Consider the following 111273-nt stretch of genomic DNA (forward strand, 5'->3'; position numbering starts at 1 on the left):
GATCTATAACAGCCCGGCCAATCTCTTCGTCGCCGACTTCATGGGATCGCCGGCGATGAACCTGCTCAATGCCACCGTCGAGGCCGGTGCCTCCGGGCTTGCCGTCTCGCTCGAGCGGCCGAACGGCGCGCCGCTGAGGCTGCGGGTTGTCTCCGGCAATCACGGCCTGTCGGCCTATGCCGGCAAGCAGGTGATCTTCGGCATCCGCCCGGAGGCCTTGACCGATCCTGACGGCGCCGACCGCAAGGCGCGCTCGCTGACCGAGGATGATTGCCTGATCGAAGTCGTCGAACCGGCCGGCTCCGACACCTTCGCCGTCACCAAGCTCGGCGGCAAATCCGTCGTCGCCCGCCTGCGCGCCGATGCCGGCATTGCTCCAGGCCAGAACACCCGCCTTGCCTTCAATCTCGACAAGGCCGTGTTCTTCGATCCAGACAGCCAGATGCGGATCGCGTGATGGCCAGAGGCTAAGATGAGCAGTTCACCAGACATCGTCATCATCGGCTCAGGCGTCGGCGGCTCAACTGTCGCCGCCGGCCTGGCCGCGACCGGCGCTGACATATTGATCCTCGAAGCCGGCGATCACATCGCCGATCTTCCCGTCAATCGCGACCAGCGCGCCATCTTCCAGCGAGGTCATTTCCGCCCGAGGGAAATCTGGTACGAGGCGAGCGGCAAGGGTTTCAACCCCGGCAACTACTACAATGTCGGCGGCAATTCGAAATTCTACGGCGCCGTCTTGTCGCGCTACCGCAAAGAAGACTTCGGTGTGATCGAACACCGGGAAGGCGTGTCGCCGGCCTGGCCCTTTCCTTATGAGGAGTTGGAGCCCTGGTACTCGAAGGCGGAGCGGATGTATCAGGTCCGCGGCAGTCTCGGCGACGATCCGACCGAACCGTATCACTCGACTGCCTACGAGTTCCCGCCCGTGCCCGACGAGGCGCCGGTCGCCGATGTCAGGGCCCGCCTCAAGGCGAAAGGCCTGCATCCGTCTTCGCTGCCGCTCGGCCTCGATCTTGACGCGTGGCTGTCCAAGGCGCGTACGCCCTGGGATGCCCATCCGAATGCAAGGGACGGCAAGATGGATGCCGAGACCGCGGCGCTCGCGGTGGCGTTGAGACACAAGAACGTTCGGCTCGAAACCAACGCGCGCGTGACGCGGCTCGACACCGGAGCCGGGAGCCGGATCGACCGGGTCACCTATATCAAGGACGGCGAGACGCTGACCGTCTCGCCTGACATCGTGATCCTTTCGGCCGGGGCGGTCCAATCGTCGGTGCTGTTGCTGCACTCGAAAACCGACCGCTTCCCCAGGGGCCTTGCCAACTCTTCCGATCAGGTGGGCCGCAACTTCATGAACCACAACGCTTCCGCCGTGATCGGCGTTTCGCCACGGTTCAGGAACACCGCCGTCTACCAGAAGACTTTTGCCTTCAACGATTTCTATCTTTCCGACGGCGAGGGCGGTCCGCCGCTCGGCAATGTGCAGCTCCTGGGCCGCATCTCCGAAAAGGTTCTGAAGGGCTCCCTGCCGCAGGCTCCGGAATGGCTTCTGCGTTTCATGACGGACCATGCCATCGACTTCTATGCCATGAGCGAAGACGTGCCCAATCCCGAAAGCCGCGTCATGGTCGATGGAGACCGGATCGTCCTGCAATGGCAAAGGACCAACTGGGACGCCCATCTGGCGCTTGTCGCCAAGCTGAAGGCGATCCTGCGGTCGATCGGATTTCCGATCGTGTTGTCGCGACCTTTCGATAAGCGCACGCCGTCCCATCAGTGCGGAACGATCCGCATCGGCAACGACCCTGCGACGGCGCCGCTCGATCCCTATTGCCGGTCCTACGATCACGAAAACCTCTTCGTCGTCGACGCCGGCTTCCTGCCCACGTCGGCTGCGGTCAATCCGGCGCTGACCGTCGCCAGTCAGGCGCTGAGAGTTGCAGATCACATCGCATCGAAGGACTTGCAGACGCGGGCAGATCCGTTGGCGCGTGCAGGCCTCACATAGGACAGTAAAATGGGCTTCGACTATATCATCACCGGTGCCGGTCCTGCAGGCTGCGTCCTGGCAAGCCGCCTCAGCGAAGATCCAGATGTGAGAGTGCTGCTTCTCGAAGCGGGCGGCGGCGACTGGAATCCGCTTTTTCATATGCCTGCCGGCTTCGCCAAGATGACCAAGGGTGTGGCCAGCTGGGGATGGCAGACCGTTCCCCAGAAGCACATGAAGGGCAGGGTGCTTCGCTACACCCAGGCGAAGGTCATCGGCGGCGGCTCGTCGATCAACGCCCAGCTCTATACGCGCGGAAACGCGACCGACTATGATCTCTGGGCCAGCGAAGACGGCTGCGAGGGCTGGGATTATCGCTCGATCCTTCCCTATTTCAAACGGGCGGAGGACAATCAACGTTTCGCCGACGACTACCACGCCTATGGCGGTCCGCTGGGCGTCTCGATGCCGGCTGCTCCGCTGCCGATCTGCGACGCCTATATCCGCGCGGGGCAGGAACTCGGCATTCCCTATAATCACGACTTCAACGGACGACAGCAGGCGGGTGTCGGATTCTACCAGCTCACCCAGCGCAACCGCCGCCGGTCCTCGGCCTCGCTTGCCTATCTCTCGCCGATCAAGGACCGGAAGAACCTGACCGTCCGGACGGGTGCGCGCGTCGCGCGGATCATCGTCGAAAGAGGCCGAGCGACAGGCGTCGAGATCGCGACCGCGCGCGGCTTGGAAATTGCCCGCGCCGAACGTGAGGTCCTGGTGTCGTCAGGCGCGATCGGATCGCCGAAGCTGCTTCTGCAGTCCGGCATCGGGCCGGCCGATCACCTCAAATCGGTGGGCGTCAAGGTGAACCACGATCTGCCCGGTGTCGGCGGCAACCTGCAGGATCACCTGGATCTTTTTGTCATCGCCGAGTGCACCGGCGATCACACCTATGACGGCGTCGCGAAGCTGCACCGCACACTCTGGGCCGGGATTCAATATGTCCTGTTCCGCACTGGTCCGGTGGCCTCGTCGCTCTTCGAGACCGGCGGCTTCTGGTATGCCGATCCCGAAGCGCGGTCTCCCGATATCCAGTTCCACCTCGGCCTGGGATCAGGCATCGAAGCCGGCGTCGAGCGGCTGAAGAATGCCGGTGTGACCCTCAACTCCGCCTATCTGCATCCGCGCTCGCGCGGCACGGTGCGTCTGTCATCCGCCGACCCGGGTGCGGCACCCTTGATCGATCCCAACTACTGGTCCGATCCGCACGACCGGAAGATGTCGCTGGAAGGGCTCAAGATCGCCCGCGAGATCATGCAGCAGGCGGCGCTGAAGCCCTATGTCATGGCCGAAAGGCTTCCCGGTCCGAAGGTCATGACCGAGGAGCAGCTTTTCGACTATGGCTGCGCCAATGCCAAGACCGACCACCATCCCGTCGGCACCTGCAAGATGGGAACGGGACCTGACGCGGTTGTCGGGCTGGATCTCAAGGTCCATGGCCTTGAAGGCCTCCGGGTCTGCGATTCCTCCGTCATGCCGCGCGTGCCGTCCTGCAACACCAATGCGCCGACGATCATGGTCGGCGAAAAAGGATCGGATCTAATCAGGGGTTTGCCTGCGCTGCCCTCGGCAATCTTCGCTGATGAACGCAACGATTCCAGGCCGCGAGCCCGCGCGGAAATCCGGTAAGGAGAACGACGATGTCTGAAGTCAGAGTTGCAGTGCTTGGCGCCTCGGGCTGGATGGGGAAGGTCCATACGATGGCCTATCAGACCTTTCCGCATTTCTTCGGCGTGTCGGACGGAACGGCGCGGATCGTGGCGCTGGTCGACAGCAACCCTGACGTAGCGCAGGATATTGGCAACAGGGCGCCGGGGGCTAGAATCTACCAGGATTGGAATCTGGCGGTTGCCGATCCCGAGGTCGATCTGATCGATATCTGTCTGCCCGACCATCTTCACTACCCGGTGGCCAAGGCGGCGCTGCTGGCCGGCAAACACGTCTATTGCGAGAAACCATTGGCCAACAGCGCCGATGAAGCGCGGGAACTGGCCGAGATCGCCAGAGAGAAAGGTGTGATCACCCGTGTCGGACACGCCTTTCCCCGCAATCCCGTCCATGATCTGGCGAAAGACATCATCGATTCAGGTGAAATTGGCGAGATCAAGCTGTTTCGCGGCTGTCAGCATGTCGATATGTATGGTGATCCCACGGCGCCCTTCATGTGGCGCGCCGATGGTAAGCTGGCGCCGACCGGGATCGTTGGCGACACCGGCTCGCACATTTTCAGCTTCATGGATTTCCTGGTCGGCCGCGTCACTTCCCTGATTGCCGACAATCTCATCGTCACCCCGCGCCGGCCCGTCGTCGAGGGCCTGGCCTATGGTGAGCAGGTGAGACTGACAGGCAACGAGTCCTGGGCTGACATCACCAACCCGGACGCGACAAACCTGCTTTGCCGGTTTGCCAATGGCGCCGGCGGGATTGTCGATTTCAGCCGCGTCGCCACAGGCCGCAAGTTCATGCAGACCTATGAGGTCTACGGGACGAAAGGCAGCATCGCCTATACCTATGATGAGATAAACCGGCTGCGCTTCTATTCCAATGACGACCGGACGGGACGGCGCGGTTTTCGCGAGATCGACGTCGGCCCGGAGAACCCGACCTTCAGGGCTTTCCTTCCGCTGCCAAATTTCGGCATCGGCTACAACGAAAGCAAGATCATCGAGGTCGCCGAGGTAATCCGCTCGATCGTCTCAAACAGGCCGATGTGGCCGACCTTCGATACCGGCCACCACATCTGCCAGATCGTCGACGCATGCATGGAGTCTTCCCGGCAGAAGCGCTGGGTCGACATCCCGCTCGGATAAACGCCGATGACCATAGACGTCCCGCAGGAAATTCTCGACGCGCTGACCGATGTCGATATGCCCAAGCTTCCCCCCGAAGCTGGCCCTTCCGGCACAGCTCGGCTCGCCGGCATCGAGGTGCCGGTCTATCGAGCCGGCTGTGTCGTCGTCGGATCGGGTGCTGCAGGTCTGCGTGCGGCTGTGGAAATGAAGCGGCGCGGTGATGATGTCGTCATCGTCAGCCAAAGCGCCTGGGGCGGAACCTCAGCCTGCTCCGGTTCCGACAAGCAGACCCTGCACACGGCTAACACGGCGGATCAGGGTGACAATTACAAGGCGATGGCCCGGGCCATCCGCAGCGGCGGCGCCATGGACGAGGACACCGCCTATGTCGAGGCCGTCGGCTCGTCGCGAATGATGGCGTCGCTGCAGTTTCTCGGCCTGCCGCTGCCGCAGGATCCGCTCGGGGGAACGCTGCGATATCAGACCGACCATGACGAGGTCGGCCGCGCCACCAGCTGCGGCCCGCGCACCTCGCGCCTGATGGTCAAAGTGCTGGCCGAGGAGGCGCTCCGTCTCGATGTGCCATTCTACAACCAGACCACCGCGGTCAAGATCCTCACCGAAGGCGAGGGAGCAGATCGCCGCGTCGTCGGCATATTGGCCATGCGCGCCGGCGATCGTACGCGGGAGAACCCGCTGGGCATCGCGCTGTTCGTCAGCGGCGTGATCGTGCTTGCGGCCGGCGGGCCGGGCGAGCTCTATCGCGACAGTGTTTACCCCAACGGCTGCTTCGGCTCCCTCGGCCTGGCGCTCGAGGCAGGCGTCGAACTCGTCAACCTGACCGAAAGCCAGTTCGGCATCGGAACGCGCAGGGAAGGCTTCCCGTGGAATCTATCGGGCACTTACGTCCAGGCGATTCCGCATATCTACTCGGTCGATGCCGAGGGGGGCGAACATCATTTCCTGGCGCAATATTACCGCAGCACCCAGGAGCTGGCGTCGAACGTCTTCCGCAAGGGCTATCAATGGCCATTTCATGCGACGCGCATGCTGGATTTCGGCTCGAGCCTGGTGGATCTCGCCATCCATTGCGAAACCGCCGCGGGGCGGCGTGTCTTCATGGACTTCAATCGCAATCCACTGCCGGTGCCGGGCGACCTGCCGTTCAGCCTGGAGAGGCTGGACGAAGATGTTCGCCTCTATCTCGGCAAGGCGGGCGCCGATCAGGACATGCCGATCGATCGGTTGAAGCACATGAACCCGCTCGCCATCGAGCTTTACCGCCGCTACAAGATCGACATCGCCGCCGACCCGCTGGAATTCGCCGTCAACAACCAGCACATGAATGGCGGCATCATGGTCGACACCTGGGGCCGCAGCAATCTTGCCGGCTGTTACGCGGTCGGCGAAGCGGCGGGCACACATGGCGTAACGCGGCCCGGTGGCGCCGCGCTCAATGCAGGGCAGGTCTTCGGCACCCGGGCGGCCGAGCATATCAGCGCTAGCGGAAGGGCGAAGGTCGCCGCCACGGGCGATATGTCAGGTGTCGCAGAGGCAGGTATCACCGCGCTGCTCGCCGCTCTTCGCAGCGAGAGCCCGCTCACCCTCAAATCGATCCGCTCGGAGGTGCAGGCGCGAATGAGCGAGAAGGCCGGCATTGTCTGCGATCACGAGAGCGTCGCCCGGGCCTTGATCGAAGCGCGCAAACTGAACGCCGACATTCGTGCCGGGGGCGTCGCCTACGGCCGCGCAGCCGAAGCGGTCCGCGGCGTGCAATGGCGCCACATGGCGCTCGCCTCGGAAGCCGTGCTCAGCGCCCTCGACTTTTTCATTCGCAATGGCGGCGGCAGTCGCGGAGCGCGAGCAATATGTGATGCCGAGGGCGAATCCCTTCCATATGCAAATGCGGGCCCTTTGGAGGAATATCGCTTCCGCAAAGAACGCGAAGCGCATCGGGACGAGCAGATCGTCGTTCGGCTCGACGGCGATAAGCTCAGGCTTTCAACCCGTTCGAACCGCAATTTCGATGAAAGCGCCAGATCCTTCTTCGAGCGAGACTGGCCCGCCTGGTTGACGGGCCGCACCTACGATCTCGGCGCCGGCAAATAAAGCGTGCCGCAATCGCAATCAATCGGGATTGGCAACCGGTGGCGGAACCCGGATGCGTTCCGTGTCGTCGGAGCCTTCGGCGACGGCCTCTTCGCTTTTGCGCACGCGCCTTGGCGGATCTTTTCCTTCGATCGGCTTCGGCGATAATTGGTCGTCGGCCTGGATCTCGTCGGTGTTGAGATAATTCTTGCTTTCACCCATGACGATCACTCCGGGAATGGAATTGGCAGCCATTACTGCATGTCGCCCGGAAGTGTGCAGCGGTTCCGGGACAACGACATGCATAAAAACAAAGGGCTAAAGCGCGTCGCATGAATCAAATTTGATGCGACGCGCTTTAGACAATTTCCTTTGCAAGCTAACGCCAGCTGGCATCGTGAGGTTCCCTCGCTCCTCCGCGAGATATCGCAGCTCAAGCGCCGCCGGCTTCGGGGATGTCAAGCTCGATCATGACAGGCGCATGGTCGCTCGTATGCTCCCAGCCCCTTGGCTTTCGCCGGACGCTTGCCGATCGAAGCCACGGCGCCACTGCCGGGCTGAGCAGAAGGTGGTCGATCCGCAGCCCGGCGTCGCGTTCGAAACTGTTCCGCCAGTATTTCCAGAAGGTGTAGATGCGCTCGTTCGGATGCAGATGCCTGACGGCGTCCGTCCAGCCCTGGGCCACCAGCCGGGCATAGGCCTTGCGCACTTCCGGCCTGAAAAGCGCATCGTCCAGCCAGCGCTCCGGCTTATAGACGTCGATCTCAGTCGGCATGACGTTGAAATCGCCGGCCAGGATCGACGGCACCTCGATTTCGAGAAGTTCGGCGGCATAGGCGTGCAGGCGACTGAACCAGCGGAGCTTGTATTCGAACTTCGCGCTGGGAAAGGGATTGCCGTTCGGCAGATACAGGCACCCGATCACAAGGCCGTCGACGACGGCTTCGATATAGCGGCTATGGGTATCGTCGGGATCGCCGGGCAGGCCACGCCTTGTCAGGATCGGTGTCTTGCCTTTCGCCAGAATGGCAACGCCGTTCCAGGACCTCTGTCCATGCCAGACGGCGCCGTAGCCGGCCCGTTCGGCCTCCTTCCGGGGAAATCTGGCGTCGTCGGTTTTCAGTTCCTGGAGGCAGGCGACATCCGGGGAATCCTCCTTCAGCCAGCGCAGCAGGATATCCAGCCGTCCGTTGATCCCGTTGACATTGTAGGTTGCGATTTTCATGAGACCCATGTCGAGGCGGTGCGGCCATAATCTAAAACCGCTCCTGAGTTTCCTCCTCCGGAAGTCCGCGCCCACCATCGGCCCAGTCAAGACGGCTCTCCACGCCGTAATGTCCCGCCGGCCGAATACGGTCGGGGTGATCGAGCGAGCCGGCCGTCACGCGGATCAGTTCATCGCCGTCATACTGAAGAAAAAGCGGTGTTCCGCAATTGCTGCAAAAGCCCCGCATCGCAATGGGCGAGGATCGGTAGGTGGCGGGGGATCCATGTGTCCAGACAAGATCCTCGACCCTGGCCTGGACGAGAACTGCGAAAGGACCTCCGGTCGCCTTCTTGCACATATCGCAATGGCAATATCCCGAATGCGGCGGATCGCCGGCGAATTCGTATCGGCAAGATCCGCACAGGCAGCCGCCGGTCCATAGCGTGGCCATGGCAGAGCGGCTCAACGCGTCGCGCCGAAGACGAAGGCGATGCCGGCGACGATCGCTGCGGCGGTCAGCGGCTGCCGGCGTATCCGATCCTCGATGTCCTGAACGAAACTTTTGGCTTCCGCCTTTGCCAGACGGGCCGTTCCGGACGCCAGTTCCGAGGCGGACTCCGCCATCCGGCCGGCTTCTTTCTGCAGTGCGCGCAACTCCTCGCGGTCGTAGCCGGTCGGGCGCAAGGCTTGATCGACCAGCGGATAATCTTGATCCAGCGCGGTCGGATCAGGCTCGCGCTTCACGCGCTCAGCCGCCTCGACATCGCTGCGGCCGACGGGAATGGAGGTATGGGTGGCCGACACCGGATCGGATGCGGGAAACGTGTCTTCGATCGCCTTGTCGAGTTCGCCCCTTCGGGCCTGCTTTCGCTGCTCTGCCTGCTCTTTTTTCATGGATTGGACGGCAGGGGATTCGTTCGGGTTTGGCATCGGGGCTTCCTCTGTTGCAGTTTGATAAACAAAGCGATGACAAAGAAAGAAGTTCCAGAAAAATGCGTCCACCCCTCAGGCAGCAATACCTTGGTAAGAAAGGCGAGAATATTACAGCCAAAGGCCGCTCGCGTTTTCTGCGCCCATCCATTTGGTAGTCTGGCGCCGGACCAAAGTCCCGCCTTTTGTAGTACCTAGGTCCGGTTGCATTTAATGGTCGGAAAGGCGAAAATTCTCATGCGTCCAATAACGGTAGGAATGGCGAAGAACAGATGAACGAGGCTACGGCATGACTGTCTCGAAACGCGATTTTCTGAGATGGGGCGGCAGCGCGGCCGTCGCCCTCGTTGTTGCCGCATCGCCTTTGTCGATCAATCTCGGCGGCTCCCTTCCCCATCTGGCGGTGAAGCACGCGCAGGCAAAAGATGGCAATAACGGCAATGGCGGCGGCAACAGCGGTGGCGGCGGCAATAGCGGAGGGGGTGGGAACGGCAACGGGGGAGGGAATAGCGGTGGGGGCGGAAACAGCAGTGGTGGATCCGGCAACAGTGGTGGCGGAAACTCCAACAGCAACGCGTCATCCTCTTCCTCCTCCGCCGCGTCGTCGAAAGAATTGGGGGCGAAAGCGACCGCCGGTTCCGACGGATCGATCAACGTTCGCCACGCGAACGGCATCACCGAGAGCCTGCGCAGCGGCCGCTATGTCATGAAGGACGGGAAAGGCAGGACGATCATAAGTCGTCAAGCGACGGCCAACGACACCCGCCGGCTGAGTCGCTTCCTTCGCTAGAGCATGATGCCGAAAAGTGTAAGCGGTTCGGACGACATCATACTCTAACTCTTTAATTGAGAACGGGGTTCAGATTTTCCGCCGCCCTCGGCGTTACCGCCGTTCGCGCCATTGCAGGGCCGCTTCGGTCCTGTTCGAGACGCCGAGTTTGCTCAGAATCTGGGTCATATGGTGCTTCACGGTCTTTTCCTGCAGGTTGAGGCGCAAGCCGATATGCTTGTTGGAAAGGCCTTGAGCGACAAGATCCATCACCTCGCGTTCCCGTGGCGTCAGACCGTTCTTGTCTGAGGCCGCGCCATTCAGCGAATTCTCCATGACCTTTGCCGACATCGTCGGCGAGATATATCGTGATCCGCTGAGGACGGTCTGGATTGCCTCCGCGAGACCACGGGAGCCGACACCTTTGAGAACATAGCCCATCGCCCCGCGTTGCAGGGCGCCAAGCAGCGTGTCCACTTCTTCGGATACGGTCAACATCAGCACTTTCGTCGCCGGACTGTGCTCCAGGACGTCGCTGATCGCAGCCAATCCGCCGCCGGGCATCGAGACATCGAGAAGCATGACGTCGGGGCGGTTGTTCGAAGCGATCATGGCGGCGTCTTCACTGCTGGCGCCTTCGCCGATAACGACGAAGTTGCTCATCTCCGACAAGCTGCGCGTTACGCCCTCGCGAAAAAGCGGGTGGTCGTCCACGACGCCGACGGTGATTGCTGTCATCTCTCTAGTCTCCAACTTCCATAGGCTCGAAGGTCATGGTCACGGTCGTTCCTCCTTCGCCTGTCTTGATATCGAAGGATCCCCCCAGGCTCTCGATGCGCTCGCGAAGCCCCACCAGGCCGAGGCTTGTCGGCCTCACTTCCGCCGGGTCGAAACCATCGCCACGATCGCTGACCTCGACACTGACATGACCGTTGTGCGACACGGCTTTCACGGTCTGCTCAACGCCGCCGCCGTGGCGATAGGCGTTGTTCAGGGCTTCCTGGATGAAGCGATAGATACAGATCTTTACGGCAGTCGCGAGTTCGGGTCCATCCTCGTCGATGATTGTTTCGACAAGGGTTTCGGTCTTGTGCTGATGCGCTTCGACGACCCGCATCACGATCTCGCTGATCGTGGATTTTTCGATCTGCGGCAGCACCAATCCGCTGCAGATATTGCGGATCTCCGTCATCGCCTCGGCCAGGCTCGAGCGGATCCAGGCAAGTTCCTTTTCCCGGGCTTCGGGTTTGGTAGACGCGTTGATCAAAAGGTCGCTGTCGAGTCGCAGTGAAGCATAGGCGATGTGCTGTGCCGGACCGTCGTGCAGATCGGCGCCGATGCTGCGCAGATATGTTTCGTTCAGTGCCGCCACCCGTTGCGAGGCGCGCTGCAGCCGCCGCTGAAGCCCGCGATTTTCGGAGAGCAGCGCCGACAATTCCGTCACCCGTTCTTTGAGATCCTTGCGCTGCGCTTCTATCGTGCGGCTGCCCCGAAACACCAGAGCGGAGAGAACGAGGAAAAACAACGCTGTGAGGGCTGCGACCGCTCCCCAGCTCCGCAGCCTCGCACGTGCCAGGCTGTCGGCGAGACCCTCCGCCGTCTCGTAGAATTCGAGCACGGCGACCGCCTGGCCCGACCACGGCTGCAAAACCGGGTTGTAGATTTCCATCAACGGTTTGCCGAGCGCGCGCTCGACGCCGCTTTCCGGGTCTTCGGCGATCTCGTAGCGGGCAACGAGCGACCCGGCGAATGCCTTCCGCAGCTTGTCGCTTACGGGAAACTTCTGACCCACCAGTTCTTTCACGTTCGAATAGAGAATGGTGCCGTCGCTTCGCCACAGCTTGAACGAGATAAGGCGCCTGCCGAGCGCGCCCTGGCCGAGCGTCTCGTCCAGCGCCTGGGCGGTGCCTTCATCCAATAGCGATTCCGTTTGCATGTCGGGAAGCAGCGGCGCCACGACGCTGTCAACGTAAAGCGCCGTTGCCGCGCCGGAATTATGAATGACGGCTTCCTCGATCAGATGGGTCACGAGAACACCGACCAGAAACATGACGGCGATCGAGACCAGGCCGCCCGCGATGAAAAATTGGGAGGCGAGTGAGCGGGCATTCCAGCGGCGAAGCCAATTCATTTTGATACCGGCAAGTGATTTTGCCGACTAACCTACAGCGTCTTTAGAGTTTTTCCAGACAGGATCAGGGCAGATTCCTGGTATCGAAGACCTCGGCGCCTCTGATGCTCTCGGTCAGTGGGAGGCCGTCGCCTGACATGGCTGCGCCGAAGACATAGAGGAGGCCGGCCAAAATGACGACAAGAGCGATGACGGAGATGCTCCAGGCGTCATTCACATGGGATCTGTTATTGCGGTTCATGTGCGGATCTCCTTCCGTGTCTTTCAAACGACGCCGTCAGGCCCCCCGTTCCACGCCGGGGACTTCGGTCGAAGAGGCTTGGGACCATGGTCCGATCACTGTGGACAATGGCCGATTCAGCCATATTTTCCGTTCGACGGAGTTGGTTTCGGAGACGTATGCGTGACAATTTCTGCGGACATCGAAGGCGGCGCAGACGCCAAATTTTTCCCCTCTTCGACACCGTTCGGTGAGGGCGTCGCCGACCTTTACCAAGCCCTTCTCGTGCCGATCCTCTTCGAACCCTATGCGTCGGAAATGGCGAATGTCGCCGAACGGCTAAAACCCGTCAGCGTGCTGGAAGTTGCGGCGGGGACCGGCGCCTTGACACGTGCTCTGCGCGCCAGGCTCGATCCGGCGGCCGAGATCGTCGCCACCGATCTCAGCCAGGCAATGATCGACGTCGGCGCCCCGTCCTTGACGCTGTCGCGGACCCATTGGATGCATGCGGACGCGCAAAACTTGCCCTTCGCCCACGCAATGTTCGATCTCGTCATCTGTCAGTTCGGTGTCATGTTCTTTCCCGACAAGCCGAAGGCCTATGGCGAAGCGAAAAGAGTTTTGCGAAGCGGCGGCCATTTCCTGTTTTCGACATGGGATTCGCTTGCGGCCAACGACTTCGCAAGATGTGTGGACGAATGTCTGAGAAGGCTCTTTCCGTCCGATCCCCCTGATTTCCTCGAACGTTTGCCATACTCCTATTTTGACGCTGGAGCGATCAAGCCACAGGTTTCGTCGGCGGGATTCGAGGCGGTTTCCTGTGATCGGGTGACGTTGACCTCGGTCGCGGCCACCGCCCACGACGTTGCGGCGGCATTCTGCAAGGGTTCGCCGCTCAGAGGAGAGATCGAAGGGCGGGCGCCGGAGCGCATGTCCGAGATCGTTGATGAGGTGGCGGAGCAGGTAGCGTCGCGCTACGGCGCGAGCCCTTGCGGAGACATGGGCGCGTTCATCGTCGCCGGCCGCCTTCCGTAACTGTTCCAGCCGCAGATCAAAATGCGGAGCGCACGCCTGATCGGCGCGGAGGCTTTGGTTAAGGGACCATAGAGTAGTTTGTACGGGAGGGTTCGTGCATCGCGTCGATGACGTGCTGCTCGATCTCGATACAGGTCTCGTCATATTCCCGCACCAGCTTCAGATTGAACCGTCGCCGCCGAAGACGATCGCGTGCTTCGACCGCCATCTGATAGGCCTCGAAAAGCTCGAGTTGCCAGGGCTCGCGCGCCTCCATGATCAGCGTCCGTATCTGCGGCAGGCGCATCGCCAGGCGCCTGCGTCCAGCTTCCCGGCGGTTGGATCGTGTCATCTCCCTCAGTCTCCTGCCATGCCCACAACGCGGAGCCCCTGCAATCCTTAAATAGCGCCGGCAACGATTATTGAAATGGGTTTCGGACCTAGGGCCGGGCCCCCTCAGACTGAGGTCCGAGAGCTGGAACGACCCGGTGCGCAGCTAGTTGGTCTGCCAGCGGTCGCGAAGGCCGTGTTGAAACAGAAGGAGGAAAATATGCTCTTGAAGCTTATTGCCGGCGCGGCAACTGCCGTGTCCCTGATGTCGGGCGTCGCATTCGCCCAGTCCTCGACCGTCAACGGCGCGGCCGGCGGCGCGGTCACAGGAGCGATCGTCGGTGGTCCCGCCGGCGCTGCCATCGGCGGCGTTGCCGGCGCAGTTGTCGGCACGGCGATCGATCCGCCGCCGCAAAAGGTCGTCACCTATGTCCGCGAAGCTCCGGCACCGTCGACGCGCGTGGTCGTGAAGGAAAAAGTTGTCGTCGGCCAGCCGTTGCCGGAAACGGTCGTCGTGACGCCCATCCCGGACGACCCGACATATGCTTACGCGGTGGTCAATGACCAGCGTGTCATAGTCGAACCGTCGTCTCGCAAGGTGATCCAGGTTATCAAGTGACCTGATCGTACACGCGGCTCTGCCGCGTCTTGCTTCCGAAAATCATCTTTCAGAACCAGCCGCACGATGGACGGCAGCGTCGTCGTGCGGCCGAAAAAAGCAGAGAGATAGTTATGAAGACCAAGACATTTGCCGTCCTGATGACGGCACTCTCGATCGGCGTTTCGCCGGTTGGCCTCATCTCCGCCTCGGCGCAGGATGCGCCGATCATTCCGAAGAAGGGTGCCGCTCAAAGCGGCCAGTCCGGCGGCGCTGCGACTGAGCAGCCGGATGCGGGCGCCGCCGCGCCGGGCGGCACGGGCACAGCGACTGACCCGGGCACAGCGACTGACCCGGGTACAGCGACTGGGCAGGGTACGCAGCAGCCTTCCAGCTCCGGCGGAAGCTCGTCGGGTGCATCCTCTGGAACCACCACGGATGGATCCTCTGGCCAGGCGACCGAGCCCGGCGCGAAGACGCAGTCGGATGCGAAGACACAGAGCGGAGGCTCCGGCGAAGCCGGCTCCGGTGGAACTTCGGACAGCCCGAAGACGACCGATCCCGGCCAACCTTCGACGGAAAGCCAGCAGCCTGCCGGCAGCAAGGACGCCGGCACATCGACCGGCTCCGGCGAAACCCAGAAGTCGGGCGAGGCGAAGTCTTCCGGCGGTTCGACCGAGACCCAGTCGAACAGCAACACCTCGGTCGACAGCAGCAAGACCCAGACGAACACCACCACCAACGTGAACATCTCGGTCGAGCAGCAGACGGAAATCCGCAGCGTCGTGAAGGAGGTTCACGTCGAGCCGGTTCGGGAGGCGGATTTTACGGTCTCGGTTGGTACCACCATCCCGAAGAAGATCAGGCTCGAACCGCTGCCGCCGCGGATCGTCGAGATCGTACCGCAGTACAAGGCCTATCGTTTCTTCATCCTGGCGGACGGCCGGATCGTCATCGTCGATCCCTCGTCGTTCACCATCGTCTACATCATCGCGGCGTAGAGCGCCGCGGCGCCCGGCGGCAGTCTGTGCCGCCGGGACCAGGGAGAAGGACCATGATCTATTCCGAAGAAAAATCCGCTGGCCTGGCCGTGCCGCTGATCGCCATCCTGCTCGCAATCGCCGGCATTCTCGCCGCGCTTGTCGCCACCGGCGGCCACAGCAGTGCCGGGCCGCGCGTTTGGGTTCCCCAGGCACAGCAGCAGGGGGCGGGCCAATGAACGCCATTGCATCCGTCGCCTTCGGCATCGTCAGTTCGGTTGGCGCCTGTATGGCCGCGGCATCGGTTGCCTCGCACGTCGTGGCGGATTCCGAACCGCACGCGGTCCCGGAATTGGCCGCGGGCGATCTATGGACGGCGAGCCCGGTGAAAATCGATCCTCGGCAACAGCGCTATGAACGAATTGCCCCGCTCTATTCCAGCTATGTCACCGAAGCGCCGGCGACCGTGGCGTCAAGGACAACGGTGCTGCCCGCTCGCGCGTCGAGCGAACTGCAGACGCCGCAGCCAGAATTGTCCCTCCAGCATCTCGCCTGGTGTGAGCAGCGCTACCGCTCCTTCGATCCGGCGACCAATAGCTACCGATCCTATAGCGGCGAGACCCGCGAATGCTCTTCGCCGTTTCGGCAGAATATCGCCGAAAGCGATGAAGGCGGCGGTACGAAAGTGAATGCGCAGGCAGCTGCCCGATGCGCCGCTCGCTATCGATCATACCGGTCGGAAGACAATAGCTATCAACCCTGGGACGGACCGCGGCGAAGCTGCGACATGTCGGATCTGGTCGCGACCAGCAACTAACCATGGCCGGGGCGAGGCGTACGAAATCGCGCCAAGCGGGCAGGCCAGACTAAAGTCCGTGTTGTAATCGTACCGGTTGTGATATCCGGTTGTATTTGAGGGCGGAGAGTGGGGATGGCGACGACGCTGATAGCAGAAATCCACCAGGCGCAGACAAGGCTTCCGTTCCTGAGCAGGGCGGAGCGGGGAGCCCTTATCATGCGCATCCTTCGTGAGCTGAAGACGCTGCGTCAGGAGGTTCTCGGAAACGTGCCGGCCGATCGCTGTGTCTGGATCGACAAGCTTATTGCATCGGTCTCCTCGACGATATCGGAAATCGTCACCATGCAGGACGCCGAGTTCAATCGGGTTCTGAACGAGTTCGAAAAGCTCATGGCGACGCTGCATAACATTTCCCGCCCGGAAAAGCCGTCGAGGACGGTTCACTAGCTTCGGCCCTGGCAATGACGGGGCTGTAACCCTTTCAATATGACCTGTACGGCGGCCCACTGCGCTGGAAACCGATCCCGGTGCGCAAGCGTTCTCCTCGCATGACCGAAACAAAATCTCCCGACGCGGCGCCCTCCGGCGAAGACGATCGAAAGCCCGGCGCGGATGTTTCCTTTCCCTACGACAGGATGACTGTCGAGCAATTCCGAAGACGCTTCCCCCGCGCCCGCTGGAGCGATGATCGCAAGGCCTGGTTCGTTCCCGGCAGCACGGCATCCCGCCGCATCGGACGATGGCTGGCCGAGCTGGAGGCCGAGGCCGACGCGCATGCGGATGCGAAGGGGCGCGATGCCTTCGCCTTCGATCCGATCGACAGTCCATATCTTGAACTTGGCAAGGCAGGTTTTCGAATCCGCACACCCTATTCGAAGACAGTCGTCGACGAATTGCGCGAAGTGCCGTTCTCGCGGTGGGACGGCGACCTTCGCTTATGGCATGTCCCCTTCCGGTCCTATGAGGATTTGAGACGCCGATGGCCTCATATCGAAGCGGCGGCTCGTAGAAACGAGCCGGAGGAGAGACGACGGCGCGCCGAGGAGCGCAAGGGGAGCGAACAGGATCTGCGCAGCAGGCTTCGCTCGACTGAGCGAAAGCGCCATCGTTACCCGCTTGCCGCCGGCGACTTGCCGCCGATAGGGCGTCCGGTGGCCACCTCCTATGGGATCGTCGTGTTTACTGAAATCACCGGCGAACTGGTCGATCCCCACCCCGTTGCGGACGTCTATCCCGGCGTCAACGAGGATGATCTCTGGGGATATTGGCGGGCGCCGACATTCGAAGAGCTTGTCCGTACGTGGCCGGCAAAAACACCGCCCCTTCAAGGTGCCAGATGGTGGCTGCCGACGATCGAAGAGCTGAGGCCCGCCCGCCGCGCGGCAAGATCACGCGAGGCCAGGACGCGCGCGAAGACGCCGTGACCGCAGCTGTCGCAAGGGGCCGGACCGGCCGCAGAGGCAGTCCGGGGTGTGCGCAGTCCGCGTGGGAACAAATTCCCACGTCGGCCATTTGTCGTCCATGAAAACAACCCTGCCGATGTCGCTGCTCGCGCTGGCCATCTCCGTTGGCGGCGCCGCCGCGCGGGATCTCCGACCCGAAGCGATCAATGCCGCCGCGATTGCCGACATCGAGACGGCAAAGCCGTCGCCCGCAGATCCGGAGCCGGCGATCGTCCGTCTTCAGGTCCTGCTCGACCGGGCGGGTTCATCTCCCGGCGTGATCGACGGCCTGTCCGGGGAGAACGTCAATAAGGCCGTGGCCGGCTTCGAGGCCATGAACAAGCTTCCTGTCGACGGCAGGCCGGATCCTGAGGTCGTTTCCCGCCTGGAAGACAATGCCGCCATCGTCCGAAGCTACGTCGTCTCGCCCGAGGACGCCACGGGTCTCGTCGAGACGATCCCTGAGGATTACGGCGAGAAGGCAAAAATGCAGAGCCTCGGCTATACCAGCGTTGCGGAGAAGTTGTCCGAACGCTTTCATATGGGTCTCGATCTGTTAAACGCGCTCAACCCGGCTTCCCAGTTTTCACCTGGAGACACGGTGTGGGTCGTCGACCCCGGCCCCGCAAGGGAGGGCAAGGTCAAGAAGATCGAGGCCGACAAGAAGATAGGCCAGGTGCTGGCCTATGCCGAGGACGGATCTTTGCTGGCCGTCTATCCCGCGACGATCGGCAGCAAAGACAATCCGTCGCCCTCAGGAAAGCACAAGGTCAAGGGCGTCGCGAGAATGCCGGTCTACCGATATGACCCGAAGCGCAACTTCAAGCAGGGAAAGAACGACAAGGTCCTGACGATCCCGAAGGGGCCGAACGGGCCGGTCGGCAGCGTCTGGATCGATCTGACCGAGCCGACCTATGGAATCCATGGGACGCCGGAGCCCAAGCTCATCGACAAGGTCGGCTCGCATGGTTGCGTGCGGCTGACGAATTGGGACGCCGAAGAACTGGCCGGCATGGTCAAGCCGGGCGTCCTGGTCGATTTCGTCAATCGCAGCCCGGCCGCTCCGAAGTGAGGCGCCGGCCCGCAATCCACCGAGCTCCGCCGTGTCAGCGATTACGATGCCTTGGCCTCGAAAGCCGGGGCAAAATCACCTAGCGATTTCGCCTTGAGGATCGTGCCGCCGATATCCTGCTCCACGATCGCTTCCAGATCGGCGAAGCTGTCTATGACGTAATAGATCGGCTGCAGGATATCGATGCGGTAGGGCGTCCTGAGAACGCTCAACAAATCGAACGGCCGGAATTCGCAGGCCGTGCCTTCCGTTGCCGCCTTCGCCTCACTCGGCGATGAGACGATGCCGGCGCCGAAGCAGCGGCGGCCTTGCGGCGTATTGATCAGGCCGAATTCGACCGTGAACCAGAAAATCCGGAACAGGTGCCATGAATAGCCTTTGCCGAGGCGCATGGCCGTTTCGCCGAAATGCCGGACGAAATTGGCATAACTCTGATTGGTCAGCAGCGGGCAGTGGCCGAAGACTTCATGAAACAGGTCCGGTTCCTCGATATAGTCGATATGTTCGCGGCGGCGCAGGAAGGTGGCGAGCGGGAATTTGCCTTGCGACAGAAGTTCGTAAAAGCGCGAGGGCGGAATGAGCGCCGGCACGCCTTCGACGCCGAAGCCGGTGGTCTCGTTGAGGCGTCTGTTCACATCGAGAAGCTGAGGCACTTTCTCCGGCTTCAAGCCCAGCAGTTTGACGCCATCCAGATATTCCTGGCAGGCCGTGTCGGCCAATATCTTCATCTGGCGCCGGTAGAGTTCGCCCCAGATCGCATCTTCTTCGGGGCTGTAGTCGTAGAGGCCGTCCGGGCCGGGCAGTTTGGCGGTATAGCTGCTTTCTTTGGTCATCGGCTGATCCTCCCGGAATGGCGCTATTTCTGCGATTATGCTCCGTGCCGGGCGGATTTTCTTTTCTTTTGTGCCGCGTATCGCCATAGTGATGAAAAATATTCTCGATCAAGAGAGTGAAAATGAAAGAAACCGGGAACTTTCGCCGCAAGCTACTGAAGCTCATCCAGGCCGATGGCAGCCTGTCGCTGGCGGACCTGGCGGAGAAGGCCGGCATGTCGCAGAGCTCCGCCTGGCGGAAGATCCAGGAACTGGAAGCCGATGGCGTTATCCGCAAGCGCGTGACGCTGCTCGATCCCGGCAAACTCGACCTCAAACTCTGCGTCATCGCCCATGTGACGCTGGAGGATCACCACGAAGAGGCGGTCGCGTCCTTCGCTTCGGTGGTGCTGGAACGGCCGGAGATCATGGAGTGCTACGCCTTGTCGGGCGCCTTCGACTATATGTTGAAGATCCGGGCCAGCGACGTGGAAAGCTACGAAGCCTTCATGACGCGTTACCTCATGCGCAACCCGCATGTGCGCACCGTGGTCTCGAGCTTCGTGCTGCGCGAGCTGAAATTTTCGACCGAACTGCCGCTCTGACGCCTGTCCTCTGCGGACCGGCATTCAACGTGTGCCGTCGCCGTGCCAACTGCCCGGCATGCGTACCGGAAAACCCTCGAATGTCTTCAGCGTGTCGAGCACGATCGAGGTTTTCACGTGCTGCACCGATTCGTGCGGCAGGAGAACGTCGTTGACGAATTTGGAGAGGTCGGCGAGCCCGCGGGTCGCGACCTTCAGGTGGTAGTCCATTTCACCGGTCAGCGCATAGGCTTCGAGAACCTCCGGCAGCCCGTTGATCAGCTGGGAAAACCGCCGGGCATTATCCCTGTTGTGGGTGGCAAGCGTCACCGAAATGACCACCAGCATGTCCAGCCCCAGCTTCTCCCGATCGAGATAGGCTCGGTAGCTGCGGATATAGCCCTCGGCTTCCAGTCGCGTGCGGCGGCGCGAGCATTGCGAGGGTGAAAGGGCGATGCGATCGCCGAGTTCGTTATTCGTCAGCCTGCCATCCTTTTGCAGTTCCTGGAGCAGGCGCAGATCCAATTTGTCCAGATGTTCATCCATTGCGCAAAATCTCCAAAATACTCACGAACCGTGCATAATATCTTCCGCACGCATAAAGAATGCAAGAACTTTGCGCGCGTTTTGGGCCACACTTTGCACAGTCAAACTCCAATCGTCAGGAGGAGAAAATGGGTCCTTTCCCGCATGATGCACCGCCGTCGGAGATCACCGCCGACAACCCGGCCGGCACCGACGGTTTCGAATTCGTCGAGTTCGCGCATCCCGAGCCGGAGAAGCTCAGCGAACTCTTCACACGCATGGGCTACGCTGCGGTCGCCAGACATAAGGCGAAAGACATCACCGTCTGGCGCCAGGGCGACATCAACTATGTCGTCAATGCCGAACCCGGCAGTCACGCCGCCCGCTTCGTCGAAAAGCACGGTCCCTGCGCGGCATCGATGGCCTGGCGTGTCGTCGACGCCAAACACGCCTTCGACCATGCGGTGTCGAAAGGCGCCGTTCCCTATGAAGGCGATGACAAGATGCTGGACGTCCCGGCGATTGAAGGTATCGGCGGCTCGCTGCTTTATTTCGTCGAGACCTATGGCGCCAAGGGATCGGCCTACGATGCCGAATTCGATTGGTTGGGTGAGCGTAACCCGCGCCCTGAGGGGATCGGCTTCTACTACCTCGACCATCTCACGCACAACGTCTTCCGCGGCAATATGGACAAATGGTGGGATTTCTACCGCGAGCTGTTCAATTTCAAGCAGATCCACTTCTTCGATATTGACGGCCGCATCACCGGTCTGGTCAGCCGTGCCATCACCTCGCCCTGCGGCAAGATCCGCATTCCGCTGAATGAATCGAAGGACGACACCAGCCAGATCGAGGAATATCTGAAGAAGTACCGAGGCGAGGGCATCCAGCACATCGCCGTCGGCACCGAGGATATTTATGGGGCCACCGACCGGCTTGCCGACAACGGGCTGCGCTTCATGCCGGGTCCGCCGGAGACCTATTACGACATGTCTCATGAACGTGTGAACGGCCACAGCGAACCCATCGAGCGCATGAAGAAACACGGCATCCTCATCGACGGCGAAGGTGTCGTGAATGGCGGCATGACGAAAATCCTGCTGCAGATCTTCTCGAAAACCGTCATCGGCCCGATCTTCTTCGAATTCATCCAGCGCAAGGGTGACGAGGGGTTCGGCGAAGGCAACTTCCGCGCTCTTTTCGAGTCGATCGAGGCCGATCAGATCAAGCGTGGTGTCATCGGGACCGCAGCGGAGTAAACTCTACGGGCGCCCGTGCGTCTGAAGGGCGCGCGGCGCCGGAGTTTTCGGGCCTTGAGTTTTCGGGGAGGAGTTGAGCAATGGACCAGACATCGATCCAGGCTTCCGGCGGTGAAGCAGCAGTGGCAGACAAGGTGAAATATATGCCGGGCTTCGGCAACGACTTCGAAACCGAGTCGCTTCCCGGCGCTTTGCCGCAGGGCCAGAACAGCCCGCAGAAATGCAATTACGGTCTTTATGCCGAGCAGCTTTCCGGCTCGCCGTTTACGGCGCCGCGCGGGACGAACGAAAGATCCTGGCTTTACCGCATTCGCCCGAGCGTGCGCCACACGCGCCGCTTCTCCAACGCTTCCTACCCGCTCTGGAAGACCGCGCCCTGCCTCGACGAGCATTCGCTGCCTCTCGGACAGCTTCGCTGGGACCCTATCCCTGCGCCGACCGAAAGATTGAATTTTCTGGAAGGCGTGCGGACGATCACGACGGCCGGCGACGCCACGACCCAGGTGGGCATGTCGGCCCATGCCTATGTCTTCAACGAGGACATGGTCGACGACTATTTCTTCAACGCCGATGGCGAACTGCTGATCGTGCCGCAGCTCGGCGCCCTCAGGGTGTTCACCGAAATGGGCATCATGGATGTCGAGCCCGCCGAAATATGCCTCATCCCCCGCGGCATGATGTTCAAGATCCTCACATCAGGTGAGCAGACCGCCTGGCGTGGTTATATATGCGAGAACTACGGCGCCAAATTCACGCTGCCGGAGCGTGGCCCGATCGGCGCCAACTGCCTGGCAAACCCGCGCGATTTCAAGACGCCTGTCGCCGCCTACGAGGACAAGGAAACGCCTTGCCGCGTTCATGTGAAGTGGTGCGGCAAATTCTATGTCACCGAGATCGGCCATTCGCCGCTCGATGTCGTGGCCTGGCACGGCAATTATGCCCCGTTCAAATACGATCTCAGGACATTTTCTCCGGTCGGCGCCATCCTCTTCGATCATCCCGATCCGTCGATCTTTTCGGTGCTGACCGCGCCGACCGAGGATGCCGGCACCGCCAATGTCGATTTCGTGATCTTTCCGCCGCGCTGGTTGGTGGCGGAGCACACATTCCGCCCACCCTGGTATCACCGCAACATCATGAGCGAATTCATGGGTCTGATCCATGGACAGTATGACGCCAAGGAAGAGGGTTTCGTGCCGGGCGGCATGAGCCTGCACAACATGATGCTGCCGCATGGGCCGGATGCGCTCGCCTTCGAAAAGGCAGCCAATGTCGAGCTCAAACCGGTGAAGCTCGATCACACCATGGCCTTCATGTTCGAGACCCGATACCCGCAGCAACTGACGAAATACGCCGCCGAGCTGGAAACGCTGCAGGACGATTATCTCGAGTGCTGGGACGGGCTGGAACGCAAGTTCGACGGAACCCCCGGTATCAAGTGATAACATCGGAATTGGAACATGAAACTTGCGACGTTAAAGGACTCCACCCGGGACGGCCGCCTCGTCGTCGTTTCCCGCGACCTGACCCGCTGCTCGGAAGTCGGTCATATCGCCCGCACGCTTCAGGCAGCCCTCGACGACTGGGACCATGTGGCGCCGAGACTTGCAGGGATTGCCGAAGGCATCGAGACCGGCGCCCAGCCGACACTCCGCTTTCACGAGCATGACGCTACGTCACCTCTGCCACGGGCCTATCAATGGGCCGATGGTTCCGCCTACGTCAACCACGTCGAACTGGTGCGCAAGGCGCGCGGCGCCGAAATGCCGGCAAGCTTCTGGACCGATCCGCTGATCTATCAAGGTGGCTCGGACAGTTTTCTTGCGCCGCGCGATCCGATCGTGATGGCCGACGCGGCTTATGGGATCGACATGGAAGGCGAGGTCGCCGTCATTACCGGCGACGTCGCCATGGGATCGGACTCGCAGGCGGCGCGCGACGCCATCCGCCTGGTGATGCTCGTCAACGACGTGTCGCTGCGCGGCCTGATCCCCGACGAACTCGCCAAGGGCTTCGGTTTCTTCCAGTCGAAGCCCGCCTCGGCCTTTTCGCCGGTCGCGGTGACGCCGGACGAGCTCGCCGACGCCTGGGATGGCGGCAAGCTGCATCTGCCGCTGCTCGTCAGCCTGAACGGCAAGGCTTTCGGCAAGGCCAATGCCGGCATCGACATGACCTTCGATTTCGGCCAGCTGATCGCCCATGCCGCCAAAACCCGCCATCTCGCGGCCGGGACGATCATCGGCTCGGGAACGGTTTCCAACAAGCGGGACGGCGGCCCGGGCAGGCCGGTCGAAGATGGCGGCGACGGCTATTCCTGCATCGCCGAAATCCGGATGATCGAGACGATCGAAACCGGTTCGCCGAAGACCCCCTTCATGCAGTTCGGCGACCAGGTCCGCATCGAGATGAAGGACCGGGCCGGCCATTCGATCTTCGGGGCGATCGAGCAGACCGTCGAACGCTATGGAGGAGCGGGACCGCAATGAGCGAGATCGTTCTTTACGACTACTGGCGATCGTCGGCGAGCTACCGCGTCCGCATCGCCCTCAACCTGCTGGAGATCGACTACAGGACGGTGCCGGTCAATCTGTTGGAGGGCGCGCATCGGACGCCGGACTATCTCGCGCTCAATCCGCAGGGCCTGGTGCCGACCCTGGTGATCGATGGAAGGCCTCTGACGCAGTCGCTCGCCATCATCGAATACCTGGCCGAGCTTCGGCCGCAATATGGATTGCTGCCGTCCGATATTACCGATCGCCAGAAGGTGCGGGCGCTGGCCTATGCAGTCGCCATGGACATCCATCCGATCTGCAACATGCACGTCGTGTCGCATGTCATGACCCTGACCGAGAAGGCGGATGCCCGCGAGGAATGGATGAAGCATTTCATCGCCGACGGACTGCGCAAACTGGAAGCGATGATCGGCGAATCCGGCGGAGCCTTCTGCTTCGGCGATACGCCGACAATGGCAGACCTTTGCCTTGTGCCTCAAGTCTACAACGCCCGCCGCTGGGGCGTCGATCTCACGGATTTCAAGCGCATCGTCGCGATCGACGCCATGTGCGCCGAACTGCCGGCCTTCCAGGCGGCGCATCCCGATCGCGTGAAGTCGTGACGTCACCGGTGGGTACAACGCATCGGCCTGAGGCCAGGCGGCTGGCTGGCGAGCCTACGCGTCCCGCCACGAAGGGAAGATCGCAGCCTGGCCCAGCCACGTCCCGGTTTCGTCGATAAGCTGCCAGACGGTCACCTTCTCGATCCAGAAACGCCGTCCCGATTTCGCGATCCGGAGGCCGCGGCCATCCTCGACAAAACCATCGCGGGTCACGCTATCCAGCAGCCGCTGACGCTCCGCGCGATCCGGCTGCTCGGCCGAAAGCCGCGACGGCAGCGTGATGAATTCATCCCAACTATATTCGAAGCAGGTCTGCGCGGTGCGGTTCGCGTAGATGAAGCGCGGATCGGGCTCGGTATTGTGGGCGAGGACGACGAAAGGAGCGTCGTTGTAAAGCCAGTCCGGCCCCTGTCCGTCCTGGACAAGGTAACGGCCGACGATGCGGTTGTAGCTTCCGGTGAGCAGAGAGAAGAAATCGGCGTCGCTCGTCAGGTCGAGGGCGTGATTGTCATAGGGAGAAGTCACGAACTGCCTCGTTGGTCAAATGCTTCGGTGCAGGCGACATAGCCGATATTCATTGCACACGTCTATGATGCCCCTTGTGAACCGCGATCCTTCCCGGCCAGCACCACCATTTACCTTGTCTCAATACTTCTGATTGTGACGCTTGCCAGAAGATCGCCCGTTATGCATTGATCTTAAGCTGCCGGGGTAGTTATCAACATTCTCTGCGAAGCGATTGTTCTCCAGACCGTAATCGGCGTCGGCTGGGCGCGGACGGCCGGGATTCACGGGGGCAGTTGATTTCATCATCCGGCTGCAAGTGACGACAGGAGAAATACAGGTGCGTGAGGGCTGGGGAAGAATGCGCAAATCCGTCTCGTTGACAGCGATGCTGCTGGCGTTCGTCGCCATGGCCGGAGAGGGGCATGCGGCAATTTCCTACCAACGTCTGGAAGGCGCGCCGGGAGAGCGTGGCCTGGTGATAAAGGGCGTGTTTGAATTCTCCGACGATCCGACGAGGCTTGTCGACGAATACAAGCAGTTCCAAGCGGACTACATCAGCTTTGACTCGCCCGGCGGAAACGTGGTCGCCGCGATCAGCTTTGGCCGCGCCATCCGCGCGCTGAATGCAAGAACGCTCCAGATCAGAGCCATGGAATGTGCATCGGCCTGCGCCTTCGCCTTCGTCGGTGGCGTCGAAAGGTTTGCCGAGCCGGGCTCCATCGGCGTGCATCGTGTTTCCCTATCCGACGACGACCCCATGGACAACAAATTGGCAGTCTCGTCCGTTCAATCGCTGACCGGCGACATCATCGGATATCTTACCGACATGGGGGTAAGCCCCAATCTGCTGCAGCTCAGCCTGTCGATCGACAGCACCGACATCAGGTATCTCACTGCTGCGGAAATGCGGAACTGGAACATCAACACGCCTGAGGACATGCCCTCGCCACAGGAAAGCGCGCCGCCACCTCAGGACCCGGCACCTGAGGTGAGCGCAACACCCGCCGTCACGCCATCGGACCCAAGCGCTTCCGAGGAGGTGGCCTCATCCGAACCCGGCGACCTGACCTCCGAACCCGGCGACCTGACCACGGAAGCGGTTGATTTCGTCAACCGATACAATGACGAATGGTCGAAAGACAACGCCTCGGCGCTTGATTTCATGAAGGGCATCTATGCCGACGAGGTCTCCTTCTTCGGAACCTTGGTCGACAAAGACGTCGTGCTAAAGGACAAGGCGACCTTCGCCCAACGCTGGCCGCAGCGCGTCTACAGCGTCAAACCGGGCTCCGTGACTGCCAGTTGTGCCGGAAAATGCGAGATGTCCGGAATAGTCGAGTGGTTTGCCCGAAACAAGAGCACGGGTAAGACGTCCTCGGGAATGGCGGAATTCTCTTTCGTGTGGAACACGGCCTCTCTGCAGATCGAGTCCGAGACCGGAAAGGTGCTCGCCACGGACAAGGAAGCCAAGGCGCCGGATCGGTTGATAGATCAATGGATAGGACTGGACGACATCTGCCGCGGCAGCACCGATCGTTACGGCATCGCGACGGAGCGCGCCTGCAAACGGCGCGACGCGCTCGGTCCGCTGCTCAATCGCGTCGACTGGTGTTACGGCCATGAAGGCGAAGCCGGAATGGACTGGGCGTGGCACAAATGCGATGCCAACTCCCGCAGGTATGGCAAGTAAGTAGCGCGCAGGTCCGCGGACGAGCGACCGGTGGTTGCCCGGAGGAAGAAATGTTGGGAAACTCACATTCCTGAATGAGGCCGAGCGTGTCAGAAGACGAGCATCCCGAGGAAAACAGCGCCTTGTCTGGATCTGACGAACCCGAGAAGCCGGCGGAGCGCTATCAACTCGGCCTCTGCCTTTCGGGCGGTGGCTATCGGGCCATGCTTTTCCATGCGGGATCGCTTGCAAGGCTGAACGAGGCCGGTCTTCTGGCGAAGCTCGATATGATCTCCTCGGTCTCAGGCGGATCGATCGCCTCAGGCCTGCTCGCCTATGTATGGCCGCGGCTGATCTTTCAGAATGAGGTCGCCGTCAATTTCAAGACGGAATATGTCGACCGCATCCTGGCTTTCAGCCAGATATTCGCCGATGTTCCGAGCTTCCTGAAAGGCGTGTTCAATCCCTTCTCGAGCGGGGCGGAGGAAGCCGCCAAACTCTATGAGCGACATCTGTTCGACGGAAAGTCGCCAAGCCTGAAAGACCTGCCGGGATCGCCCTGGTTCGTCTTCTGCGCCAGCAATCTCAGCACCGGTTCGCTCTTCCGCATGTCCAACCGCTATATCGCGGATTACCGGATCGGCGTGTCGTTTCATCCGGCATTGTCGCTCGCAACCGCGGTAACCGCTTCGGCGGCATTCCCGCCGGTGTTGTCCCCGCTGCGATTGGATCTGTCGCAGTTTTCCTGGAAGAGGGAAAAACTCGACGACACGGTCGGCGAAGCCGTTGCTCCAGGCCGGGCAATCTTGAGCGACGGCGGTGTTTACGACAATCACGGCATCGAGCCGGCGCTGAAACGGTGCGACTGCCTGCTCGTCAGCGACGCCGGCGCGCCTTGGCGGTCCTCTACCCGTGGATATTGGAACTACTTCAGCCAACTCAAGCGGGTGCTCGACACGGCGGACAATCAGGTGAGGTCGTTGCGGCGGCGAGACCTGATCGGCGCCTTCAAGGCGGCCAAACAGGCCGACATACTTGGCCTCGACGACCTCACAAAATCGGCCCTGCGCGCGAGAACGCGTGGCGTCTATTGGTCGATCGACAGCAAGGACGCGAAACTCAAACCATACGCATCCTACACGCTGCCACCGTCGTCGATCGTTCCCGCCGACGTCGGCACCTATCTTCATTTCCTCGGCGCGAGGGAGACGGAGCGCTTGGCGAATTGGGGGCACTATGTCTGCGACGCGATGCTCAACCGGTTTTACCCTTCGCCGCTGGCTCCATCGTTTGGGTCGCCACTGGCGGCAGGGAGCGTGAAGCCATCTTGGGCGGCGAGGGTAAGCAAACGGCTGTTCGACGTCCTGCCTTTGTGACTTCCGGGCCGCGACCAACGGCTAAAGGGTCACCGTGAACGAGAAAGCCGGGCGTGGCAGCCCGGCTTTCTCGGCCTTCAACTCAAGGTCGGCTGTCAGAGTTCAAACGCGATGATTGCGGATGAGCGCTACTTAGGCTCTCTCAGCTGCACCCGCTCGTCGCCCCGCAAGTATCGCACTTCTCGCAGGTGCCGTTCCGCACCATCGTGAAGTTCTGGCATTCCGAGCACATGTTGCCCGTGTACCCCTGCATGATCGAGCGCTGGCGGCGTTCGGCTTCCACCTTTTTGGCTTCGGTCTTGGCCGTTGCCGCATCGGCTGCCGCCTTGTCGGAGAAGAGGGCGGTGGCGTCGCTCGTGATTTCTTCCATCACCTCTTCGGCGATCTCTTCCGCCAGTTCCTTGGCGCGCTCCTCGTAATCGCGCTTGAAGGCGACGATTTCGGAGGTGGAGATGGCGACGGTCGGCTCCAGCTTGCGGGCAGCACTGCCGGCAAAGGCAGTTACGGTGCCGGTGGAGGCGGCGCGGGCAGGGGCTGCGGTGGCAGCACCTTTTGGTTCGCCCGCCTGGCGTTCGCCGCCGGTGCCGGAAACCAGCGTCGGCTTGTAGCCGCGGGTCCAGCCGGTGGAGAGCAGGTTGGTCTTGCCTTCCTGGATGCCCTTGCCGAGCGCCGTGTTGGAGAAATCGGACGTATCGACATGGGCGAGGTCATGACGGCCGAGATAGGAGACGGCAAGCTCGCGGAAGACATAGTCGAGGATCGAGGTGGCGTTCTTGATCGCATCGTTGCCGATGACCATGCCGGCCGGCTCGAACTTGGTGAAGGTGAAGGCCTCGACATATTCCTCGAGCGGCACGCCATATTGCAGGCCGAGCGAGATGGCGATGGCGAAATTGTTCATCATCGCCCGGAAGGCAGCGCCTTCCTTGTGCATGTCGATGAAGATCTCGCCGAGGCGGCCGTCGCCGAATTCACCGGTGCGGAGATAGACCTTGTGCCCGCCGACGGCGGCCTTCTGGGTATAGCCCTGGCGGCGGTTCGGCAGCTTCTCGCGTTCGCGCGAAACACGTTCGATCACCCGCTCGATGATCTTCTCGGTGATGGTGACGGCCTGGGCGGCGACGGGCGCCTGCAGCAGTTCCTCCAGTGCATCCTCGTCGTCCTCGTCTTCGATCAGCGAGGCATTGAGCGGCTGCGACAGCTTCGAGCCGTCGCGATAGAGCGCGTTGGCCTTGAGGCCGAGTTTCCAGGACAGAAGATAGGCGTTCTTGCAATCCTCGACGGTCGCCTCGTTCGGCATGTTGATCGTCTTGGAAATCGCACCGGAGATGAAGGGCTGGGCAGCCGCCATCATGCGGATATGGCTTTCCACCGAGAGGTAGCGCTTGCCGATCTTGCCGCAGGGATTGGCGCAATCGAAGACCGGCAGGTGCTCGGCCTTCAGGAAGGGCGCGCCTTCCAGCGTCATGGCGCCGCAGACATGGATGTTGGCGGCTTCGATGTCCTTTTTCGAGAAGCCCATATGGTCGAGCAGGCTGAAGCTCATGTCGGAGAGCTGCTCGTCGGAAACCTTCAGCGTCTCCTTCAGGAAGTCGGCGCCGAGCGTCCACTGGTTGAAGACGAACTTGATGTCGAAGGCGCTCTTCAGCGCGGCGTTGACGGCTTCCACCTTCTCGTCGGTCAAGCCCTTGGCCTTCAGCGTCGACGGGTTGATCGCCGGCGCCTGGTTCAGGTTGCCGTGGCCGACGGCATAGGCTTCGATCTCGGCGATCTGGCTCTCGGAATAGCCGAGCGTGCGCAGCGCTTCCGGCACGGCGCGGTTGATGATCTTGAAGTAGCCGCCGCCGGCGAGCTTCTTGAACTTGACGAGGGCGAAGTCGGGCTCGATGCCGGTCGTGTCGCAATCCATGACGAGACCGATCGTGCCGGTCGGCGCGATGACCGAGACCTGGGCATTGCGGTAGCCGTGCTGTTCGCCGAGTTCGAGCGCCTTGTCCCAGGCCGATTTGGCATGGGCGGCGAGATCCTGGTCCGGGTTTTCCGCATGGATCAGCGCGACCGGGTCGATCGACAGCGCCTCATAGCCCGACATTTCGCCATATGCGGCGCGGCGATGGTTGCGGATGACCCGCAGCATGCTTTCACGGTTCGGCGCGAAGTTCGGGAAGGGCCCGAGCTCGGCTGCCATTTCGGCCGAGGTCGCATAGCAGATGCCGGTCATGATCGCGGTCAGCGAGCCGGCGATGGCGCGGGCTTCGGCCGAATCGTAGGGAATGCCCGACGACATCAGCAGGCCGCCGATATTGGCATAGCCGAGGCCGAGCGTGCGGTATTCGTAGGAGAGTTCGGCAATGCGCTTCGACGGGAACTGCGCCATCATGACCGAGACTTCGAGCACGACGGTCCACAGGCGAACGGCATGTTCGTAATCGGCGATGTTGATGCGCTTGGTGGCCTTGTCCTTGAACTGCAAGAGGTTCAGCGAGGCAAGGTTGCAGGCGGTGTCGTCGAGGAACATGTATTCCGAGCACGGGTTCGAGCCGCGGATCGGGCCGCCGGCCGGCGAGGTGTGCCAGTCGTTCATCGTCGTGTTGAAGTGGATGCCCGGATCGGCCGAGGCCCAGGCGGCATAGGAAATGGTTTCCCAGAGATCGCGCGCTTTCAGCGTCTTCATCACCCGGCCGTCCTTGCGGGCGGTCAGCTTCCATTCGCCGTCATTTTCGACGGCGCGCAGGAAGTCGTCCTTGATCGAGACCGAGTTGTTGGAGTTCTGGCCGGAGACCGTGAGATAGGCTTCCGAATCCCAATCCGTGTCGTAGGTCTTGAATTCGAGATCCTTGTAGCCCTGGCGGGCGAACTGGATGACGCGCTGGACGTAATTCTCCGGAACCTGGTCCTTCTTGGCAGCGCGGATTTCGCGCTTCAGGGCAGGGTTCTTGGCCGGATCGAAGCAATCGCCATTGTCGCCGCCTTCGCAGTTGAAGCAGGCCTTCATGATCGTCTTCAGGTGCCGGGCGACGATCTTCGAGCCGGTGACGAGGGCCGCGACCTTCTGCTCTTCCTTGACCTTCCAGTTGATGTATTCCTCGATATCGGGATGGTCGATATCGACGACCACCATCTTGGCGGCGCGGCGCGTCGTGCCGCCCGACTTGATGGCGCCGGCGGCACGGTCGCCGATCTTCAGGAAGCTCATCAGGCCGGAGGAGCGGCCGCCGCCGGAAAGCTTTTCGCCTTCGCCGCGCAGCATCGAGAAGTTGGAGCCGGTGCCGGAGCCGTATTTGAACAGGCGCGCTTCACGCACCCAGAGATCCATGATGCCGCCTTCGTTGACGAGATCGTCCTCGACCGACTGGATGAAGCAGGCATGCGGCTGCGGATGTTCGTAGGCAGACTTGGACTTGGTCAGCTTGCCGGTGAAGGGGTCGACATAGAAATGGCCCTGGCCGGGACCGTCGATGCCGTAGGCCCAGTGCAGGCCGGTGTTGAACCACTGTGGCGAGTTCGGCGCGACGCGCTGGGTGGCGAGCATATAGGCAAGCTCGTCCTTGAAGGCGGCGGCATCTTCTTCCGAAGAGAAATAGCCGCCCTTCCAGCCCCAATAGGTCCAGGTGCCGGCGAGACGGTCGAAGACCTGACGCGCATCGATTTCGGAGCCGGTCTGTTCGTCCTTGGGCAGGGCCTTCAGCGCCGCATCGTCGGGAACGGAGCGCCACAGGAAGGAAGGAACGTCGTTCTCCTCGACCTTCTTCAGCCGGGTGGGGACGCCGGCCTTGCGGAAATACTTCTGCGCCAGAACGTCTGTCGCGACCTGGGAGAACTGTGCGGGAACGTCGATATTCTCGAGGCGGAACACGATCGAACCGTCGGGGTTCTTGATCTCGCTGGTCGCCTTGCGGAATTCGATATCCGCATAGGCGCCCTGGCCTGCCTTCGTGAAACGACGTTCGATGCGCATAGTCTTGACCTCGCGTTGGCGCCTGTCCCCAGGGCGCAAAATTCCTATCCGGCGGCACATTCAGTCGTGCAGCCAGTCTCGTTTCCGTATCGTGACAGGGGTGTCATCCGGAGATGCCCTTCCTGTATATTGTGGTGATGGTGGCTGCAAACACTAAATATAGTATTAACAGCTTATTATCGCCAGTCCCGATGTCACTTTTTTTGGGGGCCGAAAATCGCGCGGAAATCCTGTCGGGCCTGAACCGTTTTTCGGTGCAGCACCCCATTCCGCGTCCTATTTTCAAAAGGGAACCGGGCTCGTTACCTCCGGTCCTGTCGCCGCCGCAACATCAGGGACAGTAAAGTTTGAAACAGCTGATTCCGTCAAGGGCTGGGTTTTAATTGATTGCTAACCACAACATCTTGTGGATGCGCCTGTGAAGATTGGGGAAAGCCGGGGAACGCTGAAATTACAATGGCTTGCGGGCGCTGCCGGCTAAGGAAAATGCCGGAACCACAAAAAAGCGTCCTGCGGCAAATCTTGTGATGGCATTTCCGGCGCAAATGCGCATGGCGATTCGCCGGAAATATCGGGGCTGTCGAACTGCGCCGGCGACGCTGCCGGCGCACTCCGAGAGGTGGCGGTCAGCGCGCCCCCTTGGCGATCGGCTCCTGATAGGTGAAGCCCATATCCCAGGGAAAATAGATCCAGGTATCCTGGCTCACCTCGGTGATGAAGGTGTCGACGGTCGGCACGCCCTTCGGCTTGGCATAGACGCAGGCGAAATGGGCCTTCGGCAGCATGGTGCGCACCTGCGCGGCGGTCTTTCCGGTATCGGTGAGGTCGTCGACGACCAGCACGCCTTCGCCGCCGTTTTCCGCAAGCTCGGGCGCAATTCCCTTGAGCAGCACCATGTCACCCTGGTTGGCATAGTCATGATAGGAGGCGACGCAGACGGTTTCGATCAGGCGGATGTTCAATTCGCGCGAGATGATCGCGGCCGGAACGAGGCCGCCGCGGGTGATGCAGACGATCGCCTTGAACGTCTGGTCGAGGCCGGCAAGCCGCCAGGCAAGGGCGCGCGCATCGCGGTGGAACTGATCCCAGGAAACGGGAAAGGCTTTATCGGGAAGGGACATCGGGCTGCTCCGCGGCATGATAGAGATGACACGCCGTTTGCCGGCGACCGGACGGGCTTGCGGCGGCGATCGGCAAAACAAGAAATCGCGCGAGCCGGAACTGCGCGAGATCGGCCGAGGCTCGAAGCCCTCATCGGTCGCCGCAATTAGCGGGATTTGCCGGCAAAACGCAAGAGCGGCCAACTATTCCGGCAAGAGGATCAACGCGACAGAAGCGTCAGCGCCGTCATCGATTGCAGCAAGGTCCTCGTCGTGCCGCCGAAGATCATCTGCCAGAGCCAGGAATGGGTATAGGCGCCCATCACGAGGAGATCGATGCTGTCGTCGGAAAGCCGGTTCTCGATGACATGCGAGGTGTTCTTATCAACACTACGGGCCGTCGAAAGCGTCGTCCTTACGCCGTGGCGGGCCAGTGTCGCGGCGATCTCGGCGCCTGGGATCATCGATGATTGCGGCGCCATCTCGGCCGGATCGACCGAAAGGATCTCGACCTCCTCGGCCGCCTTCAGGAACGGCAGCGCGTCGAAGGTTGCGCGCGCCGCCTCCTTCGAGCCGTTCCAGGCGATCAGCACACGTTTGATCGGCTTCGGCTGGCGGATGATATAGGGGATCATCAGCACCGGCCGGCCGGTTTCGAAGAGGAAACTGTCGAGATCGACATGGCTGTCGGATGGGTTGGCCGGATCGGCTTGTGACGCAATCAAAAGATCGGCGCTGTGCGCGCTGTCGATCAGCGGTGCGGAGCCGTAGCCGGTCGATGTGGCAAAGCTGCGCCATTCGAAGGAAGTGCCGGCGGCCTGCGCTTTGGCGCGGAATATGGCCTCGACGGCGGTCGTTTCGCTATGCGCCATGTCCTGCAGCGCCTGCACGGCGACCGGATCAGGAATTTCCATCGGCGCCACCAGCGGCACGGCGGAGATGTTTTCGGCGTGCAGTCCGATCACATGAGCGCCGTTTTCGGCGGCAATGGCAAAGGCGAAATCGGCAACGGCGGCGCTATTGTCTCTCGTATCGAGAATGGCGAGAATGGTTTTGTAAGACATATCAATTCTCCTTGCACTGAAACGGCTGGCGCGAGGGAAGGAATGCACCGGACCTCTCTGCTGTTCCTTGACCGATATCAAGGATGGCCAGTTCCCGCACTGTCCTCACGCCTCGGCGGAATGGTTCTCAGTGACCTCCTTTTTCCGGCGGATGGCGTCGATCATCGCATGCACCTCGGCGCCGGCCGCATCGATCGCCGCCTGCGCGCGGCCGCGCACGACGATCTCGGTCGAGAATTTCTGGCCAATATAACGGGGGTAGGAACCGATGCTGGTGTCCGGATGGGCTTTCTGGATGGCGGCAAGCGGCGTGCCGATATCGCCTTCGCCGTAAGGGCAGGCGATGGCGAGCGACAGCACCGGCGTGCCGGTTCGAAGCGTCGGCAGCACATTGTCGACCATCGCCTGAAAAACCTGCGGCACGCCGGCCATGACATAGACATTGCCGATGATGAAGCCCGGCGCGGTCGAAACCGGATTGGCGATATGGGCAGCCCCGCGCGGCATGCGCGCCATGCGCTGGCGCGCCTCGGTGAATTCCATTTCGCGACGCCGGTACATCTCGGCAAGCAGCGTCATCGCCGCTTCGTCATGTTCGCAGGGCAGGCCGAACGCCTTGGCGATCGCATCGGCGGTGATGTCATCATGCGTCGGCCCGATGCCACCCGAGGTGAAAACATAGTCATATCGGGCGCGGAGCACGTTCAGCGCCTCGACGATCGCCTCTTCCTCGTCGGCGACGATGCGCACCTCCTTGAGATCGATGCCGGAAAGGGTAAGGAGCTCGGCGAGGTGGCCGATATTCCTGTCCTTGGTGCGGCCGGAAAGCAGTTCGTCGCCGATGGCGAGCATGGCGGCGGTGACGACGGTGTCATGGCTCATGGGGTGTTCCGTGATGTGAGGCTGGTCAATAGGTAGCGCCGTTCGGCCGCTTTGCAAACACTCGAAGATGATGTGGAAAAGTGTGGTCGACAGAGTCGCCTCGCAGATGCGCAATTTCTGGGTCAGGTGTGGCCTCTGTTGGCGGCAAACGGAAGCGTAATTTTTACGCCTAGCGGCTCTTCCCATCGCGAATGACGCGAGATATTGAAAACGCCGCAAGCGGGCGTGGCGAAACTGGTAGACGCAAGGGACTTAAAATCCCTCGGCCTTAGGCTATACGGGTTCGATCCCCGTCGCCCGCACCACGTTCATAATCCTGTTTGAATATGCTGTATATTGCATGAAAGCGCGCGTTATTGCTTGACACTGGCGTTTTCGGTGCAAGGATTGCGCCGCGGCAGGGGAGTAAGTGTTGTCTTCTGGGAGTAAGACGATGGTTTACGATTGGAGTGGGGTAAGGGCCCGGCGCATTCGGGTCTTCAAAACCAGTGTCGCACTTGTTCTGGGAACCGCGATCGCAGCGGTCCCACTATTTTTCTGGGCGATACAACTGCGCGCTTTCTAAGCAGCAATAATCAGCGTTCCGCGACGGGAAGGGTATTCGGCGCCCTGGTTTCGCGCCATCTGTTGATCACCCAGCCGGCCAGCAGGCCGAGCGCGGCGCCCATAGCCTTGACGCCGGCGTCATGCAGGCGCGGATGGCGGGTCGGGGTGAAGTATTGCAAATATTCGATGGCGACCGCCCCCGTTATCAGCAGCACGGCCACCAGTTTCCACTGTCTGGGATAGGCGAGCGCGAAGGCGAGGCCGAGGAGAACGTAGGCGCCGCCACGATCCGTATCGACGCTCGTGACCGTATGCGGTCTCAGCCCGATCGGCGAAACCGTGACAAAGAGGATCAAGGCGAGCAGCAGCCAGGCCAGCGGTTTTGCCAATTTAAAGATCATCATCGCTCCATATAAGTGGCAGGCCTTTGCATTGACAGTTAAAATCAGTTCATCTGCCGCCGATTTTGCGATTGGCTCAAGAAACGCTTCCCGAGGCCGGAACCGGCATCAGGAGATAAGCGGCTCGGTCAGCGAACCGGAAATGGCAGGAGCGGGCTTTCTTTTGCCGGCCGGCCTGTGCCATAGCGGCGGCGGCTACTCTTTAGGAATGGACCACGCCCGTGACAAGACTTGAAGTCGAAAGCGCCGAAGCGGCAATGCGCAGCCTTTTCCCGGCGACGCCACTGCAGCTCAATGACCATCTCTCCGCCCGCTACGGCGCCGATATCTGGCTGAAGCGCGAGGATCTGTCGCCGGTGCGCTCCTACAAGATCCGCGGCGCCTTCAATTTCTTCCGCAAGGCGATCGGGCAGGGTGCTTCAGGCAAGACCTTCGTCTGCGCCTCGGCCGGCAATCACGCTCAGGGCTTCGCCTATGTCTGCCGCCATTTCGGCGTGCCGGGCGTCGTCTTCATGCCGGTGACGACACCGCAGCAGAAGATCGACAAGACGCGCATGTTCGGCGCCGAATTCATCACCATCCGACTGTTCGGCGATTTCTTCGACCAGTGCTACCAGGCCGCGCGTGACCATGTCGAGGCGATCGGCGGCGTCATGGTGCCGCCCTTCGATCACGCCGATATCATCGAAGGGCAGGCGACCGTCGCCGCCGAAATCCTGCAGCAGCTGCCTGATGGAGCGGTGCCTGACATGGTCGTGCTGCCGGTCGGCGGCGGCGGGCTTGCCGCCGGCATTACCGGTTATCTCGACGGCATCGTGCCGAAATCGGCCTTTGTCTTTGCCGAGCCGGCCGGTGCGCCGAGCCTCAGGCGCAGCATCGAGGCGGGCCAGGTGACGACGCTTGCCAAGGTCGACAACTTCGTCGACGGCGCAGCCGTCGCCCGCATCGGCGATCTGAATTTCGCCGCGCTTCGCGATTTTCCGGCGAGCCAAGTGCAGCTGATGCCCGAGAACGCCGTCTGCGTCACCATTCAGGAGATGCTGAATGTCGAGGGCGTCGTGCTGGAGCCGGCTGGCGCCCTGTCGCTGACGGCGATCGCCGCGATGGACGCTGAGGCGATCCGCGGCAAGACCATCGTTGCGGTCGTCTCCGGCGGCAATTTCGATTTCGAGCGCCTGCCTGACGTAAAGGAAAGAGCCATGCGTTACGCAGGGCTGAAGAAATACTTTATCCTCAGGCTGGCCCAGCGCCCCGGCGCGCTCAGGGATTTCCTCAATCTGCTCGGCCCCGACGACGATATCGCCCGCTTCGAATATCTGAAGAAATCGGCGCGCAATTTCGGCTCGATCCTGATCGGCATCGAAACCAAGGCGCCGGAGAATTTCGCTAGGCTGATCGAAAATTTCGAAGCTGCCGGCATGGGTTACGAGGATATAACCGAAAACGAGATCCTCGCCAGTCTGATCATTTGACTTGGCGAGCGCGATACCGCCGTGTTAGAGACGGATCATGGCTTCGTTCCTTTCAAATCTCTTTTCGATGTTCTCCGGCGGCAAGGCTGCTTCGGAGGCGGCAGGCCCCGCCGGCGAGCCGCAGCTTTACGGCGATTGCACGATCTTTGCGGAGCCGCGCAAGGAAGGCAGCCAATACCGTCTGGCCGGCCGTATCGAAAAGAAGGTCGGCGACGAGGTGCTGGTGCGCAATTTCATCCGCGCCGATCTTTTCTCGTCCTCCGACGATGCGATCGAGTGCACGGTGCGCAAGGCGCACCAGATCATCGACCAGCATGGTCCGTCGCTCTTCGGCGACGGCGAGAAGCTTCGCCAGGTCTGAAGCCGCGATCGTTCCGACTGGGGTGTCGGACAGAAGTTCCTTGCTTTTCAATCGTGTGACTTGAGCCGTCATCCCAAATATGAGAATGCGCTCACGCAATCTTAAAGGATTGCAGTGAAAGCTACGGCCTGCAGGATTTGCAGGACGCCCTCGTGTTTGACTTTTTCGGACAATCGATCAAAGGATCGGCAGCCGCGATCGCCGCATCCGCGCGGCGGCGCCGGCCTGCAGCCGAGGTGTCGTAATGGAGACGCTCAACCTCGTTCTCTTCGTCGTCGAAGCCGTCGCCTATTTCGTGCTGATGGTGACGCTTCTGCACTTCCGCCATCGGCTCGGTCTCGGGGTCTTCCTGACGGCGCTCGGCGTCATGCATTTCATGGAGACCTATCTGGCGGCGGTCTTTTACGTCTCGCTGCCGTTCGGGGATGTGTCGCCGGGTTCATCCGTCTTCTTCTCCGGCAAGCTGATGATGATCCTGATGCTGTATCTCTGGGAGGATGCCGCGACGGTGCGCCAGCCGATCTACGGCCTGTTCCTCGGCAACCTGCTCACCGTCGGCATCGCCTGGGTGCTGCAACTGCACCAGCCGCTGCAACTATCGTCAAACCATGCGCCCGACGTCGATTTTCTCAAGGAGATGGGCTGGCTGATGATCTGGGGCACGGCGCTGCTCTATGTCGATGCGCTCGGTATCATCCTGCTCTACGAAAAACTCGGCGATTTCTTCCGCAGGCGTGTCGTGCTGCGTTTCATGATCTCCGGCTTCGTGCTGCTGACTTTCGACCAGATCGGCTTCTTCGCCGCTCTGCACTATTTCCTCGATGTGCCGGTCGCCGTATTCTGGGGCGGCTGGAAGGCGAAGATGCTCTCCGTCTGCCTCTATGGGGCGATGTTTGCGATCTATGAATATCGAATCCGCCGCCTCGGTGCCGACGCTGCCGCGCGTTCCATCAGCGACGTCTTCGGTGATCTGACATTCCGCGAGCGCTACAACGATCTTCTGGAGCGCACCGGCCGCGACATGCTGACCGGTGTCTATGACCGTACGCGCATGGAACTGGAGGCGCCGCTGATGTTGCGCGAGGCGCTGCGGCAGGGGCTGTCTGCGACCGTTCTCATTATCGACGCCGATCACTTCAAGGACGTCAATGACGGTTACGGTCATCTCCAGGGTGACGCGGTGCTGAAGTCGATCGCCGCCCGGCTCGGCACGACGCTGCGCTCCAGTGACCGCATCTTCCGCTTCGGCGGCGAGGAGTTCGTCGCTGTCTGCCCCGGCACGAACCATGAGGAAGGACTGCTGCTTGCCGAGCGTCTGCGCTGGACGATCGCCACCAGCGTCAAGACGCCGGATGACAATCCGGTCACCGTCAGCATCGGCGTTGCGACCGCCGACGAGGACGGCACCAGTTTCACCACGGTGCTGTCGGCTGCCGACGGCCGGCTTTACGCGGCAAAGAAGAGCGGCCGCAACTGCGTCGTCGGCCGCTCCGGCATGGTGAAACTCGGCTAAGCCGGCCGATCTCCCAATCAACGCGATAGGTCTGGCGCCGCTGTTTAAGATGTTGCATAAATCCAAACAAATGTCTTCATATGTCTGTATTTTCAATAGCTTATAAGAACAATAAAAACGGCTTGTTGGCATAATACAAACGTGATCTCCATTGCCTCGAGATTTCGCATGCGAGGGGCGTGGAGACATGAGCGATATAGCAGTGCGAAGGAAGGTTGATGGCGGCGAATTTGCCGTTTTGTGCATCGGCGGGTTTCTTCTTTCGATCGCCTACGGCGTGACCTTTCTGATCCCGGTGCTGGTCGGAGAGCGCGGCGGCAACGAGGCGCTTGCCGGCCTGATCATCTCGGCCGCGACCGTCAGCACCGTCGTTCTGGTGATCCTCTCCGGCCATATCGCCGATGCCATCGGCTCTGCGCGGGCGGTGGCGGTTTCCGGGCTCTTTCTTGCCGCCTCCGGGCTGGGATTTGCCACGGTCCCGGCAGCCGGGCTCAACCTGATGGCCGTCGGTTTCGTCCTCGGCATCGGCTGGGGCACCTTTTATGCGCTCGGTCCCATCCTGGTCGCCGCGATCACCGAGCCGGAACATCGGATCAGATTCTTTGCTCTGCTTTCGGGATCGATGATGTCGGGCATCGGCGCCGGACCGATCATCGGCCGCATTGCCACCGGCTGGTCCTTGCCGATCGAGACGGCCTTCGCCTTTGCGTTCCTGTCCAGTCTCACCGGCGGCGCGCTGTATTTCCTGCTGCATCTGCGGCTGACCTATGCCGGCAAAATTCTCCCGCATGTCAACAAAATCTCCTTTGCCGCGGCCCGTCAGGTGATCGGTTCGCGGGCGATCTATTCCATCGTCATGGTCGGCATCGGCGGCGCGATCTTCGGCGGGCTGTCCAGCTTTCAGACAAGCTACGCCAAAGCGCATGGTTTTGACTATTCGCTGTTCTTCATCGGCTTCATGTCCGCCGCCATCCTGAGCCGGCTGTTCGTGGCGGGATATGTGGTCAAGAAGGATCCATTCTATTCGCTTCTGGTGCTGACCTGCCTGACGCTGATCTCCATCCTGCTGTTCCTGGTGGTGACATCCAGTCAGCTGGCCTATCTCGGCGCCGCGGCGATGCTGGGGCTGGGCTATGGACTGACCTATTCCGTCATCAATGGCCTGGCGGCAAACGAGGCGCCCGCGGGCCTTATGCCGCAATCGCTGCTCTTGTTCTCGCTGTCCTATTTCATCGGCGTCTTCGGCTTTCCGCTGATCGCCGGCAACCTGATCGTCTCCTCCGGCATCCAGACGATGCTCTATGTCCTGCTGCTGCTTGCCGTCGCCAATTTGGCAATCGTCCTGTTTCGCATTACCCACCGCGTCAGGAATGGCTAAGCGATGCTGGGCAAGGTCGACTTGCCCAGCCTTCGTTCGCTCAGGCAGCCCGGAAGATCTTGGCGCCCGCAGGCGCGCTCGTCATGCCGCCATCGACGGTGATCTCGATACCGGTGACGTTGGACGCGTCATCCGAGGCCAGATAGAGCGCCGCCTTGGCGATTTCGTCGGCTTCGTTCATGCGGCCGAGCGGGCTCATGCCGCCAAGCCGGGCCTCGAGTGCCGACATCGCGTCTTCCGTCTGTGCCATCGGCGACCAGATCGGCGTCTTCGTGCCGCCGGGCGTCACCTGATTGACGCGGATGCCGCGGGGTGCAAGCTCGGAGGCCATATTGCGCGTCATCGCGCGCACCGCCGCCTTGCTTGCTGCATAGGCTGACCAGCCGGGAGCCCCGACCACGGCGTGCACAGAACCGTTGAGGATGACCGAAGCGCCGTCGTTAAGATGCGGCAGGGCCGCCTGCACGGTGAAGAAAACCGCCGTGAGATTGGTGCTGATGATCTGGTCGAATTGCGCGGGCGACGTGTCGCCGAGCGGTGTCGCGCCGCCGATGCCGGCATTGGCGAAGACGATATCGAACTTGCCGGCCGTTCCGGCCGCTTCAGCAAAGGCCTTTTCGGTGGCGATGGCATCGGTGACGTCGAGCCTCAGGGCCACTGCGCCGGCGCCAAGCGCCTTTTCGGCGGCGGCCAGCGTTTCCGGATTGCGGCCGGTAATCACGACCTTGGCGCCCTCATCGATGAAGGCCTTGGCGGTCGCAAGACCGATGCCGCTATTGCCGCCGGTGATCAGCGCCACCTTGTTTCTTAGACGCATGATTCATGCTCCTCTTGGAAATGACAACGATCTGGATTATGATCGTTATCTATAAGGATTATGATTGTAATCTACATAAGTCAAGAGGCACCGATGGGGCGTTCGCAGCTGGAAAAACAGAAGACGCATGAGAAGATCGTCGAGACCGCGTCCAGGCGGCTGCGCGAAGCGGGGCTCGACGGTATCGGCGTTGCCGACCTGATGAAGGAGGCCGGGCTGACCGTCGGCGGCTTCTACAAGCACTTCGCCTCCCGCGACGATCTGGTCGCCGAGGCGATCCAGTCGGCTTTCGATTCATGGGGACGCAAGCTGGAGGCCGAGGGGATCAACCCGGCGGAGATGACGGCTGCCGATATTGCCGAGCGTTATGTCAGCACCTGTCACCGCGACAATCCCGGCGAGGGCTGTCCTTTTGCTGCGCTGACCTCCGATATATCGCGCAGCGGCGAGAAGGCGCGAGCGATCGCGACGGACGGACTGAGGCGCAACTTCGAGGGATTGGCGAGCAAGACCGCGGGAGCCGATGAAGGGGAAAGACGGCGCAAGGCGATCATGGCCTTCGCCATGATGGCCGGCGGCGTCGGTCTTGCCAGGATTTCCTCCGATGAGGCGCTGTCGGCCGAAATCCTGGAGACGGTCCGGGATTTTGTCGGCGGTATCGACAAATGACGAACGGCCGGCGAAGGCCGGCCGTCCCATGGAATATTGAAGAACCGATCAGGCGGCGAGAGCGATTTCCTCGACGCGCGACTTGGCGGCTTCGATGGCCTTTTCGGCAGCTTCCGGACCGAAAGCCAGGCCTTCGACATAGATGGTCTCGACGTCTGTGATGCCGAGGAAGCCGAAGATCGACTCCAGGTACGGCACGGCATGGTTCAGGGGAGCGGCCGGGCCCTGCGAATAGACGCCGCCGGAGGTGAGCACGACATAAACCTTCTTGCCGGTGACGAGGCCGACCGGGCCGCTTTCCGTGTACTTGAAGGTCACACCGGCGCGGGCGACGTTGTCGATCCAGGTCTTCAGCGACGAGTAGATGTTGAAGTTGATGAGGCCGGTGCTGATGACGATCGTATCGGCGGCAAAGAGTTCATTGACGAGTTCGTCCGACGTCTTGATGGCGGCGACTTCCTCGGCGGTGCGTGCCTCTGCCGGCTTGCGGATGGCGCCGGTGAACAGGTCATCGATGTGCGGCAGCGGGTTGGAGGCGAGGTCACGGCGAACGACGACGCTGCCCGGCTTCTGGTTCTTCAGCTTTTCGGCGAGATCGACGGCGATCGGGGTCGAGAGCGACTCGGCGCGCGGGCTGGACGTCAGAAGAAGGATGGACGACATGCTGCATTTCCTTTCGAATTGAATTTGACGGCTCGTTGCTGGGAGGTGAGCCGCGGTGTCGAGGAGGAAAATAAGTCTGGCCCGCTATCGAAAAAACGGTGATAATGTCGATCGAAATTATCGATGGAATGGATGGCAGATGCTTCCGAACCCGACTTTGGACCAGTTGCAGGTGTTTTTGACCGTTGCCGAAACCGGCAGCTTTTCGGCCGCATCGCGGGCGCTGAACCGTGCGCAGTCGGTCGTCAGCTATACGATCGCCAATCTGGAAGCACAGCTGGAAATGCCGCTTTTCGAGCGCTCCGGCGCCCGCCAGCCGAAGCTGACGGAGGCGGGTAAGGCGATGCTCGAGGATGCGCGGCGCATTCTGGGCGACCTGCAGGTCATGCGCGCGCGCGTCAAGAGCCTGCGGGAGGGCCTCGAAGCCGAGGTTTCCGTCGCCATCAGCGTCATGGTGCCTTCCCGCGCTATGGTGGACGTGCTGCACGAATTCCGCGAAAGATACCCGACCGTTTCGTTGAACCTCAATGTCGGTGAACTCGGAATGGTCATGGATCTCGTTCTGAGCGGCAAGGCGACGATCGGCATCGGCGGCGCGGTCCTCAAGCCGGATGACTCGGTCGTCACCGAACGTATCGGCCATTCCTTCATGCTGCCGGTCGCCGCGCCCGACCACCCGCTTGCCGCGATCGGCCGGCCGCTCACGCTCGGCGACGTGCGCGAGGAAGTGCAGCTCGTCGTCACCGATGCGTCAGGCCGGACGAAGGGGCGGGATTTCAACGTTCTGTCCTACAAGACGTGGCGCGTCAGCGATATTGCGACAAAGCACCAGCTCATTAAGGCCGGTCTCGGCTGGGGCGGTCTTCCGGCATCCATCATACATGACGATCTGCGCAGCGGCGCGCTGATCCATCTCGACCTGGATGCCTATGAACAGGGTGAGTATGGGATCTATTCGATGCGCCAGCTCGCCAACCCGCCCGGACCGGCCGCCAGCTGGATGATCGACGCCTTCCGCACGCGGCTTTCCTATTGCCCGAACCAGGCCGATTTTCATGCCGAGATGGCGGAACTGCGCGACACCGCTCCGCCGCTCGCGGCCGAATGACGAAGGCGCGGAGCCGCGCCTTCGCCGATAGGCCTTCGGTTAAAGAACGAGCCTGAACTTCGAGAAGCCGTCGGCCCCGTCGCCGGCCTCCTCGATCTTGACGCTCTTGACCGCAGCGAGGAACTGCTTCGCCTTCGGGCCGCTTTCGAAGGTCGCCGTCGTGCCCGGCAGCGGCTTGAAGGTCCAGTTCGCATCGGCCGACGGATTGATCGTGCCCTGCTCGTGGACGTAGCGCACGATGACGTCGCGGTTGGTGTCCGGCGCCTGGAAGATCACCTTGTCGGCAGCGATCTCCGGGAAACTGCCGCCGCCGCCGGCGCGGTAATTGTTGGTGACGACGACGAACTTCTGGGCCGGATCGATCGGCTTGCCATCGAAGGCGAGGTTCTGAATACGGTTGGCATCCGGATTGATCGCCTTGCCGGACGAATCATATTTCGGCGGCTGCGACAGGTCGATCTGATATGTAACGCCGTCGATCACGTCGAAATTGTAAGACGGGAAGTCGGCGTTGAGCAGCGGCGCATCCTTCGCGCCGGCGTCGATGTGATTGAACATGCCGGCCGACATTTCCAGCCAGTTCTTCACCTGGGCGCCGGTGATCGCGACAGCCTGCACCGTGTTCGGATAGAGATAGAGGTCGGCGACGTTCTTGATGGCGATATCGCCGGCCGGCACATCGGTGTAATAGTCGGCGCCGCCGCGGCCGCCGGCCTTGAAGGGAGCTGCGGCCGAAAGCACCGGCAGATCCTTGTACTCGGTGTCGGCGAGCATCTGCTTGATGTACCAGGTCTGGGCCTGGCTGACGACCTGCACGGAAGGATCGTCGGCGACCAGCGCGAAATAGGAATAGAGCGGTGCCGACGTCTTGCCGACCGGCGTGCGGACATAGGCGAGCGTCGCCTCATGCTCGGCCTTGGCGGCTTCGACCACGTCCTTCTTGTCGGCATAGTCGGCGACCACTTTCTTCTTGTCGTCGCGATGATAGATCGGCCGCGCTTCCGAGGTGAAATCGACGATCTTCCAGCTGTTGCCGTCCTTTTCCAGCAGCAGGTCGATGAGGCCTAGATGCGAACCCCAGAACCCGGCCATCACGGCGGGCTTGCCGTGCAGCGTGCCCTTGACGGGATCGGCATTGGCGATGCCGTCCCAGCTCTTCGGGCCGGGGAAGACGAGATGCTGGTGGCCGGTAAAGATCGCGTCGATGCCTTCGACGGCGGCAAGATGCAGCGAGGCATTTTCCATCTTTTCGGACGGTGCTGCTCCGTCGATGCCGGAATGGGAGAGCGCGATGACGATATCGGCGCCGGCTTCCTTCATGGCGGGAACCCAGGCCTTGGCGGCCTCGACGATGTCGCGGGTCTGCGCCTTGCCTTCGAGGTTCTTGATGTCCCAGAGCATGATCTGCGGCGGTACGAAACCGATGAAGCCGATCTTGACAGGGCTCTCCTTGCCGGCGCCGTCTTTGATCTGCTTTTCGACAATGATGTAGGGTTTGAAGAAGAGATCGTCCTGCTTGGGATCCGAGGCGAGCTGGCCCTTGGTCAGGTTGGCGCAGACGAAGGGGAAGTTCGCGCCGGACAGGACCTTGAACATGAAGTCGAGGCCGTAATTGAACTCGTGATTGCCGAGCGTCCCGACCGTGTATCCGAGCGTGTTCATCGCCTTGATCACGGGATGGACGTCGCCGTCCTTCATGCCGTGCTGATAGGCCATGTAGTCGCCCATCGGATTGCCCTGCAGCACGTCGCCATTGTCGATCAGCAGCGAGTTGACGGCCTCTGCGCGGATATTGTCGATGATCGTTCCGGTGCGCGACAGGCCCATCGTGTCGTTCGGCTTGTCGGCGTAATAGTCATAAGGGAAGACGTTGACGTGAATGTCGGTCGTTTCCATCAGCCGCAGGTGCGCCTGGTTTCCGTTGGCACGGGCGCTGAAAGGGTGCAGCAGCACCAGGGCGGAAGTCGCGGCGAGACCGCCGAGCAGGGAACGGCGGCTCATGACGCCGACATCAAAAATGGAAGACATGGAACTCTCCTATAGGATCATGCAATCGTCCGGCCCGTCAGAATTAGGACGAATTGGCGAGGAGTACACTGCGAAAATGACAGGACGTCAAAACAATCGGCAGCGAAAGGCGATATGATTTTAAAAGGCAATTTATCGCACCGCGGCGCCAGTCCGGCGCCGACGCAAGGCCGCCATTGCGCACGACGTCAATGTCAATGGCAGCTGCCGGAACGATGTCAGCCGCTCCTTCGGCGCAAAAGCGATGCGGTCCTACGATTTCAGCGTCAATGTCGCCAAATGCGGCGGGCGGTCGCCGTTGGTCATGGCTCTTAGTTGACGCACCGCGAGTACCGGCCGGATTTCCTTATGGAAAAAGCGGAAATAGGAGGAAATCTGCGCCCGCGCATTCGAATTCACGTCGAACTGGATGCCGATGCGGCCATTGTGCTTCCAGCGGATGATGCCTTCGAGCATTCCAAGGTTTTCGGCTTCGATGCGCACCTTGCTGCCGGAAGCGGCATGGAGCGGGGTCTTCGTCTCCAGGGCGGCGCCGGTCACCGACAGGTTGAGAATTCGCACATCCACTTCGCTGTTCAGATATTTGACACTGCCGAAGACGCGGCAATTCTTTCGATCGGCCTTCCGCGCCGTGATTTTCAAGTTGCTGCTCATGCTGTCTCCCTTTGAAACGCGAGGGGAGCATAGCGCCGGAAAATTGAAATGGTTTTAGGGGCTTGGCTAAAATTGCAGTGAAACTTCAGTTGGCGGCCGCCGCCCTGCGCCCCACCACATGTTCGCGCCAGATGGTGAAGATGCCGGCGGCAACGACGATGACCGAGCCGATGACCGTGTTGAGACTGAGCGTTTCGTCATAGATCGTCACACCGATGATCGAGGCGTAGACCAGTGACAGATAGGTCAGCGGCTGGACGGCGGCGGCATCGAGAACATCGTAGGCGCGGATCAGGAAATAGTGGCTGGAAATGCTGGTGATGCAGACGAGCGCCATCCAGCCCCAGTCGCCCGGCGACATCCAGCTCCAGTAGAACGGGCCGACAAGCGTCATCGTGATGCCGCCGATAACGCCGGTATAGAAGAAGCTGGTCATCGACGAATCGTCGCGGCTGACGAAACGGGTGGCGATGACGTAGAAGGCGAAGTTGAAGCAGGAAAGAATGGCGAGAAGCAATTTCACGTCGAAAAACTCGCCTTCCGGCTTCAGGATCAGCAGCACCCCGCAAAGCCCGACGCCGATCGCCGTCCACCGTCGCCATCCGACCCGCTCGCCGAGGATCGGCATCGACAGCAGCGCGATCAGGATCGGCGTCGCGGAAAAGATCGCTTGCGAGCGGGCGAGGCCGATTACGGCAAAGCAGGTGATGGCCAGAACCACCTGGACGGCCAGCAGCACGCCGCGCACCACCTGAAGAAGCGGCCGCTTTGTGCGGGCCGTCGCCTGGAGGCCGCCGCGCATCTTCGAAGCGAGGACGATCGTGAACAGCGCGAAGGCCCAGTAGCGGATCATCGTCACGAAGATCGGCGGATAAGTCGACGCCAGATGTTTCGAGATGGCGTCCTGCAAAGAGAAGATGGTGGTTGCCAGCAGGGCAAAAATATAACCGTGGGTCTTCGATGTCATGATATGCCGTAAAGGGGAAAACGTCTGCGAGCCCCGAAAGTCTGGGCAGCGTTTCGGCAAATAAGCAAGGCCTCAAAGTCCCACATTCGGCCTGTCGATGATTTCTCTGAGCGCGAAGCTCGAATTGATCTTGACCACATGGGGAAGCGCCGACAGCCAGTCGCGATGGATGCGCTCGTAATCCTCGAGGTCACGGGCGGCGACCCTGAGGATATAGTCGTATTCGCCCGACATCAGGTAACAGACGAGCACGTTCGGGCAGAGCTTCACAGCGGCTTCGAATTCCGCCAGCGTTTTGGCGAACTGGCCGGAGAGCGAGATATGCACGATGGCGATCATCTTGTAATCGAGCGCCTTGTGCGAAAGCCGCGCATGATAGCCGCCGATGACACCGCTTCTTTCGAGGATGTCGAGCCGGCGCGAACAGGCCGAAGGCGACAGGCCGATCTTTTCGGCAAGTTCGGCGTTGGTTATGCGGGCATTGGCCTGCAGGACCTTGAGAATCGCAAGATCGATGGCGTCGAGATCAGTCATTCGAAGAACTTTCGAAAAATAATGATGATGACGCAATAATCCGCGAAAAATCGCTTCTTCGCAAATCGTCTTTGCAAGGACATTTCGCTGTCTTGGTGGTTGGATTCATCGTGCGAGGAGATCCGCGGCTGCGGAAACAGAATGAGAGGAACGCCAATGCGTGTCGGTTGCCCGAAGGAAATCAAGAACCATGAATATCGTGTCGGCCTGACACCGGCCTCGGTGCGCGAATACGTCGCCCATGGCCACGAGGTCTGGGTAGAGACCAAGGCGGGCGCCGGCATCGGCGCCGATGACGCCGCCTACGCGGCGGCTGGCGCGAAGATCGCCGCCTCCGCCAAGGATATCTTCGAAAAGTGCGACATGATCGTCAAGGTGAAGGAGCCGCAGCCCTCCGAATGGGCGCAGCTGCGCGACGGTCAGCTTCTCTACACCTATCTGCATCTGGCGCCCGACCCCGAACAGACCAAGGGTCTGATCGCCTCCGGCGTCACCGCGATCGCCTATGAGACGGTGACCGACGAACGCGGTGGCCTGCCGCTGCTGGCGCCGATGTCGGAAGTGGCAGGACGCCTGTCGATCCAGGCGGGAGCGACCGCGCTGCAGAAGGCCAATGGCGGTCTCGGCGTCCTGCTCGGCGGCGTACCCGGCGTGCTGCCGGCCAAGGTCGCGGTGATCGGCGGCGGCGTTGTCGGCTTGCACGCCGCCAGAATGGCCGCCGGCCTCGGCGCCGATGTCAGCATTCTCGACAAGTCGCTGCCGCGCCTTCGCCAGCTCGACGACATTTTTGCAGGTCGTGTGCACACCCGTTATTCCAGCATCCAGGCATTGGAGGAGGAGGTTTTTTCGGCCGATCTCATCATCGGCGCCGTGCTCATTCCAGGGGCGGCTGCCCCGAAACTCGTCACGCGCGAAATGCTGTCCGGCATGAAGAAGGGCTCCGTCATCGTCGACGTCGCCATCGACCAGGGCGGTTGCTTCGAGACCTCGCATGCGACGACCCATTCCGATCCGACCTATGAAGTCGACGGCGTGGTGCATTATTGCGTCGCCAACATGCCGGGCGCTGTGCCCGTCACCTCGGCGCACGCGCTGAACAACGCCACACTGGTCCATGGCCTGGCGCTCGCCGATCGCGGCTTGCGCGCCATTGCCGAAGACAAGCACCTGAGAAATGGCCTCAATGTGCATAAGGGCCGCATCACCAACAAGCCGGTCGCCGAAGCGCTCGGCTATGAGGTCTTCGCGCCGGAGAACGTACTGAACGTAGCGTAAGTTACCTGACTCAGGGGTAGGTGAGGGCGCCGGTCTCCACAAGGGCCGGTGCCTTTGCCTTGTCGATCCGGCACTGGAAGCAGTTGTTGCGCGCCGAGCGCACATGCACATAGGCGATGTCGGGCCGCGCGAGCAATGTCTCGGCATAGGCGGGAATATCGGCGATAGCGGTCACAGCGCCGGTGCCGTAGACGATGCGGTCATTGGCGCTGTAGCCGCGGACAATGAAATTGGGACTCATGGTCAGTATCGGCGGCTGGATCTCCTCGGCGGCGTAACGCCGGCACGGCTGTTTGTGGAGGAAAATCGGCCCGGTTTCGGCATAGGGCTGCAGTTCCGGAAACGGCCGGTAGGCGAAAACCAGCAGTTCCTCGCCCTCTTCGATATTCCGCAGGCAATGGCGGCAGGGATGACCCGGGCCATCGGAAACCATTGTCTCCGGCAGCCTGTCATAGGCGTCGCGGCCGCCATTCCAAAGGGCTCTGGCATCGGCAGTCGGCATGGCGGCAAAACGGATGGCGGTCATGGCAAATCTCCTTGGTGGTTGCCATGAAATGCGCCCAGGTCATCGCCCAAGCCACCCGTTTCTTGCGCCTGCTATTATTTGTCGAGATCGCCGCGGCAAATTCGTTCGTGAAGCCAGGCATGCCAATTCCTCAACGCGTGGAGGAAATTTCCACCTCGCCTCCCTCATTCCTGTGCTTGTCACAGGAATCCAGCGCGCCCAAGTCCTTGGGCGCGATAGACTATTTCCGTTATAGTATTGCTTCATTCACGGCGCAGACGCGCCGTAGCTGGATTCCTGTGACAAGCACAGGAATGAGGGGCGGCCGGGCTAGGCGCTTTCCCCATATAGCCTGCTATACCCGATATGGGTAGCAAGCAGACACGTGCACCGGGAACCACCCCCTCAGCCTTTCCGCGCGATCTCCAGCAGTTCCTTGTCGCTCAGCGGCCGGACGATGCCGGTGCCGGTCGAGACCGGGGAGAAGCCGTACATCTGGTAAAGCTGCAGCGCGCGCGGATGGTCGAGATTGTTGGTCGTGGTGGTGACCCGCTTCGGATTGAGCGACCAGATGGCATAGAGCGCCTGCAGCAGGAACCATTTGCCGATGCCGAGGCCGAGCGCATGTTCGATCAGGCCGAAATGGCAGAGTTCGATCGTATCCTCGTCCTCGCAGAAATATTCATAGAAGCCGGCAGGGGCGCCGTTCACATAGAGGACGCTGATATTGTTGCGCTTGTCATTCAGCGCCTGGGTCAGCTGCTCGTCGCTCATGCGCAACCGGTCCACCCATTGCCAGCGCGCGCCCACCTGCCGGTAGAGATAGCGGTAGAAGGGCAGCGGTATGCCGGGCGCGCGCATGATCGCTGTCTGGATATTGACCGGCACCGGCATGCTGGTTTTCGGCGCTGCCGTCATTTCGAGACGAGTGATGTGAGCTTTCAGCGAAGCGGGTGTCTTCCCCATGGCGATCAGGCTTTGACCGGCGTCGGCGGGCCGGTGACAACGGGCGTATCGTCACGGCTGCCCCATTCGCTCCATGAACCGTCATAAAGCTTGTTGTCGTGATGGCCGAGCGATTCCAGCGCCAGCGTGATGATGGCCGCCGTGATTCCCGAGCCGCAGGAGGTGACGACTGGCTTCGAAAGATCGATGCCGGCCTCCTCGATCGTCTGGCGGAGTTCGGGCAGTGATTTGAACCGGCCCTGGCTGGCAAAGACGCCGGAAGGCAGGCTACGGGCGCCGGGCATATGGCCGGAGCGCATGCCGGCCCGCGGCTCAGGCTCGGTGGCGGCGAAGCGGCCGGCGCTGCGGGCATCGGCGATCTGCATCGCGCCGCTCGAGACGATGTCGCGCATGGCATCGAGCCTCACCACGCGGCTCGCATCGAAGTTCGGCGTGAAGGTCGCGGGCGCATGGCCGGGCACCGTGGTTTCGAGCGGACGACCCTCGGCCTTCCAGCCGTCGAGACCGCCGTCGAGCACGAAGACGTTCTTTGCCCCCATGACCCGGAACAGCCACCAGACCCGCGGCGAGGCGAACACGCCGATGCCGTCATAAACGACGATGCGATCGTTCTCGCTGATGCCGAGCCGGCCGGCCTCAATGGCGAAATAATCGGGCGAGGGGATCGTGTGTGGCAGCGACGTCGAATGGTCGGCGATCTTGTCCTGGTCGAAACGGATGGCGCCGGGAATATGGCCGGCCGCGTATTCGGCATCGGCGTCGCGTTTCTGCGCCGGCAGATAGAAGGAGGCGTCCAGCACACGCAGATCCGGTTTGCCGAGCTCGGCCTGCAGCCAGTCGGCGGAGACGACGAAACGGCTCTTGCTCTCAGTCATTTGGGTCTCCCTTGTCAGGCTTCGTCGCCGGGCGCACCGAAGCGGATGCGGAAGCGCCGGTTTTCCTTGCCCTTTTTTTCGATCTTGGCGATATGGATCTGACCGACTTCCTGCGTCTCCGAGACATGTGTGCCGCCGCAGGGCTGGCTGTCAATCGAGGAGTTCTCGCCGATGCAGACGAGGCTGACACGACCGAGGCCGATCGGCGGGCGCACGTTCTTCGATTTGACGATATCAGGATTGGCCGCAAGCTCGTCGTCGGTGATCCATTGCAGGTAGACCGGATGGTTCTGGCCGACCAGTTCCATCAGCCTGGCGGTGACCTCGTCCTTGTCGATCGTCTCGCTCATGTCGAAGTCGATGCGGCTTTCCTCCTCGCCGACCGCGGCCCCGGTGATCGGATAGGAGCAGACGACGGAAAGCAGGTGGCAAGCCGTGTGCATGCGCATCAGCCTGTAGCGGCGCGGCCAATCGACATGCAGCACCAGCGTCTCGCCGATCTCAGGCTGCGGCGCATTGTCGAGCGGCACGTGGATGATGATATCCTTGCTCGCGCCATGTTTCGTCTGGCCGAGCCCGATCTTGCTGCCGTCGGCCCGTTCAAGCTGACCGGTGTCACCGGGCTGGCCGCCCGATGCCGCATAGAAGCAGGTCTGGTCGAGTTCGATGCCCCCATCGTCGTGAACGGCGGTGACGACCGCCTCGCATGTCGAGAGATAGAAGTCGTCACGGTAGAGGGCATTGACGGGCATGGATCTCACACGGGTTCGTAGGGAACGTGTATGTCGGACGACCTAGCCATCCAGCCCGGAACGGGCAGTCCCTTCGACCTCAGGAAATCCGGATTGAAGAGCTTCGACTGATAGCGGTTGCCGTAGTCGCAGAGGATTGTCACCACCGTGTGACCTGGCCCGAGATCCCGGGCGAGATTGACAGCGCCGGCAATATTGATCGCCGTCGAGCCGCCGAGGCACAGGCCCTCGTTTTCGACGAGATCGAAAAGATAGGGAAGGGCTTCGGCATCGGAGATCCGATAGGAAAAGTCCGGCGTGAAGCCCTCGAGATTGGCGGTGATGCGGCCCTGGCCGATGCCCTCGGTGATCGATGAACCTTCGGATTTCAGCGTGCCGTTCTGGTAGAATTCATAGAGAGCGGCGCCGTCGGGATCGGCGATGCCGATCTTGACGTCGGCCTTGAAAGCCTTGAGGCCGGCAGCGACACCTGCCAGCGTGCCGCCCGAACCGACGGAGCAGATAAAGCCGTCGATCTTGCCGTCGGTGTCGTTCCAGATTTCCGGCGCGGTCGTTTCGACATGCGCCTGCCGGTTGGCGACGTTGTCGAACTGGTTCGCCCAGATCGCTCCGTTCGGCTCGCTCTTCGCCATCTGCTCGGCGAGCCGCCCGGACACCTTCACATAGTTGTTCGGGTTCTTGTAGGGAACGGCGGGCACTTCGACGAGTTCGGCGCCGAGCAGTTTCAGCGCGTCCTTCTTTTCCTGGCTCTGCGTTTCCGGGATGACGATCACGGTGCGGTAGCCGAGCGCCTTGGCCACCAGCGTCAGCCCGATGCCGGTATTGCCGGCCGTGCCTTCGACGATGACGCCGCCGGGCCGGAGCAGCCCCTTCCGTTCGGCGTCGCGGATGATGTAGAGCGCGGCACGGTCCTTGACCGACTGGCCGGGGTTCAGGAACTCCGCCTTGCCGAGAATGGTGCAGCCGGTTGCCGCCGAGGCGCCCTTGAGTTTGATCAGGGGCGTATTGCCGATGGCTTCGAGGACGGAGGGGTGGAAGGTCATGGAATCTGCCTCTTTCGAACTCTTACTTTAAGAACGGTCTTTTCCCTTCACAAGGCTGTGTTGGCAAGAAATGCTATTCCATGCCTCTGTCGGCCACGACAAAATTTCGCTTTCCCTGGCCGAAGAGGCGCATTGTCCGCCATCCGGCGGTTGCGCGGTGATCCGAAGATTGACTTTACCCGTACGGATGACGACAAAACGAAACGGAGCGCAGCAACAGGGCGTGACCAAAACCGACATGGTTCACGAGCAGATCGATACGATCGACGCATTGATGGCGCATTACGTCGCCGGTTCTTTGCCCGAGCCGGCGCGGGTGCTCGTACGATCCCATCTGCAAATGAAGCCGGAGAATCGAAGCCTGGTGAGCAGCCTCGAGCTTTTGGCCGGGGAAGCCCTGGAAAGCACGCCGGAAGCCGCCATTGCCGATCGCGACCAGCGGCTTGCTGCGATCTTTGCCTCTGCGCCTCCTGCCTCCGAATCCCATGTTTCCACGGGGCCAGAAAGGGCGCTGTTTCCCCCGGCTTTGCGCGATCTCCTCGGCTTCGAAGCCGAGGACGTGCCCTGGCGCCGGCGCTTGCCCGGCTTCAAGGAATATTCGTTCGGGATGGAAGGCTGCGAAGTCAGCCTGATGTGGATCCGTCCGGGCCGGGCCTTACCGGCTCACACCCATAAAGGCATGGAACTGATCCTGATCCTCGATGGCGCTTTCAACGATGAACGCGGCCGTTTCGGTCCCGGCGACAACTCCATTGCCGACGAGACGGTCGAGCATCGGCCGGTCGCCGAGAAGGACAGGCCCTGCATCGCCCTTGCCGTTTCCGACGGGCCGATCAAGCTCACCGGATCCCTCCGTCAGATGATCGGCGACCTGATCGGCTGAAAGCAGCCACAATGGTGTGATAGAGCCATAAATCCGGGAGGAGATGTGAACTTCCGGACCTGTCTCGTGTTGGTCAGGCTGAGCCGGAGGAACATGTCATGCGTGATTTCATCGCCCGTCCCGAACATGGAATCGTCTGGATATCGGGCGCGAGTTCCGGCATCGGGCGGGCGCTTGCGCTGAAGCTCGCCGGCGAGGGATACAAGGTCGCCGTCACCGCCAGAAGCCATGAAAAATTGGTCGACCTGCAGGCCGAGGCCAGCGGCCTTGACGGCAGCATCGTCGTTCTCGACGGCGACGTCACCGATGCCGAGGACATGGAACATGTCATGGCCTCCATCGAATACGAGCACGGCACGCTCGCCATGGCGATCCTCAATGCCGGCGTCTATCTGCCTGTTCATGCCGAGGACCTGCACCGCGCCGATTTCGAAAAGAGCTTCGCCGTCAATCTTTCCGGCGTCGTCAACTGTCTGTTGCCGGCGATCCGCCACATGAAGGTGAAAGGGCAGGGGCAGATCGCCATCGTCTCCTCCGTTTCCGGCTATGGCGGCCTGCCGACGGGGGCGGCCTATGGCGCCACCAAGGCGGCGCTGATCAACATGGCCGAAAGCCTGAAGTTCGATCTCGACAAGATGGGCATCCGCATCCAGCTCGTCAGCCCAGGCTTCATCGATGCCCCGGCGACAGGCAAGAGCGCCTTGCCGAAGACGGCGCAGGTGTCGCCTGAGGAGGCTGCCCGGCAGATCGCAGCCGGACTGAAATCGCAGGCGTTCGAGATCACTTTCCCCGGGCGCTTCACCACGATGCTGAAGCTTGCGCGTCTGCTTCCCTACGGCGCTTATTTCCCGCTGGTGAACCGCTTGACCGGCTGGCGCGAACGGCCGTCATCGGCAGGTCACCATCCGGCGACACCGCATCCGGCGGAATGATCAACTGCGCGAGAACACCACCTGGCGCACATCGATATTGCGGGCCCGAAAGCCGGCTTCGCAATAGAACAGATAGAATTCCCAGAGCCGTTTGAAACGCTCGTCGAAGCCCATCGGGCGGATGCGTTCCCAGACCGACCGGAAGCGCTCGCGCCATTCGGCAAGCGTACGGGCGTAATCGAGCCCGAAGCTGAAGTCCCTGACCAGTGACAGATCGACCTTGCCGGCGAGTTCGGCCAGGTGGTTGCGCGTCGGCAGCATGCCGCCGGGAAAAACGTATTTCTGAATGAAGTCGGGATTGCTGCGATATTGGTCGAAGGCTTCGGGCCGGATGGTGATGATCTGCAGGCCGGCCTTGCCGCCCGGCTTCAGGCATTGCCGGAGCTTGGAGAAATAGGACGGCCAATATTTTTCGCCGACCGCCTCGAACATCTCGATCGAGACGATCCGGTCGTAGAGCCCGGTCTCATCGCGGTAATCCTGAAAGCGGAATTCGACGCGATCGCCAAGACCGGCCTTTTCGATGCGCGCTTCGGCATAGGCGAGCTGCTCGCGGCTGATCGTCAGCCCGGTGACTTTGCAGTTCAGCTCGCCGGCTGCGAATTCGGCAAAACCGCCCCAACCGCAGCCGATCTCCAGCACATGATCCCCAGGCCTGATGCCGGTCGCCTCGGCAAGCGCGCGGTATTTGGCATTCTGTGCCGATTGCAGGTCGTTGGCGCCGGTGGAACAGAGAGCGGAGGAATAGGTCATGCTCGGGTCGAGCCATTCCCGGTAGAAATCGTTGCCGAGATCGTAATGGGCGGCGATGTTGCGCTTCGAGCCCGCTTTGGTATTGGCGTTCATCCAATGGCGGACACGCTCGACCAGGCGCCCGACGCCGCTTTTGCCATGCGCGTAGCTGTGCGCGGCCTCGCCATTGACGAGGAAGAGCTCGAGGAAGGCGGCGATGTCGGGGCTGTCCCAATCGCCGTCCATATAAGTCTCTGCGACCCCGATCGTGCCGCTTGTTAGCGCCCGGTAGGCAAGGTTCCAATTGTTGAGGCTGAGGGCCGCCTTCGGCCCCGCCTGCTTGCCCTCGATCAGCAGCCTGCGGCCATCGGGTAGGGTGACGGCAAGCGAGCCGTGCTGCATGCGCAGAAGTCCGCGCAGCGCCAGCTTGGCCTTGAATGGCAGACCCTTCACCAGACGGGATATGTTGTCGGCCGTCAGCGTTGCCGCATCGCGGGCCAGCGGATTCCAATCCTGCGCCTTGCTCATCTCTCCTCCTCCAGCATTTTTTCGCCGGTTAGGGACGACGATACATCCGTGACGATGTGCTCGGGCGGCCTCCGGCCATTGTCCTTGAAAGCTAGCGCATTGGCCCGAAAATCGGAATCGATTTTCAGGCTGCTACGAATCTACGGATGGTCGGATCAAGAGTTTCATCCGAAGAGAAAGGCTTTTGGTGATTGCCGCGACATGAAAAAGGCCGGCGTGAACCGGCCTTTTCTCAAAGCGGGCGAAGGCCTGCTCAGTTGTCGTATTCGCGGCATGCTTCGCTGATCGATGCGCCGCTCTGTCCGCCACGGGTGTCGACGCCCGACATCTGCTGCGGCATGCCGGGGCATTCCATGGTTTGCGGCCGGCCGATGCTCTGCGTCGTGGTCGGATCGACCGGAGCGACCTGCACTGGATACATGCCATTGTCGCTGTTGGTGTAATCCGACGAATAGTTACCCGAACTCGGATCGGTCGAGCCGCCATTCGTCGGCCCGATCGGATCGGGGTTCGACTGGGCAAAGGCCGACGACGCCATGCCGATCGCGAGCAGCGAAGCGGCAATAAGGGATTTGGTCATGAGGATATCCTCCTTTGATTTTCATCTTGGATGACCCTGGTGTAACTGCGTCACGGAATCATTGTTCCGAAATTTGCGAAAAACCTGCACGCTGGCCTTGCATGGTTACGCATAAACCTTAACGGGCGAAGCCGCTGGATCGTTGCCACTGCCTGTCTTAGGGCATGACGAAACGCCAATCCGCAGCATGAGGCCACTATGTTCGTTTCTCCCCGCGAGGCCGCAGATATCGGTCTGCAGATTGCGCTTTCACTTGCTTTGACGGCAGGTGGCATGGCGATCGCCTCCGCGGCGATGGGCGGCGAAAAAGCCGGCGTTTCCGCGATCGACGTCAGCCGCCCCTTGTTATGGACCGCCATTCCGACGCGCGTCGATCCGACAGCACAGTCTTATCTGCGGGCCGACGCGCGGGCCGAACTGCAGCTTGCCGCCGGCACCGGCGACCTCTGCCATGACCGGATCGGCCTCCGCCTCTCCTGCGACCTGATCGCCACTTCGGGCGCCGCCGCTTTCTAGGGCGGATTTGCGACATCGTCGCCGTCACGATCGAAAGCTTGCAAAACATGGCGATTTGCCGTTTCATCGCGTCCAGCGATCGTCACCCGACTCTTTTTCCCGAAGGATTCAGCCTTTGTCCCAGCCGATGCCCCGTGGCTTCGAGAAGCCTTATGCCGCCTTCCTGTTCGATATGGACGGCACCATTCTCAATTCGATCCGTGCGGCCGAACGTGTCTGGAGCGACTGGGCAAGGCGTCAGGGGCTCGATGTCGCAGACTTTCTGCCGAAGATGCATGGATCGCGCGGCGTCGACACGATCGCCCGGCTGAACCTGCCGGGCGTCGATCCCGAACATGAAGCCAGGCTGGTGACCGAGGCCGAGATCGCCGATGTCGGCGATGTCGTCGCCATTTCGGGTGCCGCAGTATTCCTGAGCTCGCTGCCGCCGGATCGCTGGGCGATCGTCACCTCATCGCCTTTGCGACTTGCCCGCCGGCGGCTGGAGGCGGCAGGCCTGTCGCTGCCGAAATTCATGGTGACGGCTGAGGATGTGAAGGTCGGAAAACCCGATCCGCAATGTTATATTCTCGGCGCCGAACGCCTCGGCGTCAGCACGCAGGACTGCCTGGTTTTCGAGGATGTCGCCGCCGGCATTACTGCCGGCGAGGCGGCGGGCGCCGATGTCATGGTCGTCACGGCGACCCATCATGACAAGATGGAAACGCCGCACCCGACCTTCGCATCCTATGCCGAGATCTCGGTCCGCATCTCAGCCGACCATAAGATGTTTATCGTGCCGAACGCGGCCTGACATCAGCCGCGTTACGGTTTCCTGCCTTTCATTCCGCGGCCGCGGCAAGACAGCGATCGATGATCCTGCCGATTTCGCCGCGGCAGGAGCCGCAATTGGTTCCGGCGCTGGTTTCCTTGCCGACCGCCTCGACGCTGTGGCATCCGCCGCGCACGGCAGCGGCGATCTGGTTGACCCCGACGCTGAAGCAGGAGCAGACGGTGGCGCCTGGATCCGGCCTGCCGGCGCCGGGACGGCCCGCGACGAGCGCAAACCGTTTCCTCAGATCATCATGTGCGGCGGAGAGCTGCGAGATCGCCCAGTTGCGCGCGACGGCGACCGGCTCGCGAGCAAGGAACAATGCGGCGAGCAGCGTCTCGCCATCGAAGAAGGCGAGCCGGAGGTCGCCGGTTCGCCGGTCGGCATAACCCAGCGGTTCGATCTCATCAGGAATGGCGAAAACCGCCCGGCACCAGGCCGTCCAGTCTTCGACGGTCCGGTCGAAGGCAAGCTCCAGCCGCCAGCCGCCCTCGGCTTTCGCCAGCGCCCAATAGGCCGCGTCAGGTGTTACGGGTTTTGTCGCCGAGACGGCGAAACCGTAATGGCTGGCGGGGAAGGGCCGGACGGCGACAGCGACGTTCTTCGACGCCGGCTGGCCGGAAAAGGGATCGGTGATCGGTGCGACCACGGCGTCGATCCGCGCTTTTGCCGCGAACTGGTCGTTCCAGTGCATCGGCGCAAAGATACCGCCGCGCGCCTGGCGATCGGTCACCAGCGCCCGGACGATCGCCTTGCCGTGGGGGCTGTCGATCTCGACAAGACCGGCGCTCGATATGCCGGTCTCGATCGCGTCGCGCGGATGGATCTCGGCAAAGGGTTCGGCGATATGGGCGGACAGCCGCGCGCTCTTTCCGGTTCGCGTCATCGTGTGCCACTGGTCGCGGATGCGCCCGGTATTCAGCGTGAAGGGAAAATCGGCATTGGTGCGATCGGTTGCCGGCGCTTCCACCGCAACGAAGCGCGCCTTGCCATCGGCATGGTAGAAACCGCCATCGGCGAAGAAGCGGGTGACGCTGGGCGTGCTCCCTGCCGGCTGCGGCCACTGGAACGGCGACAGTTCGTCGTAGGTGGTGCCGGTCATGCTGGCGCGGGCGCCGATGTCGAAGTCGCGGCTGCCGTTGTTCTCAAAGGCGGAAAGGGCGGCGTGTTCGGCGAAGATTTCGGCCGGCGCATCGAAATCGAAGGCGGCGGCAAATCCCATGCGGCGTGCGACCTCCGCAAGCTGCCACCAGTCGGCTTTGGCATCGCCGGGAATGCCGAGAAACGGCCGCTGCCTGGAAATGCGCCGTTCGGAATTGGTGACGGTGCCGTCCTTCTCGCCCCAGCCGAGCGAGGGCAGAAGCACCTGTGCGTGCCGGGCCGTATCCGTCTCTCTCAGTATGTCGGAGACGACGACGAAGGGACAGGCGGCAATCGCGCTTTCGACGCTATCGGCGTCCGGCATCGAGACGACAGGATTGGTGGCCATGATCCAGAGCGCCTTGATGCGCCCGTCGGCCACCGCGCGGAACATGTCGACCGCTTTCAAACCGGGTTTTGCGGCGATGACCGGCGATTCCCAAAAGCGCTGAACGCGGTCGCGGTCTTCAGGATTTTCGATCGCCATATGGGCGGCAAGCATGTTGGCGAGACCGCCGACTTCGCGCCCGCCCATGGCGTTTGGCTGGCCGGTCAGCGAGAATGGTCCCATGCCCGGGCGGCCGATGCGGCCGGTCGCCAGATGGCAGTTGAGGATGGCATTGACCTTGTCGGTGCCGGAGGAGGATTGATTGACGCCCTGGCTGTAGCAGGTCACCACCTTCGAGGTCGTCTCGAACAGACGGAAGAATTCCCGGATCTGCATGGCCGGCAGGCCGGTCCGCTCGAGGAGATCGTTGATATCAAGTGCTGCGGCGGCCGCAAAGGCGCCGGCGAAGCCCTCCGTATGGGCGGCGATATAATTCTGGTCGATCGCCGGGCTTGTCGAAAGATGGGCGAGCAGCCCCATGAACAGCGCGACATCGCCGTCCGGGCGGATGGCCAGATGCAGGTCGGCGATATCGCATGTCATCGTCCGGCGCGGATCGATGACGACGATGCGCATGTTCGGCCGCGCCGCTTTTGCGGCGGCCAACCGCTGGTAGATGACGGGATGGCACCAGGCGAGGTTGGAGCCGGTGAGCACCACGAGGTCCGCGAGTTCGATATCCTCATAGGTCCCGGGCACGGTATCGGCGCCGAAGGCGCGGCGATGCCCGGCCACCGACGAGGACATGCAGAGCCTGGAATTGGTGTCGATATTGGCCGAACCGATGAAGCCCTTCATCAGCTTGTTGGCGAGGTAATAATCCTCGGTCAGCAACTGGCCGGAGACGTAGAAGGCGACGGAATCAGGTCCGTGCTCGGCGATCGTTTCGGAAAAACGCCGGGCGACCAGATCGAGCGCCTCGTCCCAGCCGCTGCGTGCGCCTGCGATTTCGGGATAAAGAAGCCGGCCGTCGAGATCGATGGTTTCGGCAAGCGCCGAACCTTTCGAGCAGAGCCGGCCGAAATTCGACGGATGCTCGGGATCTCCCTTGACGCTGACGGCGCCGGCTTCGTCGACCGTGGCGATAACGCCGCAGCCGACGCCGCAATAGGGGCAGGTGGTCTTGACCTCAGCCGCCATTATTCAGCCGCCATCAACAGGCTTTCCAGCGCGATGAACAGGGCGCCGTCCTCGTTGCGGACCGGTATGGTCCGCACCGCGCCCTCGTCGGCGCCGAGCGCCTTGCCGGTTTCCAGCGAGATCACCCAGTTGTGCAGCGGGCAGGTGACGGCCTTGGCATGCACGATGCCTTGGGAGAGCGGGCCGCCCTTGTGCGGGCAGTGATCCTCGATGGCGAAGACCTCGTTTTCGGCCGTGCGGAAGACGGCGATCTTGCCCTGCGGCGTCTTCACGCAGCGCGCGCCCCGCAGGGGAATATCGGAGATGTCACCGATTGCGATCCAATTCATGTCCATCTCCTTACTCGGCAGCCTGCGGATAGCCGATCGTCGCCATCGGCTTGAACTCGTGTTTGTCCTTGCCGGAAACACGCTCCGACCAGGGATCGACCTGGGCAAATTTCTGGGAGAAGACGAAGCGGTCATAATAGGCCTTGCGCTTTTCACCATCGTCCATGATCTGGCGGCGGATTTCGTCGAGGCCGACGCGCTTGGCCCATTTGTAGATGCGCTCGAGATAGCGGGCCTGCTCGCGATACATCTGCGTCAGCGCCACGATATGCTCCAGCGCCTCGTCCTCGGTCTTCACCAGGCCGAGCACCTCGGTGCCCTTGATGTCGAGACCGGCCGCACCGGCGAAATGGATCTCGAAACCGGAATCCACGCAGATCACCCCGATATCCTTGCAGGTCGCTTCGGCGCAATTGCGCGGGCAGCCGGACACGGCCATTTTCAGCTTGGCCGGCGTCCACGAGCCCCACATGAATTTCTCGATGCGGATACCGAGACCAGTGGAGTCCTGGGTACCGAACCGGCACCAGTCCGAGCCGACACAGGTTTTCACCGTACGCAGGCCCTTGGCATAGGCCTGGCCGGAGACGAAACCGGCCTTGCCGAGATCGGCCCAGACGGCGGGCAGGTCTTCCTTCTCGATGCCGAGCAGGTCGATGCGCTGGCCGCCCGTCACCTTGACCATGGGGATCTCGAACTTGTCGACGACATCGGCGATGGCGCGCAGCTCGTTCGAATTGGTGACGCCGCCCCACATGCGCGGCACGACGGAATAGGTGCCGTCCTTCTGGATGTTGGCGTGGACGCGCTCATTGATGAAACGCGACTGGTAGTCGTCGGCATATTCGTCCGGCCAGTCGCAGACGAGGTAATAATTGAGCGCCGGCCGACACTTGGCGCAGCCGCAGGAGGTCTTCCATTCCAATTCCTGCATGACGGCGGGAATGCTCTTCAGACCTTTCGCCTTGATCAGGCGGCGAACGTCGTCATGGCCGAGTTCGGTACAGGTGCACATTGGCTGCACGGCGGCCGGATTGTAGCCGTCGCCGAGCGTCAGCGCCATCAGCTGTTCGACGAGGCCGGTGCAGGAGCCGCACGAGGCCGATGCCTTGGTATGGGCGCGCACGTCGTCGAGCGACGTGAGGCCTTTGCTGGTGATCGTCGAAGTAATCTTGCCCTTGCATACGCCGTTGCAGCCACAAATCTCCGCGTCATCCGGCAAGGCTGCAACGGCCGCCATAGGGTCCAGCGGCGACCCTCCCTGGTAGGCCTGACCGAAGATCAGCGTCTCGCGCATCTCCGAAATATCGGTCGCTTTCTTCTTTAGATCATTGAACCAGGCGCCGTCGGCGGTCTCGCCGTAAAGCACCGTGCCGATGATCTTGTTGTCTTTCAGCACCAGGCGCTTGTAGACGCCGGCGCCGGCATCGCGCAGCACGATCTCCTCGCGGTCATCGCCGTCGGCGAAATCGCCGAGCGAATAGAGTTCGATGCCGGTGACTTTGAGCTTGGTCGGCGTGTCCGCATGCACGAAAGCCGGCGAACGGTCGTCCGAGAGATGTGCCGCGGCAATGCGGGCCATCTCGTAAAGCGGCGCGACGAGGCCGTAGACCATGCCGCCGACTTCGGCGCATTCGCCGAGCGCGAAAATATCGCCGTCCGAGGTCTGCATGCCGGCATCGACGACGATGCCGCGATTGACCGCAAGGCCGGCGTCCTTCGCCAAGCCGACGCTCGGGCGAATGCCGACGGCCATGACGACGAGGGTTGCCGGGATGATGCGGCCGTCGTCGAGCTCGATGCCTTCGACCTTGCCATTGCCGATGATCGCCTTGGTATTGGCCTTGCAGATGACCTTGATGCCGCGTTCCTCGACCGCCTTCTGCAGGAGATAGCCGGCGGCGGGATCGAGCTGGCGCTCCATCAGCGTCGGCATGACGTGTAGTACGGTGACGTCCATGCCACGCTGGGCGAGGCCGGCCGCCGCTTCGAGGCCGAGCAGACCGCCGCCGATGACGACCGCCTTTTCGCGCGACTGGGCGGCAAGCAGCATCGCCTGCACGTCGTCGAGATCGCGATAGGTGATGACGCCGGGCAGATCCTTGCCGGGAACCGGGATGATGAAGGGCACGGAACCGGTGGCGATCACCAGCTTGTCGTAGCTTTCGGTGACGCCGTGGTCGGAGGTGACCGTCTTGGCGGCGCGATCGATGTTGACGATCTTGTGGCCCTTGTAGAGCATGATGCCGTGCTTGATGTACCAGCCGTCACCGTGAATGATGATCTGCTCGTAGTCCTTCTCTCCCGAGAGAACCGGCGACAGCATGATGCGGTCGTAATTGACGCGCGGCTCGGCGTTGAAGATCGTGACGTCATAGCGTCCGGGCGACTGTTCGAAGAGGTGCTCCAGCATGCGCCCGGGCGCCATGCCATTGCCGATGATGACGAGTTTTTCGGTCATACGTTCAAGTCCCTTGGATTAGGTTGCAGCCACGGGCGCGGAGTGCCCCTGGCGCGACAGTTGCTTGACGGACAGGTGCATCCAGATCAGCGAAATCGCCACGATTGCGAAGAGCAGCAGGAAGCAGCTGGACCAGAGGCCGGTCATGTCCTTGAGGAGGCCGAAGGCGATCGGCAGGATGAAGCCGCCAAGACCGCCCATCATGCCGACGACGCCGCCGACGGCGCCGACGCTGTCGGCATAGTAGGCCGGGATGTGCTTGTAGACGGCAGCCTTACCGAGGCTCATGAAGAAGCCGAGCACGAAGATGACGACGATGAAGATGACGGGTGTGATGGTCGCAGCCGGCAGCGATAGAATGAGCGTGGCCACGGCCGACACGGCAAACATTGCATACATCACGCTGCGTGCGCCCTTCTTATCCGACAGCACGCCGCCGAAGGCGCGGAAGATGCTGCCCGGGATCGAGTAGGCCGCCGCGATCATGCCGGCAGTTTCGAGGTTGAAGCCGTAGACGCCGACCAGATAGCGCGGCAGCCACAGCGACAGGGCGACGAAGCCGCCGAAGGCGAAGAAATAGTAGAGCGAGAAGCGCCAGACCTGGACGTTCTGCAGCGGCGCGAATTCCTGGGCAAGGCTCTTGGAGGCGACGCCGCGCTCGCGGCGAAGACGGAAGGCCGGATCGTCGGTGGTGGTGAACCAGAAGACGACCGCCATCAGCGCCAGACAGACGGCCCAGATTTCCGCAACCGCCTGCCAGCCCCAGGCGAGCAGAACAAAGGGAGCGGCGAATTTCGTCACGGCCGCGCCGACATTGCCGGCGCCGAAGATGCCGAGCGCCGTTCCCTGCTTCTCTGCCGGGAAGAAGGGCGAGACATAAGCGACGCCGACCGCGAAGGAGCCGCCGGCAAGCCCGACGCCGAGGCCGGCGATCAGCATCTGCGTATAGGTGTGGGCGTAGGAGAGCAGAAAAGTCGCCACCGCCGCAGCAAGCATCGTAAGCGTGTAAACGAGACGGCCGCCGTAACGCCCCGTCCAGATGCCGAGGACGATGCGCACGAGCGAACCGGTGAGAACCGGGGTGCCGATCAGCAATCCGAACTCGGCCTCGTTGAGGTTGAGTTCCTGCTTGATGCGGACGCCGATGATCGCGAAGATCGTCCAGACGGCAAAACAGAGGGTGAAGGCGACCGTGGAGATCCACAGGGCCTTGGCTGGTTCGCCGGTGGACATAGGCTGCGCTTTCTCGATGACAGACATGGCTTCTCCGTGGCCCGACAAGGTCGCGCCGATCCATCGCTGGGGTTAAAAACAAAAAAGCCGCTGGTCAGGTTGCGCATGCACGAGGCGCGCGAACTATCCTGATCAGCGGCTTTGCTGGTGGCGCCCGCCGTTGGACGCCCAATTCTTGGTCTTCTGCGAGCGCCTATTGCGCTCTCATACTGCGCTGATCGCCATTGATCTGTGCGCTAATAGCCTTGCAAACTGCGTGCCAGTTTGGTCGTTGTGCTTTAAGTGATTGAATGGAAACGGAATTTGTAATGGGCGTCCGTCTGCACGTTTTTGTGGCTGTCAAAAAACGTGCAAATCTTTTGTGCGTTGCGGTGATGGCGGGCGTCGAACTTTGCTGGCGTTTTGTGCAGGCCGGCATGGATCACGTCTCTTCGCTATCGGAGGCGAAGGGCAGGGCGCTCTTGACGGCAAAGCGCGCCACATAGTCCGGCAGTTCCGTCGGATCGAAGACGTGGCCGTCCATGAAGCGGTCGCCCTCGTCATTGCCTTCGATGCGGATATCGGCGTCGTCAGGTGCGTTGGCGTCGCCGAGAGCGGTGCGATAGAGATCGGGGCGGTAGGCGGAGGCGGCGGCCCGCGCCTTGACGAGACTGGCTTCGGCCTGCCCCCAGCGCATCATCTGGCTGTAGATCCACAGCGCATGGCTCGGCCGGGGATAATTGGCGAAGCCGGAATGAAACTGGAAATAATCGGCGATGATGCGCCGGTTTCCTCTGGCGTCGAGGCTGAATTCGCCGGAAAGAACCCGGCGAATGATGCCGACGGGGGCGGCGATATAGCGCGGATCGGCGAGAGCGGCGGCCAGCGCATCGTGATTGTCCGGCAGGTCGCACCAGCGGGCTGCCGCGTCGAGCGCCACGATCAGCCGGGAAACGGTCTCCGGATGGCTTTCCACCCAATCCGGGCGCATGCCGATCACCTTTTCCGGGGCTGACGGCCAGATATCCTGCTTGGCGGCGACGATGCGTCCGAGGCCGCGCTCCGAGGCGACCATGTTCCACGGTGCGCCGACGCAGAAACCGTCGATCGCCCCGGCTGCCAGTGCGTCCGATGTCAGCGGCGGCGGCACGACGACGAGCTTGACGTGCCTGTCGGGATCGATGCCGCCGGCCGCCAGCCAGTAGCGGAATTCGTAATTGTGCGAGGAGAAGGGATAGGTGACCCCGAAGGTCGGCAACGGCTCGCCGCGCGCCTTCATCGCCGCGATCGTCTTGGCCAGAGCATGGGCGTTATCCAGCGCGCTTGCCGTTTCCGGCAATCCGGCGTCATCCCGCATCCTGTCGAAGAGCCGCGTCGACAGCGTGATCGCATTGCCGCCGCGCCCGAGGGAAAACGGCGTGATCGTCGGCGAGGGATTGGAGCCGAGGCCGAGCATGGAGGCGACCGGCATCGGCGACAGCATATGGGCGATATCGAATTGGCGGAATGCCAGGCGGTCACGGACATTCGCCCAGGAGACGTCCTTGACGAGATCGAGCGTCAGGCCTTCCTTCTGCGCGAAGCCGAATTCCGCCGCCGCGATCAGCACCGACGAATCGACGAGCGGAATGAAACCGGCCCGCAGCACTTTCGGCCCTTCATTGTCGATGCGCACGGGCGAGGGCAGCCCGCCGCTGGAACTGACGGTCTTCGTCATCATATCCACTCCGGTTTCCTCCGGAAATTTAGGCGGCCCGCCATCACATCAAAAGTCCCGCGGCGGTGACAACGCTCTGGGCGATTTCCGACATCTTCTTCTTTTCGTTCATCGCCGTCTGCCGCAGCAGGGCGAAAGCTTCTTCTTCGGACAGGCCGCGTTTCTTCATCAATATGCCCTTGGCGCGCTCGATGAGCTTGCGTTCTTCCAGCGCTGAACGGGCATCGGCAAGCTCACGCCGCAGCCGGCTGAAGGCGTTGAAGCGGCTGACGGCCATGTCGAGGATCGGTTTGACGCGTTCCTTCTTCAATCCGTCGACGATATAGGCGGAGACCCCGGCATCGACCGCAGCCTCGATCGAGGCCGTGTCGGAGCGATCGACGAACATGGCGATCGGACGGCTGACCGTGCGCGTCAGTTGGAACAGATGCTCCATCATGTCGCGGTTGGGGTTTTCGATATCGATGATGATCACGTCGGGCATCAGCGTTTCGATGGTTCGGGCGATGCCGTTGACCTCATGCACCACGGTGACGCGCGAATGCCCTGCCTCGCGCAGCCCTTCTTCGATAATGGAGGCGCGAATGGCATTTTCGTCGATCACCAGAATCGTCAGATCGAGATGCGTCATGCTTCTATTTATGACGCAGTGCAGCAATTTTGGCAAGGTATCCGCCCGAAAACTGTGCATAAATAAATACGCACAAAAATTAATCAGTATGCCTCACTTTCGAGCGCCAGCTCCTTGGTCTCCTCCTCCTTGTTTAATAGCCGATCAAAAAAACGCGGTCTTTTCGTCGCGTCGACCCGCCGGGAAAAATAATGCCGGCGCAGGCTGCAAATCGAAAGAGCATGCCTTCGGTTCTCGTGGTATATATTTTAAAGAAATGCAGCGAAAACCTTGGGATGGGAGAGTTTTTTGCTCGCAGCTGGTGCGCCCCTGGCGATCGCAATTTTATCACGACTGCGGCAGGCAGTTCCCATGACCGCCATTTGAGATAACGAAAACCCAACCACGGCTTTGGAGGGCCGACCATGAGCTTACGTATCAACGACATCGCTCCCGACTTTACTGCCGACACCACGCAGGGACCGGTCAGCTTCCATGACTGGATCGGCAATGGTTGGGCCGTTCTGTTCTCGCATCCGAAGAATTTCACGCCTGTCTGCACGACCGAGCTCGGCGTCATGGCCGGCCTTGCGGGCGAATTCGCCAAGCGCGGCGTCAAGATCATCGGCATCTCGGTCGATCCGGTCGAAAGCCATGCCAAGTGGAAGGGCGACATCAAGACGGCGACCGGCTTCGACGTCGATTATCCATTGATCGGCGACAAGGACCTCAAGGTCGCCAAACTCTACGACATGCTGCCGGCCGGCGCCGGCGAGAGCTCCGAAGGCCGCACGCCTGCCGACAATGCGACGGTGCGTTCGGTCTTCATCATCGGCCCGGATAAGAAGATCAAGCTGATCCTGACCTATCCGATGACGACCGGCCGCAATTTCAACGAGATCCTGCGCGCCATCGATTCCATCCAGCTGACGGCAAAGCACCAGGTGGCGACGCCGGCAAACTGGAACCAGGGCGAGGATGTCATCATTACCGCCGCAGTGTCCAACGAAGACGCGATCACGCGCTTCGGCTCCTTCGATACGGTTCTGCCCTATCTCAGGAAGACGAAGCAGCCGACGGCCTGATCGCTGTTTTTCTTCAAGCTGCTTGCAAGCCGCCGCGGCCATATGGTCCGGCGGCTTTTTTCGTGCCTGCACTGCGGAAAATGGAGAAGCTTCGCGCCTCGATTGATGTTATCTAGGGTCAGCGTCGCGATGGAAGTCGAACCTGCCGAGATCCGATGATAGGGCGAAAACGTCAGTCCGACATGGGGAGGAGATCGGCGAAGGTCCTGCTTTCGCTCTGCTTCCTGTTTTCCACGGCGGACACGCCGAAGGCCCAGCCGGAAGGAGGATACGCCACCGGCCTGCCTCTATTCCGGGCCTGCTGCCTCGGGATCGGGCGAGACGCTCTGCATCCGCGAGGACAGTTTCAATCGCGACCTCTGCGCTGCGATCGAGCATTTCGCCGAGGCCAATCGGTTGCCGCCGGCGTATTTCGCCCGCCTCATCTGGCGCGAAAGCACCTTTCGCCCTGACGCGGTGAGTTTCAAGGGAGCGCAGGGCATTGCGCAGTTCATGCCCGGAACGGCGAAACTGCGCGGTCTCGAAGACAGCTACCAGGTGTTGGAAGCCCTGCGGAAATCGGCGCAATATCTCGACGAATTGCGCAATCGCTTCGGCAATCTCGGCCTTGCCGCCGCCGCCTATAATGCCGGCGAAAACGGCCTTGCGGCTTATCTTACGTCAGGAAGATTACCTTACGAGACGCGCGGCTATGTGATGGCGATCACCGCCCATACGGTCGAGGAATGGAAGGATAATCCGCCGGAAAATGCGGCAGCCCCGCTCGACAAGGACAAGCCCTTTCTCGATGGCTGCGTGGCGCTTGCTGAAAGGCGGAGGTTGAAGGACACGCCCCGCCATCAGGAGGGCGACTGGGCACCCTGGGGCGTTCAGCTGGCGGCGAACGCGGATGTCGCGGTGGCCCGGCGTCTTTTTCTCGATGCCGTGCAGGATCTGCCTTCACCTTTGGATGCGGAACAGCCGCTGATCCTGCGCCAGCGCGACCGCAGCTTCGGCTTTCGCCCGCGTTACGTCGCACGCATCGCCCGGCAGACGCGTGTGGAAGCCAACGAGGTCTGCAACCAGATCCGAAAGCACGGCCGCACCTGCCTTGTCTTCAAAAATCGATAGCAGGGCGGCTTCCGCATTCTGAGACGAAAAGTCCGCTTGCGGGATCGCCGGATGGAGCAGCATAGTCTCGCGGGATCACGGCTAAGGAGGAACGACAATGCGGGTTTTGGTCATCGGGGCGACGGGCCATGTCGGAACCTATCTCGTTCCCCGGCTGGTGGAGGCGGGTCACGACGTCGTCACCATCAGCCGCGGTGCGGCAAAGCCTTATACGGCAAGCCGCGCCTGGGCCTTCGTCGATCAGCGGCAGATGGACAGGGCGACCATGGAGCGGACGGGTGAGTTCGGCCAGGCCATACGCGCATTGAAAGCCGATATCGTCATCGACATGATCTGCTTTACGCTGAAAAGTGCCGAGCAGCTGGTGACGGCCCTGTCCGGGCATGTCGGCCATTTCCTGCACACCGGCACGATCTGGACGCATGGGTACCCCACGACGGTGCCGACACGCGAGGAAGCCCCGAAGTCCCCGTTCGGTGACTATGGTATCCAGAAGGCGGCGATCGAAACCTATCTGCTGCAGCAGGCAAGGCTGCAAGGCTTCCCGGCAACCATCATCCATCCCGGCCATATTGTCGGCACCGGATGGGCGCCGCTCAATCCGGCCGGCAATTTCAACCTGCAGGTCTTCTCGACCCTTGCGCGGGGCGAAGCCCTGGCGCTGCCCAATTTCGGCTTGGAGACCGTTCATCACGTCCACGCCGATGACGTGGCGGCGATGTTCATGGATGCAATTGCCCATTGGAACGCGTCGATCGGTGAGAGTTTCCACGCGGTTTCCGAGCAGGCCCTGACCCTTCGCGGTTATGCGGAAGCCATGTCGCGCTGGTTCGGGCGGGAGCCGAACCTCACCTTCGCGCCGTTCGACGCCTGGGCCGAAGGCCAGACGGCCGAGGATGCGGAGGCGACATGGGAGCATATCGCCCGCAGTCCGAATTGTTCGATCGCCAAAGCCGCACACCGGCTCGGCTACACGCCGCGATATACGTCGCTGCAGGCGGCGCAGGAATCTGTCGGCTGGCTGGTCGGGCAGGGGCGGATCAAGACCTGATCCGCCGGGTTTCAAGCGATCAGGATGGCCCTGAAGTCATTGACGTTGGTTCCGGTCGGGCCGGTTTCGAAGAGATCGCCGACGGCGGCAAAGCCCGAATAGCTGTCATTGCCGTCGAGCAGCCGGCGCGCATCGAGACCGGCGGCGCGAAGGCGCTTGATCGTTCCGCCATCGGCAAAGGCGCCGGCATTGTCCTCCGAACCGTCGATGCCGTCCGTGTCGGCGGCGAGGACATGAATGCCCTGCTGTCCGTCGATCGCCAGCGCCATGGCGAGCGCGAATTCGCCGTTGCGCCCGCCCTTGCCGCCCTTGGCCCGCAGCGTCACCGTCGTCTCGCCGCCGGAGAGGATAACGACCGGCTTCGAAAAAGGCCTGTTCCGGCCGAGCACCTCGCGGGCGATCGCCGCATGCACCAGCGCCACATCGCGCGATTCACCTTCGATCGCATCCGAAAGGATCGCCGGTTCGATCCCTTGCGATTTGGCCAGGGCGGCAGCAGCCTCCAGCGATACGCCGGCCGAGGCAATGATGTGGTGCTCGTGCCGTGAAAACACCGGATCATCCGGCCGCGGCGCATCGGCCTTCGGCGAGTTCAGATGATCGAGGGCGGCCTGCGGCAGCTGCAAACCGTATTGCCTGATGATCTCGAGGGCCTCGTGCCGTGTCGACCCGTCAGGCACCGTCGGCCCGGAGGCGACATGGGCGGGATTGTCGCCCGGAATATCGGAAACGATCAGGCTGACGACCCTCGCCTTCGTCGCCGCCGCAAGTCTCCCGCCCTTGATGGTGGAGAGATGCTTGCGCACGACATTCATCGCCGAGATCGGCGCGCCCGAAGCAAGCAGCATTTCGTTGAGTGCGATCTCGTCTTCAAGGGTCAGCCCCTCCGGTGGGGCGGGGAGCAGTGCCGAGCCGCCGCCGCAGATCAGGGCTATCAGCAGATCGTCTTCCGTCAGCCGGTTCACCGTTTCCATCAATCGCCTTGCGGCAGCAAGTCCCGCGGCATCGGGCACCGGGTGGGCCGCCTCGATGATCTCGGTGTGGCGGGTGTCGCAGCCATAGCCGTATCGGGTGACCACCAGTCCCTCGAGCGGCCCGTCCCAGACGCTTTCGAGCGCCTGCGCCATCTGCGCCGCGCCCTTGCCGGCGCCGATCACCACGGTTCTGCCTTTCGGCTTCTCCGGCAGGCGGGCCTTTATGCCGGTCAGTGGATCGGCGGCGCGAACCGCCGCATCGAACAGGCTTTTCAGGAAATCGCGGGGGGCGGCGGTTATGGTCATCCTTGGTCTCTGCTGGCTGAGGTGTCGATCACGGCGGGGACTGTCGGCGCAACGGTGGGCCGCCGTCAAGGTCGAAGACGAGGCGATTTGACCCGTGCGACGCCAAGTCTTGCCGTCGAACCAGGCGAACGAATAGAAAGCATTAACCATCGTCCCGTAGACAACACATAGGATCAAAGGAAACCTGTGTTCGATGGCCACTGAAATGACCCGCCGCCCTGCCGCCTCTCATGAAGGCAAGGTTATTGCCTTTCCCTCCGGAACCGGAATTGCCAATATCGAGCGCTGCGCCCGCGAACTCGGCCGGCGTCATGGTGCGGACGCGATCGAATTCTGGAAGGCCGAATGCCGCAGGCTGGCCGACCAGCTGTTGGCCGCGGGCATCGCGGAGAGCGACGTCGGTCAGCAGGTGCTGGAGTTTCAGCAAGATGTGCAGATCGAGCTCGTCCTTAGCCATCAAAAGCGGGCGGTCGCCAAATCTCAGAAACGCTGATGCATGCCGCCCGAAAACCGCAGTGCGCCTGAGCGGCAAGCTGGCGGATCGAGGTTGCCGTCGTCGTCTGGATCGACCGCGAGGGCATAAGGAACTTCCGCGCAGATGTGGAGTTGATGTTGTCGATTGACAGCATTGACGCTGCGGGAGCCTTCGCAAATGTCCAACAAATCCAACTTCTTCTCTTCCTTCGCAACCACCGTCGCCGAGCTGTCGGGAAGGCCGTTCACCTTTATCGCGGCCCTGATGCTCGTGCTTGTCTGGGCGGTTTCCGGACCCTTTTTCGACTATTCCGAAACTTGGCAGCTGGTGATCAACACGACGACCACGATCATTACCTTCCTCATGGTGTTTGTGTTGCAGAACAGCCAGAACCGCGACGGAAAGGCTCTGCAGGCCAAGCTTGATGAGCTTATTCTGACGAGCCAGGCCGCCAATAAGTTTGTCGGCATCGAAAAGCTGGACGAGGGCGAACTCAGGGAAATGAGCAAGACCCTTGCTGACAAGGCCGAATGCGTCGAGGAGAAAGCGGAGGAAAAATCCGCCGCAGAGACGTCATTTTAAATGATCGCTGTTCAGGCCCGCTCCTGCGAAATCTGGTCTTGGTGTTGCTGGCGCATGCCTTCAATGGCGTCGGCGTCTTTCTTTTCGGCCGCAATCCAGTGATTTCCCGCCTCGCTCGATCGGATCAGTTCGTCGAGCTTGGTGTGAAGCGCCTTCATGTCCCGATTTTGAGAGTGTTGCAGCAGCAGCAAAAGAAAGAATGTGATGAGTGTTGCGGCCATGTTGGTCAGCAAAAACCACTGTCGTGGAAACGAAAAGCTCAGGCCGACGGCCGTCCACGTGACAGCCAATGCGATCAGCGCGACCGGGATCGCACGATGCCCTGTCCAGGAGAGATCAGAAATCTGTCGAAAGCGCCAACGCATACGGCTCTCCACAGGCCCTGCAGGAGAAGATGGCGCAGGTCGGAGCAGTGTCCATTGCTTCTGAAGGGTCGTTTTTTGCAGACGTTACGAAAAAGCCGCTGCACGCTTGTGTCCTGCAAGGTCGAAACCAATCGGCCATATGCCAACACAGTGCGAAATCGAGCCGCTTCATCAAGGCGTCGGGCCGATCGCCGCCAGTCAGCGTCAGCCGGTATGCCGTAAACGGGGGCGTAGCGTTGCGCTCGCGCCCCCGTTCGATTCGATCTTTAGACCCGGGACTTGACGATGAGATCTTCCTCGTCGTCGCGTTGCGATCCCCCGAGAGCCGCGGCCGCAGCGGCGATGAAAGCGCCGACCAGAAGCGACAATGATCCGAGCAAGGCGGTGGTGGAGGCGGCCTTGCGTGCCTCATCGGCAGCCTTCTGCGTGGCGACCTTGGCGTCGTCGATACGCTTCAGCACCGTGTCGACGCGGGCGCGCGCATCGGCTTCGGAAAGACCGGTCCGCGCAGAGACGATGGTGGCAAGATAGGCCTTGTCGTCATCGGGAATTTGCCCCTCCGCGGCGCCGTTGAGAAGGATGCGGGAGACTTCCGATGTTGCCGCAGCATCGTTTTCTGGCGCTGCCGCACGCGCCTGATCAGGACGCAGCAAGGCGTCGGTAAAATAGGCGGTGGAGAGATCCAGGGGCGATGTTGCCGATGACGCCGCTGCCGTGCCGGCGGCAGCGGCAGTCGAGCCGACGGCTTGCGCGGCCGATCCTACCGCCTGCGCGCCGGCGCCGGCGAGCGATGTCAGCGACGAGGCAAGGAATCCGGCGACAAAGATCGTCGCCAGAGCCCAGCTGATGAAGCCATGGGCGGTGTCACGGAAGAAAACCTCATCGGTGTGGACGGCCGCCCATTTTGTGCGCAGGCGGCCGGTAACGTAGCCCCCGAGTGCGGAGGAGAGCCATTGCACGACCACGAGCCAGATCGCTGCCGTGATGCCAAGTGTGCCGAGCGAACTGCTTTGCCCCGACCAGGGCGACACCATCGTCAACCCAAGCCCGGATCCCAGAAGCAGAAGGATGAGGGTCACCCCGATGGCGGCGGCCGCGCCGCCAAAGATAGGTCCCCATGTCATGGCCGATTTGGAAGATTCAACCGGAGCAGCAACCTCTCCGGAACCTGTCATTGAGACCGACATGATCCGCTCCTATCGCATAAACAAAGCCAGAAGAATGATGATAGGCAGTGGGACACCGAGCAGCCAAAGTAGAATACCGCGACCCATGAGAGACCTCCTGTCAAAGTCGACGTTACGTGGTTGATGCCACACAACTTTTCTGCACGGTGTTTGTTCCCGGCCGACGCCGGAGCGGCTGCGAAACGCGCGGTCTCTTCAATCGCGGGGCAGCATCTGAAGGAACAGCAGATTGCCGGAACGGTTGTCGCATCGCTGGCATTTGAGGCGCTTGGCGAGCTCCGCAAGAGACAGGTCCTGGCCACAGCGCCGGGCAAGGTCCCGCCGCTCGATAAGCGTTTGGCGCCGGCATGCGCGGCAACGGGCGTAAATGACGAACCACTGCGGTAAGGTCCTCAGCGTTACCTTGTCGATTTCGACAGCATGGTGATCAGGGGGGGCCAGCCCGATGCCGCGACGATGTTTCATAGCCCTTCGACATCGGTTGTCCGCTCAGCTGTCACGCCGCGGCTCATTCCCTTGTCGCCAAGGGCAAGCTGAAGTCGTAGATGACGGCAATCCAGCAGCAGCGTCGTCATGGCGGCACGAATGTCCCCATTGTGAAAAGCGACGACTGCGTCGACTTCTCCTCTCAGCGCTTCTTCTGCCAGTTTTTCAGCTGTCTGCGGACGCACGACCTCGATCTCCTTTAGAACTCCAACCAGGTTTTTATCTGCCGCCGCGCTGATGTTCCTATTATGTTCTGGTTGTCCTTCGAGTCAAGCAGGACTCGCGATGCAGCCGCCAATAGCGACGGCTCGCACGCAATGTCTAACGGACGGAGAGAATCTGCGCGGCTGGAACTAACGTCGGTTGAGAGAGCGCCTATATCTTTAGGCGCAGGATGATTTGGACGCGGCGATGAGCTCTGGAAAACTCTCCTCTTGTTCCTGGGGGAAAGCTCTCGCGGTTGGGGTCACAGCGGAAATGGGAGAAACATTGATGAACAGATTTCGGGCATTTGCAGTCGCCGGAGCAATCACTCTTGCCGCCATTGCCTCCGCCTGCTCGACGCCACCGAATTCCTATGGCTCGGCGTCCGGATATCAACCGGGAGACTCGATGAACCCGGCCTGTGCCGACGGTTTCCGACCTGGCGACGGCCGTTCGTGCAGCTATTAGCGCCAGTACAGGTTCCAAATGCCAGTCCTGACCTGTGGACGAATGTCGATCCTGCAATGGTTGGCAGCCCGACGAAGCGGAACACTTATCGTTCGCCTCCGTTCCTCTATTCTGACGATAGGAGGAAATAACCATGGATTGGAACCGCGTCGAAGGTAACTGGAAGCAGGTGAAAGGCAAGGTCAAGGAGCAGTGGGGCAAGCTGACCGACGATGACCTTGATGTCATCGATGGTAAGCGCGATCAGCTCGAAGGCAAGATCCAAGAGCGCTACGGCTACGAGAAAGACCGTGCCAAGAAAGATATCGATGACTGGTGTAGTCGCCAGACTTGGTAATCGGCATGCACCGGGCAGGGGACTCCGTCGGTCTTCGGTCCGGTGATTTTCCGCGCCTATCCAAAAGGCATATCTCGACGTTCAAACTTGCTGGGGCCTGCCCCGTTCCGCGACTGCGGTGAGCGCCGAACCCAAAAAAAGCCCCGCCGAGACGGGGCAAGTTCTGACAAACGAATCACACGGAGGAACACCGTGCAATCCTACTGTTTTAACGAAAGGGCGCCTGCAAGGTTCCGGTCTCGGACTGAGGATCTTTGCTACTCCCACCAGTGATAGTTGGGACCTGCATCGCGCCGGCCGATCTCTTTCTGGAAAGTCCACGGCGGAGAGCCGTTCATGTTAGGTTAATGCCTATTAACCCAGACTCGCGGGCTGAAAGGATGCGCCGATGAACAAGCTTTTCCCCGCAGTCGCAGCGACAGTCTTGGCTGCATGTTTCGCCCTGCCGCTAAACGCCACTCCGATCGCAGTGCCAAAAGCGGTAGCTATGCACACCGCCGATGTCGAGCAGGTCAAACACCGTCGTCATGGTAATGGACATGCGTACGGCCACTGGAAGAAACGCCGGTACGCTCACCGTGACTGCCGGTACTACGACTCTTGCTACCGTCCGCGGTATCGCGACTATTACGGTTATCGCGACTATTACCCCCGCCGTCGGTCAGGTGTGAGTGTGTATTTCAATTTTTAGTTGGCAGTGCCCGGGCCACTTGAGCCGTCGGCGCGAATGCCGGCGGTCTAAAACGGAGGGAAAGTGGGAAAAAAGCGCCTACTTTCGGATTTTTCAACAAAAAGGCGCTTACTTGAAAAATGGCTCCCCGGGCCGGATTCGAACCGGCGACCTGTCGATTAACAGTCGAATGCTCTACCGCTGAGCTACCAGGGATCACTGCTTGGCGCGGTGTGAGTGGGCTAATACAAATGCTTGCCCGATTTGCCAAGCGGTTTTTTCAAAAAAATGAAATGAACTTGTATTTGGGTGGCCTATGCCCATCTCTGGGAAATGACAAATAGGGATGATCTCCGGGACAGCAAGGGCAGCGAGAAGCGCAGGGTGCAGGCACGGCGCTTCGGCATCGATCACGCAAGCCACAGGCTTATGCTCGGCTCCTTCAGCATCGGTATGCCGCGTTCGCGCATCGGGCGGATGGCAATCGGCATGGCGCTCGTCTTGTGCGGCTTGCTGGGCTTTCTTCCGATCCTCGGTTTTTGGATGCTGCCGCTCGGCCTCTTGGTGCTCTCGCATGATCTTCCCATAGCGCGCCGGCTTCGGCGCCGGCTGGCCGTCTGGTGGCACAGGCGGCGTGGGCCGGCCGGGTGACGGCCCTCGCCGCAGAGCTCCGCGGAACTGTGGATCGCCTTTTGCATTCGTGATTTATGGAGCTCCAAGCGCGCCACGATCGTCCGGGGTGAGGTAATGAAGGTGTTCTTGATTGTCGTCCTGTCAGCGGCGGCGTTTCTTTCGGCAAGCTCCGCCGGAGCCCAGCCCGTCGACAGCCGCGGATTTGATGCCAGCGGTATCTGCCGCCGTCCGGAAGGCTGCGTCATCGACCAAGGCCAGGGCGGCGGCTATAGCGGGCCTCGCAACTATCGCAATTTTAACGGCCGCAATGAGCGCGACGGCGAGAACGACCGTGGCCGGGATGATCGCCGCTACCGCTCCCGGAGCAGGACCTCGCTTGCGACGGTCAGCATCGTTGCCTGATTGCGCCCTGTAGCCTGCCGGAATCGAGACGCATGGATCCGGGCGCATGCGGTTCTAATTCGATCTCAGTTGGCTTTCCTCGAAAATCACGTCATGGCCCGGATCGAGGTCGGTTGCCATCAACAGGCTGCAGGCGGCCAGAAGCAGAACGAGCTTCAGTCCGTAGGAGACCATCGAGATCGGCCCTCGACGAGCCGGCGAGACGCGCGATGGCGCGATATAGTACTGGTAATAGAAATGGGGATCGTTCGTTTCCAGCAGGTTCTGATAGACATGCGGCGGAATGTCGGCATGTCGTACCGCCGCGGAACCGGAGAACTTTACGCGGAGATCGCCGGTTTCGGCATTATACGCCGCACGTCCCTGATTTGACTTGAGGGCAGCCCATTTCATACAGCAGCTCCTATACCCTCCCGGGGCGGAAGATGGCGGGTAGGCGTTCGAAGTCAAGTTAAGAGTTGGTTCAAATGCTGTGGTTGGTGCGAAACAGGGCGTGATCGCCGAGAGTAAATTTCAGCCCGGGCGGGGCCTGGCCCGGATGGAAAATGGTCTTCTCGGCGGCCGCGGAATGGCGTTTTTCCAAAATGCCCTCTTGCGATTTCCTTACGATCATTCTAAACGCTCGCCACGGCTCAGATGATGAGCGCGTGAGGCCTCGTGGCGGAGTGGTGACGCAGAGGACTGCAAATCCTTGTACCCCGGTTCAATTCCGGGCGAGGCCTCCAATATCTCCCCACCGCTGATAAATGATTGCGAAACCTCGATAATTTCGAGACGAACGCGCGTCGCTCGCTCTTATTTTCAAGCGGCGTGCGCAGCCCGCCTCCGCCCGCATGAGATTGTGGCCGGCGCCATCAGAGCCATGCCGGAGCGCGCGCTCCTCAGGTCGCTTCACCGTCCAGCAGCCCGCAGCATAAGATGCCGATGAGCGTTGCGAGGATGAAAAAATCGAACAGCGTGAGATATTCGAAAATCGCAGACATGGCCTGCTCCTCCTATTTCCTCCGCTGCAAATCATACCATGAAGGGGCAAGGGATTCCACGTTTGGGCTGCAGCGTCTTGTCCCTGCTGTGGCGCGAAAGAGGCGTCCGCCGGATTCTTCTCGCCGACCGCAGCCAAGCCTTGAAAGCATCCGTGTCGGGGATTAAGAGACGGGGGACAGGAACCGCTTTTCAAGAGCGAGAGGACATGATGGATTTCGAAGCAGCGCGCGCAAAGATGGTCGACAACCAGGTTCGCACGACGGACGTTACCTCGCATACCGTGCTGACGGCGTTTCTCACGGTGCCGCGTGAGGCTTTCGTGCCGGAGAAGGCAAAGCTCCTGGCCTATGTCGACAACGACGTCGAGATCTCCGCTGCCGCACCGGGCAAGCCGGCCCGCTTCCTGATGGAGGCTTCGCCACTCGCCAAGCTGCTGCAACTGGCGGCCATCAGCAAGGATGATTTCGTTCTCGAAGTCGGCTGCGGCACCGGTTACACATCGGCGCTGCTGTCGATCATCGCCGGCTCCGTCATCGCGCTCGAATGCGACGAGGCGCTGGCCGCCGAGGCGAAGGCAAAGCTTGCCGGCTACGGCAAGGTGGAAGTCGTGACCGGCCCGCTCGAAAAGGGCTACGCTGCCGGCGCTCCCTATGATCTGATCTTCATCAATGGCGCGGTCGAGGAAGTTCCGGCCGCTCTTCTCGGTCAATTGCGCGATGGCGGCCGTCTGGTCACGGTCGAAGGTCATGGCAATGCAGCCCGCGCCAAGGTCTTCGTCGCCGAGCGCGGCGCCATTTCGGAGAATGTCTTCTTCAACGCTTCGGTCAAGCCGCTGCCGGGTTTCGCCAAGGCGCGCGAATTCGTTTTCTGACGCTGTTTTCCGCGGCGAATTTCAGCGACGGGCGCCGATGGCGCCCGTTTTTATTGCGCGCCGCGTGTCTTTTCAGGCGTGCAAAGGACGCCGTGACAGTTTGAATCGACGCATCCGCCCTCAAGATCGATTCCGATTTCCGGGCGGATTCGTTCGCGCTGCCGGAAACCCTTCACAAACATCATTTATCCTGACGCCTTGGCCGCGAATTGCCGACGGCAATCATTGGGTAACAAAACTGTGCATGGCCGCATTCATTTGATTCGCGATGATTTTTTTCACGTCTGGGGTATTCTAAGGTCGTGGTGATTCGGATGAACGCTCCACACCATCCGGTCGTTGTTTTGGGATAACGGGGATAGATATGGCTCAGCCAAGTGTAGCGCGTGAACCGTCCATGGAAGAAATTCTGGCGTCCATCCGCCAGATCATCGAAAGCAATGAACCCGGTGCCGGCAAGGCGATTTCCGCATCCCTGCCGCCGGTTTACGGCGCCGATGAGGACGTAAACGGCTCCGAGATCCATCTGACGGTCGATGACACCTATGCCGGCGTGGAGTTTCCCGAACCGGCCATGCGCTCTTCCGATCCGCGTTTTGTCGCCGCCAATTCCGCCGGTACTGCCCCCGAGACCGAAGCGCCGGCTCGCGCGCTGTCGCTTGCCGATGTCGCCGCCCGTGTGCGTGCCGCTTCCGAGCGCAGCGCCGTGCAGGCCGGCCAGGCCCTGCGCGAAATTCCGAGCGGCTTCCGCCAGCCCGAACCGCAGCCCACCGTAATGCCGGAACCGCCGCGCGCCGCAGCCCCGCAGCCGCAGCCGGCACAGTCTGTTTTCCCGGCCGCCGCCGCACCCGTTCCCCCTGTTGCGCCCCCGCAGCCAACCGAGCCGGCATTTGTCGAAACGCCGCGGGTCGCCGTCGCCGCCGTCGAACCGCCGCCGCCGGCTTTGGAACCCGCTGGTTCGTCGACCGAGCGTTTTCTGCCGAGCGTCGTCGAGGAGGTCCAGCCGACGCTGCTTTCGGAAGATGCCGGCCTGCAGATCAGCCGCTCCTTCGAGGAGCTTGCCGCGGCGATCGACGGTGCGGAACGCCGCTCGCTGGACGAAATCGCCGAGGATATGTTGCGCCCGATGCTGCGCGAATGGCTTGATGATAATCTGCCGACGCTGGTCGAGCGCTTGGTGCGCGAGGAAATCGAACGCGTGGCGCGCGGCCCGCGCCGCTGATCGGATTGCTTTTTCCTGGAAAAGCCGCTCCGGTCTCCGGGGCGGCTTTTTTATTGACTTGGCCGTGGCCATCCTATTTACAAACGCCCATCCTCGAACCTCGAAATTGGTCAGAAAATGCTCGACAAGACCTATGATTCCGCTGCCGTCGAACCGAAAATCGCCGCCAAATGGGATGAAGCGGATGCCTTCCGTGCCGGCACGAACGCCAAGCCCGGGGCCGAGACCTTCAGTATCGTGATCCCGCCGCCGAACGTCACCGGTTCGCTGCACATGGGGCACGCACTGAACAACACGCTGCAGGACATCCTGGTGCGCTTCGAGCGCATGCGCGGCAAGGACGTGCTCTGGCAGCCGGGCATGGATCACGCCGGCATCGCCACCCAGATGGTCGTCGAGCGCAAGCTGATGGAACAGCAGTTGCCGGGCCGCCGTGAAATGGGCCGCGAAGCCTTCATCGACAAGATCTGGGAGTGGAAGGCCGAATCGGGCGGCCTGATCTTCAACCAGCTGAAGCGCCTGGGCGCGTCCTGCGACTGGTCCCGCGAACGCTTCACCATGGATGAAGGACTGTCACAGGCGGTTCTCGAGGTTTTCGTCACGCTCTATAAGGAGGGCCTGATCTACAAGGACAAGCGCCTCGTCAATTGGGACCCCAAGCTGCTGACGGCGATCTCCGACATGGAGGTCGAGCAGCACGAGGTGAAAGGCCATCTCTGGCATCTGCGTTATCCCCTTGAGCCGGGTGTCACTTATCAATACCCGGTTGCTTTCGACGAGGAAGGCAAGCCGACCGAATTCGAGACGCGTGACTATATCGTCGTCGCGACGACGCGGCCGGAAACGATGCTCGGCGATACCGGCGTTGCCGTGAACCCCGAAGACGAGCGTTACAAACCGATCGTCGGCAAACATGTCATCCTGCCGATCGTCGGCCGCAAGATTCCGATCGTCACCGATTCCTATGCGGATCCGACGGCCGGCACGGGCGCGGTGAAGGTCACACCGGCCCATGATTTCAATGACTTCGACGTCGGCAAGCGCGCCAAGCTGCGCGCCATCAACGTCATGAACGTCGACGGCACCATTGCAATCAAGGACAATGAGGATTTCCTCGAGGGCCTCGACAATCCGGCCGCACTCCACGGCGCCTGGGACCGCCTGGAAGGGCAGGACCGTTTCTATGCGCGCAAGGTCATCGTCGAGATCTTCGAAGAGGCCGGCCTCCTCGACAAGATCGAACCGCATAAGCATATGGTCCCGCATGGCGACCGAGGCGGCGTGCCGATCGAGCCGCGGCTGACGGAACAATGGTTTGTCGACAACAAGACATTGGGGCAGCCCGCCCTGGATTCCGTTCGCGAGGGAAGAACGCGGTTTATTCCCAGGAATTGGGAAAACACCTATTTCAACTGGCTGGAGAACATCGAGCCGTGGTGCATTTCGCGCCAGCTCTGGTGGGGGCATCAGATTCCCGCATGGTATGGTCCCGACGGTCAGGTCTTTGTCGAAAGGACCGAGGAAGAGGCGCTGCAGGCGGCGATTCAGCATTACCTCTCGCACGAAGGGCCGATGAAGGCCTATGTCGAGGACCTGCTCGAAAACTTCAAGCCCGGCGAAATCCTGACGCGTGACGAGGACGTGCTCGACACCTGGTTCTCTTCTGCGCTCTGGCCTTTCTCGACGCTCGGCTGGCCCGAGCAGACGCCGGAACTTGCACGCTATTATCCGACGAATGTTCTGGTCACCGGATTCGATATTATCCCGTTCTGGGTGGTTCGCATGATGCAGATGGGTCTGCATTTCATGAAGGACGACAATGGCGATCCCGTCGAACCCTTCCATACCGTCTACATTCACGCGCTGGTGCGCGACAAGAACGGGCAGAAGATGTCGAAGTCGAAAGGCAACGTCATCGACCCCCTGGAACTGATCGACGAATACGGCGCCGACGCGCTGCGCTTCACCCTGGCGATCATGGCGGCACAGGGCCGCGACGTGAAGCTCGATCCGGCCCGCATCGCCGGCTACCGCAATTTCGGCACCAAGCTCTGGAACGCCACGCGCTTTGCCGAGATGAACGGCGCCAGGAGCGACCCGCATTTCGTGCCGGAGGCGGCCGAACTCACCATCAACCGCTGGATCCTGACGGAGCTTGCCCGTACGGAACGTGACGTAACGGAAGCGCTTGAAGCCTTCCGCTTCAACGATGCCGCCGGCGCGCTCTACCGTTTCGTCTGGAACGAGGTCTGCGACTGGTATCTCGAGCTGCTGAAGCCGGTCTTCAACGGTGAGGATGCGGGCGCCAAGGCCGAAGCCCAGGCCTGCAGCGCCTATATCCTCGAAGAGATCTACAAGCTGCTGCATCCCTTCATGCCTTTCATGACGGAAGAGCTCTGGGCGCATACGGCAGGCGAGGGCAAAGAGCGCGACACGCTGGTCTGCCATGCCGAATGGCCGGCGCCCTCCTATGCCGATGACGCCGCGGCCGACGAGATCAACTGGCTGATCGACCTCGTCTCCGGCATCCGCTCGGTGCGCGCCGAAATGAACGTGCCGCCATCGGCGACAGCGCCGCTTGTCGTCGTCAAGGCCAACAACCTGACGCGCGAAAGGCTGTTCCGCCACGACGCTGCCATCAAGCGGCTCGCGCGTGTCGAGGCGATATCGCTGGCCGACGATGCGCCGAAGGGAGCAGCTCAGATCGTCGTCGCCGAGGCCACCATCTGCCTGCCGCTCGGCAATCTGATTGACCTCTCCGCCGAAAAGGCGCGTCTCGAAAAGGCGATTGCCAAGATGGAAGGCGAAATGTCGCGCATCGACGGCAAGCTCTCCAACGAGAAGTTCGTCGCCAATGCCAATCCCGAAGTGGTCGAGGCTGAGCGCGAGCGTTTAGAGGAACTGAAGGGTCAGATGGCGAGCCTGAAGATCGCCCTTTCCAGGGTGAGCGAAGCCGGATAAGTTTCGTCGCCCATTTTGGTAAGTTATTTCAAAGACGCGCCCGGTCTCGGGCGCGTCTTTTGTCGTTCGGGGCGCCCACGTGATTCGGTCCTGAAAGCGGCTGATTTCAGGCGCTCAGCCTGTGGATTGTGGCTCTACCGGCATCCGGCGGGCGAAAACTGCCACTGTTGTCGGATTGATACAGCTTCCGCAATGTTTGGAATGAAAACCCAAAAGCTCCACGAAAAAGCAATAACTCTGGAATAAAATTTTATTAACCAGATTTTTTGACGTGTCCGTCAATTTCTTTACGTAAGTTGGCCACTGCAATGCCCGGGAGCGCTGCCGTGGGGCGCGTTGCCATGTCAGGCGAACACTTACTAGAGTGGCGTCACATCAATTGCTGGAGTGGGGGAGACACAATGGCATCGCGTAGGTTTTCCAAGGGCGTAACGTCGCTCGTTCTTCTTTCGTCGCTTGCATCGCCGGCCTTCGCCGGCGGTCTGGAGCGCGGCGGCTACAATATCGATCAGCTGTTCGATACGTCGCCTTTCTCGTTTCAGTCGGGTGTGATCTACGTCACCCCGCAGCGCAGGCTGAAGGACGTCCGTGACACGAATACCTCCGTCTTAACTGGGGGTGGCAATCTCAACACCCGTTCGGACACCGCCGACGAGACGGCGAATTACACTATTCCTTATATCGGCTTCAAAGCCGGCTTCGCCGATACGATCGACTGCCTTGTCGACTATTCCGAGCCCTTCGGCGGGCATTCCGATCCCGGTTTGAACTGGGCTGGCGCCAACAATAATATCGAGACGGAGATCAAAACCCGCAACTATGGCGGCACTTGCTCCTATCGTTTTGACGTCGGACCGGGACAGCTTCGCTTCATTGGCGGCGGCTTCTATCAGGAAGTCGAGGGCTTCAAGGAACGTCTGGTTTCCACACTTCCGCTTCTGCTCGGCACCGGCACCGGCATTGGCCGCCTCGATCTCGACGATAGCGGCTGGGGCTGGCGCGCCGGTCTGGCTTACGAGATTCCGGAATATGCGATGCGCGCGAGCCTCGTCTACAACAGCCGCGTCAAGTACGACAACCTGACCGGCACTGTTGATCTCCGTCAGGTTCCAGTTGTGCCGACATATGGAGGTCTGGTCACACCGGTTTTCGGTTCCGCCGAAGCGCCTGATTCGCTTGAACTGAAACTGCAGAGCGGCATCGCTCCGGATTGGCTCGCCTTCGGATCGGTCAAGTGGACGAACTGGAGCGTCCTCCAGTCCGTGGCTTTCTGCCCGAAATCGACAAAGGGCCTGGCCGCCTGCACAGCGGGCGGCGCTACGGAACTCACTTCGCTCGACCTTCTCTATCGTGACGGCTGGACCATCTCCGGCGGCGTGGGCCACAAGTTCAACGATCAGTGGGCCGGCGCGGTCAGCCTGACATGGGACCGCGGCACCAGCCACGGTTATGGCGCCCAGACGGACAGCTGGACGCTGGGTGTCGGCGCAGCCTATACGCCGACCGAACATATCGAATGGCGCATCGCCGGCGCCGTGGGTCTGTTGACGAGCGGTTCGTCGGGCGTTGTGACCCAGGGCGGCGTCACATATGGAGAGGACGTCTCCTATTCCTTTGGCAACGATCTGGTCACTGCACTGTCGACGAGCCTAAAGGTTAAGTTCTAATACTCCGGTTTGAAGAATTGAGAGCCCGGCCCTGCCGGGCTCTTCTATTTTGGCGCCCGTTAATCATACTTATTCATACTATTCCCGCGCCGAATTTGTGACGATTCAGCAACACTTTTTTACGACGGTTGGCATATGGTGGCGGCGGGGCGATTTTGTCTATTTCCCGCCACAAAGAGGGCGCAGCGCTATTGGCAGGCGACGAGACGGCAGACTGAAGGTGCGTGTAAAGAGTAGCATGGGTCGATTTTTTTCCGGCAACAACAGATCATGCGACGCGATTGGCGACAGTCGTTCGATTGCGGCCGTTTCGCTTTTTGAACGAGGCTGTTCCGGCCGCAGATCCGACCTTGCAATGAAGTTGTCGATTCATCCAATGCCGGTTTTTTCGACCCGCGCGCCTGAGCGGCGCTGCTTTGGCGGAGAAGCCGATACTGGTTTCGTCACATTTGCTGTTTACGAAAGCAATAAGGGCAGGAAGGCGGATGCCGCGCCTGCCAAAGGAATGCCAGGCAGATTGCAGTCGGGCCATGCCGGGAGCCGGGTGGTTCTAGATGACATGCTGAAAATTCGGCCTTTCGGAAAAGGCCAATGGGCTGGATGCGACGCGGGCAAAGGAGCCATGGAGCTCGCCGCGGGATCGCTCGCCTCGAATGAATACATCCACGGTCTGCCCGGCGCCGGCGCCGGCTGCCTGCGATGAACGAAAGAAATCGGTTGAAATGGTAACGTCCGAGTTCAAATTGTTCAAATTCATGCTGATGGGTTTAGGGATCGCGCTGGCAATGTCCGGCCCGGTTCGCGCTTTCGACATCAAAAGCGACGTCAGCAAGGAGTCCGGTCCTTTCGACCTCTTCAAGTTCGGCTTCAAGGCCTATAAAAACGGACAGAAGGAGGAGGCGGTCGAAGCTTACAAATACGCCGCCGAAAAAGGTCATACCGGTTCGCGCTGGGCGCTCGCCAATATGTATGCCGACGGCGACGGCGTGACCCAGGATGATTTCGAAGCCTTCAAGATCTACAGTGAGATTGCCCAGCAGGGTGTCGAACCCGGCTCGGAAGACACCGGCTTCTTCGTCAACGCGCTTCTCTCGCTCGCCAATTACTACAAGCACGGCATATCGGGCAGCCCGGTCAAGATCGATCTCACCCAGGCCCGCCAGCTTTATTTCCAGGTGGCCTCCACCTTTGGCGTTCCCGAGGCGCAGTTCCAGCTGGCGCAGATGATGCTGGCCGGCGAGGGCGGCAATGCCAGCCCGCAGCAGGCGAAGAAGTGGTTGAACCAGGCGCGCAAGAGCGGCCATCCCGGCGCCATGGCGGTTTTCGGAAATATTCTTTTCGACGAAGGCCAGACGGCCCGCGGTCTCGCGCTGATGACCGCCGCTCTCGATCGCTGCAAGCCGAAAGACTGCGGCTGGATGGAAGCGCTGCAGGAGCAGGCTTTCTCGGTTTCGAACGAGGCCGACCGGCGCACAGCGGTATCGCTGTCGCACGCCATCGCGAGCGGCTCCGACGACTGAAGCCTGCCATGCAGCGCCTTGTCGCGCGTTCGCAATGACGCGGTGCTATGGGCTGCGGATGTCAGGCCGCAAAATCGAAATAGGCGACGACAGGCACGTGGTCGGACGGCTTTTCCCAGGCCCGCACATGTTTTTCGATTGCCGCCGATGTCATTCGGTCGGCAGCCTCCGGCGATAGCAGCAGGTGGTCGATGCGGATGCCGTTATTCTTTGGCCACGCACCCGCCTGATAGTCCCAGAATGAATAGAGCCGCGTCGCATCGGTCGTCGCGCGCACCGCATCGGTCAGCCCGAGATTTTCGAGCCTGCGGAATGCCTCCCGCGTCTGCGGCAGAAACAGCGCATCGCTTTCCCAGACCTTGGGGTCGAAGCAGTCGTGCGGCTCGGGGATGACGTTGTAATCGCCGGCGAGTACCAGAATCTCCTCATAGGCGAGGCGCTCGGCCGCAAACATCCGCAGCCGCTCCATCCAGGCGAGCTTGTAGGGATATTTCTCCGTGTCGACCGGATTGCCGTTCGGCAGATAGATGCAGCAGACGCGCAGAATGCGCGTGTCCGGCAGTGTGAACACCGCCTCGAGGAAACGGGATTGTTCGTCCAGCGCATCACCGGGCAGGCCGCGGTTGACTTCGGAAGGCGAAGTCTTGGAGAGGATCGCCACGCCGTTGAAGCCCTTCTGGCCGTGCGTCTCGACGTGATAGCCGAGCGCCTCGATCTCCAGCCTGGGAAAGCCTTCGTCGATCGTCTTGATCTCCTGCAGGCAGACGATATCGGGATCGGAATCCTTGAGCCATTGCGTCAGATTGTCGATGCGCGCCTTGACGCCGTTGATGTTCCAAGTCGCGATCTTCATCTCTTCGTCCTGTTTCGCTGCGTGCGCTTCTTTTATCGTGGTCTTTCACAACAGGACAAGACGATAAACCGGCCGGAAGCGCTTCTTCGGCCGGTTCGTTCGCACAGCGAAATGTTTCTGGATGGTCAGATCGAGAAGCTGGTGCCGCAGCCGCAGCTTGCCACCGCATTCGGGTTCTTGATCTGGAAGGATTGACCAAGCAGATTGTCGACGAAGTCGATCTCCGAGCCCGCCATATAGACGAGCGACAGGCTGTCGATCAGCACTTTCGCGTCGTTCTTTTCGACGATGATGTCATCGTCGCCCGCGCTGTCGGCAAGGTCGAACTTATAGGAAAAGCCCGAACAGCCGCCGCCTTCGACCGAAACGCGCAACGCGCTCTTGCCGGCCTCCGCGCCGATGATCGCGGCGATACGCTTTGCCGCGGCATCTGAAAGGGTTACACTCGTATCCGTCATGTTTCCTCCTGCCGGGGTCAAGATCCGGAGAGAATGGGTTTTGGCACTGAAATGTTCAAATGCCTGATATCAAAAGAACTTACCATGATCTTCGCAAAAAGGCCATGATGTGCGAAACGGTCGGCGGGCGCCTCTTTGTCGTTTCGTCGGGCTATAGGTATGAACAGGGCAAAGCGGCGTCAATGGGCAGATGCGGCAACAGGCAGAATGACGGTGAAGAATGACGGTTGACAGGCGGGCTTTGGGTTTCGGCAACAGCGAAAGGGCGGTCTATGCGGCGGACCCCTGGACGACGCGCGGGCGCCTCTACCAGGAGGATGAAAGTCCGACGCGATCCGATTTTCAGCGCGACCGCGACCGCATCGTCCATACGACGGCCTTCCGCCGGCTGAAGCACAAGACCCAGGTCTTCATCGCCCAGGATGGCGATCACTACCGCACCCGGCTGACGCATACGATCGAGGTGGCGCAGATCGCCCGCGCGCTCGCCCGCGCCCTGAAACTCGACGAGGATCTGGCCGAGGGCGTGGCGCTCGTGCACGACTTCGGCCACACGCCGTTCGGCCATACCGGCGAGGACGCATTGCACGAGGTGCTGCTGCCCTATGGCGGCTTCGACCACAATGCCCAATCGCTGCGCATCGTGACCAAGCTGGAGCGCCGTTATGCCGAATTCGACGGCATCAACCTGACGTGGGAAAGTCTTGAAGGCCTCGTCAAGCACAATGGTCCGCTGCTGACGCCGGATGGTGTCGGCACACGCGGCCCGGTTCCGCAGCCGATCCTCGATTATTGCGAACTGCACGATCTCGAGCTTGCAACCTACGCCAGCCTTGAGGCCCAGGTCGCGGCGATTGCCGACGATATCGCCTATAATACCCACGATATCGATGACGGCCTGCGCTCCGGCTACCTGACTTTCGACATGCTGGAGGAAATCCCGTTTCTGGCCGGGCTGATGGCCGAGGTGAGGGCGCGATACCCGCATCTGGAGCCGAGCCGCTTCACTCACGAGATCATGCGCCGGCAGATCACCCGTATGGTCGAAGACGTGATCGGTGTCGCGCAGCAGCGTCTTTCACTTCTTCGCCCTGAGAGCGCAGGTGACATTCGCGCTGCCGACCGGGTTATCGCCACCTTCTCCGACGCGATGGCCGAAACCGACAGGCAAATCAAGGCGATGCTCTTCAAACGCATCTACCGCAATCCCGATATCATGCGTATCCGCGCCGGCGCCGCCCAGATCGTTACCGATCTTTTCGGCGCCTACATGGCCAGCCCCAAGGAGATGCAAAGCCATTATTGGGTCGATCATATCGCCGGCCTCGCCGATGCGCCGAAGGCTCGTCATGTCGGCGACTATTTGGCCGGCATGACCGACACCTATGCAATCAGTGCCCACAGGCGATTGTTTGACCACACTCCGGATTTGCGATAGGCAGCGGTCGCCCGCCGAAGGCCGATTTGCGCCTTTGGCACAGCCTATGCATGGAAGAGTGCGATGAACCTATTTACCGACTTCGAAGCCAGGATCAAAACCGCCCTTGAACAGATCGATCTGGTCAGGGAAAAGCGATCCGAGCTCGATTTCGGCCGCATCACCGTCGAGCCGCCGCGCGATGCGAGCCATGGCGATGTTGCGACCAACGCCGCGATGGTCCTGGCAAAGCCGCTCGGGTCCAATCCTCGCGCGCTTGCCGACGTCATCATCGCCAAGCTCAAAGAGGATGCCGACGTCGCCGATGTCTCGGTCGCAGGTCCCGGCTTCATCAACATCCGTCTCGCCGTCGGCTACTGGCAACGGCTGCTCGCCTCGATGATCGCCTCCGGCACCGACTACGGCCGCTCGACCCTCGGTGCAGGCCGCAAGGTCAATGTCGAATATGTCTCGGCCAATCCGACCGGTCCGATGCATGTCGGCCATTGCCGCGGCGCCGTTGTCGGCGACGCGCTCGCCAACCTGCTCGCCTTTGCCGGTTACGGCGTCGAGAAGGAATATTACATCAACGACGCCGGCTCGCAGATCGACGTGCTCGCCCGCTCGGTCTTCCTGCGTTATCGCGAAGCGCTCGGGGAACGGATCGGCGAAATCCCCTCGGGTCTCTATCCCGGCGATTATCTCGTCCCCGTCGGCCAGTCGCTTGCCGCCGATTACGGCGTGCGGCTGCACAACATGCCGGAAGAGCAATGGATGCCGATCGTCAAGGATCGCACGATCAGCGCGATGATGGTGATGATCCGGGAGGATCTGGCGGCGCTGAACGTCCATCACGATATCTTCTTCTCCGAACGCACCTTGCATGCCAATGGTGCGGCCGCGATCCGCACGGCGATCAACGACCTGACCTTCAAGGGTTACGTCTACAAGGGCACTCTGCCGCCGCCGAAGGGCCAGTTGCCCGAGGATTGGGAGGATCGCGAACAGACGCTGTTCCGCTCGACCGAGGTGGGCGACGACATGGACCGGCCGCTGATCAAGTCGGACGGCTCCTACACCTATTTCGCCGCCGACGTCGCCTACTTCAAGAACAAGTTCGATCGCGGTTTCGACGAGATGATCTATGTGCTCGGCGCCGACCATGGCGGCTATGTCAAGCGCCTCGAAGCGGTGGCGCGCGGCGTTTCGGATGGCAAGGCGAAGCTGACGGTGCTGCTCTGCCAGCTCGTCAAGCTCTATCGCGACGGCGAACCGGTGAAGATGTCGAAACGCTCCGGCGATTTTGTCACGCTTCGGGACGTCGTCGAGGAAGTCGGCCGTGATTCGGTCCGCTTCATGATGCTTTACCGCAAGAATTCCGAACCGCTGGACTTCGATTTCGCCAAAGTGACGGAGCAATCGAAGGACAATCCTGTTTTTTACGTGCAGTATGCGCACGCCCGCTGCATGTCGGTCTTCCGGCAGGCGAGGGAGGCTTTCCCCGGCCTCGATGTTTCGTCTGACGATCTTGCGAAAGCCGTTGCTGGCATTGGCGATCCGGCCGAATTGCAGCTCGTCGCCAAGCTTGCCGAATTCCCGCGTATCGTCGAAGCGGCGGCCCAGTCGCAGGAGCCGCATCGCATCGCTTTTTACCTCTACGACCTCGCCAGTTCCTTCCACGCGCACTGGAACAAAGGTAAAGATCAGACGGAATTACGATTTGTTAATGATAAAAACCGAGAATCAAGTATTGCCAGACTTGGGCTGGTGTACGCCGTCGCGTCGGTTTTGAAGTCGGGACTTGCCATTACAGGCACTGCCGCACCTGACGAAATGCGATAACGTCACCATTTCCCCACAATGCGCTGGCATTTGAGCGTTGGCGTTTGCGAGTGGGATAGGCATGGCTGAGAAACAACTTGCGTATGATACGCGCGGAAAAGACGATCTGTTTGCTGACGACGATCCGTTGGCCGAGCTTGCTCGTATCGTCGGCTTCGAACCGCGTGTTGCAGCGAATACGGTGAGCGAAGCCGCACGGCGCGAGCCCGCCTTCAATCTTGAGGATGAGCTCGGCCGCGAGTTCGACCGTTACGACTCTCCGCGTCCGCTCGCAGAGCTCGACCATCCGGCCGAGCCGATTTCCGATGGCATTGCGCCCGAAGATTATGTCGAGCCCGTTCTCGATGTCGCCCCTGCTGTCGAAAGCCCGCAGGCTCCGGAGCCTGTCTCCGTTGCTCCTGACGAAGCAGTGCAGCCTGCAGCAAGAAATTGGGACGTTGCCGCTGCGGACTGGCCGGCCGGCCCGCAGCAGCTTTCCATCGATCCCGTTTCCGAGGCGCCCATCCAAACCGCCTTCGGTGGCGCCCGCGATCTGATCGAAGAGCTCGAATTGTCGATCGGTGCGGCGCCCGTCTCTTCCGTGCCGCAGTCTGCCAAAGCCCCGCAATGGTCGGCCGCCAGCATCCGGCTGCCGCTTGCCAATTTCCACGCGCCGAAACGCGAGGAGCCGGTTGCTCCGCCGGCGGATGTGGTCGAGCCGGCGGCCGAAACTGTCGCCGCGCCGGTGGCAGAGGTAGCCGACGAACCGGTGGCTGAATCATCGCTCGCCGATCCTGTGGCGGTAGAGCCGCAGCCTGCGGTCGAGCAGTCGGCGCCCGTCGCCGCTGTTGAGCCCGCCGAGGAATTCGTCTCCGCTTCGCCGTCATTTGGGTTTCCCGCCGAACTCGATCGTCATGATGAGGCAAGTGCGCCGCAAGAGACTGCCGAAGCCGAAGAGTTCTTTGACGTCGAGGAAGGCCCGGAGGAGTTCAGCTCCGACGTCGGTTTCGATCTCGCTGCCGCTGTGGAGGGCGAGATTCAGGCTGATGCCGCCCTGACCGAAGTCGTACCGGAAGTTCCGCACACCGCCGGCACTTTCGATCTCGACGATCTGCTGGCCGACGTCTCGCGCTATCCGGTGCCGCATCCGGTATTGCAGCGCGCCAATCTGGCGCCTGTCTCGCCGCAGTCCGCCGCCGAGGCCGCCCCGGTAGCTGCCGCACCGGTTCAGCCTGCGCCGGTCGTCGCTGCACCGGTCCTCTCCGCTCCCGTCGAAATGGTTCCTGCTGATGTCGCCGAAGCGGTAAAGCCGGTCGCGCCCCAGCCTGCCGAGGTCACCGCGCCCCAGCCTGCCGCAACGGCATATGCCCGGGCGCCGCAGCCCGCGCCGGAGGCTGACGATCCTTTTGCCGGCCACGATTTCGAACTGGATCTTGCCGGCATCGAGCTGGAACTTGCCGATCTCGATTTTTCCGAGGCGTCCGAGCCTGCACCGCAGCCGAAGCCGCAGCCGGCACCCGCTGCGCTCCAGCAGGCGACCGCGCCCACGCGGTCCGCGCCGGTCTTTGCGGCCGAACCGTCGGCCGTAGCTCCTGCGCCTGTTTTCAACTGGACACCCGCCCCAGAAGCGCCCGCCCCAGAAGTGCCCGTCGCAGAATCGACCGAAGACCTGCCTTTCGATCCGGCGATGATCTCTGATCCGGAGGAACGTCCCGAGACCGTCGACGACATGCACGTGCCGGCGCTGCCGCCGGTCGAGCAGCCCGCGCCGGTGGCGAAAACGGCGGATTTCGATTTCGATCTCGACGCAGAGATCGCGAGCTTCTTCGAACCGGCCAAGCCGCGGGAAATGCCGGCGCCGCCCCGTGATACCGCTGCCGCGGCCAAGCCGGTCAAGCCGACCATTGCCGACGGCCTCGATGATTTCGAACGGGCGCTGGAGGAGGATTTCCGCCGCAGTGTGCGCGAGCCGGTCGAGCGCCGCCAGACCTCCGAGGTCCACATCGAATCGGCAAGCCAGGCCGCCGATTTCAGCCGCGCCCGCTCGATGCGCCGGCTGCTTGCCGGGGCTGTCGTGCTGGTGGTCTTCGCCGGCGTCGGTTATGGCGTCTATTCCTCCGTCTGGAACGGCGAGGGGCTTGGCATTGTCGCATCCGGCGAGCCGCGCGTGATCACCGCCGACAAGGAGCCGGTCAAGGTCGTTCCGGAAAATCCCGGCGGCAAGACCGTGCCCAACCAGGACAAGGCCGTCTATGACCGCGTCGCGGGTTCTGCCGAGGAACCGAAACAGAAGGCGCTCGTGTCGTCCGACGAGGCGCCCGTCGATGTCGTCCAGCGCACACTGACACCGGAAGCGCTGCCCGAGGACGACGAGAACGCCGCCGCCGCCGATCAGGTCACGCCGACCGCGGTCGGTGAGACGGAGGATCCGCGTCTGCTGCCGAACCAGGCAAACGCCGAGGACACGCCCGCAAGCGGGGCCGACAAGACGCCGTCCGTTTCGCCGCGCAAGGTCCGCACGATGATCGTCAAGCCTGACGGCACCCTGGTCGCCCGCGAGGAGGCTGCGCCCGTCGATCAGCCGGAGCCGTCGGCACAGTCTGCCCAGGCAACGCCGTCTGCCCAGCCGGTACCGTCTGCCCAGCCGCCGGTCACGGCCCAGTCCGCGCCGTCGACCCCGACCGTGCCGCCGGTTAGCGGAACGGCTGCAAGTTTCCCGGCAAGCGCCGAGGTTGCTTCCGCCGATGCGCGTTCCGCAGCACCGGTCGAACCCGCCCCGGCACCAGGATCACCTGCCGTAACTGCCGATGCGCAGACGGCAAATCCCGCCTCGGCCGATGCGCCGGTACGGCCGGTTAAGACCACGACGATCGCCGATACGGCCCCGGTTCCGATTGCCCGCCCGGCCGATCAGCCCGTCAATGTCGTCGGCACCGTCACCGAAAAGGGCAATGTCCGCACGCCGGCGCAGCAGCCGAAGCCGACGCAGGTTGCTTCTGCCGCCCCGGCCGCCGCCCAGCCGCAGCAGGCCGCATCCCCCGGCGGCTACGGCCTCCAAATCGCGTCACTGCCGTCGGAGGACGAGGCCAACAAGTCCTATGCCAACCTCTCGAAGAAATTCGCCGGGGTGCTGGGTGGCCGCGCTCATGAAATCCGCAGGGCCGATATCGCCGGCAAGGGCACTTTCTACCGTGTTCGCATCCCGGTCGGCTCCAAGGATGACGCCGCAGCACTTTGCGAACAGTATCGCGCAGCCGGCGGAAGCTGCCTGATCTCCAAGTAAAATCAGGTCACGGAATTATGAGAGCGGCGGGCCGATCGGCCCGCCGCTCTTTTTTGTGCATCGCGCCCGCGCTTGCTCGCATTTGGCCCGGGGCGGTCTATGATTCCTATATGACCGAATCAAAAGCGATGATCCTGGGCTGCAGCGGCCTTGTCCTCACATCCGAAGAGAAGGCCTTCTTTCGGGGCGAACGGCCCTGGGGCTTCATCCTCTTCGGACGCAACATCTCCGAAGCCTCGCAGATTGCCGATCTCGTCGATGAATTGCGCGACAGCGTCGGCTGGCATGCGCCGGTGCTGATCGACCAGGAGGGCGGCCGCGTCCAGCGCATCCGTCCCCCCATTCTCTCACGCTATCCCTCGGGCCAGGCGCTCGGCGATCTCTATCGCCGCGACCCGGCGCTCGGGCTGCGCGCCGCCTGGGCGATGTCGCGGCTGCACGCCTTCGACCTTTCGAGGCTTGGCATCGATGTCGATTGCCTGCCGGTGCTCGACGTGCCGGTCGAAGGCAGCAGCAACGTCATCGGTGACCGCGCCTATGGCGGCGATCCCGAGACCGTCATCGCCATGGGCCGGGCGGCTGCCGAAGGGCTGAAGGCCGGCGGCCTGCTGCCTGTGATGAAGCATATGCCCGGCCACGGCCGCGGTTTTGCCGATTCACATCTGGAGCTGCCCGTCGTCACCGTTTCGCGCGATGAGCTCGAAACCCATGATTTCCCCCCCTTCGTCGCGATGAAGGACGAACTGATGGCGATGACCTGCCACGTCGTCTTCACCGCCATCGACCCGGACAATCCGGCGACGACCTCGCGCAAGGTGATCGACGGCGTCATCCGCGAGCATATCGGCTTCAGCGGTCTGCTGCTTTCCGACGATAGCTCGATGAACGCTCTTTCGGGCACGATCGGCGAGCGTGCGGCGAATATCATTGCAGGCGGATGCGATATCGTGCTGCATTGCAACGGCAAGATGGACGAGATGGTGGATGTCGTGGCAAATGTTCCACCGCTCGCCGGCGTGTCGCTTGTCCGCGCCAAGGCGGTGGAAGCAGGCTTCGCCGCGCCGGATACGGTTGACGAAGCCGAACTGCGGGCGGAGTTCGAGGCAATGTTTGCGATCGTGTGATCGCAGAGGAGCAGGGTGGTGAACACGGTCAAGGGCACGCAACGTCCGCAGGCGGCAACGCCGATGGATAAGCTGTGGCAGGACAACGGCGCCGAGCGCGCCAGCCACGAGCCGGCGTTGGTGATCGACGTTGCCGGCTTCGAAGGTCCGCTCGACCTGTTGCTCTATCTCGCCCGCAACCAGAAGGTCGACCTGTCGCGCATTTCGGTGCTGGCGCTTGCCGAGCAATATCTGCAGTTCGTCGAAAGCGCCCGCCGGATCCGCATCGAGCTCGCCGCCGATTATCTCGTCATGGCGGCCTGGCTTGCCTATTTGAAGTCACGGCTGCTCATTCCCCAACAGGTCAAGGATGACGGGCCCTCGGGCGAGGAGATGGCGGCAACGCTTGCCTTCCGCCTGAAACGCCTCGAAGCCATGCGCCAGGCGGCCGAAGGCCTCGTTAACCGCAACCGCCTTGGCCGCGATATCTTCGCGCGCGGCGCGCCCGAGCATATTCCCGATCGGCAGCAGTCGGCTTACGCGGCGAGCCTCTACGATCTCCTGACCGCCTATGCGGCGCTGCGCCAGCGCCACGCCGTCACCCAGGTGACGATCGAGAGGCGCAATGTCTGGTCGCTGACCGACGCGCGCGAGCTGCTGACCCAGATGATCGGCGAGGTCGGGGACTGGACGGCGATGGAGCATTATCTGCTGCGTTATCTCGCAGCGCCCGAGGAGCGCGTCACGGCCATCGCCAGCGCCTTTGCCGCCTCGCTGGAGCTGGTTCGCGAGGGCAAGCTCGAAATCCGCCAGGACGGCGCCTTCCAGCCGATCTATATGCGCCGCGGCCCGAAACATGCGACGCTGCAAGTGGTGGAACAGGAGCGGCCGGCTTGATCGATCTGAAGAGCGAAGAGGATTACGAGGACCAAGGTCGCGACCTGCAGGCCGAGATCGAGGCCGAGCGCATTGCCGAGGCCCTGGTCTTTGCCTCCTCGCAGCCGGTGCCCGAAGGTTTCCTCGCCGAGCGCCTCCCCAGGGATGCCGACGTTCGCGCGATCATGCTGCGCCTGAAGGAACAATATGCGCCGCGGGGCGTCAACCTCGTGCAGGTGGAGGGCGCCTGGGCCTTCCGCACCGCCGCCGATCTCTCCTTCGTCATCCGCCGCGATGACAATGAGGTGAAGAAGCTGTCACGCGCCGCGCTGGAAGTGCTGTCGATCATCGCCTATCACCAGCCGGTGACGCGCGCCGAAATCGAGGATATCCGCGGCGTGCAGACCTCGCGCGGCACGCTCGACGTGCTGATGGAAGCCGGCTGGGTGCGGTTTCGCGGCCGCCGGCGCACGCCGGGCCGGCCGGTGACATTGGGCACGACGCGGGATTTTCTCGACCATTTCGGCCTCGAGGAATTGCGCGATCTGCCCGGTCTCGAAGAATTGAAGGGAGCAGGCCTGCTGTCGGGCCGGATTCCGGCGAATTTCAATATTCCCTCGCCATTGATGAACGACGAGCTGAGCGAGGACGAAGACCCCATTACCCAGATGGATCTCGAAGAACTTGGGTTGCTCGCCCCGCGCTCTACCTCCGAAGATTGAAGGACTTCGTCTTGCTTTTGCCATGCATGACGAAAACAATGGTGCTCACCATTTTTCGGCGGGTCTGTGGCTTGTCACAAAGGGCGATACCGTGACATTAAGCTCAGTTCGAAGGGCTTGATGTTGGAAACGGTGTGGGAAATCCTTACATCGAGGGAACATCGCAACAGGGAGTTAAGGTAATGGGTTCTTTAAGCATGTGGCACTGGCTGATCGTTCTGGTCATCGTGCTGTTGTTGTTCGGTCGCGGCAAGATTCCGGAACTGATGGGCGATGTCGCCAAGGGCATCAAGAGCTTCAAGAAGGGCATGACCGACGAAGATGCGCCGGAATCGGCAAAGACCGTCGATCACAAGGCCGACGAAACGAAGTAACCAAGTCCGGGAAAAAGCGCAGCCCCCGCGCTTCCCGTCCAGGAGCCTTGCATGTTCGATATTGGCTGGACCGAGCTTTTGGTCATCGCGGTCGTGCTGATCGTCGTTGTCGGTCCCAAGGATTTGCCGCCGATGCTGCGCGCTTTCGGCAAGATGACGCAGCGCGCCCGCAAGGTAGCCGGTGAGTTCCGCGCGCAGTTCGACGAAGCGCTGCGTGAGGCCGAGCTCGACGATGTCCGCCAGACGATCACCGACGCCCAGAAGCTCAATCCGGTCAACAGTCTGCGCGAGGCCATGAACCCGCTTCGTCAGATGGGCAACGAGATCAAGGCCGACCTGCAGAAAGCAAGCACGCCCTCTGAGAATAAGACCGAAGTGCCGCCGGCAGCCGTATCCGCCCCGACGCCGTCGATGAGCCTGCCGGAAACGCCGCCGCCAATGCCGGCACCCGTACCGGCGCCGGAACCCGTCGCCGCCGCGGCCGTCCAGGCCGATACGATTGCCGCCAAGCCGAAGGCTCCGCGCAAGCCGCGCGTCAAGGCCGCTGACAAAGCTGATGCGGTCGCCGCCATTGCCGCGCCGGTCGAAAAGCCGAAGCGCGCGACGGCAGCCAGGAAGCCCGCAACGCCGAAAACGCCGGCGCAGACTGAGAAGAAGGACGAGGCATGAGCGGTGATATCGAAGACAAGCCGCAGCCGTTGATCGAGCACCTGATGGAACTGCGCACGCGGCTGATGTGGTCGATCGGCGCGTTCTTCATCGCCTTCGTCGTGTGCTTCTTTTTCGCCAAGCACATCTTCAACTACCTGGTCTATCCCTATAAGCTCGCCGTCAGCTGGGCCAACCTCGATGTCGAGAAGGCGCAGCTCATCTACACGGCGCCGCAGGAATTCTTCTTTACGCAGGTCAAGGTCGCCATGTTCGGTGGCCTTGTCATCGCTTTTCCGATCATCGCCGCCCAGATCTACAAGTTTGTAGCGCCAGGCCTCTATAAGAATGAACGGGCGGCCTTCCTGCCGTTCCTGATCGCTTCCCCACTTCTGTTCCTCTTGGGCGCCGCGCTGGTCTATTTTTTCTTCACGCCGATGGTCATGTGGTTCTTCCTGTCGATGCAGCAGGCGCCGGGCCACGACGAGGTCGCAATCTCGCTTCTGCCGAAGGTTTCGGAATATCTGAGTCTGATCATGACGCTGGTCTTCTCCTTCGGCCTCGTCTTCCAGCTGCCCGTTGTCACGACATTGCTTGCCCGTGTCGGCCTGCTGACGTCGGAATGGCTCGCCGAAAAGCGTAAATTCGCCATCGTGCTGGCCTTTGTCGTCGCTGCCGTGCTGACGCCGCCGGACCCCTTATCCCAGATCGGCCTTGCGATACCGGCGATCCTTCTCTACGAGATTGCCATCTATGCGGCGCGACTCGTGGAGCGCCAGCGTGCCCGGCAGGCGGTCGAGAAGGAAACCGGATCCGCAGACGTTGCCAAGACGGACAGCGTCTGAGCGGCAATCCGGCAATCCCTTCATGAGCGCCGTCCCATCCGGTCGAAGCCCGATCAGGCTTTGGCCGGGTCACTTCTGTTGCAACGACCTGGAACGACGATGCTCGATATCAAATGGATCCGTGAGAATGCCGAAGCGCTCGATGCCGCCCTTGCCAAGCGCGGTGCGGAGCCTCTTGCCCAAAGCCTCATTGCCCTCGATGAAAAGCGCCGCTCCGCCGTGCAGAAGGCGCAGGACCTGCTGTCCCGCCGCAATCTCGCCTCCAAGGAGATCGGTGCGGCGCTGTCCCAGAAGAACGGCGAACTCGCCGAGAAGCTGAAGGCCGAGGTCGCTGAGCTGAAGACCTTGCTGCCGATGGTCGAGGAAGAGGACCGGCAGCTTACGGCCGAGCTCAACGACGCGCTCTCGCGCATCCCCAACATACCCTTCGACGATGTCCCGGTCGGCAAGGACGAGCATGACAATGTCATCACCCGCACCGTCGGCGAAAAGCCGCGCTGGAACCACACGCCGAAGGAGCACTTCGAAATCGGCGAGGCGCTCGGCTATATGGATTTCGAGCGCGCCGCCAAACTCTCCGGCTCGCGCTTCACGGTGCTGACCGGGCCGCTCGCCAGGCTCGAGCGCGCGCTCGGCCAGTTCATGATCGATCTCCACACCCGCGAGCACGGTTATACCGAAGTCAGCTCGCCGCTGATGGTGCGGGCTGAAGCGTTGTACGGCACCGGCAATCTGCCGAAGTTCGAAGAGGATCTCTTCAAGACGACGGATGGCCGCTATCTCATTCCGACGGCCGAGGTGACGCTGACCAATCTGGTGCGCGAGGAAATCCTCGACCAGGAAAAGCTGCCGCTTCGCTTTACCGCGTTGACGCCGTCCTTCCGTTCGGAAGCGGGCTCGGCCGGCCGCGACACCCGCGGCATGCTGCGCCAGCACCAGTTCTGGAAATGCGAGCTCGTCTCGATCACCGATGCCGAGAGCGCCATTGCCGAGCATGAAAGGATGACCGCCTGCGCCGAAGAAGTGCTGAAGCGGCTCGGCCTGCATTTTCGCACCATGACGCTTTGCACCGGTGACATGGGCTTCGGCTCGCGCAAGACCTACGATCTCGAAGTCTGGCTGCCCGGGCAGAATGCCTTCCGGGAAATCTCCTCCTGCTCGGTCTGCGGCGATTTCCAGGCCCGCCGCATGAATGCGCGCTATCGCGGCAAGGACGACAAGAGCAACAGGTTCGTCCACACGCTGAACGGCTCCGGCACCGCCGTCGGACGCTGCCTGATCGCCGTGCTTGAAAATTATTTGAACGAGGATGGTTCGGTCACGATTCCGGACGTTTTGCTGCCTTATATGGGCGGATTGACCAAGATCGAACGGGCGGCCTGAGGCGATGCGCATCCTGCTTACGAATGACGACGGCATTCACGCGGAAGGCTTGGCCGCGCTGGAGCGGATTGCCCGCACGCTGTCGGACGATGTCTGGATCGTGGCGCCCGAGACGGACCAGAGCGGTCTTGCCCATTCGCTGAGCCTGTCGGAACCTCTGCGGCTGCGCAAAATCTCCGACAAGCATTTCGCCTTGCGCGGCACGCCGACCGATTGCGTCATCATGGGCATCCGGCAGGTGATGGACATCAAGCCCGACCTCGTCCTCTCCGGCGTTAATTCGGGCTCGAATGTCGCCGACGACGTGACCTATTCCGGCACGATCGCCGGCGCCATCGAGGGCACTATGCAGGGCGTGCGCTCCTTCGCGCTGAGCCAGGCCTATCTCTATGAGGATGGCGCGCGCATCGTGCCCTGGGAGGTCTGCGAGACGCATGCGCCGGCTCTTCTGGAAAAGCTGATGGTTCTGGATCTGCCGGAGGGTACGTTCCTCAATCTCAACTTCCCGAACTGCCGTCCCGACGAGGTCGATGGCGCCGAGGTGACCATGCAGGGCAAGCTCGCTTTCAATCTGCAGGTCGATGCCCGCTCCGATGGTCGGGGCTTTCCCTATTACTGGCTGAAGTTCGGCGAACGCGCCGGCGCCTTCATCGAAGGCACCGATATTCACGCCCTCAAGCATAACAAGATTTCGGTAACGCCTTTGAAACTGGATCTGACCGATTATTCCGTAACGGACCGCGTGGCGCGGGCCTTGGGATACGGAGCACAGGTTTGACGGCAAGACTGGCGGAGAAGGAGGGCTTTGCGGCGCTCGTCCTCAGACTGCGTGCCGAAGGCATCTCCGACCTCGATCTGCTGACGGCGGTCGAGCAGACGCAGCGCTCGCTGTTCGTGCCGGCGCAATTTACCGACGACGCCTATTCGAGCCGGACGATTCCGATCGAATGCGGCTCCTTCCTCGAAGGCATCGATTTTGTCGTCCGCATCCTCCATCACCTCAAGCTCAAACCGGGACAGCGTGTTCTGGAAATCGGCACCGGCAGCGGCTTCACTGCTGCGGTCATGGGCCGCCTGGCCGAACGCGTTCTGTCGATCGATCGCTACAAGACGCTGACGACGGCTGCACAGCGGCGCATGGAATCGCTTGGCCTGCGCAACGTCGTCATCCGCCAGGCCGACGGCAGCGCCGGCATGCAGGGCGAGGGCACGTTCGATCGTATCCTGGTGACGGCGGCCTTCAATGCGATGCCGCGTTTTTATACAGACCAGCTCGTTTCCGGCGGCTCGATGATCGCGCCGCTGATGATTTCCGAGAACGAATGTCGCATGGTGCGGCTGACGAAAACCGGCAGTCGTTTCGAACGCGAGGAACTGTTCGAAGCCCCTTATCTGCCGATCGTTCCGCGTCTTGCCTCGCTGCTGTAGGCACTGCGATTTTTCACCCGTAAGCTATGGTTATCAACTTCTCAAAAATATCGCACTGATTCCAGCATCTTAACCGCGTGGTAATACTAACGCGTTTTAATAGACTCACAAATGGTTGCGTTCTCAGTGGGTCGAGTCAATGCGTTTCAGTCTTTCGCCGAAGTTCGGTAAGTCGGCCGGTAATCTTCTGGTTGTGGGCCTGCTGGCGAGTGCCGCAACGGGCTGCAGTTCCGATGTGACACGGTTTGGCGGTTTGTTTTCCTCCTCCGGGCAGGATCAGATCACCACAAGTTCCATTCCGCGCAGGGGTGGCGTCCAGGGCGATTCGGTGCCGCGCGCCGATCTTAGCGGTACGGCCGTCGCCAGCCAGTCCGGTTACGGCGGCAACAATGCGCTGAACCAGCCCTATCCGGCGAACCCGGGCTACGAGCCGGTCCGTCCATCGAGCGCACGCCTGGCTTCCTCGCCGGTCGCGATACAGCGTTCCGAGCTTGCGGCGCCGACGGCTGCCGCACCGTCCCGGCAGCGGGAAAAGCAAGTGGCGCTCGCCCAGCCGTTCCCGGCTTCGCCGCAGGCTGAAAAGCCGCGGCTCGTGGCACCGGCAGCACCCAAGGCGACGCCCGATTCGCTGACAACAGGCACGACGCCGAAGGTTTCCGGCTGGTCGGCGACCAATGCGCCTTCCGTGACGCTGCGTCCGGGCGAAAACATCGCCACGCTGTCCAGACGTTTCGGTGTTCCGGAAAAGGAAATCCTGCGCGTCAATAATCTGAAGACGGCCTCTGCCGCCCAACCCGGTCAGGCGATCCTGATCCCGACGTTCAATGGCGGCAATGCCGCCAAGGCAGCTTCGCAGGCAGCCGACCTTTCCAAACCCGGCAATATGCCGGGGCCGGCCAAGGCGCCTGAACAGAAGGTCGCGGTCGTCCCGGGCGCCAATTCCGCCCGCGACAAGACGATGGCGAGCGCCGATCCAACCGGCAAGCTTCCGGCCGGCGCCGGCAAGGACCCGAAGGCGCCTGCCGGCACCTATGTCGTCAAGCAGGGCGATTCGCTGGCAAAGATCGCCAAGGCGACCGGCGCCAATATCGACGATCTCAAGGCGGCCAACAATCTTTCGGCGAGTTCGCTGCGTGTCGGCCAGGCCCTGAAGGTCCCGAACGGCAGAGCCGACACGATCAAGACCGCCTCGATCCCGGCCGAAAAGGTCGAGTCGAAGCCGGCTGATCCGGCGCCTGCCCAGCAGACGGCTTCCGTCCAGCCCGCGCCCTATAAGGCGCCGGCCGCCACGCAGACCGTCGACGAGGTCGAGAAGAAGGCCGACGTCAGCTCCGACGCGCCGGAATCGACCGGCATCGGCAAATACCGCTGGCCGGTGCGCGGCCAGGTCATTGCTGCCTATGGCGCCAACGTCAACGGCAACCGCAACGACGGCATCGATATCTCGGTCCCGCAGGGCACGCCGATCAAGGCCGCCGAAAACGGCGTCGTCATCTATGCTGGCAACGGCCTGAAGGAACTCGGCAACACGGTCCTCGTCCGTCACGACGACGGCACCGTCACTGTCTATGGCAATGCCGACACGCTGAGCGTTGCCCGCGGCCAGAAGATCCAGCGCGGCCAGACCGTCGCCGTCTCCGGCATGAGCGGCGACGTCAAGCAGCCGCAGGTCCATTTCGAGGTGCGCAAGGACGCGTCCCCGGTCAACCCGATGACTTTCCTGGAATAGGTAGAGCGTACCAGGAAGCGCAAAAGCCCGGCCAACCGCCAGGCTTTTGTCATTTAAATTAGACTCTATCGATATGGACGCGCATGCGTCCTGCCAGATCCTGAATATACTGCCAGGCGACGCGGCCGGAGCGGGCGCCGCGCGTCGTTGCCCATTCCAGCGCCTCGGCATGCATCTTGTCGCGTGCGAGCCCGAGCTGGAAATGATCGGCATAGCCGTCGATCATGCCGAGATAGTCTTCCTGGCTGCATTTATGAAATCCGAGCCAGAGGCCGAAACGATCGGACAGCGAAACCTTCTCCTCGACGGCTTCGGACGGATTGATCGCTGTCGACTGTTCGTTTTCCATCATGTGACGCGGCAAGAGATGGCGCCGGTTCGACGTGGCATAGAAGAGCACGTTGTCCGGCCGTCCTTCGACGCCGCCGTCAAGCGCCGCCTTCAGCGACTTGTAGGCGGTGTCGTCGTGATCGAAGGAGAGGTCATCGCAGAAGACGATCACGCGGTAGGGCGTATCCTTCAGGAGGTCGAGCAGGTTGGGGAGGCTCGCAATATCCTCGCGGTGAACTTCGACCAGCTTCAGCGCGACGCCGCTTTCGCGCCTGACATCCTCGTGCACGGCTTTGACCAGCGACGATTTGCCCATGCCGCGCGCACCCCAGAGCAGCACATTGTTGGCCGCATAACCTGCGGCGAAACGCACCGTATTTTCATGCAGGATGTCGCGCACGTGGTCGACGCCGCGGATGAGCTTCAGCGCCACCCGGTTGGGTTTCTTAACGGGCTGCAGATGCTGGCGCAGCGGCGCCCAGACGAAACAGTCTGCCGCGTTCCAGTCGTTGACGGCGGGTGCCGGTCCGGCAAGACGCTGAACGGCATCAGCGAGCCGCTTCAGCTCGGCAAGCAGGGCGGTGTTGATTTCCTCGGTCATCGCAAGCTCCTGATTTCTTGCTGCGGCAATCCGCTTTATCTTTCGATGCGGGTAGCATGGCGTTTTGCCGCCGGAAAGGTTATGAGGCAGCGGAATCGGTACTGTTTCCGGCTGTTTCTGTTGCATTCATCGAAGCGGCAACTATAGTCCGGCAACCTGAAAAATGAGGCGGAGTTCCGCCGCCAAGCCTGAGGAGTTTAGCATGTTCATCACCCCGGCATTCGCCCAGAGTGCGACCGACACCGCAACCGGTTTCGGCAGCTCCGGTTTCGAAATGATCATTCTGTTCGTGCCGCTGATGGTCGTTTGGTACTTCCTGCTGATCCGTCCGCAGCGCGCCCAGGCCAAGAAGCGTGAGGAAACCCTGAAGGCGATCCGTCGCGGCGACCAGGTCGTGACCGGCGGCGGTCTCGTCGGCAAGGTGACGAAGGTCGTCGACGACAAGGAAGTCGAAGTCGAGATTGCCGAAGGCGTTCGCGTCCGCATCGTCCGCAGCGGCATTTCGGAAGTTCGCGTCAAGGGTGAACCTGTCAAGGCCGACGCGGCGTAACAGGCGATAACGGCAAAGCGCCGGATCGGAAGATCGTCGAGAGAATGTTGCATTTTTCCCGCTGGAAAACACTTCTGATTTGGCTGGTTGCGTTTGCGGCCGTCGTCATCGCTGCGCCCAATCTGGTGAGCGAGGCACAGCGTGCCTCTCTGCCGGATTGGCTGCGAAACGATCGCCTGATGCTCGGCCTCGATCTGCAGGGCGGTTCCCATATCGTTCTGAAGGTCGAGCGTTCCGATATCGTCAAGGACCGCCTGGAAGAGGCCGTCGCGAATGTACGCAACGCGCTGCGCGGCGCCGGCATCCGCTATACCGGGCTGACCGGCAACGACCAGACCGTCACTGTCCGGATCACCGATCCCGCCGAGACGCAGAAAGCGGTCGATCGTCTGAAATCCCTGACGACGACCGGCGGAGATTCCGCCCCTGGGCTCGCGCTGCAGCAGGGCGGCGAAGGGCAGCTTTCCCTGCAGATTTCCGACGCCGGCATTACCGCTGACGTCGCCTCCGCCCGGACCCGGTCGCTCGATATCGTCGCCCGCCGCATCGCCGGATTCGGCTACGAGAATTTCCTCGTTCGTCCCGATGGCGACGACCGGATCAGCGTGCAGGTGCTGGGATCGGTCGATGCCGAGCGGCTGAAGAACCTCCTCAACCAGCCGGCCAAGCTTTCTTTTCATCTGATCGATGAAAGCATGTCGGGGCAGGAGGCGCTGAACGGTCGCTGGCCGGCGACCTCGCAGGTGCTCTATTCGCTGGACGATCCGCCGGTTCCCTATCTCGTCGACCGTACGGCATTCGTCACCGGCAGCAACATGGTCGACATCCAGCCGGTCGTGGATCCGCAGACGCAGGATACCTCCATTGCCTATCGTCTGGATGCGGAAGGCACGCGGCGGCTGGCTGAGGCGACGGGGCAGAATATCGGCAAGCATCTTGCCATCGTCTTCGACGACCAGGTCATGTCGGCGCCGGTCATCGATGCGGCGATCACCGGCGGTGAGGGCCGGATATCGGCGAACTTCTCCGAAGATGGCGTCCGCGACCTTGCGGTAATGCTGCGGGCAGGGGCTTTGCCGGCAACGCTGACGAGCGTCGAGGAACGCAGCGTCAGCCCGAGCTTCGGCGCTGACTCCATCTTCTCCGGCCTCATTGCCGGCCTCGTCGCCGTGCTGCTGGTCGCAGCATTGATGATCGCGCTTTATCGGATTCTCGGCCTCGTTGCCGTCGTCTCGCTCTTCTTCAATCTGATCCTGATCATTGCCGTGCTGAGCCTTGCCGGCGCGACGCTGACCTTGCCTGGTATTGCCGGCATCGTGCTCATCGTCGGCATGGCGGTCGATTCCAACGTGCTGATCTACGAGCGCATCCGCGAGGAGGAGAAAACCGGCCCCTCCTTTGCGCAGGCGGTCGGCCGCGGCTTCTCGCGCGCCTTCTCAACCATCGTCGATGCGAATGTCACGATCTTCATCGCCGCCGTCATTCTCTTTTTCCTCGGCAGCGAATCCATTCGTGGTTTTGCCGTGACGCTGGCGGTCGGCATTCTGACGACCGTCTTCACGGCATTCACGCTGACCCGCTCGATTGTTGCTGCCTGGCTGGCGCGACGCCATCCGCGGCACCTGCCGAAAGGCGTCCTGACCCATCTCTTCGAGCACGCCAATATCCGGTTCATGGGCATCCGCCGCTATGTCTTCACGGCGTCGGCTGCGATTTCGCTGATCGCCATGGCGGCCTTTGCCACCGTCGGCCTGCAGCTCGGCATCGACTTCACCGGCGGCTCGCTCATCGAGGTGACGGCGAAACAGGGCAATGCCGATATCGCCGATCTCCGATCGCGCCTCAACGATCTCAATCTCGGCGAGGTCGGGGTCGAACGCACCGGCGGGCCGGCGAACGCGCGGATCCGCATCGCGTCCCAGGGCGGCGGAGAGAATGCCGAGCAATCGGCAGCGACGCTGGTGCGCGGCGAGCTCGAGGCGGATTATGATTTCCGCCGCGTCGAAGTCGTCGGCCCGGCCATCTCCGGCGAATTGACGATGATGGCGACGCTCGGTGTCGCTGCCGCGCTCGCGGCAATCCTGCTCTACATCTGGATTCGCTTCGAGTGGCAGTTCGCCGTCGGCGCCATCGTCGCAACGCTGCACGACGTCATCATCATGCTGGGGCTTTTCGTGCTGACCGGCATCGAATTCAATCTGACGAGTATCGCCGCGGTGCTGACCATTGTCGGCTATTCCCTGAACGACACCGTCGTCGTTTATGACCGGATGCGCGAGAACCTGAAGCGATACACGAGGATGCCGCTGCCGATCCTGATCGATGCCTCGATCAATCAGACATTGTCGCGCACTGTCCTGACGGCGGCGACGACGCTGCTGGCTTTGCTGGCGCTCTACCTGTTCGGCGGCGACGTCATGCGCTCATTTGCCTTTGCGATGCTCTTCGGCGTCGCTCTCGGCACTTTCTCTTCGATCTATATCGCCGCTCCCGTGCTGATCGTCTTCCGGCTGCGGCCGGAGAGCCCCGACGGGGAAGAGAGCAACAAGACGGATGCTGGTGTAAAATCCGGCACGGTGGTTTGAAAACATGGCAAAAGGCATTGAAATCCGCGCCGCGCATTTTCCCGGCCGCGCCCCGATCGATACTTACGGTAACGGCGGCTTCCGTTTTGCCGACATGTCGCATCGCGGCTCGATCCTTTGCCTGCCCTCCGGCATTCATGGATGGGACATGGACATGTCGAAGCCGCTGTCGCTTGAAAATTTTCGCCGCGTGTTGGAGGAGGCCGCCGACATAGAGGTTCTGCTCGTCGGCACGGGAACCGAGCTTCGCCGTCTGCCCGACGAATTGAAGCAGGCGCTGAAGGCGCGCGGCATCTCCTCCGATCCGATGAGCACGGGTGCCGCGGTGCGCACCTTCAATATCATGCTGTCTGAGCAGCGCGCCGTCGCGGCGGCCTTGATTGCGGTCTGACGATGGCTGACGCGAATATTGCGACGAACCAGGATATCTGCCTGGCGATGCTGCGCGACAATGATCGCGACCGCTATCTCGCCTGCCTTCTATCGCCGCAGGACAAGCGCGGCGCGCTTGCGGCGCTTTACGCGTTCAATGCCGAGCTTGCCCGCATCCGCGACCTGGTGCACGAGCCGCTGCCCGGCGAGGTGCGCATGCAATATTGGCATGACCTGCTGGAAGGCAGTGCGCATGGTTCGACGGCGGCCAATCCCGTCGCCGCCGCGCTTCTGGAGGCAATCGAAACTTATCGCCTGCCGCGCAAGACGCTGGTCGACATGATCGAGGCCCGCACGTTCGACCTCTATGACGACCCGATGGAAACGCGGCTGACGCTCGAAGGTTATGCCGGCGAAACCGCCTCCGCGCTGATCCAGCTTGCAAGCCTTGTGCTTTCGCCGGAGGATGCCCCACGATCGGCCGATGCCGCCGGCCATGCCGGCGTCGCCCAGGCGATTGCCGGCCTGCTGCTTTTGATGCCGCTGCATCGCCGCCGCGGCCAGCTCTATATTCCGCTGCAGATCCTTTCAGCCACCGGCCTCGACCGAGATTCCTTCCTTGCCGGCGAAGACCGACCGCGCATCTCCGCCGCCATCGAGGCCTTCGCCGGCCTCGGCCGCGAGCATCTGGCAAAGGCGAGGGGGGCAGGGGCGATTGCGCCAGCCGTCTTTCCGGCCTTCCTGCCGGTCACACTGGCCGAGCCGGTGCTCCGCAAGGCGCAGAGGTGGGGCGCCCTGCTGTTCGACCGGCCGCTGCAGCCGCCGCAATGGCGCCGCCAGCTCGCAATGGCGCTGGCTGCATCGCGCAGGAAAATCTGATATCGGTCAAATTCGCGCAAGTCTCGCGCGCTACAAGGTCCTGACCGCTACCCTTTGAACGGAGACTCGGCGTGGGCATTATCGTCTGGTGCGTCCTTTTCGCCATCGTCATTTTCTTTGCCTTCGTGGCAACACGCATGGCTGCGCAAAACAAGGAAGACGGCCTGCACGACACCGGTCTCGCCATCATCGAGTTCGGCCGCGCCTTTCCCAACGAGGCGATCCGCCAGCTGCAGGCGACCGAAAACGGTCAGGCGATCTTCGTGCGCCTCCACGACAACAAGGCCGGGCTGATGCGCAACATGGCGCGCCACTTCTCCTGCCATCTGATCGAGCCCGGCCGTGTGCGCGTGGTAAGCTCGGAGACGGGCAGGGGGCTGGCGATCGAATTTATCGATGCGCCCAGTCACAACGGAAAATTCGAGTTCGCTTCACCGAAGGAGGCTTCCGAAGTTGCGTTGTGGCTGCTCGGCAACTACATCGCCGAGCCGGACAAGGACCTGCCAGCCGGCCATATATCCGCGGCCAACAAGCAGTAGGGCAGGTGCTCAGGCGCTTTCGGCAAAGCTCGGTGTCTGGCCGAGCCAGGCGGCGCAGTCCGCAAGCGCGCGACGCGCGATCAACTGCCGTTTCATGATCGTCTTATCCTTGCCGCGGAAGCGCTTGACGCCTTCGGGCTTGACGATCGAGCCGGGCTCAAGCTCCGGAAACAGCCCGAAATTGATGTTCATCGGTTGGAACGAGCGTTTGCCGGGCTCTTCGTCGGTGACGATGTGGCCGCCGGTGATATGACCGAGCAGCGAGCCGAGCGCCGTTGTCGCCGGCGGCAGCAAGATCGCTTCGCCCTTGCGTTCGGCGGCGGCAAAACGGCCGGCCATCAGCCCGACGCTGGCGCTTTCCACATAACCCTCGCAGCCGGTGATCTGGCCGGCGAAGCGCAGGCCGGGCCGCGACTTCAGCGTCAGCGACGGATCGAGCAGGGTCGGGGAGTTGATGTAGGTGTTGCGATGCAGGCCGCCGAGACGGGCAAATTCGGCATTTTCCAGGCCTGGGATCATCCGGAAGATTTCCGCCTGCGCGCCGTATTTCAGCTTCGTCTGGAAACCGACCATATTGTAGAGCGTGCCGAGCGCATTGTCCTGGCGCAGTTGCACGACGGCATAGGCCTTGACTGTCGGATTATGCGCGTTCGTCAGCCCCATCGGCTTCATCGGCCCGTGGCGCAGCGTCTCACGGCCGCGTTCGGCCATCACCTCGATCGGCAGGCAGCCGTCGAAATAAGGCGTGCCTTCCCATTCCTTGAAGCCGACAGTATCGCCAGCGATCAAAGCGTCGACGAAGGCATTGTACTGCGCCTCGTCCATCGGGCAGTTGATGTAATCCTTGCCAGTGCCGCCGGGGCCGACCTTGTCGTAGCGCGACTGATACCAGCAGATATCCATGTCGATGCTGTCGCGGTAGACGATCGGCGCGATGGCGTCGAAGAAGGCGAGCGAATCCTCGCCCGTTTGCGCCTGGATGGCGCTGGCGAGCGACGGCGCTGTCAGCGGCCCGGTGGCGACGATGGCAAGATCCCAGTCGCGCGGTGGCAGGCCGGTGATTTCCTCGCGCACGACGGTGATCAGCGGATGGTCGTGGATCGCCTTGGTCACGGCTTCGGAAAAGCCATCGCGATCGACG

Annotated in this window: 109 protein-coding genes, 3 tRNA genes and 2 pseudogenes (1 of these 114 only partly in view); 68 read left to right on the forward strand and 46 right to left on the reverse strand. The window is 61.6% G+C overall.

Annotation, left to right across the window (positions count from 1 at the left end; translation table 11 throughout):
- The 5 genes and pseudogenes from CO671_RS17395 to CO671_RS17415 form a co-directional block, all read left to right on the forward strand.
- Positions 1–457 (forward strand): annotated as a pseudogene (locus CO671_RS17395) (TOBE domain-containing protein); the annotation flags it as partial.
- Between the two features lie 15 nt (positions 458–472).
- Positions 473–2011, forward strand: coding sequence for a GMC family oxidoreductase (locus CO671_RS17400; protein ID WP_097606969.1), 1539 nt, complete (start codon positions 473–475; stop codon positions 2009–2011).
- A 9-nt stretch (positions 2012–2020) separates the two neighbouring features.
- Positions 2021–3676, forward strand: a complete 1656-nt coding sequence (locus CO671_RS17405; RefSeq protein ID WP_097606970.1) for a GMC family oxidoreductase N-terminal domain-containing protein — start codon at positions 2021–2023, stop codon at positions 3674–3676.
- An 11-nt stretch (positions 3677–3687) separates the two neighbouring features.
- On the forward strand, positions 3688–4857 hold the full coding sequence (locus CO671_RS17410) for a Gfo/Idh/MocA family oxidoreductase (RefSeq protein WP_097606971.1): 1170 nt from the start codon (positions 3688–3690) through the stop codon (positions 4855–4857).
- A gap of 6 nt (positions 4858–4863) precedes the next feature.
- A complete protein-coding gene (locus tag CO671_RS17415; protein WP_097606972.1) occupies positions 4864–6948 on the forward strand; it encodes an FAD-binding protein in 2085 nt (694 codons plus the stop codon).
- A gap of 18 nt (positions 6949–6966) precedes the next feature.
- Here CO671_RS17415 and CO671_RS17420 read toward each other — a convergent pair whose 3' ends face one another.
- From CO671_RS17420 to CO671_RS17435, 4 genes are all read right to left on the reverse strand, one after another.
- On the reverse strand, positions 6967–7149 hold the full coding sequence (locus tag CO671_RS17420; RefSeq protein WP_064683424.1) for a hypothetical protein: 183 nt from the start codon (positions 7147–7149) through the stop codon (positions 6967–6969).
- Positions 7150–7360: 211 nt separating this feature from the next.
- Positions 7361–8152, reverse strand: a complete 792-nt coding sequence (gene xth / locus CO671_RS17425; RefSeq protein ID WP_097607127.1) for an exodeoxyribonuclease III — start codon at positions 8150–8152, stop codon at positions 7361–7363.
- Between the two features lie 31 nt (positions 8153–8183).
- On the reverse strand, positions 8184–8585 hold the full coding sequence (locus CO671_RS17430; protein WP_097606973.1) for a GFA family protein: 402 nt from the start codon (positions 8583–8585) through the stop codon (positions 8184–8186).
- 11 nt (positions 8586–8596) lie between these two features.
- Entirely contained in the window at positions 8597–9064 is a 468-nt protein-coding gene (locus CO671_RS17435) for a hypothetical protein (RefSeq protein ID WP_097579018.1), read from the reverse strand.
- A gap of 289 nt (positions 9065–9353) precedes the next feature.
- Here CO671_RS17435 and CO671_RS17440 point away from each other — a divergent pair, with 289 nt between their 5' ends.
- A complete protein-coding gene (locus CO671_RS17440) occupies positions 9354–9854 on the forward strand; it encodes a hypothetical protein (RefSeq protein WP_097606974.1) in 501 nt (166 codons plus the stop codon).
- A 93-nt stretch (positions 9855–9947) separates the two neighbouring features.
- Here CO671_RS17440 and CO671_RS17445 read toward each other — a convergent pair whose 3' ends face one another.
- The 3 genes from CO671_RS17445 to CO671_RS33765 all read right to left on the reverse strand — a co-directional run bounded on the left by CO671_RS17445 (position 9948) and on the right by CO671_RS33765 (position 12205).
- Complete coding sequence (locus CO671_RS17445; protein ID WP_097606975.1) at positions 9948–10571, reverse strand: response regulator transcription factor; 624 nt, start codon at positions 10569–10571, stop codon at positions 9948–9950.
- Positions 10572–10575: 4 nt separating this feature from the next.
- The gene (locus CO671_RS17450) at positions 10576–11964 is read right to left on the reverse strand and encodes a sensor histidine kinase (protein ID WP_097606976.1); all 1389 of its coding nucleotides are present in this window, start codon (positions 11962–11964) and stop codon (positions 10576–10578) included.
- A 64-nt stretch (positions 11965–12028) separates the two neighbouring features.
- Positions 12029–12205 (reverse strand): hypothetical protein, encoded by a 177-nt coding sequence (locus CO671_RS33765; RefSeq protein WP_170964996.1) that lies wholly within the window; start codon positions 12203–12205, stop codon positions 12029–12031.
- Positions 12206–12367: 162 nt separating this feature from the next.
- Here CO671_RS33765 and CO671_RS17455 point away from each other — a divergent pair, with 162 nt between their 5' ends.
- Positions 12368–13219, forward strand: coding sequence for a methyltransferase domain-containing protein (locus CO671_RS17455; protein ID WP_097606977.1), 852 nt, complete (start codon positions 12368–12370; stop codon positions 13217–13219).
- Positions 13220–13277: 58 nt separating this feature from the next.
- Here the strand turns inward: CO671_RS17455 and CO671_RS17460 are convergent, their stop codons facing one another.
- A complete protein-coding gene (locus CO671_RS17460; RefSeq protein WP_010030741.1) occupies positions 13278–13550 on the reverse strand; it encodes a hypothetical protein in 273 nt (90 codons plus the stop codon).
- A 198-nt stretch (positions 13551–13748) separates the two neighbouring features.
- On the opposite strand from CO671_RS17460, the gene CO671_RS17465 reads away from it, so the two are divergent.
- From CO671_RS17465 to CO671_RS17490, 7 genes are all read left to right on the forward strand, one after another.
- Positions 13749–14147, forward strand: coding sequence for a DUF1236 domain-containing protein (locus tag CO671_RS17465; protein ID WP_097606978.1), 399 nt, complete (start codon positions 13749–13751; stop codon positions 14145–14147).
- Between the two features lie 113 nt (positions 14148–14260).
- Positions 14261–15127 (forward strand): DUF1236 domain-containing protein, encoded by an 867-nt coding sequence (locus tag CO671_RS17470; protein ID WP_097606979.1) that lies wholly within the window; start codon positions 14261–14263, stop codon positions 15125–15127.
- Positions 15128–15180: 53 nt separating this feature from the next.
- On the forward strand, positions 15181–15345 hold the full coding sequence (locus tag CO671_RS33770; protein WP_010029342.1) for a hypothetical protein: 165 nt from the start codon (positions 15181–15183) through the stop codon (positions 15343–15345).
- The gene (locus CO671_RS17475) at positions 15342–15923 is read left to right on the forward strand and encodes a BA14K family protein (RefSeq protein WP_097606980.1); all 582 of its coding nucleotides are present in this window, start codon (positions 15342–15344) and stop codon (positions 15921–15923) included. Before CO671_RS33770 ends, CO671_RS17475 begins: the two co-directional genes overlap by 4 nt.
- Before the next feature lie 114 nt (positions 15924–16037).
- Positions 16038–16352 (forward strand): hypothetical protein, encoded by a 315-nt coding sequence (locus CO671_RS17480; RefSeq protein ID WP_097606981.1) that lies wholly within the window; start codon positions 16038–16040, stop codon positions 16350–16352.
- 101 nt (positions 16353–16453) lie between these two features.
- Entirely contained in the window at positions 16454–17329 is an 876-nt protein-coding gene (locus CO671_RS17485; RefSeq protein ID WP_097606982.1) for a hypothetical protein, read from the forward strand.
- A 97-nt stretch (positions 17330–17426) separates the two neighbouring features.
- Positions 17427–18419, forward strand: coding sequence for a L,D-transpeptidase (locus CO671_RS17490; protein ID WP_097606983.1), 993 nt, complete (start codon positions 17427–17429; stop codon positions 18417–18419).
- Between the two features lie 41 nt (positions 18420–18460).
- Here CO671_RS17490 and CO671_RS17495 read toward each other — a convergent pair whose 3' ends face one another.
- On the reverse strand, positions 18461–19252 hold the full coding sequence (locus tag CO671_RS17495) for a phenylalanine 4-monooxygenase (RefSeq protein WP_097606984.1): 792 nt from the start codon (positions 19250–19252) through the stop codon (positions 18461–18463).
- 122 nt (positions 19253–19374) lie between these two features.
- Between CO671_RS17495 and CO671_RS17500 the strand changes: the two genes are divergently transcribed.
- Positions 19375–19836: an Lrp/AsnC family transcriptional regulator gene (locus tag CO671_RS17500; RefSeq protein WP_010030248.1), complete on the forward strand. Its 462-nt coding sequence runs from the start codon at positions 19375–19377 to the stop codon at positions 19834–19836.
- A gap of 24 nt (positions 19837–19860) precedes the next feature.
- Here CO671_RS17500 and CO671_RS17505 read toward each other — a convergent pair whose 3' ends face one another.
- Positions 19861–20361, reverse strand: coding sequence for an Lrp/AsnC family transcriptional regulator (locus tag CO671_RS17505; protein ID WP_097606985.1), 501 nt, complete (start codon positions 20359–20361; stop codon positions 19861–19863).
- Between the two features lie 128 nt (positions 20362–20489).
- Between CO671_RS17505 and hppD the strand changes: the two genes are divergently transcribed.
- From hppD to maiA, 4 genes are all read left to right on the forward strand, one after another.
- Positions 20490–21599: a 4-hydroxyphenylpyruvate dioxygenase gene (gene hppD / locus CO671_RS17510; protein ID WP_097606986.1), complete on the forward strand. Its 1110-nt coding sequence runs from the start codon at positions 20490–20492 to the stop codon at positions 21597–21599.
- Positions 21600–21679: 80 nt separating this feature from the next.
- The gene (gene hmgA, locus CO671_RS17515; RefSeq protein ID WP_097606987.1) at positions 21680–23041 is read left to right on the forward strand and encodes a homogentisate 1,2-dioxygenase; all 1362 of its coding nucleotides are present in this window, start codon (positions 21680–21682) and stop codon (positions 23039–23041) included.
- 18 nt (positions 23042–23059) lie between these two features.
- A complete protein-coding gene (locus tag CO671_RS17520) occupies positions 23060–24085 on the forward strand; it encodes a fumarylacetoacetate hydrolase family protein (protein ID WP_097606988.1) in 1026 nt (341 codons plus the stop codon).
- Complete coding sequence (gene maiA / locus CO671_RS17525) at positions 24082–24714, forward strand: maleylacetoacetate isomerase (RefSeq protein WP_097606989.1); 633 nt, start codon at positions 24082–24084, stop codon at positions 24712–24714. Before CO671_RS17520 ends, maiA begins: the two co-directional genes overlap by 4 nt.
- A gap of 54 nt (positions 24715–24768) precedes the next feature.
- Here the strand turns inward: maiA and CO671_RS17530 are convergent, their stop codons facing one another.
- Entirely contained in the window at positions 24769–25239 is a 471-nt protein-coding gene (locus tag CO671_RS17530) for an MEKHLA domain-containing protein (protein WP_097606990.1), read from the reverse strand.
- 319 nt (positions 25240–25558) lie between these two features.
- Between CO671_RS17530 and CO671_RS17535 the strand changes: the two genes are divergently transcribed.
- Entirely contained in the window at positions 25559–26911 is a 1353-nt protein-coding gene (locus tag CO671_RS17535) for a hypothetical protein (protein WP_097606991.1), read from the forward strand.
- Between the two features lie 86 nt (positions 26912–26997).
- Positions 26998–28266 (forward strand): patatin-like phospholipase family protein, encoded by a 1269-nt coding sequence (locus CO671_RS17540; protein ID WP_097607128.1) that lies wholly within the window; start codon positions 26998–27000, stop codon positions 28264–28266.
- 142 nt (positions 28267–28408) lie between these two features.
- Here the strand turns inward: CO671_RS17540 and CO671_RS17545 are convergent, their stop codons facing one another.
- From CO671_RS17545 to CO671_RS17560, 4 genes are all read right to left on the reverse strand, one after another.
- Entirely contained in the window at positions 28409–32224 is a 3816-nt protein-coding gene (locus CO671_RS17545; protein WP_097606992.1) for a vitamin B12-dependent ribonucleotide reductase, read from the reverse strand.
- Between the two features lie 626 nt (positions 32225–32850).
- Positions 32851–33345 carry a xanthine phosphoribosyltransferase gene (gene gpt, locus CO671_RS17550; RefSeq protein WP_010026679.1) on the reverse strand — a complete coding sequence of 165 codons (495 nt, stop codon included), beginning with the start codon at positions 33343–33345 and terminating at the stop codon, positions 32851–32853.
- Between the two features lie 200 nt (positions 33346–33545).
- Positions 33546–34388 carry a universal stress protein gene (locus tag CO671_RS17555; RefSeq protein ID WP_097606993.1) on the reverse strand — a complete coding sequence of 281 codons (843 nt, stop codon included), beginning with the start codon at positions 34386–34388 and terminating at the stop codon, positions 33546–33548.
- Between the two features lie 105 nt (positions 34389–34493).
- Complete coding sequence (locus CO671_RS17560; RefSeq protein WP_097606994.1) at positions 34494–35270, reverse strand: competence/damage-inducible protein A; 777 nt, start codon at positions 35268–35270, stop codon at positions 34494–34496.
- A 219-nt stretch (positions 35271–35489) separates the two neighbouring features.
- On the opposite strand from CO671_RS17560, the gene CO671_RS17565 reads away from it, so the two are divergent.
- Positions 35490–35575, forward strand: a tRNA-Leu gene (locus tag CO671_RS17565).
- A 270-nt stretch (positions 35576–35845) separates the two neighbouring features.
- On the opposite strand, the gene CO671_RS17570 is transcribed toward CO671_RS17565, so the two are convergent.
- The gene (locus tag CO671_RS17570) at positions 35846–36220 is read right to left on the reverse strand and encodes a VanZ family protein (RefSeq protein WP_097606995.1); all 375 of its coding nucleotides are present in this window, start codon (positions 36218–36220) and stop codon (positions 35846–35848) included.
- A gap of 218 nt (positions 36221–36438) precedes the next feature.
- Here CO671_RS17570 and ilvA point away from each other — a divergent pair, with 218 nt between their 5' ends.
- The 4 genes from ilvA to CO671_RS17590 all read left to right on the forward strand — a co-directional run bounded on the left by ilvA (position 36439) and on the right by CO671_RS17590 (position 40941).
- A complete protein-coding gene (gene ilvA / locus CO671_RS17575) occupies positions 36439–37689 on the forward strand; it encodes a threonine ammonia-lyase (RefSeq protein ID WP_097606996.1) in 1251 nt (416 codons plus the stop codon).
- Between the two features lie 37 nt (positions 37690–37726).
- On the forward strand, positions 37727–38050 hold the full coding sequence (locus CO671_RS17580; RefSeq protein ID WP_097606997.1) for an HlyU family transcriptional regulator: 324 nt from the start codon (positions 37727–37729) through the stop codon (positions 38048–38050).
- 244 nt (positions 38051–38294) lie between these two features.
- The gene (locus tag CO671_RS17585; RefSeq protein WP_097606998.1) at positions 38295–39563 is read left to right on the forward strand and encodes a GGDEF domain-containing protein; all 1269 of its coding nucleotides are present in this window, start codon (positions 38295–38297) and stop codon (positions 39561–39563) included.
- A 187-nt stretch (positions 39564–39750) separates the two neighbouring features.
- A complete protein-coding gene (locus tag CO671_RS17590) occupies positions 39751–40941 on the forward strand; it encodes an MFS transporter (protein ID WP_097606999.1) in 1191 nt (396 codons plus the stop codon).
- A 40-nt stretch (positions 40942–40981) separates the two neighbouring features.
- Here CO671_RS17590 and CO671_RS17595 read toward each other — a convergent pair whose 3' ends face one another.
- Positions 40982–41758: an SDR family oxidoreductase gene (locus CO671_RS17595; RefSeq protein ID WP_097607000.1), complete on the reverse strand. Its 777-nt coding sequence runs from the start codon at positions 41756–41758 to the stop codon at positions 40982–40984.
- 93 nt (positions 41759–41851) lie between these two features.
- On the opposite strand from CO671_RS17595, the gene CO671_RS17600 reads away from it, so the two are divergent.
- Positions 41852–42427 (forward strand): TetR/AcrR family transcriptional regulator, encoded by a 576-nt coding sequence (locus CO671_RS17600; protein ID WP_010033988.1) that lies wholly within the window; start codon positions 41852–41854, stop codon positions 42425–42427.
- 48 nt (positions 42428–42475) lie between these two features.
- Here the strand turns inward: CO671_RS17600 and CO671_RS17605 are convergent, their stop codons facing one another.
- Positions 42476–43090 carry an FMN-dependent NADH-azoreductase gene (locus tag CO671_RS17605; RefSeq protein WP_097607001.1) on the reverse strand — a complete coding sequence of 205 codons (615 nt, stop codon included), beginning with the start codon at positions 43088–43090 and terminating at the stop codon, positions 42476–42478.
- Between the two features lie 139 nt (positions 43091–43229).
- Between CO671_RS17605 and CO671_RS17610 the strand changes: the two genes are divergently transcribed.
- Positions 43230–44198, forward strand: a complete 969-nt coding sequence (locus tag CO671_RS17610; RefSeq protein WP_097607002.1) for a LysR family transcriptional regulator — start codon at positions 43230–43232, stop codon at positions 44196–44198.
- A gap of 39 nt (positions 44199–44237) precedes the next feature.
- On the opposite strand, the gene CO671_RS17615 is transcribed toward CO671_RS17610, so the two are convergent.
- The 4 genes from CO671_RS17615 to CO671_RS17630 form a co-directional block, all read right to left on the reverse strand.
- Positions 44238–46226, reverse strand: coding sequence for a bifunctional 2',3'-cyclic-nucleotide 2'-phosphodiesterase/3'-nucleotidase (locus CO671_RS17615; protein ID WP_097607003.1), 1989 nt, complete (start codon positions 46224–46226; stop codon positions 44238–44240).
- 252 nt (positions 46227–46478) lie between these two features.
- Positions 46479–46880 (reverse strand): PilZ domain-containing protein, encoded by a 402-nt coding sequence (locus CO671_RS17620; RefSeq protein ID WP_097607004.1) that lies wholly within the window; start codon positions 46878–46880, stop codon positions 46479–46481.
- 85 nt (positions 46881–46965) lie between these two features.
- Positions 46966–47847: a DMT family transporter gene (locus CO671_RS17625; RefSeq protein WP_097607005.1), complete on the reverse strand. Its 882-nt coding sequence runs from the start codon at positions 47845–47847 to the stop codon at positions 46966–46968.
- A gap of 72 nt (positions 47848–47919) precedes the next feature.
- The gene (locus CO671_RS17630) at positions 47920–48381 is read right to left on the reverse strand and encodes an Lrp/AsnC family transcriptional regulator (RefSeq protein ID WP_097607006.1); all 462 of its coding nucleotides are present in this window, start codon (positions 48379–48381) and stop codon (positions 47920–47922) included.
- 156 nt (positions 48382–48537) lie between these two features.
- On the opposite strand from CO671_RS17630, the gene ald reads away from it, so the two are divergent.
- Positions 48538–49656 (forward strand): alanine dehydrogenase, encoded by a 1119-nt coding sequence (gene ald, locus CO671_RS17635; protein WP_097607007.1) that lies wholly within the window; start codon positions 48538–48540, stop codon positions 49654–49656.
- A 10-nt stretch (positions 49657–49666) separates the two neighbouring features.
- Here the strand turns inward: ald and CO671_RS17640 are convergent, their stop codons facing one another.
- The 5 genes from CO671_RS17640 to CO671_RS17665 all read right to left on the reverse strand — a co-directional run bounded on the left by CO671_RS17640 (position 49667) and on the right by CO671_RS17665 (position 53797).
- The gene (locus tag CO671_RS17640) at positions 49667–50182 is read right to left on the reverse strand and encodes a DUF1203 domain-containing protein (RefSeq protein WP_097607008.1); all 516 of its coding nucleotides are present in this window, start codon (positions 50180–50182) and stop codon (positions 49667–49669) included.
- 384 nt (positions 50183–50566) lie between these two features.
- The gene (locus CO671_RS17650; RefSeq protein WP_097607009.1) at positions 50567–51127 is read right to left on the reverse strand and encodes a GNAT family N-acetyltransferase; all 561 of its coding nucleotides are present in this window, start codon (positions 51125–51127) and stop codon (positions 50567–50569) included.
- Positions 51128–51132: 5 nt separating this feature from the next.
- The gene (sseA, locus tag CO671_RS17655; protein ID WP_010033069.1) at positions 51133–52002 is read right to left on the reverse strand and encodes a 3-mercaptopyruvate sulfurtransferase; all 870 of its coding nucleotides are present in this window, start codon (positions 52000–52002) and stop codon (positions 51133–51135) included.
- A gap of 14 nt (positions 52003–52016) precedes the next feature.
- Positions 52017–52754, reverse strand: a complete 738-nt coding sequence (locus tag CO671_RS17660) for an alanyl-tRNA editing protein (protein WP_097607010.1) — start codon at positions 52752–52754, stop codon at positions 52017–52019.
- A gap of 5 nt (positions 52755–52759) precedes the next feature.
- Complete coding sequence (locus CO671_RS17665) at positions 52760–53797, reverse strand: cysteine synthase A (RefSeq protein WP_010033065.1); 1038 nt, start codon at positions 53795–53797, stop codon at positions 52760–52762.
- 223 nt (positions 53798–54020) lie between these two features.
- Between CO671_RS17665 and CO671_RS17670 the strand changes: the two genes are divergently transcribed.
- Positions 54021–54680, forward strand: coding sequence for a ChrR family anti-sigma-E factor (locus tag CO671_RS17670; RefSeq protein WP_170964997.1), 660 nt, complete (start codon positions 54021–54023; stop codon positions 54678–54680).
- A gap of 98 nt (positions 54681–54778) precedes the next feature.
- Positions 54779–55612, forward strand: a complete 834-nt coding sequence (locus CO671_RS17675; RefSeq protein ID WP_097607011.1) for an SDR family NAD(P)-dependent oxidoreductase — start codon at positions 54779–54781, stop codon at positions 55610–55612.
- Here the strand turns inward: CO671_RS17675 and CO671_RS17680 are convergent, their stop codons facing one another.
- Positions 55613–56872, reverse strand: coding sequence for a cyclopropane-fatty-acyl-phospholipid synthase family protein (locus CO671_RS17680; RefSeq protein WP_097607012.1), 1260 nt, complete (start codon positions 56870–56872; stop codon positions 55613–55615).
- A gap of 253 nt (positions 56873–57125) precedes the next feature.
- A complete protein-coding gene (locus tag CO671_RS17685) occupies positions 57126–57452 on the reverse strand; it encodes a hypothetical protein (RefSeq protein WP_010029846.1) in 327 nt (108 codons plus the stop codon).
- A gap of 198 nt (positions 57453–57650) precedes the next feature.
- Here CO671_RS17685 and CO671_RS17690 point away from each other — a divergent pair, with 198 nt between their 5' ends.
- The gene (locus CO671_RS17690) at positions 57651–57968 is read left to right on the forward strand and encodes a hypothetical protein (RefSeq protein ID WP_097607013.1); all 318 of its coding nucleotides are present in this window, start codon (positions 57651–57653) and stop codon (positions 57966–57968) included.
- Between the two features lie 115 nt (positions 57969–58083).
- Positions 58084–58761, forward strand: coding sequence for an HAD-IA family hydrolase (locus CO671_RS17695; protein ID WP_097607014.1), 678 nt, complete (start codon positions 58084–58086; stop codon positions 58759–58761).
- 28 nt (positions 58762–58789) lie between these two features.
- Here CO671_RS17695 and CO671_RS17700 read toward each other — a convergent pair whose 3' ends face one another.
- The 6 genes from CO671_RS17700 to CO671_RS17725 form a co-directional block, all read right to left on the reverse strand.
- The gene (locus CO671_RS17700; protein WP_097607015.1) at positions 58790–61447 is read right to left on the reverse strand and encodes a nitrate reductase; all 2658 of its coding nucleotides are present in this window, start codon (positions 61445–61447) and stop codon (positions 58790–58792) included.
- On the reverse strand, positions 61447–61782 hold the full coding sequence (nirD, locus tag CO671_RS17705) for a nitrite reductase small subunit NirD (protein WP_170964722.1): 336 nt from the start codon (positions 61780–61782) through the stop codon (positions 61447–61449). Before nirD ends, CO671_RS17700 begins: the two co-directional genes overlap by 1 nt.
- A gap of 4 nt (positions 61783–61786) precedes the next feature.
- Positions 61787–64237, reverse strand: a complete 2451-nt coding sequence (nirB, locus tag CO671_RS17710) for a nitrite reductase large subunit NirB (protein ID WP_097607016.1) — start codon at positions 64235–64237, stop codon at positions 61787–61789.
- An 18-nt stretch (positions 64238–64255) separates the two neighbouring features.
- Complete coding sequence (locus CO671_RS17715; RefSeq protein WP_097607017.1) at positions 64256–65497, reverse strand: nitrate/nitrite transporter; 1242 nt, start codon at positions 65495–65497, stop codon at positions 64256–64258.
- 394 nt (positions 65498–65891) lie between these two features.
- Positions 65892–67175 (reverse strand): CmpA/NrtA family ABC transporter substrate-binding protein, encoded by a 1284-nt coding sequence (locus CO671_RS17720; RefSeq protein WP_170964998.1) that lies wholly within the window; start codon positions 67173–67175, stop codon positions 65892–65894.
- A gap of 34 nt (positions 67176–67209) precedes the next feature.
- Positions 67210–67797, reverse strand: coding sequence for an ANTAR domain-containing response regulator (locus tag CO671_RS17725; protein ID WP_097607018.1), 588 nt, complete (start codon positions 67795–67797; stop codon positions 67210–67212).
- Positions 67798–68201: 404 nt separating this feature from the next.
- On the opposite strand from CO671_RS17725, the gene CO671_RS17730 reads away from it, so the two are divergent.
- The 3 genes and pseudogenes from CO671_RS17730 (at position 68202) to CO671_RS17740 (ending at position 71022) form a co-directional block, all read left to right on the forward strand.
- Positions 68202–68861 (forward strand): peroxiredoxin, encoded by a 660-nt coding sequence (locus CO671_RS17730; RefSeq protein ID WP_097579062.1) that lies wholly within the window; start codon positions 68202–68204, stop codon positions 68859–68861.
- A gap of 155 nt (positions 68862–69016) precedes the next feature.
- Positions 69017–69971: pseudogene (locus tag CO671_RS17735) on the forward strand (lytic transglycosylase domain-containing protein).
- A gap of 97 nt (positions 69972–70068) precedes the next feature.
- On the forward strand, positions 70069–71022 hold the full coding sequence (locus CO671_RS17740) for an NAD-dependent epimerase/dehydratase family protein (protein ID WP_097607019.1): 954 nt from the start codon (positions 70069–70071) through the stop codon (positions 71020–71022).
- A gap of 11 nt (positions 71023–71033) precedes the next feature.
- On the opposite strand, the gene CO671_RS17745 is transcribed toward CO671_RS17740, so the two are convergent.
- A complete protein-coding gene (locus CO671_RS17745; protein WP_097607020.1) occupies positions 71034–72302 on the reverse strand; it encodes a glycerate kinase in 1269 nt (422 codons plus the stop codon).
- A 193-nt stretch (positions 72303–72495) separates the two neighbouring features.
- On the opposite strand from CO671_RS17745, the gene CO671_RS17750 reads away from it, so the two are divergent.
- Together CO671_RS17750 and CO671_RS17755 are read left to right on the forward strand one after the other, a co-directional pair.
- Positions 72496–72795, forward strand: coding sequence for a DUF6074 family protein (locus tag CO671_RS17750; RefSeq protein ID WP_097579066.1), 300 nt, complete (start codon positions 72496–72498; stop codon positions 72793–72795).
- 159 nt (positions 72796–72954) lie between these two features.
- Positions 72955–73359: a low affinity iron permease family protein gene (locus CO671_RS17755; protein WP_010031618.1), complete on the forward strand. Its 405-nt coding sequence runs from the start codon at positions 72955–72957 to the stop codon at positions 73357–73359.
- 11 nt (positions 73360–73370) lie between these two features.
- Here the strand turns inward: CO671_RS17755 and CO671_RS17760 are convergent, their stop codons facing one another.
- The 4 genes from CO671_RS17760 to CO671_RS17775 all read right to left on the reverse strand — a co-directional run bounded on the left by CO671_RS17760 (position 73371) and on the right by CO671_RS17775 (position 75582).
- Positions 73371–73724 (reverse strand): low affinity iron permease family protein, encoded by a 354-nt coding sequence (locus tag CO671_RS17760; protein ID WP_010031619.1) that lies wholly within the window; start codon positions 73722–73724, stop codon positions 73371–73373.
- A 266-nt stretch (positions 73725–73990) separates the two neighbouring features.
- Positions 73991–74911 (reverse strand): hypothetical protein, encoded by a 921-nt coding sequence (locus tag CO671_RS17765; protein ID WP_097607021.1) that lies wholly within the window; start codon positions 74909–74911, stop codon positions 73991–73993.
- A gap of 195 nt (positions 74912–75106) precedes the next feature.
- On the reverse strand, positions 75107–75376 hold the full coding sequence (locus CO671_RS17770; protein ID WP_097607022.1) for a hypothetical protein: 270 nt from the start codon (positions 75374–75376) through the stop codon (positions 75107–75109).
- The gene (locus tag CO671_RS17775) at positions 75373–75582 is read right to left on the reverse strand and encodes a hypothetical protein (protein WP_245424991.1); all 210 of its coding nucleotides are present in this window, start codon (positions 75580–75582) and stop codon (positions 75373–75375) included. The genes CO671_RS17770 and CO671_RS17775 overlap by 4 nt, the downstream gene beginning before the upstream one ends.
- Positions 75583–75889: 307 nt before the next feature.
- Between CO671_RS17775 and CO671_RS34225 the strand changes: the two genes are divergently transcribed.
- From CO671_RS34225 to CO671_RS34230, 3 genes are all read left to right on the forward strand, one after another.
- Positions 75890–76069 (forward strand): hypothetical protein, encoded by a 180-nt coding sequence (locus CO671_RS34225; protein WP_097607024.1) that lies wholly within the window; start codon positions 75890–75892, stop codon positions 76067–76069.
- Positions 76070–76202: 133 nt separating this feature from the next.
- Complete coding sequence (locus CO671_RS17785) at positions 76203–76406, forward strand: CsbD family protein (protein ID WP_097607025.1); 204 nt, start codon at positions 76203–76205, stop codon at positions 76404–76406.
- Positions 76407–76794: 388 nt separating this feature from the next.
- Complete coding sequence (locus tag CO671_RS34230; protein WP_097607026.1) at positions 76795–77097, forward strand: hypothetical protein; 303 nt, start codon at positions 76795–76797, stop codon at positions 77095–77097.
- 120 nt (positions 77098–77217) lie between these two features.
- Here the strand turns inward: CO671_RS34230 and CO671_RS17795 are convergent.
- Positions 77218–77292, reverse strand: a tRNA-Asn gene (locus CO671_RS17795).
- 117 nt (positions 77293–77409) lie between these two features.
- Between CO671_RS17795 and CO671_RS17800 the strand changes: the two genes are divergently transcribed.
- Both CO671_RS17800 and CO671_RS17805 read left to right on the forward strand, forming a co-directional pair.
- A complete protein-coding gene (locus tag CO671_RS17800; protein ID WP_097607131.1) occupies positions 77410–77727 on the forward strand; it encodes a PGPGW domain-containing protein in 318 nt (105 codons plus the stop codon).
- 96 nt (positions 77728–77823) lie between these two features.
- A complete protein-coding gene (locus tag CO671_RS17805) occupies positions 77824–78111 on the forward strand; it encodes a hypothetical protein (protein WP_010029244.1) in 288 nt (95 codons plus the stop codon).
- A 54-nt stretch (positions 78112–78165) separates the two neighbouring features.
- Here the strand turns inward: CO671_RS17805 and CO671_RS17810 are convergent, their stop codons facing one another.
- Complete coding sequence (locus CO671_RS17810; RefSeq protein ID WP_009995503.1) at positions 78166–78504, reverse strand: KTSC domain-containing protein; 339 nt, start codon at positions 78502–78504, stop codon at positions 78166–78168.
- 258 nt (positions 78505–78762) lie between these two features.
- On the opposite strand from CO671_RS17810, the gene CO671_RS17815 reads away from it, so the two are divergent.
- The 7 genes from CO671_RS17815 to exoR all read left to right on the forward strand — a co-directional run bounded on the left by CO671_RS17815 (position 78763) and on the right by exoR (position 87336).
- A tRNA-Cys gene (locus CO671_RS17815) sits at positions 78763–78836 on the forward strand.
- Positions 78837–79300: 464 nt separating this feature from the next.
- Positions 79301–79966: a protein-L-isoaspartate O-methyltransferase gene (locus CO671_RS17820; RefSeq protein ID WP_170964999.1), complete on the forward strand. Its 666-nt coding sequence runs from the start codon at positions 79301–79303 to the stop codon at positions 79964–79966.
- A gap of 364 nt (positions 79967–80330) precedes the next feature.
- The gene (locus tag CO671_RS17825) at positions 80331–81188 is read left to right on the forward strand and encodes a DUF2497 domain-containing protein (protein ID WP_097607027.1); all 858 of its coding nucleotides are present in this window, start codon (positions 80331–80333) and stop codon (positions 81186–81188) included.
- A gap of 117 nt (positions 81189–81305) precedes the next feature.
- Entirely contained in the window at positions 81306–84149 is a 2844-nt protein-coding gene (locus tag CO671_RS17830; protein WP_097607028.1) for a valine--tRNA ligase, read from the forward strand.
- 401 nt (positions 84150–84550) lie between these two features.
- Positions 84551–85816, forward strand: a complete 1266-nt coding sequence (locus CO671_RS17835; protein ID WP_010030378.1) for an OmpP1/FadL family transporter — start codon at positions 84551–84553, stop codon at positions 85814–85816.
- A gap of 238 nt (positions 85817–86054) precedes the next feature.
- Positions 86055–86519 (forward strand): hypothetical protein, encoded by a 465-nt coding sequence (locus tag CO671_RS17840; protein ID WP_097607029.1) that lies wholly within the window; start codon positions 86055–86057, stop codon positions 86517–86519.
- Between the two features lie 19 nt (positions 86520–86538).
- The gene (gene exoR, locus CO671_RS17845) at positions 86539–87336 is read left to right on the forward strand and encodes an exopolysaccharide production regulator ExoR (RefSeq protein WP_097607030.1); all 798 of its coding nucleotides are present in this window, start codon (positions 86539–86541) and stop codon (positions 87334–87336) included.
- A gap of 61 nt (positions 87337–87397) precedes the next feature.
- On the opposite strand, the gene xth (CO671_RS17850) is transcribed toward exoR, so the two are convergent.
- Both xth (CO671_RS17850) and erpA read right to left on the reverse strand, forming a co-directional pair.
- Positions 87398–88189 carry an exodeoxyribonuclease III gene (gene xth / locus CO671_RS17850; RefSeq protein WP_010031084.1) on the reverse strand — a complete coding sequence of 264 codons (792 nt, stop codon included), beginning with the start codon at positions 88187–88189 and terminating at the stop codon, positions 87398–87400.
- Positions 88190–88314: 125 nt separating this feature from the next.
- A complete protein-coding gene (gene erpA, locus CO671_RS17855; protein WP_009996185.1) occupies positions 88315–88647 on the reverse strand; it encodes an iron-sulfur cluster insertion protein ErpA in 333 nt (110 codons plus the stop codon).
- 220 nt (positions 88648–88867) lie between these two features.
- On the opposite strand from erpA, the gene CO671_RS17860 reads away from it, so the two are divergent.
- The 13 genes from CO671_RS17860 to CO671_RS17920 all read left to right on the forward strand — a co-directional run bounded on the left by CO671_RS17860 (position 88868) and on the right by CO671_RS17920 (position 104276).
- Positions 88868–90085, forward strand: coding sequence for a deoxyguanosinetriphosphate triphosphohydrolase (locus CO671_RS17860; RefSeq protein WP_097607031.1), 1218 nt, complete (start codon positions 88868–88870; stop codon positions 90083–90085).
- 63 nt (positions 90086–90148) lie between these two features.
- Entirely contained in the window at positions 90149–91906 is a 1758-nt protein-coding gene (argS, locus tag CO671_RS17865) for an arginine--tRNA ligase (RefSeq protein ID WP_097607032.1), read from the forward strand.
- Between the two features lie 61 nt (positions 91907–91967).
- Positions 91968–95168 carry an SPOR domain-containing protein gene (locus CO671_RS17870; protein WP_097607033.1) on the forward strand — a complete coding sequence of 1067 codons (3201 nt, stop codon included), beginning with the start codon at positions 91968–91970 and terminating at the stop codon, positions 95166–95168.
- Positions 95169–95278: 110 nt separating this feature from the next.
- Positions 95279–96292: a beta-N-acetylhexosaminidase gene (gene nagZ, locus CO671_RS17875; RefSeq protein ID WP_097607133.1), complete on the forward strand. Its 1014-nt coding sequence runs from the start codon at positions 95279–95281 to the stop codon at positions 96290–96292.
- 18 nt (positions 96293–96310) lie between these two features.
- Positions 96311–97168, forward strand: a complete 858-nt coding sequence (locus CO671_RS17880; protein WP_097607034.1) for a ScpA family protein — start codon at positions 96311–96313, stop codon at positions 97166–97168.
- Entirely contained in the window at positions 97165–97869 is a 705-nt protein-coding gene (gene scpB, locus CO671_RS17885) for an SMC-Scp complex subunit ScpB (RefSeq protein ID WP_097607035.1), read from the forward strand. The genes CO671_RS17880 and scpB overlap by 4 nt, the downstream gene beginning before the upstream one ends.
- A gap of 182 nt (positions 97870–98051) precedes the next feature.
- A complete protein-coding gene (locus CO671_RS17890; RefSeq protein ID WP_097607036.1) occupies positions 98052–98243 on the forward strand; it encodes a twin-arginine translocase TatA/TatE family subunit in 192 nt (63 codons plus the stop codon).
- A 51-nt stretch (positions 98244–98294) separates the two neighbouring features.
- Complete coding sequence (tatB, locus tag CO671_RS17895) at positions 98295–98912, forward strand: Sec-independent protein translocase protein TatB (protein WP_097607037.1); 618 nt, start codon at positions 98295–98297, stop codon at positions 98910–98912.
- Positions 98909–99736 (forward strand): twin-arginine translocase subunit TatC, encoded by an 828-nt coding sequence (gene tatC / locus CO671_RS17900; protein WP_038688492.1) that lies wholly within the window; start codon positions 98909–98911, stop codon positions 99734–99736. The genes tatB and tatC overlap by 4 nt, the downstream gene beginning before the upstream one ends.
- Positions 99737–99835: 99 nt before the next feature.
- Positions 99836–101119: a serine--tRNA ligase gene (gene serS, locus CO671_RS17905; protein WP_097607038.1), complete on the forward strand. Its 1284-nt coding sequence runs from the start codon at positions 99836–99838 to the stop codon at positions 101117–101119.
- 4 nt (positions 101120–101123) lie between these two features.
- Positions 101124–101897, forward strand: coding sequence for a 5'/3'-nucleotidase SurE (surE, locus tag CO671_RS17910; protein WP_017964058.1), 774 nt, complete (start codon positions 101124–101126; stop codon positions 101895–101897).
- Complete coding sequence (locus tag CO671_RS17915; RefSeq protein ID WP_097607039.1) at positions 101894–102547, forward strand: protein-L-isoaspartate(D-aspartate) O-methyltransferase; 654 nt, start codon at positions 101894–101896, stop codon at positions 102545–102547. The genes surE and CO671_RS17915 overlap by 4 nt, the downstream gene beginning before the upstream one ends.
- Before the next feature lie 139 nt (positions 102548–102686).
- Positions 102687–104276 carry a peptidoglycan DD-metalloendopeptidase family protein gene (locus tag CO671_RS17920; protein WP_097607040.1) on the forward strand — a complete coding sequence of 530 codons (1590 nt, stop codon included), beginning with the start codon at positions 102687–102689 and terminating at the stop codon, positions 104274–104276.
- 58 nt (positions 104277–104334) lie between these two features.
- On the opposite strand, the gene CO671_RS17925 is transcribed toward CO671_RS17920, so the two are convergent.
- Complete coding sequence (locus tag CO671_RS17925) at positions 104335–105207, reverse strand: ATP-binding protein (RefSeq protein ID WP_097607041.1); 873 nt, start codon at positions 105205–105207, stop codon at positions 104335–104337.
- A gap of 202 nt (positions 105208–105409) precedes the next feature.
- Between CO671_RS17925 and yajC the strand changes: the two genes are divergently transcribed.
- The 5 genes from yajC to CO671_RS17950 all read left to right on the forward strand — a co-directional run bounded on the left by yajC (position 105410) and on the right by CO671_RS17950 (position 110132).
- Entirely contained in the window at positions 105410–105757 is a 348-nt protein-coding gene (gene yajC, locus CO671_RS17930; protein WP_064683514.1) for a preprotein translocase subunit YajC, read from the forward strand.
- Positions 105758–105801: 44 nt separating this feature from the next.
- Entirely contained in the window at positions 105802–108342 is a 2541-nt protein-coding gene (secDF, locus tag CO671_RS17935) for a protein translocase subunit SecDF (protein ID WP_097607042.1), read from the forward strand.
- 4 nt (positions 108343–108346) lie between these two features.
- Positions 108347–108733 carry an Mth938-like domain-containing protein gene (locus CO671_RS17940; RefSeq protein ID WP_039619395.1) on the forward strand — a complete coding sequence of 129 codons (387 nt, stop codon included), beginning with the start codon at positions 108347–108349 and terminating at the stop codon, positions 108731–108733.
- Between the two features lie 2 nt (positions 108734–108735).
- Positions 108736–109593, forward strand: a complete 858-nt coding sequence (locus CO671_RS17945; protein ID WP_097607043.1) for a phytoene/squalene synthase family protein — start codon at positions 108736–108738, stop codon at positions 109591–109593.
- Between the two features lie 71 nt (positions 109594–109664).
- Entirely contained in the window at positions 109665–110132 is a 468-nt protein-coding gene (locus CO671_RS17950) for a hypothetical protein (protein ID WP_097607044.1), read from the forward strand.
- A 9-nt stretch (positions 110133–110141) separates the two neighbouring features.
- Here CO671_RS17950 and trmFO read toward each other — a convergent pair whose 3' ends face one another.
- Positions 110142–111273, reverse strand: the 3' portion of a protein-coding gene (gene trmFO, locus CO671_RS17955; protein ID WP_097607045.1) for a methylenetetrahydrofolate--tRNA-(uracil(54)-C(5))-methyltransferase (FADH(2)-oxidizing) TrmFO. The gene runs 299 nt beyond the window's last position; the window shows 1132 of its 1431 coding nt (coding positions 300–1431); its start codon lies beyond the right edge, outside the window; its stop codon occupies positions 110142–110144.

The sequence above is a fragment of the Rhizobium sp. M10 genome (assembly GCF_002531955.1).
GTDB lineage: Bacteria > Pseudomonadota > Alphaproteobacteria > Rhizobiales > Rhizobiaceae > Rhizobium > Rhizobium etli_C.

What these genes read in the sequence shown, in the direction of transcription:
- CO671_RS17440 (WP_097606974.1), top strand. Translation starts at nt 9,354, where the DNA reads ATGACTGTCTCGAAACGCGATTTTCTGAGATGGGGCGGCAGCGCGGCC.
- CO671_RS17725 (WP_097607018.1), bottom strand. Translation starts at nt 67,797, where the DNA reads ATGACGCATCTCGATCTGACGATTCTGGTGATCGACGAAAATGCCATT.
- ald (WP_097607007.1), top strand. Translation starts at nt 48,538, where the DNA reads ATGCGTGTCGGTTGCCCGAAGGAAATCAAGAACCATGAATATCGTGTC.
- CO671_RS33770 (WP_010029342.1), top strand. Translation starts at nt 15,181, where the DNA reads ATGATCTATTCCGAAGAAAAATCCGCTGGCCTGGCCGTGCCGCTGATC.
- CO671_RS17840 (WP_097607029.1), top strand. Translation starts at nt 86,055, where the DNA reads ATGGGTCGATTTTTTTCCGGCAACAACAGATCATGCGACGCGATTGGC.
- yajC (WP_064683514.1), top strand. Translation starts at nt 105,410, where the DNA reads ATGTTCATCACCCCGGCATTCGCCCAGAGTGCGACCGACACCGCAACC.
- CO671_RS17755 (WP_010031618.1), top strand. Translation starts at nt 72,955, where the DNA reads ATGTCCAACAAATCCAACTTCTTCTCTTCCTTCGCAACCACCGTCGCC.
- CO671_RS17630 (WP_097607006.1), bottom strand. Translation starts at nt 48,381, where the DNA reads ATGACTGATCTCGACGCCATCGATCTTGCGATTCTCAAGGTCCTGCAG.
- CO671_RS17860 (WP_097607031.1), top strand. Translation starts at nt 88,868, where the DNA reads ATGACGGTTGACAGGCGGGCTTTGGGTTTCGGCAACAGCGAAAGGGCG.
- nirD (WP_170964722.1), bottom strand. Translation starts at nt 61,782, where the DNA reads ATGGACATGAATTGGATCGCAATCGGTGACATCTCCGATATTCCCCTG.
- CO671_RS17700 (WP_097607015.1), bottom strand. Translation starts at nt 61,447, where the DNA reads ATGGCGGCTGAGGTCAAGACCACCTGCCCCTATTGCGGCGTCGGCTGC.
- CO671_RS17665 (WP_010033065.1), bottom strand. Translation starts at nt 53,797, where the DNA reads ATGACCTTCCACCCCTCCGTCCTCGAAGCCATCGGCAATACGCCCCTG.
- sseA (WP_010033069.1), bottom strand. Translation starts at nt 52,002, where the DNA reads ATGACTGAGAGCAAGAGCCGTTTCGTCGTCTCCGCCGACTGGCTGCAG.
- CO671_RS34225 (WP_097607024.1), top strand. Translation starts at nt 75,890, where the DNA reads ATGAACAGATTTCGGGCATTTGCAGTCGCCGGAGCAATCACTCTTGCC.
- CO671_RS17610 (WP_097607002.1), top strand. Translation starts at nt 43,230, where the DNA reads ATGCTTCCGAACCCGACTTTGGACCAGTTGCAGGTGTTTTTGACCGTT.
- maiA (WP_097606989.1), top strand. Translation starts at nt 24,082, where the DNA reads ATGAGCGAGATCGTTCTTTACGACTACTGGCGATCGTCGGCGAGCTAC.
- surE (WP_017964058.1), top strand. Translation starts at nt 101,124, where the DNA reads ATGCGCATCCTGCTTACGAATGACGACGGCATTCACGCGGAAGGCTTG.
- CO671_RS34230 (WP_097607026.1), top strand. Translation starts at nt 76,795, where the DNA reads ATGAACAAGCTTTTCCCCGCAGTCGCAGCGACAGTCTTGGCTGCATGT.
- CO671_RS17595 (WP_097607000.1), bottom strand. Translation starts at nt 41,758, where the DNA reads ATGCGTCTAAGAAACAAGGTGGCGCTGATCACCGGCGGCAATAGCGGC.
- CO671_RS17545 (WP_097606992.1), bottom strand. Translation starts at nt 32,224, where the DNA reads ATGCGCATCGAACGTCGTTTCACGAAGGCAGGCCAGGGCGCCTATGCG.
- CO671_RS17590 (WP_097606999.1), top strand. Translation starts at nt 39,751, where the DNA reads ATGAGCGATATAGCAGTGCGAAGGAAGGTTGATGGCGGCGAATTTGCC.
- secDF (WP_097607042.1), top strand. Translation starts at nt 105,802, where the DNA reads ATGTTGCATTTTTCCCGCTGGAAAACACTTCTGATTTGGCTGGTTGCG.
- CO671_RS17920 (WP_097607040.1), top strand. Translation starts at nt 102,687, where the DNA reads ATGCGTTTCAGTCTTTCGCCGAAGTTCGGTAAGTCGGCCGGTAATCTT.
- erpA (WP_009996185.1), bottom strand. Translation starts at nt 88,647, where the DNA reads ATGACGGATACGAGTGTAACCCTTTCAGATGCCGCGGCAAAGCGTATC.
- argS (WP_097607032.1), top strand. Translation starts at nt 90,149, where the DNA reads ATGAACCTATTTACCGACTTCGAAGCCAGGATCAAAACCGCCCTTGAA.
- CO671_RS17945 (WP_097607043.1), top strand. Translation starts at nt 108,736, where the DNA reads ATGGCTGACGCGAATATTGCGACGAACCAGGATATCTGCCTGGCGATG.
- CO671_RS17800 (WP_097607131.1), top strand. Translation starts at nt 77,410, where the DNA reads ATGACAAATAGGGATGATCTCCGGGACAGCAAGGGCAGCGAGAAGCGC.
- CO671_RS17620 (WP_097607004.1), bottom strand. Translation starts at nt 46,880, where the DNA reads ATGAGCAGCAACTTGAAAATCACGGCGCGGAAGGCCGATCGAAAGAAT.
- CO671_RS17480 (WP_097606981.1), top strand. Translation starts at nt 16,038, where the DNA reads ATGGCGACGACGCTGATAGCAGAAATCCACCAGGCGCAGACAAGGCTT.
- CO671_RS17460 (WP_010030741.1), bottom strand. Translation starts at nt 13,550, where the DNA reads ATGACACGATCCAACCGCCGGGAAGCTGGACGCAGGCGCCTGGCGATG.
- xth (WP_010031084.1), bottom strand. Translation starts at nt 88,189, where the DNA reads ATGAAGATCGCGACTTGGAACATCAACGGCGTCAAGGCGCGCATCGAC.
- CO671_RS17490 (WP_097606983.1), top strand. Translation starts at nt 17,427, where the DNA reads ATGAAAACAACCCTGCCGATGTCGCTGCTCGCGCTGGCCATCTCCGTT.
- tatC (WP_038688492.1), top strand. Translation starts at nt 98,909, where the DNA reads ATGAGCGGTGATATCGAAGACAAGCCGCAGCCGTTGATCGAGCACCTG.
- CO671_RS17485 (WP_097606982.1), top strand. Translation starts at nt 16,454, where the DNA reads ATGACCGAAACAAAATCTCCCGACGCGGCGCCCTCCGGCGAAGACGAT.
- CO671_RS17660 (WP_097607010.1), bottom strand. Translation starts at nt 52,754, where the DNA reads ATGCCCGTCAATGCCCTCTACCGTGACGACTTCTATCTCTCGACATGC.
- CO671_RS17445 (WP_097606975.1), bottom strand. Translation starts at nt 10,571, where the DNA reads ATGACAGCAATCACCGTCGGCGTCGTGGACGACCACCCGCTTTTTCGC.
- CO671_RS17830 (WP_097607028.1), top strand. Translation starts at nt 81,306, where the DNA reads ATGCTCGACAAGACCTATGATTCCGCTGCCGTCGAACCGAAAATCGCC.
- CO671_RS17750 (WP_097579066.1), top strand. Translation starts at nt 72,496, where the DNA reads ATGGCCACTGAAATGACCCGCCGCCCTGCCGCCTCTCATGAAGGCAAG.
- CO671_RS17870 (WP_097607033.1), top strand. Translation starts at nt 91,968, where the DNA reads ATGGCTGAGAAACAACTTGCGTATGATACGCGCGGAAAAGACGATCTG.
- CO671_RS17430 (WP_097606973.1), bottom strand. Translation starts at nt 8,585, where the DNA reads ATGGCCACGCTATGGACCGGCGGCTGCCTGTGCGGATCTTGCCGATAC.
- CO671_RS17835 (WP_010030378.1), top strand. Translation starts at nt 84,551, where the DNA reads ATGGCATCGCGTAGGTTTTCCAAGGGCGTAACGTCGCTCGTTCTTCTT.
- CO671_RS17740 (WP_097607019.1), top strand. Translation starts at nt 70,069, where the DNA reads ATGCGGGTTTTGGTCATCGGGGCGACGGGCCATGTCGGAACCTATCTC.
- exoR (WP_097607030.1), top strand. Translation starts at nt 86,539, where the DNA reads ATGGTAACGTCCGAGTTCAAATTGTTCAAATTCATGCTGATGGGTTTA.
- CO671_RS17505 (WP_097606985.1), bottom strand. Translation starts at nt 20,361, where the DNA reads ATGGATGAACATCTGGACAAATTGGATCTGCGCCTGCTCCAGGAACTG.
- xth (WP_097607127.1), bottom strand. Translation starts at nt 8,152, where the DNA reads ATGAAAATCGCAACCTACAATGTCAACGGGATCAACGGACGGCTGGAT.
- CO671_RS17940 (WP_039619395.1), top strand. Translation starts at nt 108,347, where the DNA reads ATGGCAAAAGGCATTGAAATCCGCGCCGCGCATTTTCCCGGCCGCGCC.
- CO671_RS17560 (WP_097606994.1), bottom strand. Translation starts at nt 35,270, where the DNA reads ATGAGCCATGACACCGTCGTCACCGCCGCCATGCTCGCCATCGGCGAC.
- CO671_RS17495 (WP_097606984.1), bottom strand. Translation starts at nt 19,252, where the DNA reads ATGACCAAAGAAAGCAGCTATACCGCCAAACTGCCCGGCCCGGACGGC.
- CO671_RS17580 (WP_097606997.1), top strand. Translation starts at nt 37,727, where the DNA reads ATGGCTTCGTTCCTTTCAAATCTCTTTTCGATGTTCTCCGGCGGCAAG.
- CO671_RS17825 (WP_097607027.1), top strand. Translation starts at nt 80,331, where the DNA reads ATGGCTCAGCCAAGTGTAGCGCGTGAACCGTCCATGGAAGAAATTCTG.
- CO671_RS17675 (WP_097607011.1), top strand. Translation starts at nt 54,779, where the DNA reads ATGCGTGATTTCATCGCCCGTCCCGAACATGGAATCGTCTGGATATCG.
- CO671_RS17625 (WP_097607005.1), bottom strand. Translation starts at nt 47,847, where the DNA reads ATGACATCGAAGACCCACGGTTATATTTTTGCCCTGCTGGCAACCACC.
- CO671_RS17555 (WP_097606993.1), bottom strand. Translation starts at nt 34,388, where the DNA reads ATGTCTTACAAAACCATTCTCGCCATTCTCGATACGAGAGACAATAGC.
- CO671_RS17415 (WP_097606972.1), top strand. Translation starts at nt 4,864, where the DNA reads ATGACCATAGACGTCCCGCAGGAAATTCTCGACGCGCTGACCGATGTC.
- CO671_RS17500 (WP_010030248.1), top strand. Translation starts at nt 19,375, where the DNA reads ATGAAAGAAACCGGGAACTTTCGCCGCAAGCTACTGAAGCTCATCCAG.
- CO671_RS17615 (WP_097607003.1), bottom strand. Translation starts at nt 46,226, where the DNA reads ATGTCTTCCATTTTTGATGTCGGCGTCATGAGCCGCCGTTCCCTGCTC.
- nagZ (WP_097607133.1), top strand. Translation starts at nt 95,279, where the DNA reads ATGACCGAATCAAAAGCGATGATCCTGGGCTGCAGCGGCCTTGTCCTC.
- CO671_RS17680 (WP_097607012.1), bottom strand. Translation starts at nt 56,872, where the DNA reads ATGAGCAAGGCGCAGGATTGGAATCCGCTGGCCCGCGATGCGGCAACG.
- CO671_RS17810 (WP_009995503.1), bottom strand. Translation starts at nt 78,504, where the DNA reads ATGAAATGGGCTGCCCTCAAGTCAAATCAGGGACGTGCGGCGTATAAT.
- CO671_RS33765 (WP_170964996.1), bottom strand. Translation starts at nt 12,205, where the DNA reads ATGAACCGCAATAACAGATCCCATGTGAATGACGCCTGGAGCATCTCC.
- CO671_RS17600 (WP_010033988.1), top strand. Translation starts at nt 41,852, where the DNA reads ATGGGGCGTTCGCAGCTGGAAAAACAGAAGACGCATGAGAAGATCGTC.
- CO671_RS17470 (WP_097606979.1), top strand. Translation starts at nt 14,261, where the DNA reads ATGAAGACCAAGACATTTGCCGTCCTGATGACGGCACTCTCGATCGGC.
- CO671_RS17520 (WP_097606988.1), top strand. Translation starts at nt 23,060, where the DNA reads ATGAAACTTGCGACGTTAAAGGACTCCACCCGGGACGGCCGCCTCGTC.
- CO671_RS17420 (WP_064683424.1), bottom strand. Translation starts at nt 7,149, where the DNA reads ATGGGTGAAAGCAAGAATTATCTCAACACCGACGAGATCCAGGCCGAC.
- CO671_RS17690 (WP_097607013.1), top strand. Translation starts at nt 57,651, where the DNA reads ATGTTCGTTTCTCCCCGCGAGGCCGCAGATATCGGTCTGCAGATTGCG.
- CO671_RS17650 (WP_097607009.1), bottom strand. Translation starts at nt 51,127, where the DNA reads ATGGGGAAGACACCCGCTTCGCTGAAAGCTCACATCACTCGTCTCGAA.
- CO671_RS17770 (WP_097607022.1), bottom strand. Translation starts at nt 75,376, where the DNA reads ATGAAACATCGTCGCGGCATCGGGCTGGCCCCCCCTGATCACCATGCT.
- CO671_RS17475 (WP_097606980.1), top strand. Translation starts at nt 15,342, where the DNA reads ATGAACGCCATTGCATCCGTCGCCTTCGGCATCGTCAGTTCGGTTGGC.
- CO671_RS17410 (WP_097606971.1), top strand. Translation starts at nt 3,688, where the DNA reads ATGTCTGAAGTCAGAGTTGCAGTGCTTGGCGCCTCGGGCTGGATGGGG.
- CO671_RS17745 (WP_097607020.1), bottom strand. Translation starts at nt 72,302, where the DNA reads ATGACCATAACCGCCGCCCCCCGCGATTTCCTGAAAAGCCTGTTCGAT.
- CO671_RS17435 (WP_097579018.1), bottom strand. Translation starts at nt 9,064, where the DNA reads ATGCCAAACCCGAACGAATCCCCTGCCGTCCAATCCATGAAAAAAGAG.
- CO671_RS17925 (WP_097607041.1), bottom strand. Translation starts at nt 105,207, where the DNA reads ATGACCGAGGAAATCAACACCGCCCTGCTTGCCGAGCTGAAGCGGCTC.
- CO671_RS17585 (WP_097606998.1), top strand. Translation starts at nt 38,295, where the DNA reads ATGGAGACGCTCAACCTCGTTCTCTTCGTCGTCGAAGCCGTCGCCTAT.
- CO671_RS17400 (WP_097606969.1), top strand. Translation starts at nt 473, where the DNA reads ATGAGCAGTTCACCAGACATCGTCATCATCGGCTCAGGCGTCGGCGGC.
- tatB (WP_097607037.1), top strand. Translation starts at nt 98,295, where the DNA reads ATGTTCGATATTGGCTGGACCGAGCTTTTGGTCATCGCGGTCGTGCTG.
- nirB (WP_097607016.1), bottom strand. Translation starts at nt 64,237, where the DNA reads ATGACCGAAAAACTCGTCATCATCGGCAATGGCATGGCGCCCGGGCGC.
- CO671_RS17450 (WP_097606976.1), bottom strand. Translation starts at nt 11,964, where the DNA reads ATGAATTGGCTTCGCCGCTGGAATGCCCGCTCACTCGCCTCCCAATTT.
- CO671_RS17465 (WP_097606978.1), top strand. Translation starts at nt 13,749, where the DNA reads ATGCTCTTGAAGCTTATTGCCGGCGCGGCAACTGCCGTGTCCCTGATG.
- CO671_RS17640 (WP_097607008.1), bottom strand. Translation starts at nt 50,182, where the DNA reads ATGACCGCCATCCGTTTTGCCGCCATGCCGACTGCCGATGCCAGAGCC.
- CO671_RS17765 (WP_097607021.1), bottom strand. Translation starts at nt 74,911, where the DNA reads ATGTCGGTCTCAATGACAGGTTCCGGAGAGGTTGCTGCTCCGGTTGAA.
- CO671_RS17785 (WP_097607025.1), top strand. Translation starts at nt 76,203, where the DNA reads ATGGATTGGAACCGCGTCGAAGGTAACTGGAAGCAGGTGAAAGGCAAG.
- CO671_RS17730 (WP_097579062.1), top strand. Translation starts at nt 68,202, where the DNA reads ATGAGCTTACGTATCAACGACATCGCTCCCGACTTTACTGCCGACACC.
- hmgA (WP_097606987.1), top strand. Translation starts at nt 21,680, where the DNA reads ATGGACCAGACATCGATCCAGGCTTCCGGCGGTGAAGCAGCAGTGGCA.
- CO671_RS17605 (WP_097607001.1), bottom strand. Translation starts at nt 43,090, where the DNA reads ATGTCGTCCATCCTTCTTCTGACGTCCAGCCCGCGCGCCGAGTCGCTC.
- CO671_RS17685 (WP_010029846.1), bottom strand. Translation starts at nt 57,452, where the DNA reads ATGACCAAATCCCTTATTGCCGCTTCGCTGCTCGCGATCGGCATGGCG.
- CO671_RS17760 (WP_010031619.1), bottom strand. Translation starts at nt 73,724, where the DNA reads ATGCGTTGGCGCTTTCGACAGATTTCTGATCTCTCCTGGACAGGGCAT.
- CO671_RS17405 (WP_097606970.1), top strand. Translation starts at nt 2,021, where the DNA reads ATGGGCTTCGACTATATCATCACCGGTGCCGGTCCTGCAGGCTGCGTC.
- CO671_RS17570 (WP_097606995.1), bottom strand. Translation starts at nt 36,220, where the DNA reads ATGATGATCTTTAAATTGGCAAAACCGCTGGCCTGGCTGCTGCTCGCC.
- CO671_RS17890 (WP_097607036.1), top strand. Translation starts at nt 98,052, where the DNA reads ATGGGTTCTTTAAGCATGTGGCACTGGCTGATCGTTCTGGTCATCGTG.
- gpt (WP_010026679.1), bottom strand. Translation starts at nt 33,345, where the DNA reads ATGTCCCTTCCCGATAAAGCCTTTCCCGTTTCCTGGGATCAGTTCCAC.
- CO671_RS17805 (WP_010029244.1), top strand. Translation starts at nt 77,824, where the DNA reads ATGAAGGTGTTCTTGATTGTCGTCCTGTCAGCGGCGGCGTTTCTTTCG.
- CO671_RS17715 (WP_097607017.1), bottom strand. Translation starts at nt 65,497, where the DNA reads ATGTCTGTCATCGAGAAAGCGCAGCCTATGTCCACCGGCGAACCAGCC.
- hppD (WP_097606986.1), top strand. Translation starts at nt 20,490, where the DNA reads ATGGGTCCTTTCCCGCATGATGCACCGCCGTCGGAGATCACCGCCGAC.
- CO671_RS17820 (WP_170964999.1), top strand. Translation starts at nt 79,301, where the DNA reads ATGATGGATTTCGAAGCAGCGCGCGCAAAGATGGTCGACAACCAGGTT.
- serS (WP_097607038.1), top strand. Translation starts at nt 99,836, where the DNA reads ATGCTCGATATCAAATGGATCCGTGAGAATGCCGAAGCGCTCGATGCC.